Here is a 115,343-nt window from a genome sequence, read left to right on the forward strand (position 1 = left end):
GTGGTTTTTATTCCAATGTGCTTTTAATTAAAAACGAATGGATTTTACATCAATTTCAACCCGTTTCATTGGTTTATAGTCTACGTCAACTTCACCCACAATAGTAACTGGTGTATTAGCAGCAATTGCATGACCTTGCCATAACTTATGATCAATTTCTACAGTGACGCTACCCGTTTGGTCACGAAATTCATATTTTTCATCACCCAATGATTTTACTACATTGCCGTGTAACTCAACTTGGCTGTCATCTTTGGCACTCATAGCCTGCTTTACAGTTTTAATGCTTGCGACAGCTGCTTGATTGACAACATTTGGAGTTGCAACGGTATTTGCCATCGCTATAGTTGTAGTTGTTATGAATGCTGCTGTTAATAACAATTTTGAAATTACTTTCATGCTATTTTCCTCATTGTTTTAGGAGAATCTTCATTCGACAGAGCTATTAAAACAAATACAAATGAGCTCAATCTTAAGAAGATTAATCTACCCAGAAGCACAAGTAATATATTGCGTTATTCTTTTTCACTGACTAGGACAGTAAGCGCTTCTTCCAAACCAATTGCTCCGCTAAGAACCTGTTTGATTGCCGCAATACGTAAAGATAGCATACCAGCATTCGCAGCAGCCTTTCTCAGCCCATCAATATCCTTGGATTTCATCATTTGCTGTTTAACATCGTTATTCACTGGCATAAATTCATATAGTGCAATGCGTCCCAAAAAACCCGTTTGCCTACAATGTACACAGCCCCGTGGCTGAAAAAGCTGTAAAGGCTGAGGATATTCTTCATTCATGATGAGGCTCTGCCACTGCGATGGATCAACTTCACCATATTGTTTGCAATGTACACAAAGTTTTCGTACTAAACGCTGTGCGAGTACTCCAAGTAAGGTTGCTGAAATTAAAAAAGTAGCCACACCTAAATCTTGTAACCGCATTACACTAGAGACTGCATTTTGGGTATGTAAGGTAGAAAAGACCAGATGCCCAGTTAATGCAGCTTGTATCGCCATCTGAGCTGTCTGTTGATCACGGATTTCTCCAACCATAATAATATCTGGATCTTGTCGCATTAATGCACGAATAGCTTCAGCAAAATCTAAATTTATTGTTGGATTAACCTGCAATTGATTAAAACTTGGCTCTATCACTTCAATGGGATCTTCAATACTACAAACATTGACCTGTGTTGTTGCACAGCATTTTAAACTCGAATATAAAGTTGTGGTTTTTCCAGACCCTGTTGGACCTGTAACTAAAATCATGCCATGACGTGATTGAATGAGTTTTTGCCAAACTGTCAATAATTCTGCATCAAAACCTAATTGGGATAACTCTCGAAATAAAAGTGCTGGATCAAAAATTCGTAGCACTATTTTTTCACCAAAAGCCGTTGCCAAGGTTGATAAACGTAATTCTCTCTCTTGCTGTACACCTTGTATACGTATACGGCCATCTTGTGGACGCCGCCGCTCTGCCACATTGAGTTGAGCTAAAATTTTCAATCGAGCAACCACTGCTGTGTAACTTGTCATCGGCATTTGATAAACACAGTGCAATATACCATCTATTCGAAAACGAACCCTGGCTTGTAATTGTTGAGGTTCTAAATGAATGTCACTCGCACGTTGCTCAAAAGCAAATTTCAATAACCAATCGACCAAATGAATAATATGAGGCTCATCCAGTTCGGTATCCATCGAATTTGGCAGTGTCTCAGCCCATGTATTTGTATCTTGATATTGATCTACACTAACTGTTGCTTGCTTAACACTATACAGTTCCACCTGATAACGCTGCATTAGGTGTGGATTTAATAAGACAGTGATAATCCTTTTCTTTTTTTGAGACATAGTGACTTGAGGCAACCATTGCTGATTAAAAGGCTGAGTTGTTGCAATCCAAACCTCATCATGACTAACCTTAACAGCCAATATATTGTTTTTAAATGCAAACTCTTGACTCATCACCTGAGTTAGGGCGGTAATATCCAGCTGTAATGGATCAAGCTCATACAAAAGCAAGTTTGATTTTTTAGCTAACCACATACATAAGTTCGCCAAAGTTAAAATCGTCTGATCCTGCCTATGGCGAATTTTAAAATGAGCGATCCACTGTAAAGCATGCCAAGCTTGTTGATTAATACGGCGTGGTGTGGTGCGTATGAGATCATGGTCTCGCTGTGTAATGAGTCCATCATGTTGTAATTGTTCTAAACACCAACCACTATCGATGTTAAAGTCCATACGCATTGACGTTTTATCTTTGATCATATTTTTATTATTTGATTGTGATTGAATTCTAATATTAGATAAAAACTTGCCATTAATATGAAATGACAAGTCTGATTAAAAGTAGCAATAAAACGAAAAACCTCAACGAAGCTGCAATATTAACAAAACTATAAATTGACTATTTTTTCAATCTGTATAATTTCGATAATTTGCTCATCCACGCGAAATTTAATATTAAACTCGGCAAACATCATGCCATACACTCGTGTTGGGTCTTGTTGATAAGCAGGACGAGGATCTAAAGCTAGCACTTGCTCAAGCTCTAAAATAGTCTGTTGGCTCAGCATACTTTGCTGTAAATAATCTTGCTTCTGTACTATGGCTGTATCAGCCCAACAGACAGATTTTGTTAAAGGTTGTTGTTGAGCATATCCGCTTTGTGCATCCATCACTGCATCTGAATATTGAATATAAGGTTTAATATCGATAATAGGTGTGCCATCTAATAAATCACTACCCGATACATATACTCTTATGGATTTTCCAACCTTAACCACTTTTTTTAATTTAACGACAGACAATCCCAAAGCAGCGGGGCGATACATACTTCGTGTAGCAAATACACCAAGTTTTTGATTGCCACCTAATCGTGGTGGCCGTACTTGGCTACGAAAATTTGTTGAACATGTATCTTTTGCTTGTGCATCTTTATTTTGATGAAAATTCCAAATCAACCATAAATGACTAAATGCTTCTATCCCCTCAAACGCAGCAATATCATTATAAGGTGCCTGCATTTCCAAATAAGATTCTACTTCAACCAAATTAGGTTGACGCGGAATTCCAAACTTTTCGCGAAATGGGCTATGCATATACGCGATGATTGGGACTTGTATACAGGGCTTCATCATTTTTACTCATAAGCTCAATTAATTTTATTCAGTTTATCGAGAATGATTTTAGTTTAGAATAGTGGGCTATATTAATTTGTTATGTTTATTGAGACATTTAATGGCTGCTTTCAACGTCGAAAAGATCACGCATGTCCATCATTGGAATGATACCCTTTTTAGTTTTAAAACAACTCGCGATACTGCACTACGCTTCAAAAATGGCCAATTTGTGATGATTGGACTTGAAGTAAACGGTAAACCACTCATGCGTGCTTACTCTATTGCGAGTGCTAATTACGAAGAAGAACTCGAATTCTTCTCAATTAAAGTACAAGATGGCCCTCTCACCTCAATTTTACAAAAAGTACAAGTGGGTGATGAACTGTTAGTCTCTAAAAAACCAACAGGTACTCTTGTACTTGATGATCTTAATCCAGGGAAAAACCTATATTTACTTTCTTCTGGTACAGGTCTTGCGCCATTTTTATCCGTTATTCGTGACCCTGAAACTTATGAACGCTTTGAAAAAGTAATTGTTGTTCATGGTACACGTTTTGTTTCTGAACTTGCTTATCAAGATCTTATACTTGATGAACTCCCAAATAATGAGTTTTTTCAAGAGCTCGGTATTCAAGACAAACTTGTTTACTACCCAACCGTAACACGTGAAGAGTTTCATACACGTGGCCGTGTAACTCAAGCAATTGAATCTGGCGAACTATTTGAAAAGATCGGTTTAGAACGCTTCAATCCTGAAACAGACCGTGCAATGTTATGTGGTAGCCCACATTTTCTGAAAGATGTTGCAGATCTATTAGACCAGCATGGCCTAAAAGAATCACCACGTATGGGTGAACTTGGCGACTATGTTATTGAACGAGCTTTTGTCGAAAAATAAAAAGCCTTCTGTTTAGTACAAATAAGCCCCCATGAATGTATTTCCACTGGGGGCTTTATTGTACGAATATTTAAAAGTTAAAATTTACTTATACCATCCAACATTAACAAGACCTAGGTGTTAAGTTCCTGCTTAGCACTATACATGTACTTAGAATAGCCAAATTCATAAAAATTTCTTTCGTTTAACTTTGCAAGTCCCTTGAGCATAGCTCCTATCATCTCCTCATTGAGTATAGGCCATATAGATTTCGTACCATAATTCGATCATCTGAACCAGACGAACACTTAAATGTCAGTTAGCTTAAAAAGTACAGCCTCTCAAAGTGAATCAGCGTGTAATTATCAAATGCAATCCAATCAAGACAACATAATTTAAGCAACTCTCAAACAAAATCAGTAATAGTACATAAGAACAAAGAAAGAATTCTCTACTCAATAATATTGAATCTCTGTATCAGAGCAAAATAAAAAAACGCTGTATATTCGGATTAAACTCAATCAGGCTATTTTAAAATTATCAAATCCGGGTTATAGAAAGATCAATTCATTATTCGAGATCTTTAAAATTATTTTTAGATTTGTTAACTTATAAAATATAAAGCAACCCTTTATATAATGTAAAAACAATGAATATTTAAAAAAATATTTCACAAAACAATATTAAAAATAACCACACTATAGCCAATTATAATATAGAAAATTAAAAGGGCTCTTATAAAAGAACCCTTATTAAAAATCAAGATAAAATAATTAAGATAAAGAAAACTAAAACTTCTTTTTTATAATTTTATAAAACCCCAAAGTTTCAATATATTTTAAATCATCTTATTATATTTATTGTGTTATTTATTACTTATATTGCCTTGTAGCAGGCTCATACACAGTATTACCAACAATTGCTCCTGCTGGAACTTTCCACTTACTCGCTGATGGCTTAGGCGTAGTTACAGCTGGTTGAGAAATTGGTTCACCAATTTGTATTGCCCCTGCTGGTACTTTCCATGGTTTGTTAGTTGTAGGTTGTGTAGTCGTTACCACAGGTTTAGTCGTAGTAGTCGTCACTACTGGCTTAGTCGTTGTCACCACAGGTTTAGTCGTCGTTACCACAGGTTTTGCTTCATTTTCTGACGATTGAATGTCGATATCACTACAGTTCAAGAATGCTTCATTACCAGCATCATCACGCTGCCAAATTGAATAAAGCATTGCCTTACCATGTCGATCTGCAGGTATACGAATATCAGTCTTATAAACCGCCGTACCATCTGGATTAATGGTTGTTGGTGCCATTTTCCCAACATATAGAGGATTATCTAAATCTAAATCAGACCATCTTAATTCACGGTTTTGAAAATCAGCATCTTTTTTAGTAATGTAAATACGATGATCTGAAGGAAAATGAGGTGCTGTTAATTTCCAAATGTGAGTAAAAGTAGTACCAGCTTTAATGGGTGTTAACTTCCAGCCTCTATTTTGAGGTACATCAAGCCCTTGTTTATTTTTATCGCCTGCCGCACATAATAAGCCATTAGGTACAGCTTTCTCTAAAGCAGCTTGGTTATTACGCGGATTTGGGTTTGCAGCCCCTTCATTCCACTGAATAAAAGCATAATAACCAGATTTTTCAAAACTCGCTCGACAACCTGCATTTGGAATCGCACTTGATGCACCCCAAAATTTACCATCATCTTTACATTGGGATTGGCGTGAGATTGGATAAGATACACCACCATGTGCATGGACTTGTTGTGTAAATAGTATTGCTAATATTTGAACTGTATTTAATAAAATTAATTTACGCATTGAAATTCCGTCATAAAACAAAATGTTTTTAAACAAATAAATATTTAATATAACTTTAACCACTCATTATATGCCGACATTATAAACAGCAAATTTACATATGCAATACATTGTTTAATTAAATTAATAAATATATTTTTTAATTTAATTAAAACAAATAAATACAGAAAAAAATAATTTTAAAAATTAAAATAAAAAATTAAAACCAATGATGCAAATCGTTAAAATAATAATAAAAGTTAAAAAAACACACATACAGAATAAATATATAATAAAAATCACACTTTTATATAAATACAAAAATATACCGCTTTTATTTAATATATTTTGATATTTAAAAGACATTAATAAGAATACATTTGCTCAGCTAATTGAGTATTAAAAATAAATCTTGTTTCTGTCATTGGGAAAAAGTCTGCTGTGACTTCTATCATATCTGCCTGACGTAATTGTGCTAAGAACACATCAACTCCATCTAAAGCAAATACGATTCTATTTTGCGTGCTCTCTGTAGATAGATGCGTATCTAAGTAAAATAAATAGCTTTTACCAGAAAAAGAAACACGAATTGGGCAATAATCACGATCACAACGAAATGTAACATTATGCGCAACTATTTCTACCCACATTTTTTGCGTTTCATCACGGTGAATAATTAATTGTGCTGAGGTCTGGGCATATGCTGCTGCTTGATCATAAACAGACCATGTTTCCTGCTGATTTTTCGTAGATACAACTTTTTGGTACTGCCAAGTCTTATTGTATTGGAGTTGCCGTCCCAAAGAACCGAGTTGCTCTAAATTATGCTTTTCTTCAGATGATTGTTTACAGGCGATAAGTGCTAAAACAAGACTACACAATAGGACTTTCCACAACATTTAATTTTGGCCTTTATTTTTTATTATTTGCTTATAATTATTCGTAAAGATTGAAACAATTTTTCAACCAAGATCGCTATTTCAGCACATAAAAAATATGAATAACTAGCTAATTAACACTTTTATACATAGAAATCACAATTAAACACTTTCGGTTTGAGCGCCTCCTTTTTTCTAAAGACGCTCTCTCCCTTAATGTATGAATTGATCTATACGTAAACAACGTTGTTGAATATTGCGTGCTAATAGGTAGCTAAACAAAGCACTCAATAGTGCAAAACCGGCAAGTACATAAAGTAGTACTTTAATAATGCTCGATATTTTTTCTGCCTTTTCAGCCTGTTGATCCAACTGCTTTGTAATTGGGCTGACACTTTTACCATATAACTGTTGTTGCATGGCCCAGAGTTGTTCAGGTTTAAAACCATAACTCATAAAATAGGGTTGAGACTGTTCACTTACCAATAACTGCTGCATATAACTTTGAGCAGCCGCTTTATCAACTGGATCATGTAATAAAGCAGTTTGTGCCAATAAATAAGCTTTTACTGCTTCTAGTTCACGTCCGTATGCTAGCTGTTGTGCCATGACGCTGTCTTGAATATTTTGATCATAACTCAACAACATACTATATGGTTGTTGCTCAGCAACATTGAGCCTATGTTGGATATAACTCAAACTAGACCAAATCAAAATACAACTGATCAGCCATGCAACAAACTTAAGTACTAATGATTTAAATCTGCGTTGAAAATAACCAAAATGTTTTAACACTCGAATGAGGCAAAAACCACCAATAAGCACTGCAAATATCTTTAAAAAAAACCAGCCTAACCAACCCATAAAGCGTTCCAAATAGTGAGGTAACTCTCTACTCTGAAAACTGGTCAAATCAACACTGGCAGGAATATGGAGTTGCTGTACACTTCTACTTAAATCCCAATAACTCAGAACCAACTGTTGCTGGATCACTAAAAGAAAACAGGCAAGCAGCATTATACAAATGCTAAAAATGGCAACGATATATAAATTACGCTGTCGGCGTTGTAGAATGATTAAGCTTAAATTGACATCTTGTCTTGTAGCCTGTGATTTTATTGAGTCAAAACCAGACAAGAGATACTCCTCTATTCCACATTCATCATTTAAAACTTATTAAAACCCAAGTTTACAGCTTAGACTTGGGTATTTCTGTACTAGATTGCAATACAAGTTGATTTAAATTGTTCTGTAGGCTACGCAAGCGTACTTGAGCTTGTTCACGTTGTTGCATACCGTCTTTCTGAATTTGAATAACTTCATTCACTGTTTTGATTAAACTATTTTGCACATGTTCAAGTGTTTCAATATCAATAACAGAGCGTTGATTCGCCTTTGCCGTATCCACTGAATTTTGATGTAATAAATCAGCATTACGTCTTAATAACTCATTAGTTGCATCATCAATACTATTTGCTAATTGGACACTATTTTTTTGCTCTTGTAAGGAAATTGCTAGACTAATCTGATTTTTCCAAGCAGGTAAGGTGATATTTTTAATTGCATAAAACTTATCAACTAACATTAGATTATTTGATTGAATAATCCGAATCATTGGTAAAGTTTGCATCGCAGATTGTTGTAACACACGTAAATCACTTACACGCTTTTCAAGGTTATTTGCAACAAGGTTTAAATCATAAATCGACTGTGTCTTGGTTGGATCTTGCCCCTGATCATCACTTCCCAATTGTATGAGGGACTGCTGAATGGCTTGATATTTTAACTGCCCAGCTGCGATATAGAGACCCAACTGCTTATATTCATCTTGTACAGCATCAAACATTTGCTCTAAAGTATCAACACGATGACTTAAGCCACTTTGTGTAGTCTCAATTTCACTAACTAAACGATCTAAGTGCTGCTTTGTGTTATCAAATTGTTGACTGAAACTCTGCTTAGCACCACGAAATTTACTATATAGGCTGGCAAAAAAACCTGAATTTTTATTCGAGTTGAGCAAGTTTGAATGATTTATTTGTTGTGCGGTCTGTACTACTTCATTAAGCTTTTTACCTGTATCTTCGAGTTCATTATTTTTAACTAAAGACAAAAGCTCATCAGTATAATTTGAAGTTTTAGCAGCAATATTTTTACCATACTCAGCAACACGATTTTGACTAATTTCATCAAGTTCTTTATGTACATCCATGACTGCAGCAAAATCATCAGCATTTAAGCCAATTTCGGTTAAATTTAATTGTGAAAATTTTTGCTGTTGTTGCTCAGGTGTGAGCTCAATAATACGCTGTTGCAATTCTAATGTATTCATAATAATCCTAATGATTTTCTAATGCTTGCTTTAAACTTTGAATTAATCTATCACGGTTACGATTGAGTTCAGCCAAATCTGTTGTTGTATTTGTACGCAGATTTTCTTGGGCTTGTGTTAATTTGACATGATATTGCCAAACTGGAATCAAAACCTGTTGAGCTTCTTTAAAACGATCAATTAAACCCAAGGCTAACTGTTGATTAAGTTGCATCTGAGTCATGGCAATATCATGACTCGACTGTATGGTATTTAAGTTATGTATTTTTTGTTGCAAACGCTGCCTAAAATGCTCTAAGGCATGAGCCTCTCGTATAAAAACTGGGCAATCTGCTAAAAATTGTTGAGCTGCTGCAATATATTGCGCCATTTCTTCACGTAGAACTAAAAGCTGTTGATAACGCGTTTGCGACTGGCTCATTTCTAAGGCTAAACACCGACTTAAATGATTTGCTCGATCAATTGATTGATCTAATTGATGCATAAAATGCACCTTGCCACTATTAAACTCTAAATCGATGCCTAACCATTGTTGCAGACGATTGAAGCGCTTGTTTCTCAACTTCTTAGATGACTGTGATAATTTCTGAATAATATCTGTAATCGCTTGACTGAGCTGCTGACTTAAATCCGAATCAACGTGATTTAACAAGCTTGTTTGAGACTGTATGTTCTGCTGTGCATATTGATTTAACATTAATGGATGTTCTAACAAAGGCAACAGTTCACCGCGCTGAATCGAAAGCAACTGTTTAGTATCAAGGACTATCTGATGAAGCGGCCTTAAAGGCATCAATGTTTGCATAAATTCCTAGAGTACTCAGCATGATGACGAAACAATCACTGTGATCAAACAGTTACTAATATCAAATAATAAAGATTGTGCCAAAATATAGAATTACAATCGAATAAACTAAAAAAGAATAGGAAAATACATACTAACTACTTCATATAGTATGACTAAATCACAACATAAATAACAAGTCACATAAGAAAGCACCGCTCCATTACAAATGAAACGATGCTTTGTACGATGAATCACTAGATGACTTAATGAATATTTATGCGCTTTGCTTAAACACGACTAGACCTACGTCGTAAATAAATCAGTGTTAATAATGCAATAATACTCACCCCACCTACAGAACCACCGCCACTAGTTGCTCCTGTTGATGATCCTGTATTTTTAATATTGATTAAAGCCTCGTTAGAAGCCGCACCATCAGCATCATATACCACATATTTCAGTTTATAGTCGAATGGATCAAATGTATTTTTTAATTTGGCTGAAATTTTTCCACCATGACAAGTCAGTTTCACATCATCTGGACAAGGACCAGAGCGTTCTGATTGAATCTGAATAGCATCACGTAACTGGGTAAATCGAATTGCAAGGTCCTGACCTTTTTCATCGGCATAATAACTTCTTTTATGCGGCTTCGTAACAAGCTGAGCGACATCACCGTCACCATCATCATTGGTATTTTCCAATAAATTCAACGTGACCCAGCCATTGTCCCCAGGTGAAACGGTATATTGAACATCTTGCGCAATTGGGGCAATGTTACGAAATCTTGAAATAATATAACCAGATGATGATTTAGTTGGGTCAGACTTCATTGTCAAAGTATATGAACAGAACTCATCTTCATCATCAGGGGTTAAGTTATCATCAACCCGATATACTAAAATTTGTTTCAGTTCGCTTTTATCATCCCACTCACATCTGAGGTTAGGATCAAATTGCCCAGAAAATTTATGATTTTGATCCAGTTTACCATTACCTAATGCTTCAACCTTTACATCATATAAATCTGAACTCAAATGTTTGATCTCTCTCCCCCCATCACTATTTACCGTTTCATCGGGTATATTAGATTTAAAAGGGTCCACAAATATTGTTCTATATTTTTGTTTTTGTTTAGTTAGTCGGTGTAAATCACGATACTTTACAGCCTGTAAACGATAATAACCTAGAGTCTCAGGATCTGTTTTAGGGTTATTTAACGCTGCTTCAGAATCGTCTATTGCTTTTTGATACCCGTTAAGTAAAGTTATAATCGATTCATTCTGCCCCGAAAAATTATTAGCCGTTAATCGCAGCACTTCAGTTGCCCCAACATCACAGGTATTGGCTTTATCTGCATTACCTACAGAGTTCAGTGCGCCAGCTCGTTGTACTCCCCTTTGATCTAGAGCACTACAGCCAGATACATATCCGCTATCAATTAAAGGATTATTCCCCGTTAGCCTAGTAAAATAAATTGGCATAAAAGCGGTATAGGCATCAGGTTGTTTTTGCGATAAAGGGCTGAGAACTTGATCAAATGTATATTGATCCAATGCAATATTTTCTTTGGCAATATCTTCAGGTTTTTCACTGATTAATTGACATTGATCATTTCCACGCTTCAGTAATATGCCATTACCCTTTGCTGCAATATCAGTAACTTTGACATTTTCACGCTGATCAGCATCACGACATGATTGTCCTGAAGCAGCATTAAAAGCTAACACATTAAAATTTAATTCTTTTTTGCCGACACTATTATAAAGTAATGTGGAGTAAGCAGTATTTTGTACAATGGTATTACTTAATAATTCAAGAGAGCTATTCCCCAAGCTAAGCGGTACATTGCCATAAGGTGTTTTAGAACTAAACTGAATAATACTGCCCTGACTTGGATCTGCCTGATTCAGTCCTATGCTATTTGCAGTCATTTGAGCTCTGACTTGTCCACAATAAGCAATCGTACTTTGACTCTTTACTGACCCATTTTTCAGGATACTCATATAATCTATAGATATTTCACGCGCAGTTGTAGTGAGATTATCACTACAATTCATAGCTAAAACACTACCACGCTCAGCCTGACTCCCTTCTATTCGACCACGATTACTTGTAAAGCTACTATTCACACCATCAAGATAAATTGCTCCACCCTCTTTGGCCTGACTATTAAATATAGAAACATTACTGAGAATCAGCGCACCACCAGATAAGATTGCCCCACCGCGACTATCACTCACACCATCATGTAATTCAACGTTATTTAAGGTTACTGCAGGTTGACCAAAAGTGGCGCTATTCATAATCCGATGATTTCCAACAGCACGAATCTTCGTCTGTACTGCTGTTAAAGCAGGATAATCATTTTTTAGTACATCAATCTGATCATACTTAAAAGGGAGCTTACCTTGAATAATAACGTTTCTTGTGGGCTGTAATTCACGTTTGAGTTGGTATTCACCCGCTTCAAGCTGAATGATACTGGTTCTATTCGCTAACACCTCACCAACAGTACAACCACCATAGGCTTTACCCTTTGATGCAGTTTCAATTGCCTCTCTGAGTGAACAAGCATTGCTATTTTCCCCATCCTCATCAGCAAAGGTCGTGACATGAATCGTTCTATCTACAGTTTCAGCACTGATTGCTGCACTCATTACCGTTAATGTTGTAATAACGAGTGCCGTTTTTTTATATTGGATCATGTTTTACTTCCCCACTTTTGTCTTCCATGACGTAAAGCAATCACAGACACTAAGCCCAATAGCCCCCATAATCCTGTTGCTCCGCCTCCAGCCTTTTTATTTTCAATCCCTTCATTGGGCTCTTGCACTATTCGTGTTGGAATGGATACATATGGATTGGTCGAATCTGTAAAACGTGATGTGCTTGTTACAACCAATGAAGTAAATTCATCCATACCATGCCAATTACCATTTGGCACATAAGTAAATACCCCGTCTTGACTTGCTGTCAAAGTACCTTTTGAGTTTGGTGTACTATTTGATTGAACTATCTTTAGACATCCTGCTTGCCATGTTTGCCCATTGGGTTGTTGGCCAAACAAACGTACGCAAACATCAGGACTAACCAGCTCGCCATCTTTGAGCTGTTCATCTAACTTCATTTTTGCAACTTGACCATAAGAGATGTTTTGACCAATTTGTGGACTTGCATTGGGAGTGACATAAAGTTCAATAGCACCACGGTCACATAACTGAGGTTCAGCTGGGCGTGGCTTACCGCGTTGATCATCTACTGCGCAAGATAATAATTGACTATTATGCTCAGGTCCACGATTCACGATCGGAGAATCAGTGATAAACCGATAACTATTTAACAAACGAGGTTTAAAAAAGCCCCAAGCGCTGTCATTACTCGTACTATTAAATGGACAAAGTAGACCTTGGCTACTTATGTCACACTCTGCATCAATATCTTTACCAGCAAGTAAAACTGTATCTTTGGGTACGACTTGTCCCATTGTCCCTGCACAGCCAACACCATATAAATTATTACTAATGTTATTTGCATCCGTAGCATTATTCACTTGGCAGTCTTGGGAGCCATTGTTTAAAAGTATGCTATTCACCACATACGCTTTTTTAAATGGCGAATCAATAATTAGACCTTTATCATTCAAAATAATCGTGCTGTTATTTATACTCATACCATCAATAACACGTAGCACATATCCTTTATTATTAAAGATCGTACTATTACTAATACCACGACCTAAATTTGTGCCAATATCTTCTAATTGTTCTTTACTAAAAGGTTTTTTAACCTCTATATTTGCCGCCCGAGCATCGGTTGTTATATTGTCTCTCAGGACTAAACGGGCACCTATATACTGTAGCATCTCACTATAAATGACAGCACCTTGTTCAGCCTTATTGCCCTTAAACATCACATCAAGCATCTCCAGTGAAGCTTGTTTATCATCCTTATCATATTCACCGGCATTGTAAATTGCCCCACCTTGTTGCGCTTTTCCACCTTGTAGTTGGCTAACAATTATATTCAGTTTTTCTTTGTTATAGATTAAGCCACCTTGATTTTGACACAGGTTTTCATTACAACCTTTCAAGTTTAACTGTTGCAAGAAAACATGAATGGGACCTGGTTTATCAGTCTTTGGCTTTTCAGTTTCGCTATATCGTTCAATCCAAAATAGCCGATCTTTGCCTAGCATTTTAATAGAGGCATTATACTTTTCAGGTCGAGTTTCATTTGCACCTTGCTCAATCAAGGTTCGAATGACAAGATTTTTTCTAATTTTAATCTGGCTATTTAACTTATATTCAGTTTTGGGTTTTAAATAGATGGTACTCTCTGCATCCTCACCGCCACATCCCTTGTAACCCTCTTTAGGCATACCCAAGTTAACGTATTCAATTGCTTCACGAAGTGAACATTGCTGATCATCTGCAACGATGTCCTCAGTTGTTGTAACGTATATTGGTGCAGCATATGACTGAGTTGCAACAATAAAGAGTCCTAACAGTACGCCCTGCTTGAGCATCCAAATCTCCTTTTCATATTTTTATTTGTTCTAAACGCAAAAATACTTTACATATTTCCGCCCAATCTGTCACAAAATAAAAAAATAAACAAGGCTTTTGGGGTCAATGATACTCATTGATTAAGGCATATATTTGTCGTAACACAGCATGAGAAAGTTTAGTTTTTTCACCTTGTAGCAACTTTTCCAGTTGATCTACAGATTGAAGCAAGAGACTGGTTTGATGTGGACCATGATAAAGAAGATAGTCAATAATTTGCGCGTCAAAATGTACACCACGGCGTGTCAATACGGAATTGAGTAAAGACTTACGATCTGCTAAATCATCACCATTCGGTACTCTTACACTTACGGCTTGATTTAGGCGCGAACGTAGATCATATAATTCAAGTTTTAATTCTTTAGGTGCGAAACGCGATGAAAACACCAACTGACCACCGTCTTGCTGACTACTATTAATCAAATGGAAGATCGCAGTTTGCCAATGAGGCACGCCTAAAATTGCTTCAATATCATCTAAGGCCACTAAATCATAATTTTCTAAGGCACTGATTGCCTCAATAGGTGCATCTAATAATTCTAACAATGATACCTTTATGGCTGATTTACCAATTTCTTGATAAGAATCACAGATGGCGCTGAGTAAATGGCTTTTCCCCGTTCCAGCCTCACCATAGACATAAAACCGATGGACTAATCCTGCGTGTAGCTGTCTCACAGCATCAATTACAGCACCCCATCCAGGGCCAGAAAAGTCACTGATCTTCGCATCCAGATGAGGTTCTATATTCAACTGCAATTGACGCATCGGTTTTTTTTAACTCCAAATTTTATTTTACAGGCTGATCATCATCAGATGACTGCACTGTTGTTTGTACTTGTGATACCACATCTTGTACTTGGTCTGTAGGATTATACACTACATGTTGTTGCTCTGTATGGAGGTGATCACTCTCAATTACAAGTCTATTTTGATAAAAATCACTCTGTTGGTAATATTGGCGCAAGTGCTTAAGTAATACCACAATCACTGCCGCAACTGGTAAAGCAACCAACATACCCAAAAAACCACCTAACTGTGCGCCAGCCAAAACAGCAAATACCACGGCAACAGGTGATAAGCCAATTTTATCGCCCAATAAGAACGGCTGTAAGATATACCCCTCAATCACTTGTCCCAACATAAACACGCCAAAGACCATTGCCAGATGAACCCAATCTAAGCCAAATTGGAACAAAGCAGCTATGACCGCAGCAATAATGCCTACAGCAAAACCAAGATAAGGAATAATACTCGCTAGACCTGCAACCATACCAATAATGAGTCCCACCTCAATACCGACCAATTGCAATCCAACCGCATAGACAATGCCCAATAAGACCATCACCAAAAACTGACCTTTTACAAATGCTCCCAATACATCATGGCAATCTTTAACGATTTGCATGGTTTTCGTTTCAAAGCGAGGTGGAATGAGTGTATGAATGCGCGCCAGCATACGATTCCAATCTAATAAAAAGTAAAAAGTAATGATAGGAATAAGCACAACCGTACCACTGACTTGAATCACACTTAATCCAGATTGAACAATGGATAACAACATGCTTTGTATACTGTCCATGTTGTAATTGGTCTGTATATAATCCATGACAACTTTAGAAAGCTTATCAGTATCAATCTGCATATTTTCTAAATTAAATGTCACTGCCCCCCATGGCAGTAAAGTGTGATTCACCCACTGGATTCCTGCAGGTAAGCTATCACGAAAATAGACCAGCTGTTTCCAGACTAAAGGTACGACAAACCAGACTGCCCAAACCATCACCAAAGAAATGGCCAAAAAGACATTGGTGATCGCAAGCCAGCGTGGTAAAAATCTTGAGAGCTTATTCACAGGTTGACTAAATAAATAAGCAATAAAAAATGCAGCTAAAAACGGAATAACCACAGGTTTGAGTAGATAAAGAATCCATAACCCTATCCCGATTGCCGATAATATAAAAATGCGTTTTAAAGTTATATCGTGCATATCATCGCGCCTTATTGGTGATTCTTGGCAGTCTAAATTAAAATAATTAAATTAAGATAGCATTTTCGCATAGAATTAACATAAGAGTTTTACATAATCAGGTATAATCTCCGCGCGAATGCGGAGACTTCATTATGAGCAACACAACTTCTCAATCAAACACTGGTTTAAGTTACAAAGATGCTGGTGTGGACATTGAAGCGGGCGACGCACTAGTCGATCGAATCAAATCAGTCGCTAAACGAACAACTCGACCTGAGGTAATGGGTGGGCTAGGTGGTTTTGGCGCATTATGTAAAATTCCAAAAGGCTATGAAGAGCCTGTATTGGTTTCCGGCACAGATGGCGTTGGAACAAAATTACGTGTCGCATTAAATCTAAACCGTCACAATACCATCGGTCAAGATTTAGTTGCTATGTGTGTCAACGACCTTTTAGTTTGTGGTGCAGAACCACTATTCTTCCTTGACTATTATGCTACTGGTCACTTAAATGTTGACGTTGCTGCTGATGTCGTTACTGGAATCGGCCAAGGTTGTGAACTTGCAGGTTGTGCCCTAGTTGGCGGTGAAACAGCTGAAATGCCAGGCATGTATGAAGGCGAGGACTATGACCTTGCTGGTTTTGCTGTTGGTGTTGTAGAACAAAGTAAAATCATTGATGGTAGCCAAGTTAAAGCGGGTGACGTATTAATTGGTGTTGCATCTTCTGGTGCACATTCAAATGGTTATTCACTTTTACGTAAAATCATCGACATTAAAAATGTTGACCTAGAGCAAATCATTGATGGTCGCACTTTAGCAGATGTCGTGATGGAACCTACTCGTATTTACGTCAAACCAATTCTTGAATTGTGTAAACAAGTGAATGTACACGCAATGGCTCACATCACTGGTGGTGGTTTACCTGGTAACCTACCTCGTGTACTACCAAATGGTGCTCAAGCAGTGATTGATGAATCATCTTGGCAATGGCCTGAACTATTCAAATTACTACAACGCGAAGGTGGTGTAGAACAATTTGAAATGTATCGTACATTTAACTGTGGTGTGGGTATGGTTATTGCTGTTGATGCAGCTGATGCTCAAAACACAATCGACATTTTAAATGCACAAGGTGAATCTGCTTGGAAAATTGGACATATCCAAGACAATGCCGCTTCTGTCGCTGGTGCAGATGAAAAAATTCGTGTGATCTTTGCATGATGAAAATCGCAGTACTGGTTTCTGGCAACGGTAGTAATCTGCAAGCCATTATTGATGCAAAAGTATCAGGGCAAATCGTTGGTGTTATCTCCAACAAAGCCAATGCTTTTGCATTAAAACGTGCCGAACAGGCAGGTATTGCAACAGCTGTTATTGAACACAAAGATTATCCCGATCGTGTAAGTTTTGATGCAGTGATGCAACAACAACTACTTGATTGGAATGTCGATCTAGTTGTTTTAGCTGGTTTTATGCGTATCCTTAGCCCTGGCTTTGTTCAGCAATGGCAAGGTAAAATGCTCAACATTCATCCTTCACTGCTACCTCATTATAAAGGTATGCATACTCATCAACGAGTATTACAAAGCGGTGAAGTTTTTCATGGGTGTACTGTACACTTCGTTACAGCTGAGCTTGATGCAGGACCAGCTTTAGCACAAAGTGTACTCAAGATTGCCCACCATGATGATACCGATAGCTTAGCTCAGCGTATTCATCAGCTTGAACATTTTATCTACCCGTTGGTCATCGACTGGTTGTGCCAAGGTACGTTGCAATATCAGCCACAAGGCCATGTCACTTTCCGTGGTCAAGTGCTACATAAACCAATCCAGTTTAGTCAATTCTAAGATTTTCATTCAAACTGCGTTATCGCAAGGTCAATGAGAACAAAAAAATGCGCATCCATTGATGCGCATTTTTTATGCCAAATTAAACAGCTTGATGATCTAGGATCAATTGTTTCACTACATTAACTGTTGTCTCTGGATGTTCGAGTGGAAACATGTGGCCTCCCTCAGTAACTTGATAAGGAATACCCAATTTACGCTGCGCAATTTGTGGGAAACCGCGGCTTAAAAACTGGCTATCCTGCCCTACAACCATATTGACTGGTATTTTAGGCTGTGCCATAGGCAGCCACCAAAGCGACGGATTATTTCTAAAGATGGCCACCTCATCTGCTTTGGATATGGTCAATGTTACACCACCACGAACAGGATCATCAGTGAGCGCATATTGTAAATATGCTTGAAAACAATCTTCATCAAACTTTTGATAAAAACCTTTGGGTCTAAGCAATTCACCTGCTTGTTGGCGAGACTCCCAATGATCACGGCGTCGTACCGATAAACCTGCAGGTGTAATTTTATCTACAGTTTTAGGGTGAAAAATTTTCGCCAAATGAAACATAAGCGAATGCTTGCCCATAATAAAAGGTGGATCAAGCATAATCACCTGACGAAACAACTCTGGACGTTTCTTTGCTGCCATATAGGTCAAAACCGAACCCAATGAATGTCCCAAGCCAATGACTGCTTGGCCTTGACCTTGTTGAGTCACGCTATCAATAATCTGATCAACTAAATGAGGCCAATGATTACTAATTGGATATCGCTTATCTGGGCCAATCATTGGCACATAAACAATTTGATACTCATGGCTCAGTTGTTCAAATAATTTTGTATATACTTTCGATGGCACACCATTGGCATGCGCAAAATGTATTATCGGTTTATTGCTATTTGACATCATGTACTCGCAATTACTGAATCTTGGTTTGGTTTTGCGACTGCATTTGTTGCATCATTGCAGTGCCTAAGTGCTGTCCCATTTCACTTCCCATACGCCCCATAATTGAATCAAAAGGTGTACGTTCAACAGTGTAGTTAACTGTTTTTTTCATATCCAATTCACGTTTTAAACTTTCGATATTACCAGTCTTATCTGCAATACCCAATTGAATCGCTTGTTCGCCTGTCCAGAATAGGCCAGAGAAAATTGCGGGATCATTTGACTTCAGTTTATTACCACGACCTGTTTTCACAGCTTCGATAAAGTGCTTATGAACATTATCCAATAAAGCCTGAATATGTTGTTTTTGCTCGGCATTAATTGGTTTTGTCATACTCAAGATATCTTTATTACTGCCAGCTGTCATGGTACGGTCTTCAATACCTAATTTTTGAGCTAAACCACTTACTCCATAATTAGGCATAATTACCCCAATAGAACCCACTAAACTTGAAGGATTCACCCAAATTTGATCCGCAGCTGAGGCAATATAATAAGCACCTGAAGCGCCCATATCACCAATTACCGCATACACTTTTTTATCTGGATTTTGTTTTTTGAGGTACTGGATTTCCTGCCAGATGTCATCAGACTGTACGGGTGAACCGCCAGGTGAATTTATGTTCAGTACAACAGCTCGGCTTCCCTTCGCTTCAAACGCAGCTTTGAGTGACTTAATGGTATCGACACTATTTACAGACTGACTACCAGAGTCAATCGTGCCAATAATATTGACTACAGCTAAGTGAGGTTCAATGCTACTTGCCATGTTTTCACTTGAACTGCTCAAAGAGCAGCCTCTAAACATGAAGATTAATATTGCAAGTACATAAATCATGCTAACAAATTTAAAGAATATTCCCCAACGTCGACTACGCTGTTGCTCTTTTACTGATGAAAGCACTGCCTTTTCTAAAATCTTCCACTCTTGCCCTGTTGCTGGAAGCTCAGTTTTTTCTTTATGTGGTTGTGGTGGCCAATCGGACATAGTTAAGATGATCCAAATAGAAATTTAGGTGACTATTATATACAAGCTTTGTGATTAAACTGTCTAATCAACTTGAATTAACCTATAATAATCATGGCATTTTTACTTAAATTCAACGGATTCTCTCTCTTTACACGCGATGAAAAAACAACAAACAACGACGATTACCCGCCTATTTCACTTTTTTGGCAGACAACCCATTATGTTGTTGCGCCTTATTGCAAGAAGTTTGGCCTTCATTGTCAATTTAACAGGTGTCAGTAAGACCTCGAAAACACTCAGTCTAAATATTAATATCTGTTTACCAGAACTCAGTGAAACAAAGCGCCAGCAAATTACCCAAGCTGCTATACGCAATGAGATGCAATCCTACTTTGAATTTTTTAGTATTTGGGCCAGCAGCAATGAAAAAAATATTTCACGTATCCATAGTATTCAAGGTGAAGAACATGTACATGCAGCAATAGCAGCAGCAAAAGGTCTTGTTCTTATTGTTCCACATTTTGGTACTTGGGAAGTGATGAATGCTTGGTTTGCTCAACATACTCAAATGACCATTATGTACAAACCAATTAAAAATGCAGAAGCAGATCAATTTGTTCGTCAGGCACGCAGCCGAGAAAATGCCATTTTAGTCCCAACAGATGAATCTGGTGTCAGACAAATTTTCAAAGCATTAAAGCAAGGTGGAACCACTGTGATTTTACCTGATCATAGTCCGAACATTGGTGGGGAGATGATCGAATACTTTGGTATCCCACTTGCGAGTAGTAGTTTGAGCGCCAAACTCATCCAAAAAACCAAAGCAAAAGCACTGTTTTTATACGCAATGCGTAATCAATCGAATGGCTTTGATATGCATATTGAACCCGTAAATGAAGAAATTTATCAAGGCACTGCAGAACAAGGGACTTTGGTTATTCACCAAATGATTGAACAGCTTATTCGACGTTACCCAGAGCATTACCATTGGAGCTACAAACGTTTTAAAGCAAATCCTGCTCTGCAAGATATTTATCATATTCCTCGTGAGCAAGCGCTAGAACACGTTGCCGCTGTTCGCCAACAGCAACAAAATCTATCTTAGCCAGCGATACTGATCTCGATATAATTCAAGTTGCATTTGTTGATGTCGATCTAAATAAAAGCGCATACTTCCCTCATGTTGTGTTTGTTTTAGTGGAATCGACAAATCTTGTAATCGTGCCAATACATGAGGGTGAGGATGACCATAACGGTTATTTTTCCCCACGCTTACCACTGCAAGTTTAGGCTTTAACCATTTTAGAAAATCATAAGCTGAACTATGACGACTACCATGATGTCCAATCAACAGTACGTCAACATTGAGCTCAGGATACTCTTGCATAATTTGATACTCTGTTAGCCATCCAGCATCACCCATAATTAAAAAACTTTTATATCCCACTGCGCTAGGCACCTCTACATACACAATACATGAGCGATCATTTTTATGTTCTGCAACATCATCTAGCTGCTTTTTCTGAGGGGCTAAAATTTCTATACGTGCATCTGCATATTGCCAACGCTGACCTTGTTGACAATATTGAAAAGGAACATCTGCATAACCTGCTTGAATAAAACCACGGTCATATTGATTAGATAAAAATGATTGAATCTGAATGCGTTTTGATAAACTACTCAAGCCACCCCAATGATCTTGATCAAGATGTGAAATGATCACTTGGTCTAGTTGGGTAATTCCTTGCCCGAGTAAAAAAGGACTAATCACATGCTCCCCAATTCCCCACTGGGACTCGTTATAGCTTCCCCCTAAATCAATCATAAGATGGTGTTGATCTAGTTTTAATAACAATGCCTGACCTTGTCCAACATCAATCACAGTTAATTCAAATTTAACTTTAGCCTGTGGGGTATACATACAAGCAATCGCACAGCACAACCAATAAACTCTTATCCATAATCCATGTGGAAAAAATAACACCAAGCCAATAGCAACGCTCAACATTGTAATCTCTAAAGGGCTTAAAGCAGGCGTAATTAAAGCATTTGTGGTTATTTGATCAAGGTATTGCAGTCCCCATAGTAAGCCCTCCAAAATCCAATTCAGCAAGTACAGCAATGCCACAGCAAGATTAGGAACAAACTGATGTAGACTACTGGCAATCATTGCAAGCGGTACCACCACTGCCCCCAAAATAGGTACAGCAATACAATTAGCGAGGGGTGCTAAAATTGAAAACTGTTGAAAGATCCATAACATTAAAGGTAGTAATGCAATAAAAATTTTCCACTGTGATATAACAAACAAATTAATCTGTTGAAATACCCGCCATATCACACTTTGTACAGCCTCAACTTGAACAGTATGTCCTTGCCCCCAATAAATCCGCAGCAAAATTAATGACGATATGTACGATAACCAAAAAGCTGCTGTTAAAATATTCAGCGGATCAAAGAGTAGTAAGATACTGGCACTCAACAATAATATTTGTAATGAAGCGCAACGTTGTTTAATGATCAAGAGTAAACCCAATACACTCACAGTCAGAACTGTTCTCAGTGCTGGAGTCTCAAAACCAACAAAAGCAGCATAACACCATACACATAGAACAAAAGGCCACAACAACAAGTCAGGTCGAGGGCAATATAAAAACATACGAGGCCAACACAGTGCTAAACCTTTCTTTAAAACAGCACAAAAAAGTAACGCAAAAATAAGTACATGAGGCCCGGAAATTGCCAATAAATGCATTATTCCAAGTCGTCTGAATAACATCTGCGTTGTATCAGAGAGCCGACTTTGGTCTGCGCTTAGTAAAGCGAGTAATAAACCGCCCTGTGGAAGTTGCAGTTGATCTAACCATTGTCGTAAAGCTAAACGTTGAGATTCGATGTAGCGTCTTAAGCGTGCTAAGGCTTGCTGTTGCTGCTGTATAAAAGATAAATGCTGTGGTGTAAGCGTATCAGCTGCAAGCTGTTGCCAAGACATGAGCTCGAAACTTGCCATATACTTTTGCTGTATCAACCAGCTTTCTTGGTTGAATACTCCCTTTACAGCATAGCCATGATGTACAATGATTCGGCCAGTTAATTGGTAATATTGCCCCAATTGTAGTTGGGTATGATGCTGTGCTGGATACTGTATCCGCCAAAGTACTGCTTTAGAATGACGATTGAGTACCCAAACACCTTGTTGCCAGCGCTGACTTTCAAGCTGGTTCTTTTCTGCAATATGATCTACGTACACAATAACAGTGGTTATACTCGACTGTGTTTCACGATAACTGAGCTGCTGAGTTAAATACCGATCTGCATAAGCCTGCCCAATCAAAAACACAATTACGGCATTCAGCACAAATAAAGCAATTGATAAATAATAATTAAGTTGTATGCGTTGCATCCATTCTGCAATGCCAATTCCCCCACTCAAGACCAAACATATGATGAGCAGTCTAAATGTTATAGGGCACACCAATGCTCCAATTTGAGCAATACCAATAATCCAAGCCAATAATATAAAGTTAAGTCGCATAACCTAGCCCATAAATAGACTTAGGGAAAAGAGACAAAATTAAAGCCCATCAAAGTGGGCTTTAAAAGGAGTTTGGTCGGATCATTTAAACTTTGGGATCAATCCACATACCATCTTGCATTAACAAGGTTTGGTCTGCAGCCCGTGCCAATTGTTCATCATGCGTGACGATTAACATAGCCATTTGTAGTTCTTGCTGCAATTCTTTGAGTAAAACAAAGATTTGCTGAGCTGTTTTACGATCTAGATTACCCGTAGGTTCATCAGCCATCATTAATTTAGGCTGCGTTACGAGTGCTCTAGCCAATGCCACACGTTGACGTTCACCACCAGAGAGCTCACCTGGTGTATGGCTTAAACGATGCGATAGGCCAACACGATCAAGTAACTTCTCTGCTTGTAATTTTACTTTTTTATAATCCGCATCAGCTCGGAGCATTAATGGCATAGCCACATTTTCAAGAGCAGTAAATTCGGGCAATAAATGATGGAACTGATAAACAAAACCTAAGTGTTGATTACGTAAATATCCACGCTCTGCCTCGGATAAATGATCAAAACGCTCACCATTTAATAAAACTTCCCCTTGTGAAGGCAAGTCTAAACCACCGAGTATATGTAAAAGTGTACTTTTACCCGAACCACTTGCGCCAACAATGGAAACGAACTCACCAGCATGTACTTTAATTGACAGATCTTTAATGACTTCAATACTTGATTTACCATCATTAAATTGCTTTTGAATATGGCGAGCCTCTAGTACCAAATTACTCATAACGAAGTGCCTCTGCAGGTTGAATTTTGGCTGCACGCCACGCTGGATATATTGTTGCAAGGAAGCTTAACAATAACGACACAGTGACAATTAACAACACATCCTGCCAACGTAAATAAGTTGGTAAGTAGTTAATAAAATAGGAGTCAAAGAGGTGTAAACCAAAAGTCGTATTAATCCAACCTAATAATCCGCTTACAGTAGAAGCAAAGATTATCCCAAGAACAGCACCTGAAAGTGTACCAATCACCCCAATAATCGTACCTTGAACCATAAATATTTTAGTAATGGTACGAGGTGAAGCACCCAATGTTCTCAAAATAGCGATATCTGCTTTTTTATCAGTAACCACCATTACCAATGACGAAACAATATTAAATGCGGCCACTAATACAATCAGAAATAGTAATAAACTGACCATCGCCTTTTCCATTTGAATCGCATTAAATAGATTACCGTGAGTATATGTCCAATCTGAAGCAAAGAAGGTGCCTGGTAATTCATGTGCAATTTGCTGGGAAATCTCTGGCGCAAGGAAAATATTATCCAGCTTCATACGAATAGCCTGTGCACCATCTGGTTGACGCAATAGGGTCGCAGCATCATTAAGTGCAATGTATCCCATTGCCGAATCAACATCTGCACCAATACTAAAGATACCAACCAATTTAAATCGTTTAAAACGTGGAATAATTCCCGCAGCCGATGGCGTTGCTTCTGGAAGAACTAAAGTGACTTTATCATTTAGACTTAAACCTAAATTATCAGTCAGTTGCTTACCTAAAACGATACCAAATTCACCTGGTTTAAGTTGATCAATTCCCCCTTCAACCATGTGATCTTGAATAATTGAAACTTTAGTTTCTAGTTTAGGTTCAATACCTGTGACCAATACGCCAGAAACTTGTCCTTGGGCTGTGATCATCCCTTGTAATTGTGTAAATGGTGCTGCCCCAGATACATGCGGATGCTGCTCAATTTTTTTTGTAAGTTCAGGCCAATTAGTAATCGTATGTGTCGTAGAAACAGTTGCTTGTGGCACCATGCCAAGCACTCTATTTTTTAATTCACGATCAAAACCATTCATAACGGCTAGAACAGTAATTAATACGGCGACCCCTAAAGTCAAACCGATCATAGATACTAAAGCAATAAAAGAAATAAAGTGATTACTGCGTCGAGCGCGAGTATATCTCAACCCTATATATAGCGAGATAGGTTTAAACATACCAATCTAGTCCGAGGTTTTTTATGAAAATTTACAGCATCAAAATCAGCACAATGTACGAAGTAAACTCTAATATTGATGCGGCCTTAAGGATGAATATTCAGATCATTTCAGACAACATTGCGATCAATGATCCTTGATGATGCCAACTTCATTTTGCCAGCTATTTTCCACTACTTAGCCAATTAGATCAATTTGATCATGCACTTAAATACGAAATGGAACAATTTAATAAAAATATCAACAAATTACACGCATGTTATTCTTATTTATACAGTTATCAGAGAGAAAATAAACGCCTATTACCCTAGGCGTTTTTTTTCCTGTAATCGACTTGCACGTAAACTCGGGTAAAAATATACAACCACACCACAAATTAAAATTACAGCACCAAGAAAAACCCAAACACTTGGTATTTCAGCATTTAATATTGCACCAAAAAACATAGCCAACATAGGCGTCATGACTGTTGTTAGCGATAGCGTGCTGGCAGGAATATTTTGTACCAACTTAAAATAACAAAACATCGCAATTAAAGAAGCCATTACAACGGTATAAAGTAAAGCTAAAATACTTTTGAGTTCAGGCACATGTGTTGGAGCTAAATGCCATATAAAGGGAATAATTGCAGTAACGACAAGTGTAGAAACTAAAATAGATCCAGTTGCTTGAGCCATCGGCTCAATTTGAGCATTAACCTTTTTCACCCAATAAATAGACAAGGCATAGTTAAATACACTAATGAGCATGAGGATGATTCCAAAGGGATGTACATGTTGTCCCTGCCCACCACTCATACAAATAATACCCAAGCCTATGATGGCTACCACCATCCCTAGCCATTGAATCCACTTTAAACTTTGGCCAAAAGCAAAACGACCAATTAAACCTGCCATGATGGGTGCTAAACCAAACATTAAGGCCAGCACACCAGAACTTAGATAATCTGTAGCTGCATAAGTAAAAAATTGTGAACCAATTAAACTAAATGCCCCAGCAACATAACTATGTAAGGCTTGTCGGTTAAAGGGTAATTTAACTTTTAACAACAGTAAAAGTAGGCCAGATAAAATTAATGCAATAAAAAAGCGAAACACCAAGGCCCAATATAAATTAATATCCTCCACACTCCAGACAATTGCCAGTGGTGTTGTAGACCAAATAAATACCAATAAAATATAAGTCAGGATAATATTTAACGAAGATGGCATATCGAGGGACCTATCCTAAAGTGAACCTAATTTACGTTTTTGCTTTAGAATTGTTTGATCTAAACTACTAGAAAATTCTCGCTTATCTCGCTCAGAAATTGGAGGAGGTCCACCAGTTTGTACACCAGCACCGCGCAAGGTATCCATAAAATCTCTCAAATGTAATCTAGCTTTGATATTAGATTCAGTGAACACTTCTCCGCGAGGATGTAAGGCTATTCCGCCTTTTTCGATCACTAAAGCGGCTAAAGGTATATCTTGTGTAATGACAATATCATTACTATTCATACGATCAACAATTTCCTTATCTGCCTGATCAGCTCCACTTAACACTTGTAAAAAATGAATACGAGTTGAGGTTTGAATACCGATCGCTTGGTTTGCAACAAATGTAATATCAAGTTGATAACGATCTGAAGCGCGTAAAATAATTTCACGTAATATTTTGGGTAATGCATCTGCATCTACCCAAAGTTTAAATGGCAACACGATTTGACCCTATTTCCAGCAAGCGTGTTAGTGTAACAAAGATTCTAAATCAACACTGTAGCTTCGCAGCACAAAATATGAGTTTTCATCTTCTGTAACAATCAAAGTGAATAATTGAAAATAATAAGATGAATATGCAATCAAAATGGCTGTAATTCCAATTAATCTACAGTAAATTCGCTTCAATACCTTGAAATTTACAGATTACCCTCGATTAATAGTTACATGTTATTTAGGTTTTAATGCAAGCATATGAACAATCAGAACAAACCAGAAATTATTATCATAGAAGATCAAAACTTTGGCAGTCATATTGAGCATTGGAGCTTACTTTCACCCCAAGCAACCACGGATGTTCCCAAATGGTTAGGTATGGCATTAGATGCCCCAATTATGCCCATGGGACTCTGTGAACAAGAAAGTGATATGGACCCTAATATGTGGTTAATTCAAGGTCCTAGCCATGCTGAATTAATGTTTAATCAAATTGTCAGTGTAGAAAATAATAAACCACAAGCTGTTAAAACAGCATTTCCTAGTTTTAATAGCCCTTATAACTGTAATGCTCAGATTAGTCGTATTATTTGTTGTAAGTCGAATACCCAAGCAGTGTTACAACTACAGCTAGGTCCCAATAGTACCGTTTACGCTTTCGATCAACTGTATAGTGTCAACCATGAATTTTATCAAGCACAACAAAATTATCAGGTTCAACTCAATGGCTGGGCCTATGCACTAGAGAAAGTATCAGATTCTGACAGCATCGTTGTTGATGACCCAGCCTCTATACGCCATCATCATGCCTTGAACGATATTTTAGCTGAACATAATGGTATTAGTCCGGACAACCTTCAAGAACTGATCGAAGCTTGGCAGCCTAAAAGCAGTGAACAATTAGAACCTGTAACTGTCGATTTTTCCAAAATGGTGGCTTATCTCTATGGTGAGACCCTAGGACAAGAAGATGAAGCTTGGTTCCAAGGAAAAATTGTAGGTAAAACTCATATTCCATTCATGCAACAAAACTTTACGCTGTATGATGTCACGCTGTTCCTTGAAGCCGATCAACCAGCAACACTTATTCGAATTGTTGCTCCAGATCCAAGCTTACAAGACTTTGAAATTGGTCAATATATTCGTGGAAATATATGGGTTCAAGCGACAATTCATTCAACAGCACCAACTAATTAATAACAATGCTGTTCCCATTGCTGCTTAATTTGGCATTGTAATGGGAACAGTGCGCTGATGATAAAACTTAGATCTTCTGCTTATGCTCTAGCCGCTTTCATTTCTTCAATATAATTATCATTGAGTTTTTGTGTATCGGGCAAACGCGCTTTAATATCTACTGGAATCGGGATTTGTTGTCCATCATGAATGCGACCAACTACAAAAGGCTGGTCTATATTGCCATCGAAAAAATCTACAACCACGATGTCGCCAATTTTAGGTAAAAACTGTTTACCCTCATAGCTACTCGCCCACGGCGCGAGTACATTAACCCAAACTGCATTTTTTTCCTTGGTCACAGAGCTTGTGGTAAAAGTACTATATTGGTCTGAATTTAAAAGAAAATGAACTTTAATACGCCCCCACTCATCTACATAAACCTCCTCTCCAATTGGACCAATCACCTCTGCACGCTGTGGACGTGCATTCACACGATGCTTCACAGGGTTATATTCTGGCACAGTTAAACTACTCCTTAACTGTAATGTTAACGTGGTGATCGGGTGAGAATCATAGGCAATAAATGCTGTGTACGACCAATGACTTAATTTTGATAAAGCCATAATCTGATCATCTAACACTTTGGTTAATTCATTTTTTTTATAAAAATCTTGAGCAATAATGAGCAGCTCTCTATCAGTGCTACTTTCCACACCAATATTGGGATGACCTTCTAATTCAAACCAACAACCCACTTGTGCATCATCAACATGAGCGTAAGCAACAAACTGCCGTGTCTCAGTGCGCTGGTCAGACCCTAACTTGTTATAGCGCTGGATAAGCTTCATATCTTCAGTTTTACTACCTTGCACATCAGCTTTTAGCTCTGGGATTAAAATTGAACTCTCCACAATCAAATGCTCTAAATCCGAATTTTGCTGTGCTGCACCTTTTTTCCAAGACATATCAACTAAAGCACCATGTTCGACAAGACAATGGATACGATCTTTAATACTGTAAGGGCTGCGCTGATAAGTGATGTTTTGACGTGTTAATTGTGCAAACTGCTTATTATCATCAATTAAACATAAACGCTGTGCTTCAATACGACAAGATGGATGATTTACAAAGGCACTGGCCTCATCAATGAGAAAGTTTATTTGCTCTTGCCTTAGTAAGTTTTTTATAAACTCTTCATCACTCAATTGTTGTTGCATCGTGAAGGGACGAATGGGATATGTTTTTTCTAACCCTTTCAACTCTAACAATAAACTCGAAGCAAATAATGGACTTATCTTTTTCCATTCACTAAAAATAATTTCTACAATCTCAACAACAGACTTCGCCATAAACACACGACTGTTGTGTCTATATTTCCACAAAGCAAGCGGGTCTTGTACATGTAACTGATATACAGTCAAATGACCATCAGAATGGCCTTGCTCAGCCTCCATGACAATACCGCTCATTCTAAAATAACGACCATCTTCAATTTGGCAATCCACTGCAACTTGACTACCAATAAACTGTTCTACGGGAATCACTATTTGTTCAGATAAACATAACAATACTGTTTGTATTCCTTGATTTAACGCCTGTTTACCTTGGATATGATGTAAATATACATGTTGATTAAGTGATTGATTTGAAAACTGTATATGCAAAGTCCTTTTTTTTACATTTGAATCCATATGCTCAAATATGTTTTGGTTATTATTCAGCATCTTAGAAATCACTCAAAATTATATAAAACAACCCAAATCGAATAAAATAAAACCAAATTAATCTATCTTCTTTTTTTCATCATTTCCACAAAATCACAATTTATTTTCAATTAAAGACACACGTCACAAAATTTACTTTGCAGCATCTGATCAATGCATCAATGCGATGTATTTACTCTATCCCTTTGACAATACAACGAACACTATATTGATAAATGACATTTATGATTGGAACAATATTATTTAACGCAGTAAAGATTGAAATAACAACACAAAGCCATTTGTTACATAATCAAAGCTTTTACTCAGTTTGGTTTAACGCATAGCCGTATTATCTTATCCACAGGAAACAAAAGTGATAAAATTTGCTTAATTAAAGATATTTTTTATATTGAGCTTACTTATTTTAAATAATCGGAAGATACAACATATTAAGTATTAAGATTATATCAGACAGTGAATTAAATCATTTCTAGCCATAACAGATTATTCCAATGGTCTTATTCTATTAATTTCAATTATTACAATATGTTGATTATTATTTCACTCAATATTAAATCTAATTCAAAGCATTGTTTCGCCACCTTGAATCTACTTGCTTTGCATGGATCAATAAAAAAAATTGACCGCTTATTTTAAATCTCAGTTAGACTTATCCACAGATTTTCATTTTATAAGTTGTATTTGAATTTAAAAATAAGTTTTTTTAAATTCAAATCCTATGATAAATAGATAATGCTATTTGTAGATTAAATTTAACTTAGTACTTTATTTAATCTAATTATTATGATAAAAGTACAACAAACCAAATACCATACACAATAATTTATTACTTAGGTTTAGTGATGAAAATTATACCCGAACACTCAACTAGTCTAATTCATCAAGAAAATGGCTTCAGAATAAGATTAGATGCAGGCGCATGCTGTTTTTTTGTACTTGGCATGTTTATTTGCGCAATGGTTTTTCACCAAATTAGCATATTTACGCATTTCTAAGACAACTAAAACAAAAACCTCAGCCCAAATTTGAACTGAGGTTGCTTGTTTTACATTCAAGTATGTTTAGCCATGGCGCTTAACAAAACCATCCATAAAGTCAACTAATGCTTGTACTGCTTCAAGTGTTACAGCATTGTAGATACTTGCACGCATTCCACCAACTGAACGATGGCCAGCTAAGTTGAGCAAATGATTTTCTTCAGCTTCTTTAAGGAATAATTTTTCCAAGTCAGCATTGGCTAAAGTAAATGGCACGTTCATTAGTGAACGATTAGCAACTGCGATTGGATTGTTGTAAAAGTCACTTGAGTCAATATAACCATAAAGCAATTCAGCTTTAGCTAAATTTACTTTATGAATAGCCTCTACCCCACCCTGTTCAAGTAACCATTCAAATACCAAGCCAGATAAGTACCAAGCATAAGTTGAAGGTGTATTCACCATCGAATCATTTTTAGCTTGAGCAGAATATTTCAAAATACTTGGAATTTCAGGTTTGGCTTGATCAAGCAAATCTTCACGTACAATCACAATCGTCAAACCAGCAGGACCAATATTCTTTTGAGCACCTGCATAAATTAAACCAAATTTACTTACATCAAGTGGCGCAGACAAAATACTAGAAGAAAGGTCTGTCACTAATGGTGCTTGAACATTCGGAATTTCTTTAAACTGGATACCACCAATCGTCTCATTTTCCGCATAATGTACATATGCTGCATCAGCTGACAATTGCCATTCTTGCTCTGCTTTAATTGCGATTTTTCCATCAATTTTTGTCGCAGCTTCAATTGTACGAATATCGCCATAGCGTTGAGCTTCTTTAAGCGCTTTCTCAGACCAAATTCCAGTATGAATATAATCTGCCTTATTGTTTTTACCCAATAAGTTTAATGGAATTGCAGAGAACTGTAGTGAAGCCCCACCTTGTAAGAACAATACCTTATAGTTCTCTGGAATATTCATAAGCTTACGTAAATCAGCTTCTGCCTTTTCTGCTACAGCGACATAGTCTGAACTACGATGGCTCATTTCCATGATCGATACGCCCTTACCCTGCCAATCCAACAGTTCACGTTGAGCCTTTTCTAATACAGCAGTTGGTAATGCAGCAGGACCAGCACAGAAATTGTACGCGCGCATGATGTTTCCCTTTTTGAAAGTGAAATGAACGAGAAGATGGCATTTAAGCATATAATCAGTATTGATGCATTATGAAAGGCATGGATTAATCATGATTATTTTTATATGTAATCTAGCGTCACTTTATAGCGCCTACAAAATAGGCAAAGTAAATTGATTTTTACTAGAATTTAGCATAACGTTCATTATAAATTTTCTTTAAAATAATTGTGGTCTTCTACTTTTCATTCTAATCAATACAATATGATTCATTTCGATTGATATAAGTAATATAAACGGTCTTTATATTTATATTGAGTTTTTATCATATTCATATTGTTTTCGTTTGGATAAGCCAGATCACTTTGCTGTCATAGAGACCACGTTGATGCAAATCCAAAGCCCTATTTATAAATCACCGTATCGCTCTTTTTTTATTCGATGGATGCAACATAATACACAGGCTGTATTGTGTTTATGTACTGGTCTACTGAGCATCCAAAGTGTTCATGCCAAAGAACTCAGTTATGCACAAGCTGAACAACAGTATCTAAATAGTTCATACAGCACTATGGCGCACCATGCGTTACAACAAGCCTCTGATCTTGAAGCACAAGCTGTAAAACATTTAGGCATGCCTAGAGTCGACCTCAATGTTCGTGCTTATGCCTTCGAAAGTAAGGTTGATGCTCCTCTCGATTCATTTAAAAACAATATTGAAAATTCACTCTCAAATAGTATTAATCAGAATGTTGACCAATGGCCTAATCTTCCAGATGATATGAAAGGCCCTATTAAAGATCAATTACAACAAGGCCTACAAAGTGGTTTAGGCATGATTCCAAATAATGCCCGTTTTACAATTGAAGACCAAACCATTCGTCCAACAATATCTGTATTAATGCCTTTATATACTGGTGGCTTTACCTCTACCACAAAAGAAATGGCACAATTAAAATCTGCACGTAGTGAACTCAATAGCCAACAGCAAGAAAGCTTGCAACGCTACGAAATTATTCAAGCTTATTTTAATGTACAACTACAGCAAAAATTATTACAAGCCAATTCATCAAATCTTTCTGCCACGACTCGACATTATCAAAATGCCCTAAAGCTTGAACAACAAGGCTTTATTAGTAAAGGGCAACGTATGCAATTTGAAGTTGTTAAAAATAATGCTGAAAGAAGTTTACAAAGTACAAAAGCAGACCTCTCTAGCAGTGTATTTAAATTAAGTAACTTATTACAGCAAAATACTGTTGATCAACTGAGTACACCTCTCTTTATTAATACCACTCATGATCAATCTATTACCGCTCTGCTTAATAGTTTTCCAGAACATTCGGCATTAATTCGTAAAATGCAAATGGATACTCGACTGGCCAATGCTAACGTAGAATTACAACATGCTTCAAAACGTCCAAGTGTTTTTGCTTTTGGTGAATATGGTTTAGACAATGATCACAACTGGATTGTTGGTGTTGCCGCACGGTATAACTTATTTTCAGGTATCGATAAAAATAAAACCATCCGTGCCGCAGAATTACAACGCCAAGCAAGTGAATTATTAACTTCACGAACCAAACAAGAAACAGAAAACATGATATATCGTTCGTATAACGAATTACGTAATGCCCAGCAAAGCCATATTTTACTACAAGAAAACATAAAGGCTGCTCAAGAAAATCTCCGCATTCAAGAACTTTCTTTTAAGGAAAGTATGGGAACAGCAACTCAAGTCATTGATGCACAAAACATGTTAAACAGCTTAGAAAGTGAAACTGCTTTAAATGCTTATAGATACATTTTGGCACTTGCCACCTTACTAGAAAGTCATGGTTCGATTCAGCAATTCCAAAATTATGTGAATCAACCTAACACCATGTATATTCGTTAATTACTGCTGGGAATCAGACATGACACAAGCCTCTTCTCACGATCAAGACTCAACTGCAAACCAACAGCAGCCTGAAGCCAAACCATCCAATTTAGTTAGTAATGAGGATGCATCACAAATAACATCTAGTTCAACACAAGCAACTGATTCTACAACACCCCCACAAGCTACATTGCAGACCGGTGAAGCAGTTAATCATGCAATACCTGAGAAAAATGATCCCCAAAAAGCAAAATTAAAAAAAATAATCCTCTTCATCGTTGTATTGGCTTTATTCAGTCTCATTGGATTTGGTCTTTGGAAAAGTTATCAACCGCAGTGGATTGAACTACAAGGGCGAGTTGAAGCCGAAACTGTCCATGTGAGTACAAAACTACCTAGCCGTATTGAAGAATTTTTGGTCAAAGAAGGTGAAATAGTAAAGAAAAATCAGCTATTGGTACGCTTGCATAGCCCAGAGATTGAAGCTAAAAAACAGCAAGCACAAGCAAGTTTACAAGCTGCAATGGCTTTACAGTCAACCACTGAGCGTGGTGCGCAACAAGAAAACATTGAAACGCTTTATTCCAACTGGCAAAGTTTGAAGGCACAAGAAAATCTCGCCCAAACAACCTATATGCGTGGTACAAAGCTCTATCAGGAAGGTGTCATTTCAAGACAACGTCGTGATGAAATGCAGGCTGCGGCAATTTCCTCCCAACAAATGACAATGGCAGCATATCAACAATATGCACGCGCCAAACGAGGCAGCACTGTTGAGCAAAAGTCCGCAGCAGATGCACAAGTAGAGATTGCTCAGGCAGCTGTAAATGAAGCCAATGCTTTAGAGGCAGAAACGATTTTACGTTCTCCAGTTGATGGGCAAATTTCAAAAACCTATGGAAAAGTCTCTGAATTTGTTGGTATAGGTGTACCTGTCCTAAGTATTATCGAAAACCAACATGCTTGGGTTAGCCTCAATGTCCGTGAAGACCAATATGCGCAAGTTTATCAAGCTAAAAATCTAGATGGATTTGTTCCCGCTCTTAATCGCAACATTCAATTTAAAATTGACCATATTGAAGCTGAAGGTGAGTTTGCGACCATTAAAACCACACGACAAACAGGTGGATATGATATTCGTAGTTTTAAATTACACTTAAGCCCTACTCAACCTGTAGCAGATCTCAAAAGCGGTATGAGTGTACTTTTTAAAATCAAGGCAAAAGTATAATGTTCACAGCCATGCTCAATGAGCTACGTTACCTTGCCAAACACAAATGGGATTTGGTCATGGTGACTCTAATTCCATTATTGTTACTCGTCATGCTGACCAGTATGTTTTATCAGGGTAAGGCTGAACATTTGCCCATTGCACTGATTGATCAAGACCATAGTCAACTGAGTCATGAAATTGAACATCATCTCAGTCTAAATACTACCGTTGATATTGTTTTAAAGACCACAGATCTTGCCGAGGTTGAACAGCAACTCAATCAGACTAAAATCTGGGGCTATGTCTATATACCTGATGGCGCAGAACAACGTTTAGTCCATGCCGATGATGCAGGAATCGCGATTGCTTATAATCTCAGTTATTTTAGTGTAGGCAACAGCATCTCATCAGCAATGTCTTTAAGCACTTTACAAGCCATCGCAGCCTATATGGGCAAAGACTACCTTGCACAGCATATTCCAGATATCAGCATTCCCACTGCCCATGTAAAAATTTCACCGCTTTATAACCCTGGGCTGAATTATGAGTTCTATTTGCAGCCACTCATGGTTCCAGCTATTTTACATCTGTTGCTGTGCTGCTGTGTCGCATTTAGCATTGGACAACATTATTTATCTCCACAAACTGCAGCTCAACCTTCAACGACAGTCATAACCACAATACAAGAACTCAATGCCAAAATTCTGGTGTATGTCATTATTTTCTGTCTTTGGACTTGGGCATGGATGTATTGGATGATTGTGGTTAGAGGTTGGTTTGTTGCAGGACAACTCTGGATTATCCTTCTTGCTCAATTTGTGTTTTATTATGCCTATGCCTATATCAGCGCTTGTATTGTTTTAGCCACACGTAATTTGAGTAAAAGTTTTGGCGTGATTGCTGTATACGGAGGATCATCCTTGAGTTTTGCAGGTGTTACTTTACCTGTGAATAATGCTGTGGTCTTTACTCAAATTTGGGCAGATCTTATTCCGTATACCCCATATGCTAAATTACAAACTCAACAATGGGCGATGGCAAGTCCGCTGCACAACTCGCTCACACAGCTTGCCATTATTGCATTATTCCTGCTTATTTTTGCTTTGCTTTGTACATTTTTGATCGCTAAATTGCTCAAATATAAGGAGCAGACAGCATGAGAGATTTTGTACAAGCGTACCTACAAACGCTACAAGATATAGTCAGTAACAGTGCTATCTTTACTACACTCATTTTATCTGTTGTTTTTTATAGCTTTTTTTATCCGACTGCCTATAAAGCAGAACAAGCAACGCATTTACCCATTGTTATTGTTGATGAAGAGCAAAGCATCATTAGTCAACAGATTGTTACTGAAGTTGCTAAAAGCCCTAAGGTACAAATCGTACATGTAATTTCAAATTTTGCCGAAGCTGAAAACTTGGTCAAACAACAAAAAGCTGATGCCATATTATTGCTCCCATTTAACCTTTCCCAAAGTTTAGCGCGTGGTGAAGTGGGCGGTGTGGGCTTATATTTAAACGCCACTAACTTTTTAAAAACCAAACAAATAGGCAGTGGATTAGCAAGTTCAATTGAACATGCAATTGAGCAACAGCTACAACGGTTTAAAGAGTATTCCCACTTCTCACCTCAAGTTCCAATTCATCAAATTCCACTATTTAATGTTTATTCAGGCTATGGAAGTTATATTTTCCCAGCAATCTCCCCACTGATTATCCACCAAACATTATTTATTGGACTGGGAATGCTCATTGCAGGTTATCGTGTGCAAAATAAACGCATGAACAAAGCCAGCTTTATCGGTTGCTATATGGCAGCATTAAGTATTGGTTGTTTAGGCTGCTATTATTTATTTGGTTTTAGTTTCTGGTTATATGATTATCCTCGTGGTGGTAATTTTTGGACGATGCTGATTGCCGTGCCTATTTTTATTAGTGCTGTGGTAGGCCTGAGCATATTATTAGCTTCGTATCTAGATGTACCTGAGCGTGCTGGACATATTATGGTATTTAGCTCAATTCCTTTATTGCTGTTATCGGGTGTGGCTTGGCCACATGCAGCCATGCCCTCTTTATTGGCAAATTTTGGGCAAATTCTCCCATCAACTCAAGGCATTCAACTCTTTATTCAGCTTAATCAAATGGGTGTTCCCTTCCTAGATGTGAGCAATAAATTAGCATATTTACTGATTATTGCAGTCATTACAACCTTTTGGGCCTATAAACGTCTATCTACAATGAACAAATCATAAGTGTGTAAAACCTCTAAACTAACGTGTTTAGAGGTTTATTTATTCTCAATTCAAATTATTATCTATGCCATTTTCGGCTCAATCAGCGCTTTTTTAACTCATCACGAATTTCACGTAATAATTCAATGTCCTCAGGCGTTGCAACTGGAGCAGGTTCCGCTACTGGCTGTTGTTTACGCAGTTTATTCATTCCTTTAACTAAAAGAAAAACAACAAGAGCAAGTAAGAAGAAATTAATTGCAATCGTTAAAAAGTTTCCATATGCAAAAATATTTAGACCTTCCGCTTGGGCTGCTGCCAAACTGGTTATATTTTTCGGATTATCCCCGAGCACAATGAACCAGCTAGAGAAATCAACATCTCCTCCAAGGATCCAAGCAACGACAGGCATAATGATATCCTTCACCATGGAATCAATAATCTTCCCAAATGCACCACCGATAATTACACCGACAGCGAGATCCATGACATTACCTTTGACAGCAAATTCTTTAAACTCTTGAATAATACTCATTATCTTTCCTACGATTTATGGCGAAAATTATTATTGTGTGAATGAGTTAACAATTATTTTCTACTCAGACAACTACTTTGTATTGATCAGAAAAACACAATTAACTAACTAATTTAATTATGTTTTTATTCAAAATATAGTAATTTAAGTATTTTTAAAAATTGATAAAACCGATCAATAAATGATAAAAAATTTAAATAAAGTTGCTAATATAAATTAACTTTAATTATAGGTTATTAATATGAAATCTATTTTTTTACTCGCGACTGTTGCAATAGGCATTGCTGCTTTATCTGGCTGTACTGCTGCAGATATACAACCTAAACGTGCTACTACAGCTGCGATTGGCGGTGGTCTTGGTGGTGCTGTAGGGCATAAAGCAGGAGGAACAACAGGAGCTGCTATAGGCGGTGCTGTCGGTGGAGCGACTGGAAGTAAAGTACAAGGTGGCTCTAATGCAAATGCTGCTGCAAGTGCAGCTGGTGGTGCGGCTGGCGCTGCGGTTGGCAGTAAAGTTGCTGGAACCAAAGGGGCTGCGATTGGTGGCGCAGTTGGTGCTGGAGCAGGTTCAAGTTTACAAGGTAATGGAAAATAAATTTTTCTTATTTAACTAAGCCTATTTATTTTCACAACAGGGCTTATGGCGAGATACTCTACCTCACTAAAAACCCGTAGAGTATCTGCGCCACCTCGTCCTCTTTATGCTATTACAGAACAAGATGGCTAATACATGATATATCAAACTAATTTCATTGATTAATTTAATATATTTTTATAAATAACCCCATCCTTCATAATCAACAACAGGTTTTTATTCGGATCTGCTAATAATTTAATATCAGTAATAGGATCACCATCCACCAATAACAGATCTGCAATTGCACCTGTTTCAATAACACCAAATTTACCTTTATAAGGGCTACGCTCACCAGATAATGCTAACAATTCAGCATTCGTTGAAGTTGCCATTTTAAGTACTTCTGCTGGTTGATACCAACGTGTCATGGTTGTTAATAATGCACCTTGGTTTTTCGTCATTTTAGGGTTAAATAATATATCTGTTCCCCATGCCACATTAAGTTTGTACTTTTTCGCTAGCTCAAAAGATTTATCAGTACCAGCCTGAACTTGCTTTTGTTTTTCACGATTTTCCCCAACTTGCGGATTGGCAAACTCATTGTCAATAAATGCTTGTGAGCTTAACCAAGCCCCCTTTTGTGCCATCATTCTTGCTGTAGCATCATCTAATAATTGACCATGCTCAATAACTTTCACGCCACCTTTCAATGCCGTTTGAATTGATTTGGGTGTATAAGCATGTACAGAAACATAGGTTCCCCAATTTTCAGCCGCATTTACCGCAGCACGAAACTCCTCTTCTGTATATTGAGCAACATCAATTGGGTCATAATTTGATGATACTCCGCCACCAGCAGCCAACTTAATTTGTGAAGCCCCAAGCATAAGTTGTTCACGTGTCCGTTTAAGTACCTCATTCACACCATCGGCAACAATTCCTCCGCCTAATGCTTCACCTCGACTCAAACTCCCATTACTTGGAGATGGAACTTCATAGGTCATTCTAAAATCAGCATGTCCACCTGTTTGCGAAATAATAGAACCAGATGGCCAAATACGTGGCCCATCAACCATTTTTTTATCGATTGCCCGTTTAAGTGAGAAAACAGGACCACCCAAATCACGTACACTAGTAAAACCACGCATTAATGTATTTCTAGCCTCTTGCGCAGCAATGAAATTAATATCGGCAACTTCGGCTGTCATCATGGCTGTTGGGGGTAAAGCCGCCAACATAGCATGCCAATGTGCATCAATTAAACCAGGCATTAATACTTTTTGTTGGCCTTGAATAACTTTAACTTGGTTTGTCACACTTATTGGATGAGTTGATATCTCTTGTATTTGGTTACCTCGAACCAATACATTGACAGGTGCTGATAACTTTTGTGATTTACCATCAAAAACACGAACATTTTCAAATAGTACTTCGCTTATCTGCTGATTCTCAACAGCAGAAACTGGACTAGTTTGTGCAGGAGGTGTATGTGCAAATACAGAAGTACTCAGAGCGAAAAATAGGATTGAAGTATTACTCAGATATTTTGCAATTGTCATAATCATTCCTTAAAAGTGTAGTGGTTCTTTATTTCTCATACAGCACAATTGAGAAAAAACATAAAGTCGCTCTCATGATGAGCTTAAAAAAGCCTAATTCATCAGCGCCAATATCCTAAACTAAAATTGGCTAATTTCTGATTTATTGTTACATAAAGAAATTATATTTTATTGATAATAAGATAGAATTTTCTATATAAGTTTAAACTTTAACTAATTTCATAACGAGTATAAAGATGATTCGAAAACTTCTCATTTCCACTAGTCTCATTTCACTAATATCACTAAGTGCTTGTGCAAATCATCAATCAAAGCCTGAAAATGTAAAAATAGGAATGGCAAATCCAGCAAGTGTATATTGTCAAAATATTGGTGGAAAACTCAGTATTCAGAAAGAAAAAGATGGTGATGTCGGCTATTGTGAATTATCAGATGGACAAGTAATTGAAGAATGGAAGTTATATCGCCAACATCACAGCGAATAATGCAATCACTTATCTTTAAAGTCACCAATCAATCAGCTTTAGGCTATTTAATCATCCTAAAACCCAGTGATGCGTATCATCAATACGCTCACTATTTAGTGTAATAATTATAATATTTCTAAATTTCAATAATATGTGGCTCGTTTTCTTGTTCGTTATCGTGCTCCTCAGCTTCATCATCATATTGTTGTATCGTATTCACATGGAAACCAATAATATCTGTACCATTATTCATACCATCAAAAACCACACTAAAATAAACCACTGTATTTGGATAATGATAGGCATATACCACCGCTGTCGTTTTTCCCTCACCCCATTTTACCGAACGTGTCGTATTCACAATTTCCATGGAACTATACGCTGTGTTTGGAACCATCTGCATAATTTCACTTAGCAACTTAGGTTTACTATTTAATTCTGTTTGCAAACTTGGGCTCACTAACATTTTCACTGTTGCAGGCTCATGCTTCTGCAAAGCTGTATATAATTGTTCTGATTTTAAATTTTGATCCAAGCTTGCAGATACGGCTGACCACTGCTCAAACTGAGCCCAAATATACTCTCCTACACGAGCACACCCCGTTAAACTAAAAGTAACGACAAGTAAAATGGCCACTCTTTTCATGTAAAAACTCTTTAACTCATTGTTTTGTTCAATATTACACAATATGTCAGTATTTGACTGAATATAATATCAATCTATAAATACATAAAAAGGCCGTCACATGGACGGCCCTCTTCAAGACTTAGTGAAAACTCATTCTGAATCTTGTTCAGTCGTTTCGGTATCTACTACCTGCTCTGTAGACTCATTCGATTCTTCTACAAGAATCTCTTCATCTTCAACAGCCTCAATAGACACTACACCAACCAATATTTCTTCTTGACCCAAACGAATCAGACGAACACCTTGTGCGTTACGACCCGTTGTTGCAACTTCTGCTGCACGAGTACGAACCAAAGTACCACCATCAGAAATCAACATCAGTTCTTTGCTTTCATCGATAGACACTGCACCAATCAACTCGCCATTACGTTCCGAGGTCTTGATTGCAATCACACCTTTACCACCACGTTTCTTGGTTGGGAAGTCATCAACTGGTGTCCGTTTGCCATAGCCGTTAGCACAAGCACACAGCACTTCACCTGTTTCAGGAACAACAACTAAAGAAACAATACGGCTTACTAAAGTAGAATCAGACTGTTCATCGTCTTCACTCTCAAGCTCTTGCTCTTCAGCTTCTTCCGCCTGAGCTGCTGCCAGTGTCACGCGCATACCACGCACACCTTTAGCTGTACGTCCCATAGCACGAACATCTGTTTCAGCAAAACGAATAGCCTTACCTTCATTTGAGAACAACATGATCTGCTGTTCACCATCAGTTACAGCAACACCAATTAGGGTATCTTCTTCGTTAAGCTCAATTGCACGTAAACCATTAGAACGGACATTACTAAACTGATCCAATTCAACACGTTTTACCGTACCAGAAGCTGTTGCCATAAAGACATAGAAGTTTTTCGGCAAACTATCAGCTTGTTGAGCAAAATCAGCAATAATCGGATCTTCTAGATCAGTTACATCAAATGCTTGTTGAATTGCTTTTAATACAGTAACTGCATCAGCTGCAAGTTCTTCAGCCTGATCGTCTGTCTGAGCCAGTGCCTGTTCTAATTCAGCATAATGTGTTTGAACTACAGCATTATTTTTCAATACTGCTGCATTGGCCTGAACAAATGCTTTAAAGTCTGTCAAACGTTCAGCAAATTTCTTCGGCGCATCAATCACAGGTAAAATTGCAGTGATGGTTTCTTTCTCATCCAATGGCAAGAGGTTGACCATAGGACGACCTTTAGCACCACGTGATGCCTGCGGTACTTCAAAAACTTTTAAGCGGTAAACTTTACCAATATTGGTAAAGCAAAGCACCGTTGCATGGTTCGATGTAACAATTAAATGTTGAATAAAATCATCATCTTTCATGCTAGTTGCAGATTTTCCGCGACCACCACGACGCTGTGCAGCATAGTCAGAAAGTGGCTGAGTTTTTGCATAACCTGTTTGCGAAACAGTCAATACAACTTGCTCTTCTGGAATCAGGTCTTCACGGCAGAAATCAATGCGAGACTCAACAATCTCTGTACGACGTCCATCACCATACTGCTGTAAGATCACCGCTAATTCTTCACGAATCACGTTCATCAATAAATTGAAGTCATTTAGAATTGCTGTTAATTCTGCAATTTGTCCTAAAATTTCTTCATATTCAGCAAGTAACTTATCTTGCTCTAAACCTGTTAATCGGTGTAAACGTAGCTCTAAAATCGCGGCAACTTGGGCTGGTGACAGACGATAAATATCTCCATCTAAACCAAATGGGCGTGCCGGATCTTCACCTTCAATTTCATCAGGACGAATAGAGACAGAACCTGCCTTCTCAAGCAATGCAATTACACCACCACCAGACCATTCACCTGCTTGTAAACGCTCACGCGCTTCAGCTGGATTTGCTGAAGTTTTAATGGTTTCAATGATTGCATCAATATTGGCTAATGCAACAGTTAAGCCTTCTAAGGTATGACCACGCTCACGTGCTTTACGTAATTCGTACATTGTACGGCGTGTAACAACTTCCTGACGATGGCGAATGAATGCAGCAATAATATCTTTAAGATTCATTAGCTTAGGCTGGCCATTGTCTAGGCAAACCATATTGATGCTAAATGAATTTTCAAGTTGAGTTTGTAGGAATAGGTTATTCACGATAACTTCAGCATTTTCACCACGCTTTAAGTCAATCGCAATACGCATACCTTCTTTATCAGATTCGTCGCGTAATTCAGAAATTCCTTCGAGTTTTTTCTCTTTTACCAGTTCAGCAATACGTTCAATGGTTCTTGCTTTATTCACCTGATAAGGAATTTCGGTAAACACAATTGTTGTACGACCCGTTTTTTGATCTTCTTCAAAGTGATATTTACCACGAATATGCAAACGGCCCTTACCAGTACGATAAGCATCTACAATTCCAGACTTACCATAGATAATCCCCCCAGTAGGAAAATCTGGACCTGAAATATGTTCCATCAGACCTTCAATACTGATATTTGGATTATCTGCATAAGCCAAACACGCATGAATCACTTCAGTTAGGTTATGTGGCGCCATATTGGTCGCCATACCTACTGCAATACCAGCAGCACCATTAATTAAAAGATTTGGAATACGTGTTGGCATAACCTGAGGTATACGCTCAGAACCATCGTAGTTATCTTCCCAATCAACAGTGTCTTTTTCCAAATCAGCCAATATTTCATGGGTCAATTTGCGCATACGTACTTCGGTATAACGCATTGCTGCAGCACTATCACCATCTACAGAACCAAAGTTACCTTGGCCGTCAATGAGTTGATAACGTAAGCTGAAATCTTGCGCCATACGAACAATAGTTTCATATACGGCTGAATCACCATGTGGATGGTATTTACCAATGACATCACCAACAACACGAGCAGACTTTTTATACGCTTTGTTATAGTCATTGCCTAGCTCATGCATCGCAAATAAAACACGACGATGCACAGGTTTTAAACCATCTCTCACATCAGGTAATGCACGTGATACGATCACGCTCATTGCATAATCAAGATATGAGTGCTTGAGCTCATCTTCAATGGCAATCGGTCTAGTTTCCGATACGCTCATGCATACTCCTTATTACAAGTAAGTGTAGTGCTTGATTTATTTAAATAATCATGCAAAAAATTAGCTAAAAATTACGGTGCTAATTCGAGAATTACAGCGGCAAATTATAGCATAATTATCTGCTGTATTGGCTGTTGCCCAAAGACTATCTTGTTATATTTTATATAAAATATTTGCACATTGATTAGCCAAACTTTGCTTATTATTGATGACTGACTTTGATCAATTCAACCTGATGCCCAATATGTTCAATATTAGATCAAATCAAGTTAATCCAGATCAACCAAACACATTTTTTATTGGCACATATTTCTATATGCAGAAATAAAAAAAACTGCCCCTTAACGGAGCAGTTTTTAGCAAACTTAATTATGGTCAATAATTAAATTTTAGCAACCAATTCTGGTACTACAGTGTTGAGATCACCCACTAACCAGTAATCTGCCACAGCATTGATTGGCGCTTCTTCGTCTTTGTTGATTGCAACAATAACTTTAGAATCTTTCATACCTGCTAAATGCTGAATTGCACCAGAAATACCCACGGCGATATAAAGGTCTGGAGCAACAATTTTACCTGTTTGACCTACTTGCATATCGTTTGGTACAAAACCAGCATCCACTGCAGCACGTGATGCACCTTGTGCAGCACCTAATTTGTCAGCCAATGGATCAAGTACAGTATGGTAGTTCTCACCAGAACCTACACCACGACCACCAGAAACCACAATACGTGCAGCAGTTAATTCAGGACGTTCAGATTTAACAATTTCTTCAGCAACAAACTTAGAAACACCTGCATCTTGAACTTCAGCAACAGCCTCAACAGTCGCTGAACCACCTTCACTTGCTACAGCATCAAATGCTGTACCACGAACGGTACCAACAACAATTGCTTCATCAGATTGCACAGTTGCAATCGCATTACCTGCATAGATTGGGCGTTTGAAAGTATTTGCCGACTCAACTGCAATAATGTCAGTAATCATGCTGACATCTAATAACGCAGCAACGCGAGGTAAAATATTTTTACCTGTTGTAGTTGATGCAGCCAATACATGCTTATAGCCTTTAGCTACATCTGCAATTAAAGCAGCAACGTTTTCAGCTAATTGATTGCCATAAACAGCATTATCAGCCAATAATACTTTGCTTACACCAGCAACTTTAGCAGCTGCATCAGCAACCGCTTGTGCACCAGCACCAGCAACCAATACAGTGATATCACCACCGATTTTTTGAGCTGCAGCAACAACGTTTAAAGTTGCACCATTTAGTGTCTTATTGTCGTGCTCAGCGATAACTAAAATACTCATGATTTTATCCTTCTGTATTAGATCACTTTCGCTTCATTTTTCAATTTTTCTACAAGCTCTTCAACTGATTTCACTTGTACGCCCGCTTTACGCTCTGCTGGTGGCTCAACTTTAACTGTTTTCAATTTCGTTGTCGCTGTAACACCATAATCTGCAGGAGACTTAGTATCTAAAGGTTTTTTACGCGCTTTCATGATGTTAGGCAAAGCTGCATAACGTGGTTCATTTAGACGTAAATCAGTTGTGATAATCGCAGGTAATGTAAGTTCAACAGTTTGTAAACCACCGTCGATTTCACGAGTCACTTGAACTTTACCACCGTCAACTTTCACTTCAGAAGCAAAAGTACCTTGACCAGCACCGAGTAAAGCACCAAGCATTTGACCAACTTGGTTTGAATCGTCATCGATTGCTTGTTTACCAAGAAGAATCAACTGAGGTTGTTCTTGTTCTACAATCCCTTTTAAAATTTTAGCAACTTCTAATGCACCAATGTCATCAGCAGTTTCTACTAAGATACCGCGGTCTGCACCTAATGCCATTGCTGAACGAATTTGCTCTTGGGCCTCTTTAGGACCAATAGAGACAACAATAATTTCTGATACTGTTCCCTTTTCTTTTAAGCGAACCGCTTCTTCTACAGCGATTTCACAGAATGGGTTAATTGACATTTTAACGTTCGTTAAGTCAACCCCACTATTGTCCGACTTCACACGGACTTTAACGTTGGCATCTACCACACGTTTTACTGCAACAAGAGCCTTCATGTAGTCCTCGGCTGTTTTAGCAAATTAAATGTTGTGAAAGGCTATGATAACCCTTCAGTTAAATTTTTTAGGTGCCCTATCTTGCAGTGTGTTTGGCATTTCGGTCAAGTCACAAATCAAAAAAGTGCCTTAAAAATGCAGTAAAAAAACTGAACCTACAGTTCATCGTCTTGACTAGAATATGCTTGAAATTTCAATTACAACAAAAATCACACTTTTTAGCGACTGAATTTAAAGGTTTTTTAAAAACAATGCTGAAATTCAAAGTTAAAAATACAGCATAAAAATAATTCAATTCTGTCTATAATTTCATGATACAAACTTTGCGTATGACTTTGTCAAATGAGATATATTGCTTACATTTTTATCTAAACGTTCTGCAACATTTGTATTGAAATGCCATCATTTAATCGAATATAGCAATTGAACTAAAACTTAAAAGATCAATATGTAACTATTATTTAGTGGCACGTGGGTGTGCTTGGTCATATACATGCGCCAAATGTTCAAAATCAACATGTGTGTATATTTGCGTTGTCGTTAAATTTTGATGCCCTAGCATTTCTTGTACAGCGCGCAAGTCACCACTGTTACTTAACATATGGCTTGCAAAACAATGACGTAATAAATGCGGATGCAAATCCACACTAACACCTGCACGCTGTGCTTGGTATTTCACCCTATTTTCAATTTGTCTTGCTGTCAAACGTTGGCCTTTTTGACTAATAAATACCGCCAACTCAGGATTAAAATCCCCCAACCACAGCCGATATACTTTTATCCATTCTATTAATGCATCTTTAGCTTTTTGGCCAAATGGCACCACACGGGTTTTATTGCCCTTACCTGTAACACGCAATAACATTCTTCCAAGATTGATATCATTAAAATTTAGCCCTTGTAACTCTGCTAAACGCAAACCACTCGAATAAAGAAATTCCAACATCGCTTTATCACGCAACCAGCGTTGTTGTTCAAGAACAGACTCTGGCGCTGTCTGATCTAAAATTTGATGTATGGTCTCAATATCCACTAAACCAGGCAAAGGTCTAGACTGTCGCTTTAACTTAAAATCATCACCGGGATTAATTGTTAAATACTGCCCCTGTTCCGCCCACTTCATAAATTGGCGAATTGAACTTAAATGCCGCTGTAAGCTACTGGAACTTAATTGTTGTTGTTCTACTTTAAAAGCCAAGTACTGCCGTAAGTCAGCTGCTTCCACTTGATTGAGTTCAAGATTTTGACTATAACAAAAATCAATAAAAGCAGTGACATCACGAAAATAGGCATCAAGGGTATGTGCTGATTGATTTTGGATTTCAAGTTGCTTCATCCACATTGAAAGTAACTGCATTGCACCTATAGGCATACACTTTTCCCCCAATGTTTCAAACTCCATCATCACTACACCCGATCAATCCCTAACCTTGAAAGTAACTTAAGTCTAAACGACCTTCATAAACCATACTTGTTGGTCCAGTCATCCACACAACATCACCTTCACGCCATTCAATTTGCAAGGTTCCCCCAGCCAATTCAACTTTAACTTGATTCGAAAGTAGGCCTCGACGAATACCTGATACAGCCGCCGCACAAGCACCAGTACCGCAAGCCATTGTTTCTCCAACACCGCGCTCAAACACACGCAGACGGATATTTTTTTCATCAATGATTTGCATAAAGCCAGCATTAACGCGCTCAGGGAATTGAATGTGTGATTCAATCTGAGGACCTATCTTTTCCACCTCAGCAGTTAAAATATCACTCACAATCGTCACAGCATGAGGATTCCCCATGTTAACCACATCAACTTTTAATTGCTGTTGTTCTGTGAGCGCCAAGGTATATAAAGCCTCCGTTTCTTCTGTTACAAACGGTATTTCGGCTGGTTTAAATTTAGGATACCCCATATTGACACGTACCCAACCATTTGGGCCAAGCTCTGGCTCTACAATACCTGAACTGGTCTGTACTTTGAGCTTTGTCTTATTGGTTAAACCACGCTCATGTACAAAGCGAGCAAAACAACGTACACCATTACCACATTGCTCAACTTCACTACCATCAGCATTAAAAATACGATATTTAAAATCAACTTGAGGATAATCAGGTGGCTCAACAATTAAAAGTTGATCAAACCCCACACCAAAATGACGGTCTGCTAAACGACGAATCGTTGCTGTGTCTAGAAATGCACGCTGACTGATTAAATCAACCACCATAAAATCATTACCTAGGCCGTGCATTTTTGTAAATTCTAATAACATGATGCTTTACTCCGTAGGTAATAAATATTCATTTTGCCAAAGTGATTCAATCGACTCACGTTGACGAATTAGATGAGCTTGATCACCATCCACCATTACCTCGGCAGCACGACCACGACTATTGTAGTTAGAGCTCATAACAAATCCATAAGCACCAGCACCAAAAACAGCTAGATAATCATTGGTATCAATAGCTAATTCCCGATCTTTACCCAAGAAATCGCCAGTCTCACAAATTGCACCTACGATATCCCATGTTTTGATATCAACTGTAGTATGTGTTTGTACATTTTGAATATCCATCCAAGCTTGGTACAAAGAAGGACGAATCAAGTCATTCATTGCTGCATCAATAACAGCAAAATTACGATGTTCTGTTGGCTTTAATAAATCAACCTGAGTCACCAACACCCCTGCATTGGCAGAAATACAACGCCCAGGCTCCATATACACTTTCAAACCAAGCTTCTCTAAGGCTGGTCGCATAGCATGAGCATATTCTTCAAAACTTGGAGGTGTTTCATCTTGGTAACGTACTCCAAGCCCACCACCAATATCAATATGTTTAAAATTGATCCCTAAAGACTTTAATTGTTCAATCATGCCTATTACACGATCTAAAGCATCAACAAATGGTTGGGTTTCAGTCAACTGTGAACCAATATGACAATCTATACCTACAATATCTAAATGCGGCAAGCTTGCTGCATACTGATAAGTTTCCAATACTTGGTCAGAAGGTATACCAAATTTATTTTCTTTTAGGCCAGTCGAAATATAGGGGTGTGTTTTTGCATCAACATCTGGATTAACACGTAAAGAGATTGGCGCTTGCGTATTCATTGCTGCTGCAACTTTTTCAATCCGTGCAAGCTCTGCATATGACTCAACATTAAAACAAGCAATACCCACTTCAAGCGCTTTTTTAATATCGGCCTCAGTTTTACCCAAACCTGAAAATACAATTTTACTCGGATCACCACCAGCAGCCAATACACGCGCCAGCTCACCACCAGTCACAATATCAAAGCCCGAACCCAATTTAGCCAATACATTCAGTACTGCTATGTTCGAATTTGATTTGACAGCAAAACAGATTTGATGATCGATATAGTCAAATGCGCTGTCCAAAGACACATAATTTTGCTCAAGTGCTGCTTTAGAATACACATATAAGGGTGTAGAAAAACGTTGCGCCAAATTATCTAATGCACACTGCTCTGCATGCAATACGCCATTAATGCGACTAAACCCCATGAAGTCTTCCTTTCCAAAAGTCGAATAAAAAATTATTGAATCTCTTTAACCTCTGATGCTGCTTCTTGTGTAGCAGCTTGGGCATGTTTGCCCTGAGTTTGAGAAGCAGAATCAACATTGGGATAAAGCAGATAACGTGCGCGTTTGTCGTAGTTTGGATCGCTTGTCAGTTGTAAATTACCAGATTGACCACAACCAGCCAGTAATGTGGTAAGCAACAAAGCTGTAAAACCAAGGGTATGACGCATCTGATCACCTATATGTTGAATTTGCACAAGTATAACCCGATCAAAACCCATACCCAACGACTAAAAACATAAAAGCAATGCTTAAATTAACAACACCAGCTTTAAGCTGGTGTTTTTTCATCATCTGTTATTTATTTAATACGTTTTTTATAAAAACCTAAATAACCAACCAGCAAAATCAGTAGCCAAATTGGGCTCACCATTAATGCCTTACGGGTGTCTTCTTGTAAACCTAATACGTAGATCATACCCAAGAAGAAAGCAATGACGACCCAACACATTGCAACTCCGCCTGGCATTTTAAATACAGACTTGGCATGTAATTCAGGACGAGTTTTATAATAAACAATATAGCTCCACATAATGATGAGCCACACACAAATAAACAATACTGTAGATAAAGTTGTGGCTAAGGTGAATGCTTCAATTGTATTCGGCACTAAATACTGTAATGCAGCACCTGCAACTAAACACACACCTGAAAAGTACAATGCATTTGACGGAACAAAACGTTTATTTAACACCCCAAATGATTTTGGACCTTGTTTTTCACGTGATAAACCAAACAACATACGGCTGGTTGAGAACACACCACTATTCATTGATGACATTACTGAAGATAGAACCACCAAATTCATAATGATTGCTGCTGCAGCAATACCTGCTTGACTAAACAAGTTTACAAATGGACTGATTTTAGGGTCGATATGGCTCCAAGGAGTAACAGACATAACAATAATCAATGCGAAAACATAGAAAAATATGATTCGAATTGGAATTGAGTTCACAGCCTTCGGTAAATTGCGCTCTGGATCTTTTGTTTCTGCTGCTGTAGTTCCGACTAGCTCAACACCAACAAAGGCAAAAATAGCAATTTGGAAACCCGCCAAGAAACCTGAGGAGCCCGTCGGGAACATTCCTCCATATCCCCAAAGGTTAGAAAAAGCTGCAATGTCACCTTGTGAGGAAGTAAAGCCAGTAAAGATCATCCACAGACCGACAGCGATTAAAACAAGAATTGCAATAATCTTAATTAAGGCAAACCAAAACTCTAGTTCACCAAATAACTTCACTGTCATTAAATTTAAACCCATGATGAAGATAATGGCAGCCATACTAATCATGGCGCCTTCCATGGGTGAAAAGGGTTGTCCTTGGTTAAAGAACTCCAGATAATAAATAATAGCGGAAAGATCTGCGATACCAATCGTGATCCAACATAACCAATAGGTCCACCCAACAAAATAGCCAGCCCATGGTCCAATTAGATCGGTTGATAAATCAATGAAAGAACGATACTGTAAGTTTGATAATAACAACTCGCCTAAGGCACGCATGACGAAGAAAATCATCAAACCAATAATCATATAAATAAAGATAATTGATGGGCCAGCAAGACTAATTGTTTTACCCGATCCCATAAAGAGACCTGTACCGATACAACCACCTATCGCGATCAACTGCAAATGTCGATTGGATAAACTGCGTTTGAGTTCACCTGATTCTTCTGAAGAACCGAGTTCTTGATTTGACATTGTTATATTCTTCTCTCAGATTTCATGTAGTCAAAGTAGCCTAAAATAGAGAAAATAAAAAAGAAAAATTGACGAAAATCTAGGAAATACCCCAAAACTTTCATCAACTAGCTGTTATTTAGCCAATCTATTCCATTTACTGTTTTTTATTTTAGCGTTCCGTCACACCTGCAGTATATGTGCCAATAGTCTAAGTTGAAAAGCGTTATTTATTTGAAATTGTATTTTAAAGTCCTACTTGATAGATTGTCCGACGTTATCTTTAAAACCTGTGAATAACATTATGAGTAAAGTTAAAAGCACTTACCGCTGCGAACAATGTGGCACCCAACATTCTAAGTGGGCTGGACAATGCAGCGACTGCGGTGAGTGGAATAGCTTAATTGAAGTTCGCCTTGAAACAGGAACTACTCATCGTGCTAAACCTAATTTTTCAGGAGGTTACGCAGGTCAAGCAGCACAGGTCACTACGCTCAATCAAGTCTCCGTATCTCACGAAACACGTTTAGTTACAGGAATATCAGAATTCGACCGTGTACTCGGTGGAGGTTTGGTCACAGGCTCTGTGGTATTAATTGGCGGTGACCCTGGCATTGGTAAATCAACTATATTATTACAAACAGCCACACATATGGCTTCAGAACAACGCTCTGCCTTATATGTCACAGGTGAAGAGTCATTATCTCAAGTTGCTTTACGTGCCCAACGCCTTGATCTTCCTACAGATCACCTTAAGGTCATGGCTGAAACTTGTGTAGAACGTATTTGTGAGGTTTTAGCACAGATTCGTCCTGCTGTTGCCATATTGGACTCTATTCAGACTTTATATACTGAAACTTTACAGTCTGCCCCAGGTGGTGTATCACAAATTCGAGAATCTGCTGCATTACTTACACGTTATGCAAAGCAAAGTGGTACAGCATTATTTATAGTTGGGCATGTAACAAAAGAAGGTTCACTTGCTGGGCCACGTGTACTTGAACATATGGTTGACTGTGTTCTCTATTTTGAAGGTCAATCCGATTCACGATATCGCATGATTCGTGCTGTAAAGAACCGTTTTGGTGCAGTTAATGAACTCGGTGTCTTTGGTATGACCGACAAAGGTCTCAAAGAAGTTGCCAATCCATCCGCAATTTTTTTGAGCCGATATGACGAAGCAATACCAGGCTCAGTGGTAATGATCAGTCGAGAAGGCACTCGCCCCCTCTTAGTTGAGGTACAGGCTTTGGTTGATGATGCACATGCCCAGCCACGCCGTGTAGCGTTAGGTTTAGAACAAAACCGACTCAACATGCTACTTGCGGTCATGCATAGACATGGAGGAGTACAAACTTCAGGACAAGATGTTTATGTTAATGTCGTTGGTGGATTAAAAATTACTGAAACAGGGACAGATTTAGCAGTATTGTTAGCTTGTGCATCAAGTTTACGCTCCAAAGCATTACCACAACAACTTGCAGTATTTGGTGAAGTAGGTTTATCAGGTGAAATTCGACCAGTCCCTAATGGGCAAGAGCGACTTAAAGAGGCCATTAAACATGGCTTTAAATATATAATCGTTCCTCGGGCTAATGCACCACAAAAAGAAATTGCTGGGGTTAAAATTATTGCCGTTGCACGTTTACATGAAGCATTGAGTGAAGCCATACAACTGTGTGATGAAGTCTAAAGCAGTCGAATTTCTAGCTAAAAATAAGACTGCATATAATGAATATGTAAATACTTCATTATATATATTGAAATTCTATGCAAAAGTCTGCATATATAGGCCCTGTATATTTATTTATTCAAGGAAAAACCGAATGCAAGTTCGACAGCGTGGTTTAGTTGCAGCAATTTTGATGGCGACATTAGCCGTAGCACCATTGGCAGAAGCAAAACGTGCTGGTGGTGGTAAAAGTCATGGTATGAGTCGTTCTAACAGCTCAAGTCAGTCTTATCAACAGTCTAACCAATATGCCCGTCCTGCCGCTCCTGCTCAACAACCTGCTACTGCTCCGCAGCGTTCTGGACCAGGTGTAGGCTCAATGGTTGCTGCTGGTGTTGCTGGTGCTGCAGTGGGTGCTGTTGCTGCGAATGCTCTAGCAGATGACCGACATGCTGCTCCAGCATCATCTGCAACAGAGCAAGCTCCTGCTCAAGAAGAGAAAAAGGGTGGTATTCCTAGTTGGATCTGGTTAATTTTAATTGCAGGTATCGCATTTTTACTTTTCCGTAAATTTGCTGCAAAAAAAAAATTAACTAATTCGAATCCATATGCACCAAATCAATCTGGCCCAAGTGCTGCTCCATTTGGTCAACAAGCACCACGCAACACAGGTTCTAACACCAACATCTTTGGTCAATCTGTAGGCGGTGGCGCAGCTGCACCTGTTGCAGGCGGTGCATATGCACAAAGTGGTAATCAACTTCCAGATGGTACTGAACCTGCTGCATTTTTACGTGTTGCACGTCAGCGTTTTAACCATATTCAGTCAATGAATTCTGCAAGTAATGTTGAAGAAATTCGCCGTTATCTTACGCCTGATCTATATCAGTCTATGCATAACGACATTATGGCCAATCAAGACCAAGATGTTGCCGAATTCTCCAACCTCAATGCAATGGTTATAGATAGCGCAACAGAAAATGGACAATATGTTGTCAGCGTTCGTTTTACAGGTACAGTAAGTGAAGACCTCAACAGCTTGCCACAACCTTTTGCTGAAGTTTGGCACTTTGTTAAACCTGCAGGTTCTAGCCAAGATTGGTTAGTTGCTGGTATTCAACAAGACTAAATTTTAGCCATTAAAATACAAACAAAAAAACCAGTGTTCACCACTGGTTTTTTTATGATCTAAATAAAATATTAACTAAAAAGCATCAATATTTAGATAACTATAGTCCTCTAAATACAACACCAAACCAATGTTAAAACCACCCTAGATTTTTATTATGATCTTTATATTCCTCAATGTATTTAGCACCTCAGTCTGACTAAAGCCATAATCAAAGTTAATTGCATTCAAAATTTAGCATTACAGCATGATCTTCAACATTTTTTGCACGTCATGGGCCAATCAGCAAATAATAAGTTCGACTTATATGACTGAATATAATGATCAAATAAATCTCAAAAAAAACCCTCCATCTTTGCAGTCAGGAGGGTTTTATCTTTGGATTGATTTTAACGTTGAGGTAAAGGAATAAACTGATTTTGACTTCCTGGTGATGACTGACGCTCAGTCACTGTTACATCAATATTATGTAACTCATTACCACGTAACACCTCAATCTTAATGATGCTATTTGGAACTTGTAATGCCACATAATTAATTAGATGTGATGCAGAACTAATTTCTTCATCATTAACCTTGACAATTTTATCGCCCACTTTCAATCCTGCCTGTGCTGCAGGACCATTTTTTAATACACCAGCAACCATAACACCAGTTTTACGAGGCTCTAACACGTCATCTTGTTGTGGTGGAACCAAACTAATGCCCAACCAACCACGAATAACACGACCATCTTTTAAAATTGAATTTAATACTTGCTGACAAACTTTTGCAGGTATTGCAAAACCAATCCCAAGTGAACCGCCTGATTGTGAAAAAATAGCAGTATTTACACCAATCAAATTACCAGCAACATCAATTAATGCCCCACCTGAATTACCAGGGTTAATTGCAGCATCTGTTTGAATAAAGTCTTCATAGGTATTAATGCCTAAATCAGAGCGTCCAACTGCTGAGATAATCCCTTGAGTTACTGTTTGTCCTACGCCAAATGGATTACCAATCGCTAGTACAACATCCCCCACCTCATTACCACTCAACTTAAATGGTAATACTGGAAGATTCTCAAGTTCAATTTTGATCACCGCCAAATCAGTATCAGGGTCAGTACCAATCACTTTTGCTACTGCTCGGCGACCATCTTGTAAACTCACAACAATTTGTTCAGCCTGGGCAATTACATGATTATTTGTCAAAATATAACCATCAGGACGAACAATAACACCTGAGCCTAAACTATTCTCATTTTGATTTTGTGAACGATCTGGAAATTGATTACCAAAAAATTCGCGAAAAGCTGGATCATTAAATAATGGGTTTGCTTGTTTTAACTTCTGTGTAGTAAAGATATTCACCACTGCTGGTGCTGCTACCTTAACAGCTTGATTATAAGAAACCACACCGCCCGTACGTGAAGTATTAATTAATGGCTCTACCTTTTCAGCAGGCATTTTGACGCCATCAGATGCAATTGGGGCTTTCGGTTGTTGATATTTCTGCCATGCAACGAAACTAAGAATAACAACAACTAGTAACACCCAAGGTAACCAGGAAACTGAGCGGCGCACTATATATTCCTCTAAAATTTATTTAATCATTCAGTATAAAAGCAAGTTCTTCATTGTAATCAAAATAAATTTTTATACCTAAAAAAACTCAAATAAAATTGTTCAGCTTTAGTTAATAGCTATAATGTACTTTATTTTAACTTACACGTTTTCAAACACTATTATGGCAAACTTACTCGATATTATCCAATGGTGTAATATTCAATTAAAAACCAATGAGTTTAAAGACTATGCACCCAATGGCCTACAAATTGAAGGTCGTACAGAAGTAAAAAAAATCTTATGTGCTGTTACAGCATCTCAAACTGCCATAGAGGCAGCGATTTTACAAAAAGCAGACCTGCTTTTAGTACATCATGGCTATTTTTGGAAAGGTGAAGCATACCCTATCACAGGAATGCGTGGAAAACGTATTAAGTCACTAATTAAAAATGATATTTCACTTGTTGCCTATCACTTACCACTCGATGCACATCCAACACTGGGAAATAATGTCGCAATTAGTGATCGACTTGAATTACAAGATATAGAAGCACTCGATCCAACCGAACGACACCCAATTGGTAATATTGGTTATTTGAATCCACCCCAAAGTCCAGAGCAATTTCAACGCTATTTAACAGATCGCTTAGGCTTTCAGGCGATTCATTTACCAGCAGCGAAAACTGAAATTAAAAAAGTCGGTTTTTGTACAGGTGGTGCTCAAGACTATATCAGCAAAGCTGCGGCACAAGACTGTGATGCCTATATTTCTGGTGAGGTGAGTGAGCGAACTTTTTATGAAGCCGCCGAACTCAATGTGCACTATTACGCTTGCGGACACCATGCAACTGAGCGTTACGGTGTACAACGTCTAGCACAAGCTTTAGCAGCACAATTCGAACTTGAAGTGATTTATCATGAATTGAATAATCCGATCTAGTTAAATTGTTTTTTCCATTCGGCAACTGGATCGTTTTTAAGCGATATTATATGTCGTAGTATTATTCATACACTATTGCAGAGAAAAATCTACTACAATAGAGCGACTTATATTATGTAACCCAGCAAAAGCAAGGACTAGGAACATGACGACGATTACATTACCTGCGCTTCCATATGGCTATGAAGATTTAGCACCGCACATTAGTAAAGAAACTTTAGAATTCCATCATGACAAACACCACAATACTTATGTGGTTAATTTGAACAACTTGATCAAAGGAACAGAGCTTGAAGGTAAAACCCTTGAAGAAATTATCAAGGCTTCTGCTGGTGATGCTTCTAAAGCAGGTATCTTCAACAATGCAGCTCAAGTATGGAACCACACTTTCTACTGGAACAGCATGAAGCAAAATGGTGGTGGTAAACCTACTGGTGCGCTTGCAGCTAAAATTGACGAAGATTTTGGTAGCTATGAGCAATTTGCAGAGCAATTTGCTGCAGCTGCAACAACTCAATTCGGTTCAGGTTGGGCTTGGTTAGTTGCTGATAAAGTAAATGGTAAACTTTCAATTACTAAAACTTCAAATGCTGACACTCCACTTGCACATGACCAAGTTGCAGTACTTACAATTGACGTTTGGGAACACGCTTACTACATCGATTTCCGCAATGCACGTCCTAAATATATCTCAACTTTCCTTGAAAGCTTAGCAAACTGGGATTATGCAAATGCAAAATACGCTGGCCAAGCTGCTGGTGTTGAAAAATAATTCTCCTATTTTTCTAAAAAAATCACCCATATGGGTGATTTTTTTTGCATAAAACACAGATTTGAACATTTATAAGACAATCAAACAAAAATCTTGAAATTTGCTGTTGACGACTTACACTTTCATCCATAGAATGCGCATCAGATTCTCCAATAGCTCAGTCGGTAGAGCGACGGACTGTTAATCCGCAGGTCCCTGGTTCGAGCCCAGGTTGGAGAGCCATCTACTTTTCTCCCATAGCTCAGTCGGTAGAGCGACGGACTGTTAATCCGCAGGTCCCTGGTTCGAGCCCAGGTGGGAGAGCCAAGATTCTAAAAAGCCCATCTCATTCTAGAGTATGGGTTTTTTTATATCTGTATTTCAGTCAATGCTTAATTACACCAATATAATTACCATTCATCACATCCGCTTAAACAATCAAATAATATGCCGTTATTTGTTGATAATTAAAACAAATGATCTAGATTACTGCATTTTTCTTATATTATCACTTGACCCCTCCCCTTAAGCTGCATAAAATGCCTATCAAATTCTCCCATAGCTCAGTCGGTAGAGCGACGGACTGTTAATCCGCAGGTCCCTGGTTCGAGCCCAGGTGGGAGAGCCAAGATTCTAAAAAGCCCATTGAAGATTTCAATGGGCTTTTTTATTTGACGCATGAAATTAATATACCAAGAAAACTCAACCCTTATTCAGGCTGAGTTGGTGCTGAAGCAGCATGATCTGCTGTAGTTGCAATTGCATTAGAAGCTTGTTGAGGTTTGATTAATGCCTGCTGTTTACGAATGAGTTCATCATATTCACGCTTTGTGGCAGCATCATGATCAATTGCAATCTTGTTTAACCAAATCAAAGCGAGAGGAATCAATACTCCAAGCGCACAGAATAAAATGACTTTTTTATTTAACTTTACTGCATTAGACATAACTACCCACAACTTCTCAACAAAACCTAGCAAGATCGCCCACTATAACAAAATCATGCTGTAGTGCCTATGCAAGTCACCCTCTTAGCACACACTAAAAAAGGAGCCAAGGCTCCTTTAATCTGGTCATTGTGAATTATTGTGCTGGCATATGTTGTTTAATGAATGCCACTAATTCAGGATTCTTTTCAACAATCGCTTGTGTATGACTCGCACCTGCAACTTCAAGATAAGTCACCTTGGTACCTAAATTAATTAATCTGTTCTGTAGACCAGTCGTTACATCATGAGGGACAGCCATATCAGCTTCACCTTGAATAATCATGACTGGACTATTAATTTTTTTCGTTGCCGGTTGATTATCTTCTAAAAATTTTTTCACCGTTGGATCTTGATCAAAGTTCTCAACCAAAGCAGGATAATCCATTACAGATTTGTCTTTACTGGTTGCCAAAAAGTTTTGTATATCTGCTTTAAATTTCGCTTCTAAGTCCGATAAACATAAACCATTGTCACCTGTGCTTCCTTCTGCATAGGCTGCAATTTGTTGAGAATTCCCCTTAAACATTGCTTGATAATAAAAACGAGGATCATATGCCTTAATTCCCACAGTTGTATATGCAGCATAGGCTAACAATTCAGCATAGACATCAACAGCTTGCTCAATTTTACCCGCTTGAACTAATTGATTAATCGCAACAGGCGCAACTTTGGTAATAATAAAGCCTAAACTTGAAGCAGGTGCACCTGCAACAGCACCCTTATAATTCGTATCATCATTAGCATACTCAGCCGTTCCCAAAGAGCCATGTCCACCTTGTGACTGTCCAACAGACATCCATGCGCCTTGTATGTCAGCACCATAACGCTCTTTAACCGCTTTCATAGCATAAATTGCTGATTTTGCCTCACTCCCCAAATTCAAATAAGGATGAATCCCCGCTGTTCCCAGTCCTTCATAATCAGGTGCAACAATAACAAAACCTTCTTTAAGTAAACTTTCAGCCATTTTTTTAAAACGTGGGTTATATGCATTATTGCTTGGGGCACATGAATCACCTATACCCACTGTTCCATGCTCCCAAACAACCACACGCCACCCATCTTTAGGTTTTGTTGTTTTAGGGAACATAACCATCGCTGTTGCCTTTGCTGACTCTCCTTTCACATTCGGCATTTTATAGGTCATTACAGAAACAGGACGTGCCCCCTCTATACTGTCTTTGTTATATGCCGTTTCAGAAACAAAATTTTGATAACTAATCGGTTGACTATCATCTTTGTCATCATTACAGGCTGTTAAAAATAAAGCTGCACTACAACTTACTGCGATCAATGTTTTTTTAAAAATACTATTCATTGGTATATCCCTTTTGTTTTCCCTAATTCACTTTCTGTGTGAATAAACGTAATTAAACATAAAACAAACAAACTGACTAGATATTTTTTCTAAAAAATACTGTTCAGTCACCTTTTACTTAAATAGTGAAATTTAGTAAACATACAAAGTAAAATAAAAAAAAGTAAAACAAGAAACTTGCTTTACTTTTAATAACTTAGTAATTATTTATAATTTAAAAACAATGAATTAATTTAAATTAATGCCAAAAATATACCAATAAAAATAAATCGACCAACCCAACGATTATGTAAAAACATTTTAAAACAGCGCTGTGGATCTCGATCAGCAGTTTGTTTATATTGATAAATAAAATCAATAACTACAGCAGCTAAGGCCAACAAACCAAATGGCAATAAAATATTTTCACGATACAAGGCCACCCCAATCAGCACTACACTTATAACTTGTAATAAAGCAATAATAGCTAAATCAAAACGACCAAATAAAATTGCTGTCGATTTTACCCCAATTTTTAAATCGTACTGGCGATCTGTAATGGCATATTGAGTATCGTACGCAACAGTCCAAGCCAAATTACCAAAATAGAGTAACCAACAGGTTAAATCAGGTGTTACACCAACTGCGGTATATCCCATTGGAATAGACCAAGAAAATGCTGCGCCTAAAAACAACTGAGGTAAGTTGGTATAACGCTTCATAAATGGGTAAATAAAAGCCAATATCAAAGCGCCAAAAGACCAATAAAAACTTTCAATTGGTAAAAAAAACAACAAACAAGCACTGGCTAAAACTAAAACAGCAAATACGCCGACAGCCTCTTTACCACTTATTACACCTGTAGCTAAGGGGCGATCCTTGGTTCGTGCCACATGAGCATCAACTTTACGGTCAGCAAAATCATTTATTGCACAGCCTGCTGCACGCATAAACATAACGCCAAGAAACATAATCAATAGAACTTTAAAACTGGGAATACCCTTATGAGCAAGCCACATTGCCCACATCGTTGGCCAAAAAACCAATTCAGATCCGATCGGTTTATCAAAACGGCAGAGATAATAATATGCTTCTAAACGTTGTTGCCACGTGATCGAATTGCTATTGCTCATACGCTTCCTTCATTGCCTCAATCGAAATAAAGCACTTTTAATCTGTTGATTGTGCAAGATAGTCAGTAAAAGTAGATAAAAAAGTTTCCTGAACGATAAAGCGACAACCGTGCCAGGTATAACAGCTCTGCCTTGTCCATCCTGCATTTAGTTTCAGTACACGTCTTTGGCACAATGGCTGATGACGATGAAACAAGTAGCGGCCAATAGGTTGTTGTCCAATGTGCTGAAATAATCGAGCACGACCTTGCAAGCTCATGATTGGAAATATACTTTTTGCTTGAACCCAAGGTTGTTGTTCACAGCCATAAAGTAAACTTTCACGTACCCAAGCAATATGATGAGCTGGCATTTTCATCCAACGACTATCAACTTGATTCATTTTTTCAAAATACTGCCGAGTAGGTTCAACCCGAAAAGTTCCACCGGCCAATTCTGTTAACTGCTGTGTTAACGAGCCTGATGCATATAACCACGTTCTTAATTCTGGATCTAAATCCTTATATAACGATGGCTTAGCAATCATACTTGAAGTCTCTACATGGGTGCGCTGCGAGTATAACTGAAATTAGTTCGAAGTTTAATGCTCATCACGACTGACACTGGGCATAGCTATTCTAATTAAAACATTCTTGATGGATTCTTTGCCTAAAATTTGGCGTGCTGCATATTTTATGAAGATATTTATTTTACACTCCTTGATTTTTTGCTAAGAAACATCATATTGGTAGGGCAATACCTCTTTGTTTGACCATGTTGTCATAAAAACAACATGGTTTTTTGACAAGAATAGCTTTGGTTTGTCGGCTGTATTGAAATCACGATTTCATAATTGATCTAAATCACAGTAAAATTTGTTTTTCCGATTTATGCGATGAAAAAATACTATTTCCCCAATTAAGAAAGATGTCTTATTCTCACTGCATACCAAATTTACAAACTCACTCTTGGAGATAATGATGAGCTTAATTAATACTGAAGTTAAACCATTTAACGCACAAGCGTATCATAACGGTCAATTTGTTGAAGTGACTGAAGCGGATCTTAAAGGTAAATGGAGCGTGTTCTTCTTCTACCCAGCTGATTTCACTTTTGTTTGCCCAACTGAGCTTGGTGACTTAGCAGATAACTATGCTGAATTCCAAAAATTAGGTGTTGAGATCTACTCTGTTTCTACAGACACTCACTTCACTCACAAAGCTTGGCACGATTCTTCTGACGAAATCAAAAAAATCCAATACCCAATGCTTGGCGATCCAACTTGGACTTTAGCTAAAAACTTCGAAGTTCTTATCGAAGCTGCTGGTCTTGCTGATCGTGGTACTTTCGTTGTAGACCCAGAAGGTAAAATCCAAATCGTTGAAATTAACGCTGGTGGTGTAGGCCGTGATGCTTCTGAACTTCTTCGTAAAGTTAAAGCAGCTCAATACGTTCACGCTCACCCAGGTGAAGTTTGCCCTGCTAAATGGAAAGAAGGTGAAGCAACTCTAGCTCCATCTATCGACCTAGTTGGTAAAATCTAAGCGATTAAACGCTAAAGATTAAAAAAACCGCGTCAATATTGACGCGGTTTTTTTATGAATGCACATTCAGAACAATCTAATAGCATCTTATAATCATTAGGACTTATAAGTGACAATAAATAGACCTGCTCCAAAAGCAATGGTATTACACATAAAACGTGAGTCTTGCTTAACCTCAGTAATAAAACTTTTAACTTCAGCAGCATGAGAAATTACGTTATCAACAATAAGAACGCCACCATGCGGATGAAGTAGACGTTGTAGATCAGGCCAATAATCTACATATGCATCTCGCTCAGCATCAAGTAAGATCAGATCATATAATTGTTGTTCTTGGTGCAAAAAGTCTCGTGCATCCCCACACCAGAACTGAATACATTGATCTAACTCTAATTCCTGAGCATAGCGTTGTGCCTGCGCAGTACGACTTGGGTCAATTTCTAACGTGGTGATTTTACCACCAGTCACATGTGCTGCATCAGCCATCCAAAGTGTTGAATAACCTGTTGATGTACCAATTTCTAAAATATGTTTCGATTGCTGAATGCGAATCATCATTGCAATATAGTAAGCCGAATCTGGCTCTATATTGCGATAGCGTTTGATTCGATCAGGCTGCCCTGCATCATGCTGGATAAAGCTCCGATATAACTCACCTATTCGATCCATAAAACTTGTACTTAAACTCATGACAATGTATTCCCTAGAATTTGATTACAGCTTTTAATGAACATTAACTCAAAACAGTTTATAAATTTCAGGTTCAAATATGATTAATGTTGTTGCTCTAATTGAAAACGTGCAACACTTCGCCCATCTTCAAGTACCACCATTTCAGTAAACATCGTTAATGGACGAATCCATATAGAGTAATCGCCATAAAGGCATTGATAGACAACAAAAAATTCTTGTGTTTCACTATGTCTTGCTACAGAAAAAACCTGATAAAGTTGTCCCTTATAATGTCGATAAATTCCACTTTTAAGTTGTGTATCTGGCATTTATTGTTCAACCTACAATGTATTTAAATTATTGTAATAAGTATTCGTATCAAAACGTATTTATTCGTGATTTCAAAAACCGATCAAGCTTATAAAAACAAACTGTTTTACCTATTGGGATAAATCACCTATCATTTAACCAATGCCACAATACAACGATATATTTGGAGATCGTCAATGTTAGATCAAAATATTAAAGCGCAATTAAAAAGCTATTTGGAACGTCTAGAAAGCCCAATCGAGATCATTGCAGCTTTAGACGACTCTGAGAAATCTTCACAAGTTAAACAACTCGTGAGTGAAATTGCTGAATTGTCTGACCAAGTAAGCGCTCGTTTTGATGGTCAACACAAACGCACTCCGAGCTTTGGTATCGCAAAAGTTGGTGAGCAACCACGTGTGTTTTTTGCAGGTCTACCAATGGGCCATGAGTTTACGTCTTTAATCTTGGCGTTACTTCAAGTCTCTGGTTACGCTGCTAAAGTTTCTGATGAAGTATTATCACAAATCAAAGGATTAAACCTTAAAGCTGACTTTGATGTATTTGTATCATTAAGTTGCCATAACTGTCCTGATGTCGTACAGGCACTTAACTTAATTGCCATCAACAACCCAAATACGACCACAACCATGATTGATGGTGGTTTCTTCCAAGATGAAGTAGAACAACGCAAAATCATGGCCGTACCAATGGTCTTCCAAGATGATCAACATATTGGTCAAGGTCGTATGACCCTTGAAGAAATCGTAGCAAAACTAGATAGCAATGCTGCATCTAAAGATGCTGAGCGTCTAAATGCAAAAGAAGCTTTTGATGTATTAGTCGTTGGTGGTGGCCCTGCAGGTGCTACAACTGCAATGTATGCAGCACGTAAAGGCATCCGCACAGGGATTGTTGCTGAACGTTTTGGTGGTCAAGTCATGGATACCATGGACATTGAAAACTTTACATCAGTGCAAAAAACTCAAGGCCCTACTTTTGCTGCTGACTTTGAAGCACATGTACGTCAATACGATGTAGATATTATGAATCTACAAAAAGTGAAAAAATTGACTGGTGCAGACCAAACCACAACAGGTATGGTTGAAGTTGAGCTTGAAAATGGTGCTAAATTACATTCAAAAACAGTCGTTCTTTCTACTGGTGCGCGCTGGAGAGAAATGAATGTACCTGGTGAGAAAGAATACAAGACTCGTGGTGTTGCTTACTGCCCACACTGTGATGGCCCATTGTTTAAAGGTAAACGTGTTGCTGTAATTGGTGGTGGTAACTCTGGTGTTGAAGCTGCAATTGATTTAGCAGGAATTGTCGAACATGTGACCTTAATCGAATTTGATACTAAGTTACGTGCCGACCAAGTGTTACAAAACAAATTGCATAGTTTGCCAAATACAGAAGTCATCTTGAATGCTCTTTCAACAGAAGTCGTAGGTGATGGTAGCCAAGTTACAGCTCTGGTTTATAAAGATCGTAGCACTGAACAACTGCATACTGTTGAACTTGCAGGGATCTTTGTACAGATTGGTTTACTACCAAACACTGACTTCCTTAAGGATTCTGTTGAATTATCAAACCGTGGTGAAATCGTAATTAACGAACGTAATGAAACGAATGTTAAAGGCGTATTCGCTGCAGGAGACTGTACAACAGTACCTTATAAACAAATCATTATTGCTGCTGGTGAAGGCGCTAAAGCTGCCCTTTCAGCCTTTGATTATTTAATTCGTTCAAGCGAAGCATAATCTTCTCCCCATTATAGTATTTACCCTCAGTATATTATTATACTGGGGGTATTTTATAACTAAAATTATAATATAAGCACCAACCAAAATAATGAATTTAAATATTATTAATCCATCTCAATAATCAATTTATTAAATGCGAATAATAAATATTAACTCACTATAAAAGTAAAACCACAATACAAATATTACAGAAAATTTTTAGAGTATATAGCACTAACCATAGCCTACAGAACAAAGACACACCCTATATACAACAACTGTTTCAGATTGAAAATGATAATAAAAATCGATAATATTTTTCTAACAGATAAATAAAAATCAATATCATCATTATTTAAAAACAATGTTCATTATCAAAAACCTCATTAAAATAAAAATAATGAAAATACATTTTAAAAATAAATTTATATATTGAATATTGATCTACAATTACGTTAAATTATCCACTCCATTATCTCTTCCAATTGGATTAAATATGCATCCACATCATCATGAACATCATTATATTCATCGCTCTGGTTGGTTACGTGCTGCTGTATTGGGAGCAAATGATGGGATTATTTCTGTCACAAGTTTAGTGATGGGTATGGCTGCCAGTGGAGCGAGTACTGAAGTCTTACTCATTAGTTGTGTTGCTGGCCTTATCTCTGGTGCAAGCTCTATGGCTGCGGGAGAATATATATCTGTTAAATCACAATCAGATATTGAAGAAGCCGATCTCGCAATGGAAGCCCGCGAGCTGCACCGGAATCCTCATTACGAACTCAAAGAATTAACGCAAATTTATATTCAACGCGGACTTGATCCAGATTTAGCCCATCAAGTCGCAGTTCAACTTACTGAAAAAGATGCTTTAGAAGCACATGCTCGTGATGAAATTGGGATTAACGAAGCCACTGCTGCAAATCCACTACAGGCAGCTGGTTCATCTGCATTAGCCTTTACCCTTGGTGCGCTTCTCCCCATGTTTTCAATTCTAATCAGCCCAGAAGCCTATGTTTCATGGACAGTAATGATTGTGGGTGTGCTCTCTTTAGCAATTTTAGGTGCTGTATCAAGTTATTTTGCAGGTACATCAATGTTAAAAGGAAGCTTTCGCGTAACGCTTTGGGGCATTATCGCCATGGCCTTCGCAACTTGGATTGGCTCGTTATTTAACGTCTCTGTGTAATGTATAGCATCATCTAACTCGGCTTATTTTTAATATTTAAGCCGAGTTTTATATCATCTGGCTTATTTGATTTACTTTAAGCACCACTAAATATTGCCTTCCCAAAATAAATTAAAAAAATAAGACTAATTTACGAAGTTGATTTTAAACACACTACAATAGATAATGATTCTCATTTTAAATAACATGCTTTTCCAACTTGTTACGACTATGACCATGCTTAAAAAAACCTTACTTTCTCTCACACTTTGTCTTGGTCTTAGCCAAGTCTCCACCACAGTTTTAGCAAACCAGAATATTCAACTGGGTGAAAGCTATACGCTTCCTTCAACTGTGCTAAAAGAACAACGAGAGGTACAAGTTTATCTTCCCTCAAGCTATACACGTTATTCTACGCAGCGTTATCCCGTAATCTATCTTTTAGATAGTGAAAGTAACTTTCACTATCTCACGGCGATTGTTGAAAAACTATCTAAATCACCTTATCCAGCTATTCCGGAAATGATTATTGTTGGGATTGTAAATACAGATCGTTCACGAGACCTTACCCCAAGTGTGCAAAAAACTGACTCTCTTGCTGGTAGAAAAATTGAAGGGAAAACAGGAGGCAATGCTGCATTCTTTAAATTTCTAGAAACAGAATTAATGCCAGATATTACCCATAAATACCGTAGTAACGGTTTTAACATTATGATTGGCCATTCCTTTGGAGGAATCACTGCACTCAATCACATGATAAGTAGTGAAAAAAGCATGCAGGCCTACATCGTACATGATCCGAGCATCTGGTGGGATAACGAAATGATGCTTAAAACATTTCAAAATGCTAATAATACAAAAATGCAGAATAAACAGTTATTTCTCAGTCAGGCAGGTATTAGTACTCAACAAAATGGTGTAGATCAACACGATGATGCAATTCAAAAAATGCATCAATATTTTAGTGGGCAGCAACAACATCACTTGAACTATAAGTTTGTACGTTATGAGGATGAAAATCACGGTTCAGTCACCATGAAGGGCAATTTAGATGGTTTAAGATTTATATTTGAGGATATGCAACTCAATATTAAAGCGGTAGCCTAGAACCCTAATTTAGTCAAACAACACTATGCCCAATTAAGTCAAAAACTTGGGTTTGAAATACAGCCCAGTGAACCCTATTTAGATGCCGTACTGAGCTATTTAAAGCGTGAGCATCAACAACAGGCTGTACAACAATTTCAAGCTTATATGAATTCTATTTATCCTAAAAAACCAATCTAATACACCCAGTAAAAATAGCAGTTTAAACATGTAATTCAAAAAAGAAATAATGATTATAATTTGCATGTTTAAGCTTGCTTAGCTAAGTTAAAGTCAACATAGCATCAAGGTAGATACTCATGGATCTGCTACAAAAACTTAAACTTCAACATCCCATTTTTCTTTCCCCAATGGCTGGAGTAAGTACTGCACAACTCGCTGCTGAAGTCTCAATGCAAGGTGCGTTGGGCTCACTCGGACTTGGTGCAAGCACTGTCGCCAGTGCACGTGAACAAATTTTAGCAACACAGAAAATTTGCGATGGGCCACTGCATTTAAACTTTTTTTGTCATCAAACGGTCTCCCCTGACCCAGTCAGTATGCAAAACTGGATTAATACACTCAAACCTGCTTTCGAAAAATTTTCAGCAACTCCACCAAAGCAGCTCAACTGTATTTATCCTAGCTTTCTTGACAACGATGATTTCCTTGAGCTCGTATTAGAAACACGCCCAACGCTGGTGAGTTTTCACTTTGGTATACCTCATCCTCATCAAATTCAGGCTCTTAAACAAGCAGGGATTTTAACAATGGTCAGTGCAACCAACTTGGTTGAAGCACAACTGATTGAACAAGCAGGAATTGATATCATCAATGCCCAAGGTATTGAAGCAGGTGGGCATCGTGGTTGTTTTAACCCTGAAATAGATGCTGCCATTAGAACAGCAGACTTAGTCAAACTCATCAAAGCACATTGCACATGTCCTATCGTTGCTGCGGGTGGGATTATGAATGGGCAACACATTCGCCAAATGTTAGACATCGGTGCATCTGCCGTACAAATGGGTACAGCGTTTTTGGTTGCCAAGAATTCTAATGCCCATGCAAAATACCGTGAAGCACTGCTGCAACAACAAACGACACAAATTAGTTCAAGCATCTCAGGCCGCCCTGCACGTGCATTATTGCAACATTGGCATCGTGAAATTGATCTTCCTAGTCGCCCAGATGTTGCACCTTACCCTTATGCTTATGATATTGCTAAACAATTACACAGTGTTGCCAGCCAACATGGTGATCATGGCTATGGCGCATTTTGGGCTGGTGCAAATGTTGCTCAAATTCGTGATTTAGATTGTGCTGAACTGATTCAGCAGCTTTTACTTGAGATGGCCAATTAGAAATCACTCTAAAAAACAGCACGTTAATCTAATATTTTAGAACAGTAATAGCGTGCTGTTTTTATTGATCAATTTTCGATACAGTAGGTTTATCCTTTTAAACCACTTACCGTCATGAATACTCAACTTGCTAATCGACTCAGTACCATTAGTTTTGTCGGCCTGTGGGGAAGTGCTGCAATCTTTAGTAAATGGGGATTAGAACATGGACATGCTGTACCACTGTTAATCTTTCGTTACGCCATTGCTATTATTGCACTAATTGCCTTTTGTATTTATAAAAAGCAGCACTTCTTTCCGCAACATACACCTTGGCCTTATGTCGCAGCTACAGGTTTTTTACTCATTGGGTGTTATTCACTATTTTACTTTTTTGCATTGCAATATGGTATTTCACCAGGATTGCTGGCTACTATACTGGCATTACAACCCATCTTGACTTTTTTCATTACAGAAAAACAATTCTCAAAAATTAAATTGTCAGGACTGTTACTTAGTTTTCTTGGCATTATTTGTTTGGTATACACCAGTCTTTTTATTAAACAACTGTCATTTTTATCAATTGGTTTTGCTTTAATTTGTCTTTTTGCCATTACGATTGGGGCAATTATGCAACGCAAAATTAAAGAGAATCCAGTACAAATTATGCCATTACAGTATTTAGTTGCATTGATTGGTTTTGCCTTAGTTATACCGTTGCAAGGTTTTGAGTTTGAAATGAACATCGGTTTTTGGATGCCGACTATTTGGTTGGGTCTCGTGATTTCAGTTATTGCACAATTATTGTTTTATTATCTTTTACAGTCAGGCAATGTTGTCAATGTCACTTCACTCTTTTACTTAGTTCCTGTTGTAACATTAATCCTAGATTACCTAATCTTTAGTTCAACACTATCTGGTTTTGACTATATGGGGATTTGTGCAATTTTGGCTGGGGTCTACTTGGTTTATCGTCCAACGAAAAGCACAGTAAATTAAAAGCATTTATATGGCTCCTCCCATACATCAACAACAATTTAACAGCACGAGGAGGTGGAGTGTGCTTTCAATCCTCTTCCACCTCACCGCATGAACTTTAATTAAATATCCCATTTAACCATAGTTAAACATTGCCCTGCGTGGTGATCACATCGCGATTAGATCTTGCAAAATACGTTTAAAATCTTCACATTGCTGCGCATTATATTGAGAAAAAACGCGTTGTTGATGCTGTTCAGCTAAACTCAATAAGGCATGTGCCGCCTGTTGCCCTTGCACTGTTAAGGTAAATATATTTTGCTCTACTCTCAACAAAGCTTGCTCAGTAAGCATGGTGCTAGCTTGCTCAATTTCATGTCTAGGAATTGCAGCCTCTGCAATAATTTCAGGTAAAGTCAACGTGGTTTTCTCATATAAAATCATCAGCAACCTTGCTTCACTGGTTCTAAAACCACTAGATAATTGCAAAGGAAGATAATCATTTTGATAAGCGCGTACCGCTTGAGTTAACAAATAATAAATATTTTGTTGTAAGCGCTGCTGTGGGGCATGCTCTTGTTTTTGTTCCGACACCAATGCCTGTGGTTTTAAGCTTGGATGTGGCATTACAGCCGAATAAGCACCTTGATGGTACAATAAAGGCGCTCGACCATAATCAGCAAAACGTAATACACGTCCTAAGATAATCCAATGATCTCCCCCATCATGTATTGCGTATTTTTCACATTCAAACGTTGCTGAACAATGTGGCAGTAAAGGCGCTTGGCCATAGCCAGTATCAAAAGCAATGCCCGCAAACTTATCTTCACTACGACGTGCAAAATGGTTAGACAAATGAATCTGGGTCGCCGATAAAACATTAACAGCAAAATGACTGGCTTCGGCAAAGATACGATAACTCGCAGAGTTCTTATCAATACTCCACAAAATCAATGCAGGATCTAAAGACACAGAATTAAAACTATTTGCGGTCATACCAACACGTTCGCCTTGACTATTTTGAGCTGTCATGATGGTGACACCTGTAGCAAAATTACCCAAAGCTCTACGAAGTTCTTTACTGTCAATCAAGTCTACGATTTCCATTGTTTTGGTGTTGTCCATGATACCCACTACATGAAAGACATCATAGTGTAAGCTAAATAAATTTCTATCCAATATAAATGAGAAAGTAGCTATAACATAAGCTAGTTCACTCATTCTTCACTCTACAAACTGATCTATTCTATATTTAGAAAAACACGAATCTTAGCTCACTTAGAATCAATCTGATCACCAATATATTGGCTGGGTGAAGCACCTAAAGCACGTCGAAAAGATAGCGTAAAAGCACTGGTGCTGCTGTAGCCTAATTCAATTGCAATCTGTGTTACAGATTCACCCATGCTCAACCGTGTAAGTGCAGCAAGTAGACAAGCCTGTTGTCTCCATTGCCCAAAACTCATTCCTGTTTCTTTTCGAAATAGTCGAGTAAAGTTGCGACGACTCATTCCCACTTGTTTAGATACCAACTCTAGATTTGCATCCAAACTGGGTGACTTTAGTAATTCACGACAGAGCTTAGCTAACCGTGGCTCCTGTGGTAATGGTGCATTAAGTGGTAAATGCGGCATTAAAGCAATTTCAGCAATGACCAATTGCATAAGATGTTCATTATGCCCACCTAATGGATACTCTGCAGGTAAATCTACTGCTGTAGATAACAGCTCATGTAGTAACGGTGAAACTGCAATTACCGTACAATAATTTGGTAACCCTGCATCTTGTGCTGCCTTCGGTAAAATATAAGCATTGCGTGTTTTCGTAATACCATCCATATGAACTTCATGTTCAACCCCAGCAGGTATCCATAAAGCACGATGCGGCGGAACGACCCAACTGCCTGTATGCGTCGTTACCGTTAGTACACCCGTGATCGCATATAAACATTGACCACGCATATGATGATGTTTAGCCAGCACAAATCCATCTGCATAATCATTTCCTGTAGCGATGACATTTCGTGGCACATTTTCATGATCATTGATTTGAACATTGCGCATGTTCACCTCAAAAAATGGCTCAAATTCGACAATATTTGACCCAATAAAGATTGTGGGTCGAAATTTGATAGTCTAGGATAATACCCCTCAAACCACAACCCTCTTCATTTGGACCATCGATTGAAGTCTCTAAGCACTTCATTTCTGGAAATAAGTTATGTCTAGTGATACCTTAAATGAGAATCAATCACTCACTGATTCTAGTCTTCAATCCAATCATCCACCACAGAAATTTTTACTTCATGTTGTAGGTGCAGTTGCTTTTGCTCACTTACTCAATGACTCTATTCAAGCCATTATCACTGCTAGCTACCCAATGCTAAAGTCAGCGTTTAGCTTAAATTTCACACAGATTGGTTGGATTGCACTGATCTATCAACTCACAGCATCCTTATTACAACCATGGATTGGTTTATATACAGATAAGCATCCAAAACCGTATTTATTGCCTGTCGGTATGGTCATTACCCTACTTGGGATTGCCCTCATGGCCTTTGCAACTAATTTTTCAATGCTTCTTATTGCCGCAGCGCTGATTGGTGTGGGTTCATCTACCTTTCATCCTGAAGCATCTCGTATTGCACGCTTGGCCTCTGGAGGTCGTTTCGGTACAGCTCAATCGCTGTTCCAAGTTGGAGGGAATACGGGTTCAGCACTCGGCCCTTTATTGGCCGCAGCAATTTTAATTCCCAATGGACAATATGCTTTTGCTTGGTTTATTTTACTGGCTGGATTGGCTGTGTGGGTCTTACTTCGTGTTACACGGTGGCGCATTACTCATGCCTCAGCGCTACTAGCAGCAAGTGCTAAACGCAGTGTATCAGTTTTAAATCCTAAACAGATTACGCGTGCCATCATCGTCATTTGCATACTCTTATTTGCAAAATTTATCTACATTGCTGCGATTAGTAACTATTTTACTTTTTATTTGATTGAACGTTTCCAGCTTTCAATTCAAACTTCACAACTTTATTTATTTGCCTTTTTAGGTTCAGTTGCTTTAGGAACCTTTTTTGGCGGTCCAATTGGCGATCGTATTGGACGTAAAGCTGTCATTTGGGTTTCGTTTTTGGGTGCTATTCCTTTTGCGCTAATGTTACCGTATGCCAACTTAACCTGGACTGCTATTTTGGTTATGTTTGTTGGGCTTATTATTTCTTCTGCCTTCTCTGCTTTAGTGGTTTATGCTCAAGAAGCCATGCCTGGCCGTGTTGGTATGATCTCAGGTGTCATGTTTGGTTTGATGTTTGGTATTAGTGGTCTGGGTGCCGCTGGTCTAGGTCACCTTGCAGATCTCTATGGTATTCATTGGGTTTATCAGCTCTGTTCATTTTTACCCTTACTGGGCTTAGTCACCTTTTTACTTCCCGATACTCGGGCCAAACAAGCCTAGTATCATTACGATATTTCAATCTAAAAGATAAACTCTCTCTAAAAAATACAGCCCTGCATATTGATCAGGGCTGTTTGATGAGTAAAGATCTATTCAAACTTTAAAGTATAGTGTTCAATTTAATAACGTATCATCACAGACTTTAATTCAGTGTAATCTTCAATAAATGCATCTGAAAACTCACGTCCCAGTCCTGATGCCTTCACGCCACCAAAAGGTACAGCAGGATCAAGGAAAGTATGCATGTTCACCCATACTGAACCTGCTTCAATTTTTGGAATCAAACGCAGAGCCTTGGCCAGATCATTTGTCCAAATACTTGCAGTTAAACCAAAACGAAAGTGATTCATCATTGAAATTAACTCTTCATCATGTTCAAAAGTAATTACACTCACCACAGGACCAAATGTTTCTTCCATAAAAAGTGGATCTTCAACACTAGTAACCTTTAACAAAGTGGGTTCTACAAAATATCCTGTCCCAGCGTGGACCTTACCACCACAAATCACTTGCTGTTTATTTTGCGCCATCTCAAGATATTGTTTGACCTTTTCAAAATGGACCTTATTTGATAATGGGCCAAACATCGTGGACTCGTCTAAAGGAGAACCCATTTTAATTTGTTGCATAGCCACTGTAATTTTTTCAATAAATTCATCATATTTAGATTGGTGAACAAAGAAACGTTCAGGTGCTGCACAAACCTGACCTTGATGTACAAAAGTAGCTTGTAACAAGGTTGGTAGTAATGCATCAATATCTGCATCTGCACATATGGCAGCAGCATTTTTTCCACCAAGCTCTAAACTCACTCGGGTTAAATCATTACACATAGCACGCTGGCCAATCGCAATACCTGTTGCGACAGATCCCGTAAAAGAAACTTTTTTTATCTTTTTAGCATCTATTAAATATTGACCGGTTTGCCCTGCACCAGTTACCACATTAATGACTCCAGCGGGAATACCAGCCTCTATTGCTAATTCTGCTAAACGCAATAATGATAATGTCGTAAACTCACTTGGTTTCAGCACAATCGTACAACCAGTTGTTAATGCTGAACCAATCTTCCAACAACCAATCATTAAGGAAAAGTTCCACGGTACAATTCCCGCAATAACACCAATAGCTTGGCGCATTGTGTAAGCTGTATATTGCTCACCTTGCATTGATGGAATTGATGGGGTCATGGTTTGTCCATGAATTTTCGTTGCCCAACCAGCAAAATAACGAAGAAAGACAATTGTTTGAGCAACTTCTAAATGTCGTGACAGTTGAATCAGTTTCCCTGTAGTTAAACTCTCTAATTGGGCAAACTCTTCTGCATGTTGTTCAACCAAATCTGCGAGTTTAAGTAGTTTTTGCCCACGTTCATAAGGTGAAGTATTGGCCCAAACCGTATGAAAAGCCTGTTCTGCACTTTGGACAGCGGCTTCTACTTCCTGTTTAGTGGCAACTGCTATCGTGGCAACGGATTGTTCAGTTGCTGGATTAATAATATGAATTCGTTCTGAAGATGCAGCTTTAACCCATTCACCTTGTATAAAGTGTCCATGTTGACGTGCCATAAATTGCTGCACGCTTGCTAAAATTTGTACATCACTCATTTACTGCTCCTTAATTTTTACATTGAATCGTCAACAACTAGACACCGAAATTTAAAATATAGTCAGTACTACACTTAGCCATCATGATTGCGATTAGATGGATGTTCCTACTCGCTATGACCAGTTAGACTTAGTAGGTGTATTGCAACAATAATTGTGTGTAGCTATTTAATTTATGATCAAAAAGCTGTGAACCACCCTGCTCCATACCTTTATCTGCTTTATAAAAACCAATCAGCGGAACCACTTGTATATGCTTTGTTGGCGACCAAACTGAATAGAAATCAAGCTCATAACTACTTAAATCTTGTACAGATTTTTTAAGCGTTTCAAAGCGGTAAGCAAAAGCACCAAACATTAAGTTTTCTAGGGGTTTAATCGAAAATGATAGTTGATGAACCTGAGTGTTTTTATTGTTGGGACCAGCATAGTTACCAGCCACCTCTCCTTGGATCCATCCCCCTAATCCAACGGTATTGCCATAAAACATGGGATCATAATGTTCAGAATAATGACTAAAGCGATACCCCCATTCAGCTGAATGTGGCGAATGAGGTACTTGATAATTGAACGCAAGATACGCTGCATTTTCATTGGATTGAGCATTATCTTGATACACCACTTCCCCTTTTAGCTGAAAATCAGGATTAAAATGATATTGCCCACGCAATGCATAATTTTTTAAATGTGCTCGGCGCGTTTGCTGCAAAGGATCATCTACATCTATCACTCCTAGATAACTTCCCCCCACAGCAAATTTATCTTGCTGATATAAAGCATCGGCCACAAATAACTCAGCATCATACTGGGCTTTATTATTTGATTTTAAATAATATAATCCTGTGGTTAGGTTCTCTACTGGGCGGTACTGGACAACAGCACTAAAATCAAAAGCTTTCCTTGGTGCTAAATAATAAGCACCACCTCTATCGAGTGAACCATCAGCAGCAGCACGCCCTAAATTAACTGCATCTCCAGCTACCATAAATCCATCGCCTACAACAATATTTTGTCGGCCTAACGAAACATTGTAATGCTCATACGCTTGCTCAGCTGGTGTATCCTTTAAGCCAAGTGACCATTCTCCAATATTATTTCGTCGCTCATGCCCATTACTCACATGACTTGCATCACCATCACCAAAAGTTGCGGTACTGGTTGCAATCACACTGCCATATACAGCATGTTGATTAAAACTGGCATTTGCTTTTAGACCATAACTTGCAGCAAGTTCTTGCCAAGTTGTACTGGACTGTTGTACCTCAGGATTGGCATAACTTTTTTGACTATGAAATATTCCATAACTCACATCTAGATAAGGTTGAATGTGGTAATCGACTTCCGTTGCCGCTTGAATATCTGACCAGAAAAATGAGCATAGCAAGGCCAGAGCTGTTTGTTTGAACAACTTCATTGCTTTAATCCCTTTGATAAGTTGGGGTGAACATCCCTATTCACCCTGAACGGATAGGCCTTTAATGGTGGCCTTGTGATGTTTTGTCTTTCTCGTTTTCAATATTTAACGTGGGTGTCTGATCAAAGAAATTCCACGGTTTTAACAGAGTATTGACCCATTCTGTTGGCATAATTGGCCATTCTTCAGCACGTGCCACATGTGTTGTTCCTGTGGTTAACCATACAACCAAGTCTTTATTTTCAATGCTTTGGTTATTATTGATAAATTGAGCAAGCCCAGTATCATGCGTTGAACGATTAGAATACTTACCTTCTGGATAACGTTCATCTGGATGATATTGAGTAACCCAAATTTGTTTATCCATAAAGTTAAGTCGTTTAAACAACCACTCATCAGGACTAAATTGGGCACCTTTGGCAATAGGATGCGTTCCTCCAGCAAATGGAATCAATTGATAAGATACTGGATTACCCATTCGATTTTCTTTATTCAAGTTACTGATCAGACGAATTGTTGATGGATCAAATTTCTCCGCAGCATTCTTTTCATTATCAATAACTTTACTATCAATTTGCATACTACTACTGCGAACACCACCATCTGTTGTTGCTTTAATGACTGGGTCCATATGCACAAAGCTATTTTCACTTCCATCAATATCTAAATCTAACCGATAGTTATAAATATGTTGATGGGTCGTACCCACAATATTATGATCAATCAATGTTCCATACTTCGTATCTTCTTTTGCTGTAGGATCATGCATGGTTCTTGCCTTAACGCCTTTTACTGCCTCAATCCCTGTTGCTCCAGCATTAATACCAATAACACCATTTTGTGCAAAAACCCAATCAAACATATAATCATAATTTCCGACAGTACTAATCCAGCGCACAACCAATTCACGGCGTTCCTCACTGGCATCTTGATCGCCAAAAATCTCCTTATGCTTATATTCTGGCCCTGCATAACGCTCAAATACTGCAATGGCATTCGGAATAACTTGTGGCTGACCTTTATAATCAGCAATTACTGCATCTAAAATGACTGCATTATCGGGGGCATCTTTTCCAATATGAATTGGTGATGTAAGCGTCCCCATACCATATTCACCAGAATCTAAATACGATTTAAAATACCAACCCAGCTCAGGATCACCATAAGGTACGACCATTCCCCCCAAGCTGCCCTCATACATGACCTTTCTTTTGACACCTTTGTCTTTATAAGTCACAGTCGAAAGCTGTAGTCCCACACGTGAATCTAAAGCAATATGGAAACACCAATTTCCCCAATGTACAGTTTGACCAGAAATTGAAAAGTTTTTACCTTCTGGCTCAATAATATTGAGTGGCTTAACAGGTTTCTTCGTATTTTTACTCATATATGGTCTTTCAGTCATTGGAACTGGAATTAAAGCAGCTTCTTCAATGCGAATTACTTTTTTCTGATTTAGATCAACCACAGCAACTAAATTTTCAATGGGATGCGCCCAGTAATTACCATCCCCAATATCAAGATACGATACCACCTTTAAAACGTTAAGCTCTTTATTTAAACCATCTTTACCGCCAAAGTATCCAACAGTGAGAGGATTAGCAATCACCTTGGTCACATCGTTAATACCTCGTTTCTTCAGCGCCTTTTTGTAGTCTTCACTATTTTCAATTGCCTTTTGTACTGTTTCAAAATCATCAAGCAAAATCATTCCATGCGTATTCTCAAGCACTTTCCATTGAGTAACTTCTTTACGATTTAAATCGACCTCTCCTTCAATGGCCTGATTCCCTTTTAAGATATTAAAAGTAGCAATTCTATTTTCATTAAATGTCTTGCCATTAATAAAAAAGTCCCAAACTTTATCTTTATTGGGTTGTTTGAGTTTAAGTTCTGCGAATCGCATATTTGGATAGGCATATTGAGACTGTTGAATAATTTCATAGGCTGCTTTTAATTCAGCAGCACTTAGACTATTTAAAGGATGTGGAGCACTCTCCACCACAAATGTTTGATCTAAACCAGATTGAAATACTTCATTAATAAAATGAGTACTTACTACTGCTTGGCCGTTTTTCTCTAACAAAGGAACACTCAGTTTAAGCGCTTTACCATTAACCAAAACTGTATCTGAATTAGGTTTGGCACGAACAGTGAGGGAACCCTTAGAGATAATATAACTATTTGTAAAATCGTCCTTTTTAACCTGAGCACCAAAATCACTCATGTTTTGATATAAAGGAACCATTTCTGCAGCTTGTCCATGTGCATGTGCTTGCTGTTGTAATGCTAAAACTGCTGCAATTGCAGTCAAATTTAATCCAATCGCCTTCTTCACAGCTTTATATCGTTTATTCTGACGCATGGTTTACATCCTGTATTTTCGCATCCAATGACTGTCTTAAAGCCAATCGAAAAGTCCAACTTTTCTCAGATTAACTAATCAACTCGTTCTTTATTCAAAGCTGTATAAGCTACATATACAGCTTTGTATTTGATACGTTAATTTGATCACTTTTCAGACTTTACATTCTTGTCTATCAATGACCTCAATGCAGTCAAAACATGACATTTTACTAAGAGAGAACCATAGTCCAAGACCCCAATATTGAATACTCAATACGACAAGCAAAAAAACAGCAATTTTAAGCAAATATGCTTCTACTTTTCTGTTGCATCCCTAAATTTACTTGGTGAAATACCGTAAATACGTTTAAAAATTTTGGAAAAGTGAGCACTATCTGAGAATCCCCATTTAAGCGCAATTTCTGTAATAGACAGCTTTTTATTCTTCGCATCTTTAAGTTCAAACTGTATCTTTTCTAATCGCCTCATTTGGATATACTTATTTACAGATTGCTGTTCAAAAATAAATAGCCGATATAAATGCCTTAATGACACGCCTATATGGTCTGCAACAGTTTGTGGAGAAAGCTGTGTATGTGATAAATTTTCTAAAATAAAACGTTCCGCTTTTAGTTTTAATGAGTCTACAAACTGAGTATTTTTATAATGTATCGTTGGTTTAAGTAAAGCAATTAATGCATCTTCAAAAGCATTTCCATCTTCCTTGGCATACCAAACTTCAATATTATCTCTAGAAATTGTTTGCAGCATGTTTTTAAGTAAATGAGCACTCATGTTATGACTAATCAATTTACCAAAGTGTGCTGTAGTAATACCCTGTTTAAATAGCTTGTCACGAGAAAGATGTACTGAAATATGGCTAAATAAGCCCTGAGGATACATCGCTATATGTTCGTCAGAATCGAGTAATACTATATCGCCTTCACTTAAAAACAAAGTTTCATTGCGATATTTTAAAAGCATTCGCCCTGTATATTGTAAAATCAAAAAACAAAATTTATCTTTTACTCGATCCAAAATACCAGGATGTCTTTCAATAAAACTGGCATTACTTTTAATAAATGCAATTTCTGTGCTGCCGAGTAAAAAGGAGTTCACTTCACCAATAAACAAAGCACTCTGTCCATCAAATCGGGTTTCAAACTCACCACAAACCCCTTGAATATGCTGTGTCCATGTACTAATTTCATTTTGAATTACCTGTCTCACATCCATGTACCTCAACAGAAATAAATGAAAGCTTGAGTGGCTGCTTAGCAGTTACGCATCAATGTATCTGCTTAAACAGCCCTCGCTTAACAATAAATCACGTCCTTGATCAATTGCTTTTTTCAATTTATATAATACCGGCAATATCCTTTAAAATTTTAATAAAAATCTCTTGCTCACTTTCAGGATATTTTTCAAAAACTTCATTTTGATGGCTGTCTGCAATATCAAATAAATAGTGTGCCGTCTTTTTACCCTTTTCTGTCAATTTGAAAAAGCCATCTGCTTCAAGTAACAAACCATCTTGTTTAAGAATAGTTGCTGCTTGTTCTACTTCTTGCATTGGCATTGCAATATCTCGAGGTAAATCCGCTTTATTTGACGCTGTTCCACTGCCTAAAACCAATAACAAGCGTGCTTCACTGGTACGAAAACCAGTCACCAATTGCTTAGGAATATAATCAGTTTGATAAAACTTAAAAGCACGGCTCATTAAATAACATACATTACTATGCAAATGGCCTTGATGTAACTGACCAACATCTTCTTGTTCAACAGTATTTTTCAATTGCAATAAAGGATGTGGTATTACCCCCGAATAAGCCCCTTGATGATAAACCAGTGGACTACGTCCCTCATCATGGAAATTTACAACTTTTCCGATCATAATCCAGTGATCACCGCCCTCAATAATTTGATGACGTTCACATTCAAACACAGCTGAACAATGATCGAGTAATGGTGCTTGACCAGCCCCAAGTTGATAACTCGTTCCTTCAAATTTGTCGACATTACGGCGCGAAAATTTATTAGAAAGATCAATCTGTGAGCCAGATAAAATATTCACTGCAAAATGCGTTGCTTCTTCAAATACTGAGAAACTTGATGATTTTTTATCAATACTCCAAAGTATCAGCGGTGGGTCTAAAGACACAGAGTTAAAGCTATTTGCAGTTACTCCAACTTTTTCACCCTGAGCATTTTGCGCCGTAATAATTGTTACTCCTGTAGCAAAATTACCTAAAGCACGTCTAAACTGCATGGGATCTATAGTCATTCCATCCATTGATTTTAACGAATTCATTATTCACTCCTGAATTTATTTTCTACTATCCTGTGTTTGATATCGCCTCAAACAAATAAAGCATTTAAATATCTAAAACTAACCTTGCCGATTTTGAACGAGAACAACAGACCAATATTTGTTCGTTACTGATTTTTTCCTCATCAGTAAAATACACATCACGATGATCAGGCTCACCCTCAATCACATCACACATACAAGTCCCACAAACCCCTTGCTCACATGACATTTCAATCTCAATTCCTTCACGTGCTAAAGCATGTAAAATGGTTTCCTCAGCATGCACCAAAATAGTTTTTCCACTGCGCTGTGCCACCACTTCAAATGCATCACCACTGGTTTCAACATCGACTTGAAAGTGTTCTTTGTGAATTTGCTGCTCAGGAAAGTGCTGAGTGGTAGCTAAATTAATCATCCAATCCATAAAACCATTTGGGCCACAAGTATAGATGTGGCTATCTTTACGAATATCTTGAATGGCTGTTTGGAAAAACTCGCGATGATTTGCCCCTGCCGATTTAAAATGAAACCTTGTAAAAGCGCTTAATACACCCTTTTTTATTTCATCGACAAAAGCACATTGCTCAGGGCTTGTCCCACAGTAGTGCAACTCAAAAGATGCACCTTGGTGATATAACTGATAGGCCATGGTGATTAAGGGCGTAATGCCTATACCACCACCCACCAAAATGGTATGTGGAGATTGCAAAAGTGGAAATAAATTTTTCGGTTCACTCACTTGAAGCTGGCTACCCACCTTTAAGTCGTCAAAAGCACACACTGAACCACCACGAGACTCCGCATCTCGTAAAATTCCTAAACGGAATCGCCCTGTATCGTTTGGGTTCTGACAAAGTGAGTATTGTCGTACCATACCATTTGGCAAATGCACATCAATATGCGCTCCCGCTTCAACTTTTGGTAATGCCACTGGATCAGTTGACTCAAGTTCAATGACTGCAACATTTCCACCTTCAACATGATGGTTTCTGACAAGCACGTTATAAAGTATTGTCATGATTTATCTCCCTATTATGCGTTTAAGCAACGACTTAACGCATAAATAATCCACCGTTAATATCCCATGTGGCACCTGTTACAAATGCTGCATTGGGACTTGCCAATAGCACACAAGTTTCGGCAATGAACGTCATACTTCCCAAAGCTTTGACTGGAATATTTTGGATGAATTGTTCCATTTTCTCATCGGATACAACCTGATGTACGATTGGAGATTCCATTGGCCCTGGCGCAATGGCATTAACAGTCACACCTTTGGCAGCAAATTCTTTAGCAAAGATTTTAGTCAAAGTCACAATGGCTCCTTTAGTTGCTGCATAGTGAGCACCTGTTGCTGTTCCACCATTTTGTCCAGCTAAAGAGGCCATATTTATAATTCGACCATAGCCTTGATCTGCCATAAACTTGCCTAAAATTTGACAAGCTTGGAATGTGCCACGTTGATTAACCTGCGTTACCCAATCAAAGTCAGCAGCACTAATCTCTAATACTGGGGTTGCTTTGGTTACAGTGGCATTGTTAATGAGTACATCAAGCTTGGTAAATTTCTCTTTAATCCACTGCACAGCTGCATAAAAATCTGCCTCAACGGAGATATCAAGCTTCAACGCAAATATATTATCTGCGTAGGCACTACGAGATTTTGCATGTTCTGCTTTCTCCAATGTACTGGCTGAAACAATGACTTGATGCCCTTGAGCTGCAAAATACTCCGCAATTACATTCCCTAAACCAGACGCTGCACCTGTAACTAAAACGACTTGTTGCATCTTTCTCTCCTAAAGAATGTAACTAATACCCGCCAAAGTATCGGTCGAGTTTACTAAGTTGATAATTTTTCGATTAATTTTAAATCCTTGCTCTGCATCACGAAGCAAATAAAACGTCACATCGGCTGTATAATGTTTTATATTTTCCTTGCGAAATTCACGTAAATTTTGCGCACAACGTAGCACTACAACACCATCTTGATCTTGAATAATGCGTATACGAGAAACACTACGTACCGTATTGGCTCTTGGGGAAGTTGAAATCGCTTCACCATTTTCTAATCGTTGTACACGCAATTTACGCATATGGTCATTGTCATAAGCATAGTTCAAGTTGTTTTCATAATCGGTTAATGTGGGATCGATTGGTATGATATATATACCTTTTTCATCCCAGAGCTTAAGCCACTCATCATGCTCAGAATGATCCAACATGTCAGCTTCGGCCCAGATGAATGCTGTTACTTCATTGAGTAAATTTAAATCCATTTTCATTGTCTTCCCCTTAAGCCGTCATTAACTTTTTCCACTGCTGATAAGCAGCACGCATCCCAGTTTCAGCACTTACATCGCTTTTTAAGCCATCTTCGGTTTTCACTTCACTTGGTAGTCCACGATTCAACATAATCCATAAATCTTGGCCAGCATCAGCACCACGTTGTACTCGCTCCCACGCTTCTGCATCATCTGGCGTACCAAAGCCAAATGGGCCTTGAAAATGCTCATGTAAACGTAATCGATATTGGTTTGCAATTTGCGGACCGCCCTGCATCGTTATGACTGAATGATGGATTTCAGTTTCATCAACTGAAATAGGTTGCATCACACGGAAAAAAGCCATAGAACAAGCAATATTTGGAAATAAGTTCAGGTTGAAACCAGAACCACCTACTGCACGCACAATACGGCGAACTTCAAGCTCTCCATGACCTTCATCTCTTAAAGCCTGAGCAAGTTCCTCAAATCGCTCTTGGATTGGGCGCTCCATTAGTTCTTCTTCTAAATCGATTAATTCAGGAATCATGACCATCACACTGTGACCATTACCCAAATCTTCAACAAAACCTGGTTGATTTTCAAAGTTAAATAATTCTTCTGTCTTGTCATCAACGGAACTTAAGAATGATTTATGCACTAAAGGGAAATGGTAAGCATCTGTGGTATTTTCCAACTGAATTTTCCAGTTGCCAGGAAAACGGAAACGATGTTCACCCAAAACTTTGATTGGATAACCTGCACCTTGTTTCATGAACAAATCAATCCATTTTTTTGCAGCACCTAAGAAATCTTCTAAAGGTTCAATATCTTGTTTAAAGCTGGCAAAGATCATTCCATTATATTCTTCTACACGTAGACTAATTAAAGGAAATTCAGACTTATCAAGACATTCACCATAGCTCTCAGGTGATGGTACTCCACGTAGAGAACCGTCTAAAGCATAACTCCAGCCATGGTATGGACAAACAAAACTATTGGTCTTGCCTTTTTTATGCTCACAAACAGTCGCTGCACGATGTCGGCAACGATTTAATAAAACATGTACTTTTTTCTTACGATCCCGCACAACAACCACAGGTTGTTGACCAATATTTATGGTTTTATAACTACCACCTTCTGGAATTTCACTTGCATGTGCAACCCAAACCCAAGTGCTGTAATAGATTTTTTCCATTTCTTCATCAAAGATCGCTTTGTCCTTATATAAAGAAGTATGTACACGATCACTTTGAACTAACTCGTTGTAATCAATATCTATATTTTGCATGGGAATTATACTGTTCATATCAGTTATCCTTTTCAATCTATCCATAATTTATTGCTGAGACGGTACTGGCAATTCGGCTGTACTATCCCAATGCGAGATTGGGCGACTAAAAATGTTTTCAGTCTGAAAATGTTTGATCTTCCAACAACCATCTGTTTGTTGTTTAAACTGCACAATAAGTTTTGCAGCATTTAGGTGGCTCTGATTGTTCTGAAAACTTGAGGTTTGCAACATTAACCAAGTGCCATGAGCTTGATCCGCTTGAACATAAATTTGCTCTGAGCTGACAAAATGAGCATTCATCACAAAATGAGATTCTTGCTTGGTATAACTTTTGAACATGTCAAAAATAGCTTGCCAAGACTCATGACGACCAAAAGACTGGCGGTACTTATCACCTATCCCTTCCCAAATACTGTCCAAATCAAAAAGAGCCATTAATTCATTAAGATCTGTCTGCGCATTTAAACCATCACAAATTTCCATATAGCGATTTATACAGTTACGAATCGCATTTTGTGCTTCAAGCTGTTGTAATCTCTGTAAAAGGTTCTTTATATCAATTGGATCGTCCATATCATCTTTCTCTACATATGACTCACGCTAGCATTTGACTTACAAATAACCTGGAGTTGGTTTCATGCCGAAGCTGACTAAACCTGCATTTTGCAGCGTTGCATCCCCCATAAAGGCATGTTGAGTCACCACATTGCTGTCATTGACGAAACGACTAAAAGGATTATTCGTATAGATAGCGGTCATGCCTGCAAGCATCTGCATTTTTCGTGTCACTCGTGCGCACACCCGTGCAACATGAGTACATGACAAACGCATGTCGCTAATTTGTTCTGTAGTAGGCGTATGACCAGCAACAATACCGTCCCAAACTGTTTGCATCGTGTCATAAAACCAATGACGAGCCGCTTTAAATTCAGCCTCAGCTTGTGCAAACTCATACTGTGTAACAGGCCGCCCAGCAATTTCCGCACCACCCGTAATGGATGATTTTGCTGGAGCTAATTGTTGAAATTCTTCTAAAGCTGCAGCGGCAACACCAATACCCACAACAGTTAATACCTGTGTTGCCAATGACAATGAAGGATATTTAAAAAAAGGTTCTGGTCGTTTTGATGGCTCACCACGTACAAAGGTCCACTCTTTTTTTACGAGTACATCCTTCACAACTAAATCATGACTTCCAGTGCCTTTTAGCCCAACAGTATCCCAAGTCATTTCAATAGCAACTTCAGATGCAGGCATAACTGCCATCCGTGGTAGGCCTTGAGTTTCATTGTTTTTTTGCGGAGAAATTCCAACACCAACAATATCTGCCCCCATGCAACCACTCGAAAATTTCCAGCGCCCATTGACTATGACGCCATCTTTAGTCACTTCTGCGGGTTGCGGTGGGAATATTCCACCTGCAAAGACCAAATCTGGACTATCTTTATAGAGTTGTTCTAGTGTTGATTCAGGTAGGCTACCAAGATACGCAGGGCTCATACCAAAACTTGCAACCCAACCTACAGAACCATCTGCTTTAGAAAGCTTTTCAATCAATTCACAAAATTGTTTGGGTGACCATTCGTTCCCACCAAAACATTTGGGTACAAAAGCACGATAAACACCAATCTCTTTTAATTTATGAATGATGTCTTGACTCACATAGGCTTGCTGATCGAACTCACCACTACATGCACGTTGACGAATTTCCTGACACAAAGCTTCCAATTCAGTTGTATTACTGTCCATCACAAATTCCTTTGTAGATAAAGTATTCATTCCCTAATTCCTTGTCTTTTACTGCGCAGCTTTCACTATATATTTCGCAATAGCGCATAAATGTTCATCTGCACCATGCTTAGCCACGATTTGAAGTCCTACAGGCAAGCCTGTTTCAGTTTCTAATGGCAGTGAAATTGCAGGATGTCCAGATAAATTAAATGGTCGTACCAAACTGGTTAAATTTAAAAATGCAGCGGTATTTTCCGCATCTACAACCTGAGGTGGAATCTGCGGTAAAGTCGGTAAAATGAGTGCATCATATTGATCAAGCAGCGCATCTAATTCGGCACTAAAGTCTGCTTTAATCAGTTGAGCTTGTTCCACTTGTGCCAAAGTTGTATCTGCAGCCTTAAGTAACCTTTGTTGGACATCAGCACCCAGCAAATGAGTCTTGGTTAAGTCGCCATAAGACTGCCAATTTTCATAATTAATCATCTGCATCCCAGCAGAAAACGCAGCCTCAAAGTGCTCTAGAGAAACAGCTGAAGCTCCAATTTTGGCCTGATTCAAATAATTATGAATACATTCGAGCACTTCTGTTTCAGCCTGCACATTTAAAAATGCGAGTTTAGGTGCTTGTGTTAAAGCTGTAGACACTTGAAAATTTGTATCAATAATCTGCATTGCAATTTCAATCATCTCAATTGATGCAGCAAAAGGCCCAACACAATCGAGTGAACTATTTTCAGGATGAACACCAACTCGGCTCACTCGATTAAAGGTAGGTTTTAAGCCATACACACCACAGCAAGCTGCAGGCATACGAATTGATCCACCTGTATCTGTACCTAAAGTAAAGTCAGCAAGACCTGCTGCAATTGCTGCCGCAGAACCACTTGAGGAACCACCAGGAATAAGTTTTGGATATTTTGGATTAAGTGCTGTGCCAAAAGTGTGATTGATTCCTGTAATACCAAATGCCAGCTCATGCAAGTTAGTCTTGGCAGTAATTTGACAATCTGCCGCCAAAATTCGATCAACTACAGTTGCATTTTCTTGCGCCGCATCACTGTGCATCAATGCCTGACTACCAGCCATGGTTTTCATACCTTGGATATCAATGGAATCCTTCACCATTACTCTCAACGTACCTGTACCTTTTTGTACATCTTGTACAATAATATTCATTCACTTTTCCATGTATTTTTCCTATATATGCAAATATCGGAAAAAGTGATGGAATTGTCAAGTATTTTTCATCATCAAGAACAAAGAAAATATTTTTAATTTTTGTATAATGTCCTCAGTCCACTTTTAAAATGTTATGACTCTTCCATGCTGAATCATTTAGAACAATTCTTGCCTAACAACGAACCTGACAGTCTACAGAGCTATCCTTTTTTTTGGGTCTCTCAAGTGAATGGCAAATACACACAATTAATTGAAAAATCTATAAAAAAACTAGGCATAGACAATACTCGTCGTAAGATTATTCTGAGTACCAATGCCTTACAACAGGCCAGTATTACCGATATTGCCAATTTATCTACCATTAAACTTACAACAGCAACTAAAGCGATTTACCGATTGGTTGAAGATGATATTGTGCAAGTTTTTTCATCAGAAACAGATGAGCGAATTTCAATGGTCAAACTAACAAGCAAAGGCCAAGAGCTTGTTGAACAAATCAATCAAATTAGTCAGGTTGCCTTATCTGGAATTTTAAATGCCTTTGATGATGAGGAACTCCATCATCTCAATGCTCAACTAAAAAAACTGTTTAATCTCATGCCGACGAGTTAAAACACAAAGGCCCATAAACCTAGCAGTAAATGGGCTTATATCTAGTGTTTTAATGGTATTTGATCATTGCATATCAATTGCAGTCACAATACAAATTACAAGAAAGGATCAAAGCCCATGATTAAGCAATAAACTTTGATCCTATCTGGCACAAACACCACCCTAACCCTGTTCCTGTTGCATACTATCGCTAAATGCTTGGCAGCCTCTTTTAAGTAAAATAAATGCCAGTACACAAGAAATAGAGCCCACTATAGAAAGAGACATCCCCACCATTAATGGATTTTTAAAAACCTGATCCGTAATCAGTGCAACCAAAGTAGTCCCTATTCCAACAGCAACTAAGTTACTAATTAATAAAAATATAGAAGAAATTTGTGCACGCAACTGATTTGGAGCCAACATCTGCATTGCTGTTGTTGAAATTGGCATAGGAAAAGAGGCAAAAAACATTGCTGGAACTAAAAACACGACAGATAACCACAGCTGATTCACTTGAGTAAAAATCATGATGGGTAGAATTAATCCTATAATCCCAATAACACCAGTGATCATTGGCGCATCCTTACGCCCCTTTTGAATTAACCAATCATTTAACCAACCCGCACAAAATACACCAAGAATATTCGCCACAAGTAGAACACTACCCAACATATAACCTGCTTCTGTTGGTGTTAAGCCAAACTTACGCATATAAAATGCTGGAGACCAACTAATTAAACAATACAAAGCCATTGCATAAAAAGTAAAACCTAAATAATGACATTTAAAAGTTAAACCATGCTTTTTAATAAACTTAAATGTATCTTTTATGCTGGTCTTTTCGACCTCACCTTGCGCATTTAAACGTTGACCTTTACGCTGCGGTTCCCTTACCGTAAGTAAAACCAACAAACCAATAAATACACCAGGTAAACCAACCAATATAAACGCTGCTTGCCATGCTTTAAGCGCACCAAATATAGGCACCTGAATTGCATCCATATTTTTGAGTAAACCAATGACATAGCCCCCAACTAAAAAGGCGATACCACCACCAACAAAAGAACCTATCGAATATACAGCGACTGCACGTCCTAGTTTATCTTTACTAAACATATCACTAAACATCGAATATGCTGCTGGGGATAATGCTGCTTCTCCTACTCCTACTCCCATTCGGCTTAAAAACAGTTGAATAAAATTCTTACTTAGACCACAGAATGCTGTTGCAATACTCCAAAACACCACGCCAACTGCAATAATTTTTGGTCGAGAAAACCGGTCAGCTAAATATGCCAAAGGTAATCCCATAAATGCGTAAAATAATGAAAAAGCCAAACCATGTAATAAACTAAATTGCGTATCAGAAAGCCCAAGATCTGCCTTAATCGGTTCAATCATCAAAGCTAATATTTGCCGATCTATGAATGAAAATATATATGCCAACATGCAGAGTAAAACTACATACCACGCATAAATATTCGATTTAGCCCTTCTAGGCTCAGTTGAATGCGTATCCATCTTTCTTCCTTGTTTATGCCATTTTTTTCATTTGCCCTAATACTAAAAATCCATGATCAAAATACATTTCCTTTTCTGATCAATTTTCAGCTAGCAAAACAAACTTGTCATTTTTATTACTTTTACATGGAATTTTCCATAATATTTTAGGTATAAAAATATACCTTTTCGTTTTATTAAAATTTTATTTATTCAGACTTACACAGTAAAACCATACATAATATATTGATATTTAAATATTTTATTAGATAAAAACAAACTATATTTTTTAATATTCAAGATATTCCCCTAAAAATTATTTTAAAATTATATTGAATTTTACATTTATTTTTGATTTAAAATGAAGCCTATAATTGATATATGGAAATGGATATGGCACTTGTAAAAGAACAAGCAATTGAAAGCATCCACACGATGCATGTACTTATTGAAAAAGTATTTAGTGGTAAACATGCTGAACAGGATCTCCCAGCACTCATTGACCATTTTGCTGAGCATTTTGAAATGGTTGGTGCTGCTGGAAAACGTATTACCCTACAGGAAGTCAGCAATCTATTTAGTCAAAATCAAGGAAAAATGCCAGATATCCAAATTGAAATTTATGATGAGCAAGTTTTGTTACAGACCGAACACGCTATCGTACTTACCTATACAGAAAAACACACCAAAGCTTCAGGCGTATTGATTCGACGCTCGTGTGGGTTGATTGAAGAGATTAATGGCAAAATGAAATGGAGCTATTTACAAGAAACTTTTCTAGCGTAAAAACTTGAATGCTTACACTCTAATACTGGGTCACTCCTCTAAATATTAGAGTGTTTTCATTTGTTACTTCCAACACTACATCGCATAAAGTTTTAGTTACTAGATTAAATTCAAAATATAATAATCTATGCCAAATTATAGGCAAGAAAAAAGCCCTTGCTTTCACAAGGGCTTGATTCAGAATTTGGCGGAAGCGGTGTCCGTATAACACCAGTATTATGCCGTCCAACCCAATCCAACATAAATTTATTTTTCAATAACTTAAATAAATATCTTTCCAACCACGTCTTGCCAAACCCAGTCATTTCAAATATTCTATGTGGGTTTTTATGTGGGACAAGAACAAGCCTATGCCTAAGAAAGCCAAAGAACTCTCTGCGCTCAGTGTAGCAAAAATCAAAGGAAATGGCAGGCATGCTGTAGGCGGTGTCAATGGTTTGCACCTGCGTATTGTGAACGACTCTCGTGCTTGGGTTCTACGTGTTGTTGTAGGTCAGCGCTTTGATGAAAATGGAAAACAGCAACTTCATCGCCGTGATATTGGATTGGGATCTTACCCAGAAGTGTCACTAGCAGAAGCAAGGGCTAAAGCTCATGAAATGAAAGCCCAAATCCGAAATGGGAATGATCCTATCCAACAAAAACAAGATCAACTTCAAGCTTTACGTATTCAAAAACTTCGTAATCGTACTTTCCGTGAATGTGCTCAGATTGTGATTGCCAATAAATCTCGTGAATTAAAGAATCAGAAGCATATTGCTCAATGGTCTACCACATTAGAAACTTATATCTATCCTACTCTTGGTGATATTAATATTGGCACAATTACTAAAGTTGATATTGCTGAAGTTCTTAGACCTATCTGGATTGAGAAGAACGAAACAGCTAAACGTATTCGTGGTCGTATTGAGACTATTTTTGATTATGCAAAGGCTATGGAGTATTTTGAAGGTGACAACCCTGCTGAATGGAAAGGTAATCTTGAACCTATATTAGGTAACTTAAAGCAGGAATCACGCCCTCATCCATCTTTGCCTTATGATCAGATTGCTACATTCGTTCAGCACCTCCGTCAAAAAGATGGGATTTCCCCTAAAGCTTTAGAATTTGCAATTTTAACAGCATGTCGCTCTGGGGAAATTTTTGGAGCAACTTGGCAAGAAATTGATTTTAAAAATAAAGTCTGGACTATTCCAAAAGAGCGCATGAAAGCTGAAAAAGAACATCGTGTTCCACTTTCAGAACCAGCAATTGAATTATTAAAGTCAATTCAGACTCATACCAGATCTCAAAGTTATATTTTCCCTGCACCTCGTACTGGTAGCATGCTTTCAGACATGTCCTTAACTGCTTTGATTAAGCGTATGCATGAACAAAAACTCAAGGAAAATTGCTTAGGCTATATTGACCCGAAACAAAATCGAGTAATTACCACACATGGTTTTAGGTCGACATTTCGTGACTGGTCAGCTGATAAAACCGATTACCCTAGAGAAGTCTGCGAGCATGTTCTAGCTCACAAACTACCTGATGAAGTTGAAGCCGCTTATTTACGTGGTGCCTATCTTGAAAAACGTAAAAGTTTAATGGCTGATTGGGCTGAATTCTGTACTACATACTTTAAGTAACCAACAGAAAATAAATGCTTCAACAATCTATCTAAGCATTATTTCTGTTTCTATTTGAGTCAAGTGATACACAGGAATTCCGTAGACTAGTAGCCTCACCCAGTTTCGCTTGACCTGAAACGAGCAATGCAATTTTTTCAGTTCCTGAGCTACCTAGTTTGTTTTACTCATTCACTTCCTTTACAGGTATTCAACGGCATGTGTTCTTGCTTATTACATAAGTTATTGATTCCATATCACATGATTTTGTGCTACACAATATATCTCTACTATCACTAATTGACCAAAAGTTCAAGGCACCATAACACCATGTATATTAGCCAATTATCTATCGTTAACTATAAAAACTTCAAGCAGGAAAAATTTAAGTTCAAAAGAAAATCGGTAAACAACATCATTGGTGAAAATGCCTCTGGTAAAACTAATGTTTTCCAAGCCATGAGATTGATTCTAGATGACTCATTGCCTGCTAATGCAAAATTCCTTTCTAGGGAGGATTTTCACAGAGGACTAGGAGAACCATTTGGGCATTGGATAATCATTTCCCTCAATTTTTCTGGTTTAGGGGATACAGAAGAACAGCAAGTTTTAGCGAACTACATATTAAATGATGGAGAAGATCATAAGACATCAACGAAAGGAACTTACACCTTTATTTTTAGGCCGAAATTTTCATTCAGACAAGAACTTCACCAAATTAGCAATGATCATCGAGACCTTAACACTCGTAAAGATAAAATTCTTGAATTCTGCTCCTCACACACAATATCAAGAGAAACTTATGAACCTGTGGCATTTGTTCGAACAAAAATAGATCTAGCTGATGAAAGCATATACCGGGACCACGTCGGAGACTTTAAACAATATATATTCCCAGACCCAAATTTAGAAAGTGAAGAGCTGATTGGCAATAAAAAACCTCCATATTTTTCTTTAGTAAATGAAGTTGCCTGTACTTACGTAAAAGCACTTAGAAATGTGGTTGCAGATCTCAAATATTACAAAACTAATCCTCTGTACAAGCTACTGACCTTAAAAAGTAAACAGATCAATGATGACAAAAGCATTGTTAATGACATAATTAAAGTCAATCAAAAAATATCCTCGATACCCGAAATCGAAAATCTCAGCAATGATATTTCTCGCTCATTACTAAGTACTATAGGCTCAACTTATTCACCTAAAATTCAAGTATCATCACAGCTTCCAGAAGACTTTATCGAATTAATTCAATCTCTTGGTCTAGTCGTGGAAGACTCTTTAAGCTATCAAGGAACTGGAAGAATAGAAGACCTTAGCCTTGGTGGAGCGAACCTTATATATCTAGCTCTAAAACTTTATGAATATGAATCAATTCGTGACAACGAGGAACACATAACCCACTTCTTGATGATTGAAGAGCCTGAAGCTCATATTCATAATCATATTCAAAAAACACTTTTTGAAAATTTCAATTTTAAAAACACACAGGTATTCGTATCAACTCACTCTACACAAATAAGCTCTGTATCAAACATTTCCTCTATGAATATACTTTCAAGAAAAGATGTAAAAACTGAAGTGTATATCCCATCTAATAAACTAGAACTCAGAAATATTCGATGTATTGAAAGATATTTAGATGCTATCCGAAGTGATATTCTATTTGCAAAAAGTGTAATTCTCGTAGAAGGTGATGCAGAATTAATACTTATACCTGCATTAGTAAAAAAGACGCTAGGAGTAAGCCTAGAAGAAATGGGCATTAGCCTAATAAAAATGGACGGAACGGTATTCACGCATATATCTGATCTATTTCATGAAGATAGAATCCGCAGCTACTGTTCCATTCTCACTGATTTAGATAAAGCATTTATAACGCAAGAAAATGATTCTTTCGCAAATGAGGAATATATAAAGTCTCAATTAAATGCTCAAATGTCAGGAGCAGGTAGGAAGATTGCTCTAGATGATTACACAGTTAACAATACCTACGTTAGTGCTTTTTATGCAGAAAATACTTTTGAAACCGAATTAATCAATTACTCCGAAAACGTTAACTTGTTTGAATCGGTAATAAGAACGACCTATACAAGAAAAGCCGATCTTGAAGCAGCTCTTATAAATATAAATTCCAGCGATACGGCAAAAAAATATCACCACGCATTAAAGTTTGCAAAAAAAATAGGTAAAGGCTGGCTTGCTGCTGAGATGGTAAACCATATAACAATCGAGAATATTATCCCTGCATACATCCTAAAAGCTATTAAGTTTTCTCTGTCTGATAGAGACATAGATGTAATAGCTTCAAAAATGATGGAATATAATGTTGCAGCTATGGATCAGGGATATCAAGACGAAATAAACGAATGTAATAGCTTTGAGGAAAAAATAGCTGTTTATAAGACCTATTACGATAATGACACTTTTATTCGTTTTTGGGAAATATAATGCCATATAAGAACTTAACTGATGAACAGATGGATGCTGTCGTACACAATGACAGCATGTTGCTTTCAGCTTGCCCAGGTTCAGGAAAGACCAGAACGCTTGTCTCAAAGCTCCACCACATAATTGATAATTCAGAAGGACTTTCAATTGGTAAGCGGAAAGTAGTTGCTATTACATACACAAATATTGCAGCAGACACAATTCAAGAAAGACTTCTTTCCTATGGGTTGGAAAGCAAATCACTTTGGATCGGCACAATACATGCTCTCTGCTTTCAATGGATAATCAAGCCAAATATCAACATGATACCTCGGCTATGCGGTGGCTTTGTTGTGATAGATGAGCACGAGAAAGAAACCAAGTTGTCAGAACTTAAAGAAAACTATGGCTTCAAATTTTATGACAACATCGACACTGCTCTTGGTCTAGATTATAACCCCAAATATCCAGCAGGAACTAAAAAGTACAATTTAGTCCTTGAATACCATAAGTATCTAGCAGAAAACAACTATATTGATTTCGATTTAATACTAAATATCAGCCACCAACTGCTACAATCTAATCCGAAGCTCTGTAAACGTCTAGGAAATCTTTTCTACCATATACTTGTAGACGAATACCAAGATACATCAGTAATGCAGTATGAGATACTAAAATGTATTATTAGACAGAAGCAAACCAAAATAACAATGATAGGAGATAGTGAGCAGGCTATTTACACAGGTCTAGGTGCAGTTGTTAAAAGTAAAACAGAACTAGAAAGCTTTTTTGAACTCGATTTCTCTTTACAAGAAAAGCGCTTGACGGGTTGCTTTCGTAGTAGCCAAAAAATAATTAACCATTATCTTAAATACCAAGAAGAAGGATATAAAATAAACTCTAAATCTGATTTAAGAGACTACCCTTCTGTCGTTCATTTAGAGAAAAGTATTCATAAAGATGACCTTGCAGTTTATGTGGGTGATATTGTTAAGTTGCACCTTACGCAAGGTATCCCTGAACAAGAAATAGCAATTCTCTGTCCTAGCTGGTTCGATGTTATAAATATCTCAAAAAACATTAGTGCACTAAATATAGGCTTTAATATCGATGGCGTTTTGATTTCACCTATACCTAAAAATCAAAATAACATTTGGCTGGCATTAATTCGACTAATGCTGACCAAGCCAAATATCCACAATTACATAAAAAGAAAACGGTACGCTAATGAAATTTCAGAAAAATTAAATGACATTTTCTTTGACGAAGAGAGTATAAATCCTAAAACTATTCTAACTGCAGTTAATGCAATAACTGTGAAATTTGACAAAGAAATTGATCAGTGGATAGAAGAAATTATAGTTAGCTTTTGCGAAAGACTTAGAATAAAACTCACAAAAAATGACTTATTTAATGAAGAGATGAAAAGCATATTGAATGCGACAAGGGAGAGAATGAAGAAGTATGACATGGACTACAAAGCATCAGACCTAGAAAAATTCTTCTCCTCCTCCACAGGAGTAAAAATAACAACTGCGCACTCCACCAAAGGTGACGAATATGAAGTCGTTATATGCACTGGATTGTTGGAGGGAAAAATACCCCACTGGAATAATATAATAGGCTGTAGCGATATGCATCAAGATTATGTTGCTAGAAGACTACTCTATGTCATTTCCTCACGTGCTAAAAAACATCTTTATTTAATTTCCGAATGTGGACATAAAACAGCTAGGGGGGCATCATATAGACCCACAAGGCAGCTTTAACAGTAACTTCAAAAGAGGCTGTCTCATGTCCTGGAAAATGGAGCAATCCAATAAAAAGACTAATAACATTATTTTTTAAATCAATTATCTTGTATAGAGGAAACTACTGCCATTAGTCTATTTATTGGTTCTGCTAAGCGTTTTGGTAATACACGATATTCTTCAAGTGTTTTTAAATCAGCACTCCGACGGCGTACAATCCAAATATCATCGTCTGGGCGATCATTATCAATACCATTGCAGTATTTATAGCCAACCAAAGAATCTGAATGTGATAACAATAGCCGAGCCATTGTCATATGGAATCGATGATTTTTTAGATCGTTTGAGTCCGTTGGCCTTGGAATCGTCAATCTTAAACACCGTTGATTATTAAATTCTTCCCAATCTGGTCCAGCTACTTGCCCAGCTCGTTCCAACATTTTGCGTGACTGCTCATTTTTTGCATTAACTATCGCAACTGCTACCTCTCCATTTTGATAATTTAATTTTTGGGCAAGCTTCTTCATCCAACTATTCAATTTATCTAATGTAGGATTATCTGCAAATATCAAAAATTGATGTCGTTTCTCATTATCAATAAATGAAGGTATCTGTGCATAAAGCGGATACAATAAATCATGGATATAAATATATGTCTGCCTACGCCCCTGTTCATGATCGTATGTAGTTGCAGTCAGCACTTGACTTGCCCATTCAGGAGTAAGCTCATCCAAGGTCATTTCAGTAATATCAATTGAGATAAGAGGAAAACCTAATGATTTCCCGATCAAAGCTTTACGACCATCAAAAGCATGACCTAATTCAATCTCTACACCACCAAGCACCATCTCTTCGGAATGAATGGGGGAACCAAGCACTGCTATATCAAGACGAAATTGACTACCGAAAGGAGTTTTCAACGGATGTTCCATAACTACTCTATCAGCACCAAGCAACAAATTCCCAAGGAAAGGGAAATTAGATACATCTTTATCCTTAAATCTCCATGGCATTCCCAAACCGTAATTGAGCCTTCTAGAAATTTCAGCAGTAATCAATTCTTTTGCTAGACGATGTTCAGTACTTTCCTTCACCGTATTCCAACGATGATTTTCTTGATTATCAAAATGTTGCTTTGGATTATAACTAGTTTGAGTAGGTAAAACCCTAAAATGAGCACGTCTACGTAATCTTCCATTCTCAAAAGAGGGACTAACCCAAGTCACCATTTGCCTTGATTCATCAAAAGAAACTAAAGGCCATAATTTACGTGCATGCTCTCGACTACGAATATCAAAAGCTGAAAGTGTTTTTTGGAATAAACCTTTTCTCGAGAAAACGATAATTGCTTTATCCATTTTCTCCTCCGATTTAAGGAACATCAATCACTAATTTTTTAGTTCTGTCTAATTTACGATGAATTAATGAAACCAAAGTCAAAATATCTAAGGCATCCTGTTCAGACATAGGCCAATTCGTTTTAGGTGCGTGAGCAAGAGGATTTCGTACAGCTCCAAACAAACCAATCAATAAGTTAGCAAAACCTCTCTGTTCGCTTTTTTCAGACTCTGTATTAAGTGGCCCTAGAGTAAGAATAGGATGAAGTCCCATAAATGCTTTAGTTATTAAATCAGCCCCATCACTTTTCAAGCCCGACATCAGCCTAATTCGTTCAGCTACACCTTTAGTCGCTTCAAAAACAGCATGAAAATAGTTTTCATCTAATAGTTCAGCACGACAGTAATTCAGCACTTCTTCATGCACTGCACGATTTTCTAAAGCTGCTTTAAGTTTTCCAGCGCGGGCACGAGCTTCATCAAGTGTCGTAGCTTTATTAATGTAGATAACCTTACCATCTTCTCTTACATGAAACCCTGAAAATGCTAAGACAACATTGAGTTGATTACGACGCCATGTAAAACTTTCAGGGTCACTCGCGTAACTTACAGGATCCATTGCACGATTAATAAACATAATCAGGTGGTTACCAACTTGATGTTGATTCTGTGCATTTGCTAAAGCATTAAAAAGTCGTTTCCACTTAGTTATATTAGGTGAACTATCAGCAACCTTAATTTCATGTAATAACCTTTCGATCTGTGTCCCACTTAATCCTTGATTGGTATCGGCAAGCACCTGACAAATAGCTGTAAGATGTTGTGAGTTGAAAGCTTTAATTCGCGTAGCCAATTTTCTACCCCCTAGCTAATCAAGAATATTCTATAAGTTATTACCGCAAATATTATATTTGATCGCAGTATATCTCTTATTCAGTATATTTATTGATAACCTATTCATGTCTAATTTACTTGTTTCATAATTTAAAGAAATCATCATAATCCTATTCATAGGGCAGCTCGCCAAATAAACCAATCATTAAATCGTCTTCTAATACATGAAAAGGTAGAGAAACATATTGGCTAGAATGTCGTGGTTTTGCAGGTCCATCATGAGGACCATTCTTTGTATGACCATTTACAAAATCACCATTTGATTTTTTGTAGGGAAGAATTATTAAGCGCCCATGATTTTTAGATTCAATTTTACCCTCTAACCATACAGTATTACCTTTGTTCTCACTGAGAGTTGAATCAGTTTGCTTAATTGTCCAACCGATATTCCCATCCTCTTCATACCAAAAGACATACCCATTACTGACTAAAACAAATTGGCCTTTCAATTTTGCTTCTGCTAATAATCTTTGCACACTAGCCAACTGCAAAAGTTTATTAGCCTTTGGTAGCAACAAATCTCTTATTGTAGCTTTAGTCTTACCCCAATGTGCTTCAGGATCTAAATCAAAGCCCTCTGCGATAGTAGCCTTATAAGTATATTCAATAGCTTTTTTCTTAGCTGAAATCGGTTGTGACCATTTCAGCTCATTCTCTTTTGATCGTTCAAGAATAAATTGTTTATTCTTTTCAGAAACTAATACTCTTGTAAGATAAGGCATAGTGATAAGTTGAGCGTGTAAGGTTTGACGAAACTTTTCAGATCTTTCAGGGAGTATTAATTCATTGATTTCAGGTTTTCTTCTGGTTTTAGCTCTTCTTTGAGCTTCCTGTAACATTAATTTTTCTTCGTTTACAAGTCTTTCTTTTTTCTGTAGTTCTTTGTTTACCTTTATGGTAATAGTTTCCTGTTGGTCTAATGTAATTGGCAAAACAGAGATATTTTCCAGTAAATTTTTATTCCGTTGCTTCGCTATTTTTAAAGCTTCTTCCAAATTATTAAATAATTCAGGAGGGTTTGACTTACCCCATTTCAAAGACATATCAGACATCAACCTATAAACACACATCCACCACTTCCCGCGGATATATAAAGGTTCAGGCCATACTGCAAGTACAGGAGGTGGAGGTTCAGGTGTCTTAGGTATCTTTCCTCTATCCATAATAGCATTGTAGGTTTCTATAGAAATTGAACTCATTTTTAACTCGACTCGAAATATTTACAATTCTAAATGTTTAGATTAGCTTTTTTTTCTATTGTCATTATCCTCAATTGGTGCATTAAGCAATTTATAAATTTTTTCTTTCCAATATTCATCATGAATAATTCTAGCTTTTTCCAAGTTATTTCGGATAATCTCAGTCTTAGATAATTTTGACAAAGGTTCCCAGTCTTTATAATCAAAGATATAAGTTGCATTATCTGGAAATTCTGATTCAAGAACTGAAATAGCTAACTTTGGAAAATTATGGATAATATATCCGCTATAACCTGCTACCCCAATTACAGTTTCATCAGGGTTAAAACTAGCAATATAGTTCAATCTTTGGAGTATCACTGGTCTCAGTGTGGACTTAATTTTTGGAGAAATACTTTTTTCTACAGCCTCTTTAATTCCATCAGCAGTCATTGTTCCAGACTTTAAAATGGTCCAATCTACCGTTTGTAAATTATGAGGTAAAGTTATCAAACCATTCCTTGAAGTAATATGAACATCAAACTCGCTAAATAGCTCTAGAACAAGATTTAATTTATGCAACAAATTGTCTTCATTAGGTTCACACTTAATGAGAAAAAATAATTCGTTATCTATTTCTGAAACAGTTATTCTAACATTTGGTGCATCCAAACGTTGACGCTGATAACGCTCTCTTGCAATTGATTTAGTTCCCTCTCTCTCAATCTGATCTGGTCCATGCCATTCTTTCCATTTATAAGAAATTTCCTGATAGAAAGTTTCTTTTGGTAAATCTTTACGGATGACCACCTGTCCATCAGCATTGATAGTAGAGAATTTACCTATTTTTGAAGGTAAAAAATTAGTACCCAAAGATAATGGTAGCTGATCATCAACTATCCCTAACTTATGTAGATCATTATCATTAAATCGTGAGCAAGGTACTCCAATAAAAAATACCTGATTTATTGCTTCAATAGTTGCTGGAATTTTTCTAAAATATTTTTTCTTAAAGCTCATAATTCCAACTCCGAGTTTATTGATATGAATCATAGAAAATAGCTTTTAAAATATATAACCTCATTAAATCCAAAAATACAAGCTAATGCAGAAGTGGTGCGACAATCTGTGACACCCCCTATCAGATTTTCTGAATCTTTAAAAAATAAGATATTAAAAAAAGATGAATAATTTCTTTTTTCTTTATTTTAAGGGTTAGAAAATAGCAGTATAAAAACCACTATAAAAAATTTCCTTAAAGTTTATAATTAGTTATAAATCTTGAAGTATTAAAAAATCATTTTTCATTTTAGGCCACTATGGATATTCGACCAAGTTTACTCAGCTACATCTTTGCAGGTTCCACCAAATGGCGAATAAATTATACATTCCCTGAACTATTAGTTGAGTTGGATACTAAAACCATTAAGCTTAATCCTGAACAAGTGCTAGAAACACATATTCAGAAAGGTTGGATATGGTCATCATTAACACTGGAAACGCTCGATCAAAATTTTCAGTTCAAAGGTGTATTCAACACACAAGCTGAAGAGCTTCAAATCAAACTTCATAATGATGCAGAATTCCTAAGAAATAAAAGAAATGCTGAAAAAATCAAGGAAACTTTAAAACCATTTTTACTAGAATACCAAAATTTTATCCAACAAAATCTTTACCTATCCTATCGTCTATGCAACCTGTTTAGATCAGATTTATCACAAAGATCCAAAGCCTCAGTAGAACAATTTGGCAGTCTCATTCAACGGGATAACTCTTTTGCATATGAGCCAGTATTACAAAATCAATTTGAACAACTTCGACAGTTTATAAAATTATCGATTCAAGCAAACTACGCTATTGATGCCAAAAATAAGCGCTTCGTTGAGAGTGAGTTAAAAACTTTTAAGAAGTTTTTCGATCAGGTAGAAAGTACTCCCTTAACAGATGAACAACGGGTTTCCTCTATCATCTTTGAAGACCGCAACTTATTAGTTGCTGCGGCAGGTTCGGGTAAAACATCAACGATTGTAGGAAAAGTGGGATATGCCCTATTAACAGAACTCTATAAACCAGAAGAGATTTTGGTTCTTGCATTCAATAAAAATGCAGGCGAAGAACTAAGTGAACGTATTAGCTTTAGGCTAAAGGATATTCTCTCCAATTTTGATACTAGTGTTGAAGCACTTAATTTCCATAAATTTGGTGTTAAGGTCATTGGAAAAGCAACAGGTAAAAGCCCATCTGTATCCAACGATGCAGGAAAGCCTCAAGCCCTCCTGAATCGGATTATTCAACAATTAATCGAAACAGACCCAGATTTTCAGGAAAAGTACCTTTTATTTAAAACTGCTTATCTAAGAGCTCCGTTGTCACCTTTTGCTTTTAAGACTAGAAATGATTGGGAGAAGGCACAGAAGCGATCATTTGATAGATTCAAGGATGGCTTCGAAACCTATCAAGGAGAAATTGTTAAATCACATGGTGAAAAAGCAATAGCCAACTGGTTATATAGCCAAGGAATTCCTTATCAGTACGAAAAAAACTACGAGCATGAAACAGCTGACGAAGCTCACCGCCAATATAAGCCTGATTTTTATCTTCCTGAAATCAATCTATATCTAGAACATTATGCTGTAGACCAGCATGGCAAAACACCTGCACATTTTGGACAAAAATATCTAGATGACATGAAATGGAAATCAGAAACTCATCAAAAGTATAAAACTGATTTAATCAGTACAACCTTTCATGAATTTATTACAGGTGCAATTTTTAAGAAATTGGAACAGGAGCTGAAATCAAGAGGACAGGTATTTAAGCCACGTAGTCTCGCTGAGATTAACGCCAAGGCACAGTCTATTTATGAATATGATGCGAATGATCTTTATGCAAGTTTTTTAAGTCATTACAAGTCTAATCAAGCTAATATTACTAGCCTATTAGCTAAACCATCCCTCAGCCTACGTGAAAGTCTTTTTTTACAGTTATTTTCTAAGGTTTACCAAGAATATGACCAGTTCTTAAAAATTAATAAAGAATACGACTTTGATGGCCTGCTGATTGAGTCTGCTCAGTTAATTAATGAAAAGAAATACAAAAGCCCTTTCAAGCTTATTATCGTGGATGAGTTTCAGGATACATCACAGGCTAGAGCTAGACTCATTCTGTCCTTATTGAATCAGGTACCAGAAGCAAAGCTATTTTGTGTTGGGGATGATTGGCAAGCTATATACCGCTTTGCGGGTTCAGACATCAGTATTTTCACACAGTTTGAAAGGGTCTTTGGTTATACCAAACAAACACAGCTCACCCAGACCTTCCGCTCCAATCAGGGTATTGCCAATGTTGCTAGTGGTTTTATCCAAAAAAATAAATCGCAGCTTCAAAAAGTCGTCAATGCCGTTGATAAGACCATTAGTAAAGTGGTTGAAATAAACTTTTTAACAAAGACTCAGGAAATTAATGAATACCTACTTAAAACCATTATGGCAATCAATAATGCCAATACTGGCTCAGACAAGAAAAAATCCATTTATATTTTAGGTCGTTATAAACACCATAAACCTAATTTAGACAGTATTTTGCCATTTCTTAGAAATTGTACTTTTGAGTTTAAAACCATTCACTCATCAAAAGGCTTACAGGCAGACTATGTTATCCTTCTAGGCTTAAATACTGGTAATAGTGCATTCCCTTCTGAAAAAGAAGATGATCCTCTTATCAACTTAGTCTTGCCACAACCAGAGACACATGCCTATGCTGAAGAGCGCCGTTTGTTCTATGTTGCACTGACTCGTGCAAAGGAAAAAGTTTATTTAATTGGTGAGCGTAATTCAGTTTTTCTTGAAGAAATTACCAGTAATCAGATTTTTAAAGAATTTATCCATATACCTCAAGACGAGCTTAAACCTATCAATAGTAATATCCCACCAGAATGGTTGTGTCCAAAATGTGGGCAAGGCAGACTCAGGAAAATAACTAGCGGACCTTATGGAGCATTTTTAGGTTGCAATCGCTACCCAAATTGTGGATACAAAAAGAGTTTAAAGCGTCGTTGAATTCTGATGAATCTGTTGAACAATCATTAAATAATCGTTTTCTAATGTTGGCTGATCAAATTCATCTACATAGTTTTCAAAGTCTATTGAAGGCATATATGCATTCAATACATAGAAAAAGTTATTATGCCAAGAACCATGTTTATCAATAATTATAGACTTTTCAGCCTCATTAAATTGCCCTGCTGTTATATCCACGATAACACCATTCACTTTAAGCCATAAATGTAATTGGTGGACATCTGAGATAGACTGGCCTTTTATCATTAAAATATTTGCAATATTATAACCTTTTTTCTCTACCAGGAAACGAGCCAGCATCATCGAAGAATATTCGCAACAGGCAATAGGAAACAAGGACAATAATTCAAACTGAAAATTATCTTTATCGATCTGAAAAAAGCCGTGCAAAAATTCTAGGACATCTTTCTCTATTTTAAAAATAGACATAAACTTATTTCTAATAAAACATATTCTTACAACAACTTAATTGGAGCAATGTGATTCAAACAGATAAAGTTATTTTGATATTTTTTATGTTATTTACTAAATGAAAGAAAATTTTTCACATAGATATATTCATAATCTAAAATCTCAATCAGCTACTGGAAAAATTGTGAACATTACTATTTTTTTAGAATATAGGCCAGATGAAGCAGCATTAAAAGTAAAAAACATCTATGACCTCTTATCAAATCCTTTGTTCATATCTCACAGTCTATATAACATGATCAGCTTGAATTATCGGAAGATGATAAGCTGATTATCAATTCTATTAAATTTATAAAATATCTAATTCATTGGTTATCTAAAAATTATCTAATAAATTTTGTTAAGAACCTATAATATAAACATTAACTATTTTTTAAATTTTCAATCTCTGACTTTATCCAATTACGGAATGCCACAATTTTAGGAAATTCAAAGGACTCCTCACGATATACAAGATAATAAGCTAAATCTGATTGACGTTGTATGTTTGGATAAACACGGACCAAACGACCTGCTTTAAGATCATCATGAGCTATAGCACTACGAGCCAATGCAACACCATGTCCATCCATTGCTAATTGAAGCACAGCTGCAGAATTATTAATCTTAAATCCCGCCTCATTATTAGATTGGATACTATTTTCGTGTAACCATTTTTGCCAACTTGTAAAGCCTGATTGGCTATTCAAAGCTTGGCAATGGATCAAAGGTAACTCTGTAACTTTCCGAAGATCTGATAGTTTGTCCTGATATTGATGATAAAAACTTGGAGAACATACTGGATAAATTTCTTCCTCCATTAGTTTTTCAGCAACTAAACCTTCCCAGCTTCCAGCACCATATCGAACGGCAATATCTATTCCCCGAATGTTGAAATCGATTGGCTTCAAATCGGTATCAAAAGAAATTTCAATTTCAGGATTTGCACGTTGAAAATTATCAATTTTGGGTAATAACCATTTGGTTGCGAATGTCGGACTAATAGCAACTGTTAACTTTTTATCCATACTGGACAATTTAACTTTCTTTATTCCTAGCTTTATAAAGTCAAAACCTGTCTGAATATCAGGAAGTAATACTTTACCAGACTCAGTTAATTTTAATCTTTGCTTCCCACTAGAATATCTATAAAACAGTGTGACACCCATCAAATCTTCAAGTGTTCTTACCAACTGACCTACTGCCGCAGAAGTTACATTCAACTCTTTCGCTGCACCTGAAAAACTTTGATGTCTAGCTGTTGCTTCAAAAGCTCTCAACGCATTTAGATGTTTAGGTAAATCCATTTCATTAAAGAATTTCTTTAGATTAGAGAAACTTTATATCATTTGATCGAATAAAAAGATATGTGAAAAATATCTTGTGTTCTAAATGTGACTCAGGAAAGTATGAAATCACGAATTAAACTAAGCTTATTCCTTTGTCTTAGTATGTGCCTAGGTATTGGCATCTTGCGCTTTTCATACACTGCACTCTTACCTTATACCCGCGATGCATTCGGCTGGTCTAAAGAATTTGCAAGCATATTGAGTAGCGCCAATCTATTGGGTTATCTAATTGGTGCATATAGCGCAATGCGTTTACCCCAAACAAAAATAATGTCTTTTTTTATCCAAATTGCAGCAAGTCTTGGAATGATTAGTCTTCTTTGTTGTGCCTTTGATGGGTTTCCTTCAACTTGGTATATTTTTTGGCGTGTTGTTTCAGGTGTTAGTGGGGGGTTAATTATGATCCTTGCTCCAAGTATTATTGCTTTATGTGTCGATCCAAAAGATCGCCTAAAAATTAATTTTATAGGATTCAGTGGCATTGGATTAGGAGTTTTAATTTCTACTTGTTTCTTATCTTACTTAGATCAAATATCAATTCAAACTGCTTGGTTAATCTTATGCATTACAGCATTTTTTATTTGTATTTATATCGCCTATGCATTGCAAGATTTCAAAAAAAAACTACCTAGTTCTTTAGCAAGTTATTCAGCAACATCTAAAGTAAACATATTATTCTATAGCCTACTTATTGCTTATAGTTCTAGTGCCTTTGCTTATATACCGCATTCCCTTTTTTGGATTGATTATCTAAGCCACGATTTAAAACTGCCTTTAGCATTTGTTAATTTTAATTGGATTTTATACGGAGTAGGAAGTGCATTAGGTGCTTTTGTCGGTTACTTATCTTCTAAGAAAATAGGAAATTTCAATGCTCTTAAAGTACTCTATTCAATATATATCTCAGCAATCATGATAGCAACTCTAAGCTTTAATCAACTATTTATATTTGTTTCTTCATTTCTAACTGGCTTACTTAACCCTGCCGTAGTTTTTTTAACTTCTTATACGATCTTACAGCTTTACGGTATTTCATACAAAAAATTATGGAGCATTGCAACTATAAGTTTTGCTTCAATTCAACTTATCGGCGGACTTAGTTTCAGTTACTTACAAAAGATCGGTCTGAGCTACCATCAACAATTTATAATTGGTTCATTTGTTTTATTGATTGGTACGCTTCAACTTTTCATATTCTTAAAATCTGAGAATTCTGATTCTACGCTAGGTGTTATAGAGTAACTATTTTCAAATCAAGGAAAAATATATATGACAAAAATTGCTTTTCAAGATCTATATGGTGAAGATTTCAGTCATTGTTTTGGTTGTGGTCGAAACAATGAATACGGTCATCACTTAAAGAGTTATTGGAATAATAATATGACCGAAACACTCGCCAATATAAAGCCATCAAATATTTATACAGGCGGAGTTCCAGATCATTTGTATGGTGGAATGATCGCGTCATTATTAGATTGCCATGGAGCTGCATCTGCAGCTGCATTTAAAAGTAAATCATTAAATATGCCATTTGATGGATCAGCAAATTTAGCAAGATGTGTGACAGGTTCTTTATTAGTTAATTTCATAAAACCTACTCCAATTGATTGCGAAATATTAATAAAGGGTGAATTAATCTTAATTGAGGGACGTAAAATTAGAGTCAATCTTAATTTATTTGCAAATAGTGAAATTTGTGCTAAAGGAGAAATATTAGCTATAGAATTAAAAAGATAATATCTTACACTTCACGATTTTAGCGAAAATAGTGAACACATAAACTTTTGAGATGTAAAATTGATAAAACATTTCAATCCTTAGTTTAAATAACTAGCAATATATTACACACTGCCGAATTCACATGAGCCCTTAATTGCAATCGCCCAAAAATTGGGCGAGGGCTATTCAACATTAGATAAATGGATTCGTGTGACTGACCCAAAAGGCTCTAGCAAACGTCAACTCTCGCCACAACTATCATTTATTATCTAGATCTAGAGGAAGAGAACAAACAATTCAGGAAATCCAATGACATTTTAAAAAGTGCATGTGTACTTTCTGAAAGATCAAGCCAAGAAAGTACACAATAATTCAACATCTGTATGCTAGGGACTCTCTTTATCTTCTGCTTTTAAATATAATTTTCATAATAAGTATCATCTAGCTATTCAAAAATCTCTTTCAAATCTTTCGGTACACCAGAAGCCATTTCCAGTTGTCCTTTACTATTTTTCCAGATCATTGCAGGTGTGGCATAAAATCCATACTTAGCCCCTGTAGATGGAACCATTTCTCAAATTGGGGCAATAAACGAAAGCAACATTATTCAGGCCAAAGATCATATCTTCTCTGTAGAAAGCTTAATTGGTAATCTAGAAAGAGCTAAACCATTTAAAAATGGGAATTTTACTACATTATATTTAGCCCCTAGTGATTATCATCGTGTCCACATGCCATTCTCGGGTATTTTAACTGAAACTATTTATATTCCTGGCGAGTTATTTTCAGTTAATCCTTTAACTGCTGAAAATGTTCCTAAATTATTTGCACGTAATGAGCGAATGGTTTGTTTATTTGATACTGAATTAGGACGTATGGCTATAGTATTAGTAGGCGCAATGATAGTAGCAGGCATTGAAACAGTTGTGACAGGAAAAATTAAACCGACCGGACAATTAGAGTTTCAAAAACATCACGTCAAACTCGAAAAAGGCGATGAATTAGGACGTTTTTATTTAGGTTCTACCGTCATACTACTTTTTGAAAAAGATAAATTAGCTTGGGAAAAGTATTTTAATTCAGGTGATACCATTGTAGTAGGTAAAAAAATAGGATGTTGCACTTGAGTAGATATCCTATAATTTTCAAATACAATGATCCCCATGTTACCAACAAATGGTTCATCGTATCTAATTACATTAACTTGTGTTACATGCTTATTAATGAAAATTTTCAACTACACCATCTGTATGTAAAAATCAACGTATTCAATATCATACATTTTTAGTTAGGATAGTCATAAATGTAAAAAACTCAATGAGTTGGCACTTTTTTATAGATTACATTTAATCATGAATGAGTCTGATTAATTTTTTTAAATGACCTTTCTAAGGTAAATTCAATCTATTAAGCTTTTAGCTTCAATTATTAACCACTTTTTAAACTCTAAAATTTTCGACATATTTAAACACTCTGGACGATATACAATATAATAAGCCAATGGGGACTTATACTCTACATGCTCAAATAGATGAATTAACCGCCCCGCCTTAATATCCTCTTTAGCCATTACACTCCTAGCTAAAGCTATACCTTGACCGTCTAAAGCAGCTTGTAAAACAGATGCTGAATTATTGATTTGCAATCCACTTTTAATCCCTGAGTTTTCCAACCCAACATACTCCAACCATTTCGTCCAAGTTGGAAACGATTTATGAGCTTCCATAGTTAGGTCATGAATCAATGTTGCCTGTAAAATAGTGTTGATTGATAAATCAGACTTGTTTGCTAAAAAATTCGGTGAACATACGGGAAAAATATCTTCCTCCATTAATTTAATTGCCTCTAAACCTTCCCAGTGACCTTCACCATATCGCACCCCGATATCTATACCATTTTCAATAAAATCAATTGGCCTCAAATTAGTATCTAAACGAACTGCGATTTCAGGGAAAAGTGATTGAAATTTATCTATTTTAGGTAATAACCATTTTGCAGCAAAGGCGGGACTAACAGTTACCGTCAAAATATTTGTTGTATTACCTCTTTTTAATTTTTCTAGCCCAACGCTTAACTTATCAAATCCAACACGAATTTCTGGTAATACAGACTCAGCTAATGCTGTTGGAACAAGTCGAGTTTTTCCACCTGATTGTCGATGAAATAATATTATTCCTAAGTGATCTTCTAAGCCTCTAACTAATTGCCCTACCGCTGCTGGTGTGACATTCAACTCTCGAGCCGCCGCAGAAAAACTTTTATTACGCGCACTTGCCTCAAATGCTTTTAAAGCATTCAAATAAATAGGTGTTTCCATTCTATAGATAGTTTTTCTTTCAATAATCACAAGATTATCTCATTTGTCTTTAAAGTCAACAACTCAATAAAATATGCTTAAAAGTAAAAAACTATATCTTTACTTTTTCTATTCATCTGATGGAGAAAATCTCATGGTATATCTACAAATCACAATGACCATCCCTTTAGATAATCGTCCTGCAGCAGCAGAGATTTATCAAAAGTATAAACTTCCTTTTCTCAATACTGTTGAAGGTGCCTTATCAAAAGAACTGTTAATACGTGAAAAGGATGTTCAAGTTTTACATGGTTTTGAAACCTTGAGTAATGCGGAAAGTTATCTCCAAAGTGAACTATTTAATAACGATGTTGTATGTGAATTAAAACCCTTGTTTGCAGCTGATCCAGATATTCGTATATACCAGTCTGTTTAGATTTTTCATCTTTAGACTTTTGACAACTTAAGATGTCAAAAGTCTATGATTATCAGACAAACGCAGATTAAATAAATTTGAGAAATTACTATCTATGAACAATATCTTGAATGATTGGAAATTGCCATCGAGAGCATTAATTTTTCTTGTTCCTTTGTTCCTAACATTCATCATGAGTGGTGTTATTTCTTTTGTGAGCACATTGCAAAGCCTTAGTCTTATCCATTGGGAGCTGAGCCATTGGATTAAATCTTGGTTTTACTCTTGGGTAATTGCTTTCCCTACAGCTTTTTTTGTACTCCCTCTAGCAAAGAGATTTGCAATGCTTTTTATCAAAACATCTTAAATCTATTAGAAAATTGCTCAGGTATTTAATATGTTAGTAAATATACATCTATTCTTAAAAATCATACTTATTGGTATTGGTGCAACAATTATCTTAGATCTATGGGCATTATTTTTAAATAAATTTTTCCGAATACCCATTACAAATTGGGCTATGGTTGGTCGATGGCTAGGTCATATACCAAAAGGAGAATTGGTTCAAAAACAGCTTAACAAAGCTCCATCACTTGATTATGAGCTTGGGTTAGGTTGGTCGGCACATTATCTCATTGGTGTTAGCTATATATTAGTACTGATCGCATTTGAAGGGAAAGTATGGCTTTCGCAACCTACTGTTTTCCCGCCACTAGTTATATCTTGGTTTTTATTAGTTGCTCCATTTTTCATTATGATGCCTTGTATGGGTGCCGGTGTTGCAGGAGCTAACACACCAAGTCCAATTAAAACAAGATTAATTAGCATCGCAGGACATACCGTTTTTGGACTGGGTATTTATGGCAGTGCAGTAATTTTAAATTTATTGATAAGTTGAAAACATATTATGCTAATTCGTGCAGATTTTTCAGAAATTGCTATTGTCAAACCTGAAGATTACCACTGGGTACGCTCTCCTCATGGTGAAGTAGAACGAGTGATGTTAGATCGTATTGGTAAAGAACAAGCTCGTGCAACTAGTTTAGTCAAATTCTCTCAAAACTCCAACTTTCCTGCACATCAACATCCACTTGGTGAAGAGATTCTTGTTCTATCTGGTGTATTTACAGAAAATGGTACACATCATTTCCCAAGCGGTTGGTACTTAAGAAACCCTCATAATTCCAATCATCAAGTTTCAAGTAAAGAAGGTTCTTTAATTTTCGTTAAACTGATGCAAATGTCTATATATGAATCTAAAGAAGTAAGAATAAACACAAATGATTCTAAAAACTGGATTGTTACAGGTAATAAAAAAATATGCCCGTTATATGAATCAGATTTCGAATATACCTATTTAGAAAAACTTAATCCTGACCAATTATTTATTAACAGGTCTGATCAAGGTATTGAAATATTCATTGTATCAGGTCAACTCCAAAAAGAGGATCAAGTTTATCCAACTGGTTCATGGATTCGTTTCCCACCAAAACAACACGCTGTACTTACAGTAAATAAAACAAACACCACTTTATACGTAAAAACTCAACATTTGCTTCATGCTCAGAAAAATTGGAATGATTAAAATGCTTAAAACCTCAATTCTAATCATTGGTGGTGGTCTAAGTGGTTTATATGCTGCTTATCTATTAGAACAAGCTGGATTTAAAGATTATCTACTTATTGAAGCAAAAGACCACCTTGGAGGTCGAATCTACTCAAAGGAACAAATTGATCTTGGTGCAACATGGATTTGGCCCGACCTTAACCCTGAATTAATGAAATTGATACATCAATTATCCCTCCCCTATTTCTATCAACATACTTCTGGTGAACTTGTATTTGAGAAACAACGTGATCAGCCTGCTGTACGTATTTCTGGTGCCTCATGGGAAACATCTTCTATTCGGCTTGAAGGAGGTATGCAAAGTTTAATTCTAGCTTTAACAGAACGTATTTCAGTTGATCGTATTTTACTTGGGCATCAAGTCACTGAAATGACTTATTTAGAAGATCAATCTTTGGGGTTGAAAACTCAACATTCTCTTGGATCAACAACACAATTTTGTTGTGATCAAATTCTATTAGCAGCTCCGCCACGGCTATCTGCTAATGAATTTGTATTTGATCCTCCTTTACCAAACACAACGCTAAAACATTGGATGAATACGCCTACATGGATGGCTCCTCATGCCAAATATGTAGCAATTTATCCTGAGGCATTCTGGAAGCAGATAGGTCTTTCAGGCCAAGCTCGAAGCTATGCTGGTCCATTAGGTGAAATTCATGATGCCTCGACATCCCAACAACATGCTGCCCTTTTCGGATTCTTCAGTATTCCTTACACCATACGTAAAGAAATGGAACCAACAACGTTAATGGCTCATTGTCGGGCACAATTGGTCCGCCTATTTGGATCTTTAGCCGCGATTCCTCAATCAGAATATCTTAAAGATTGGGCTGAAGATGAATGCATTGCCATAGAGTCAGATTGGAAAGTTCCTACCCTATTTCATGGCATTGCACCTGAAAATACTCCTAACCAATCTATTTGGCAGAATCGTATTATCGGTATATCAAGTGAATGGTCAAAAAAATATTCGGGATACCTAGCAGGTGCTGTAGGTGCAGCAGAAATGGGAGTTAAACAAATTTTAAACTCTAATGATCATCAATAACTACGTGGGATCTAAGCATGAAAAATTCATATCAAGCAATACAAGCCAGTGCTTTAGGCAAATTAGAACTTGTTATGCGTACCGTACCCGCTCCAAATAAGGATGAAGTTTTAATCGCTGTCGAGGCATGTGGAATCTGTGGAGCCGATGCTATGACCATTGAGAATCCAAATCCTGATAGCTTCCCTCGTATTCCTGGCCATGAAGTGGTTGGACGCATTGTTGCGATTGGAGACCCAAATTCTAACTATTGGAAAATTGGACAACGTGTTGGAGTTGGTCGTCTAGGTGGGCATTGCAACCAGTGTGATGAATGTCGTCAAGGATTATTCAATTTATGCAGTCATCAGCCTGTTATGGGAAGTACCCATGATGGTGGCTATGCTGAAATGATGATTGCAAAAGAAACTGGACTAATTTCAATTCCTGATGAGCTGAGTTCGGTAGAAGCAGCCCCCTTACTTTGTGCAGGAATAGCAACTTTTAATGCTCTAAAGAAATCAGGTGCCCAAGCGGGAGATACGGTTGCAATTTTGGGTATAGGGGGTTTAGGACATCTTGCAATTCAGTATGCACGACGAATGGGATTTAAAGTAGTCGCAATAGGTCGTGGAGAAGATATCAAAAGCCTAACAAAAAAACTGGGTGCACACATTTATATCGACACAAATATTGAGAATGCTGTCGAACAACTGAAAATTTTAGGAAAAGCGCAAGTAATTTTGAGCACTATTACAAATGGAGAAATTTCATCTGCACTTTTTGCAGGATTACTACCTCAAGGAAAATTGATTGTGGTTGGTGTTGGTAAGGAACCTCTAGTAATTTCTTCTCCTTTACTTGTAGGCGGTGAACGAACGGTACAAGGAAGTATCACAGGCACACCTTATGAAGTTGAGAAAACTTTAAACTTTAGCCTTCTTACAGATGTTCGCGCAATGATTGAAACATATCCACTTGAACACGCACATGAAGCTTATACAAAAGTTCGTACTGGTAAGGTCACATTCAGAGCTGTACTCACCACGACAAATTTCGCCGATTAATTTTACACACAGTTTGAAATTAGGATTCTTTTAATGACCCAATCTAAAATCATTATTATTGGCGCTGGTCTCAGCGGACTTTACGCCGCATATTTACTCGAACAACAAGGAATTAAAGATTATCTTGTTGTAGAGGCTCGAGATCGTTTAGGTGGGCGTGTACATTCGATTGCCATAGACGAGGCAAAATCTGAGAATGAAGCATTTGATATGGGTGCTACTTGGTTTTGGGAAAAGCAACAACCAGAACTAACTCATTTAATTAATAAATTTGGACTAGATAGTTTTTATCAATACGAGGAAGGCGATCTATTAATCGACAGAACTTCATCTCGTGAAGCTTTACGTATGCAGGGGGTTCAAACATCGCCTGCAAGAAGACTTCAGGGAGGTATGTACAAACTGATTGAAAAAATCGCTTCATATATCCCATCAGAAAAGATTTTACTTGGTCATCAAGTCAATTCTTTAACCAAAAAAAATGATGGAATAGAAGTTGAGTTGACCAACCAAATTATTCAATCGTTGATTCTTAAATCTTCTCAAGTCTTGCTCGCTACTCCACCAAGAATATCATTGAAGAAAATTAGTTTTCACCCTCCTTTACCTCAACAACTAACACAGCAATGGCAACAAACTAATACATGGATGGCAGCGCATGCTAAATATTTTGCCGTTTACCCAAAAGCATTTTGGCGAGATCAAAATTTGTCAGGTGCAGTTCATGGCACTGTTACACCATTATTTGAAATTCATGATGCTTCAAGTACTGATGGTTATGCAGCATTATTCGGATTTATAGGCGCCCCCCTAAGTGCTCGCAATCAGTTAAGCAATGAACAATTATCTTTATTGTGTCGCAAACAACTCGTCCGATTATTTGGGAAAGAAGCTAATTTTCCAATAAAAGAATTTATTCATGACTGGACACTAGATCCTTTGACAGCAACCTCTGCTGATGAAGTCACTAGTTTAATCTCAAAGGGTATACCTGACTCAACCCCAGCTTCTGGTGATTGGCAAAACTCAATTGTGGCTATTTCTAGTGAGTTTTCACCAACTCATCAAGGATACCTAGCAGGCGCAATTGAATCAGCAACATTAGGGATTCAAATAGCCATAGAACGTCTTTAACTAATGACATTAAAAATTTTAACCAACAAACGAGTTAGCAAACATCGAAATCCTTCTGATGAGAGAGCTTCTTGTTAATTTACTTCTTATGATTCATGTTGGATAAGCCTCAATGCTTAAGAATTCAATGCACCGCCAAGTCCTAATCTTGGCAAGTTCACAGTCCCTTTTCCAAACCGTTTCCGTGATGGTAATGACTATTGGGGGATTGGCTGGGGCAAATATTGCTGATTCTCCTACTCTTTCGACACTCCCAATCGCAGTTATGTTTTTAG

Annotated in this window: 99 protein-coding genes, 3 tRNA genes and 5 pseudogenes (1 of these 107 only partly in view); 45 read left to right on the forward strand and 62 right to left on the reverse strand. The window is 37.4% G+C overall.

Going from position 1 to position 115,343, the window contains the following annotated elements:
• Positions 1-27: 27 nt before the first annotated feature.
• From RFH42_RS00275 to tsaA, 3 genes are all read right to left on the reverse strand, one after another.
• Positions 28-399, reverse strand: a complete 372-nt coding sequence (locus tag RFH42_RS00275) for a NirD/YgiW/YdeI family stress tolerance protein (RefSeq protein ID WP_308973539.1) — start codon at positions 397-399, stop codon at positions 28-30.
• A gap of 116 nt (positions 400-515) precedes the next feature.
• Positions 516-2,255: a GspE/PulE family protein gene (locus tag RFH42_RS00280; protein WP_308973828.1), complete on the reverse strand. Its 1,740-nt coding sequence runs from the start codon at positions 2,253-2,255 to the stop codon at positions 516-518.
• Between the two features lie 149 nt (positions 2,256-2,404).
• Positions 2,405-3,145 (reverse strand): tRNA (N6-threonylcarbamoyladenosine(37)-N6)-methyltransferase TrmO, encoded by a 741-nt coding sequence (tsaA, locus tag RFH42_RS00285; RefSeq protein WP_308973829.1) that lies wholly within the window; start codon positions 3,143-3,145, stop codon positions 2,405-2,407.
• 103 nt (positions 3,146-3,248) lie between these two features.
• On the opposite strand from tsaA, the gene RFH42_RS00290 reads away from it, so the two are divergent.
• Positions 3,249-4,028 carry a ferredoxin--NADP reductase gene (locus tag RFH42_RS00290; protein ID WP_308973540.1) on the forward strand — a complete coding sequence of 260 codons (780 nt, stop codon included), beginning with the start codon at positions 3,249-3,251 and terminating at the stop codon, positions 4,026-4,028.
• Positions 4,029-4,879: 851 nt separating this feature from the next.
• Here the strand turns inward: RFH42_RS00290 and RFH42_RS00295 are convergent.
• The 9 genes from RFH42_RS00295 to RFH42_RS00335 form a co-directional block, all read right to left on the reverse strand.
• A complete protein-coding gene (locus RFH42_RS00295; RefSeq protein ID WP_308973541.1) occupies positions 4,880-5,833 on the reverse strand; it encodes a lytic polysaccharide monooxygenase in 954 nt (317 codons plus the stop codon).
• Between the two features lie 344 nt (positions 5,834-6,177).
• On the reverse strand, positions 6,178-6,711 hold the full coding sequence (locus tag RFH42_RS00300; protein ID WP_308973542.1) for a hypothetical protein: 534 nt from the start codon (positions 6,709-6,711) through the stop codon (positions 6,178-6,180).
• A gap of 192 nt (positions 6,712-6,903) precedes the next feature.
• Positions 6,904-7,827, reverse strand: a complete 924-nt coding sequence (locus RFH42_RS00305; RefSeq protein ID WP_308973543.1) for a hypothetical protein — start codon at positions 7,825-7,827, stop codon at positions 6,904-6,906.
• Between the two features lie 52 nt (positions 7,828-7,879).
• Positions 7,880-9,022: a toxic anion resistance protein gene (locus tag RFH42_RS00310; RefSeq protein ID WP_308973544.1), complete on the reverse strand. Its 1,143-nt coding sequence runs from the start codon at positions 9,020-9,022 to the stop codon at positions 7,880-7,882.
• A 7-nt stretch (positions 9,023-9,029) separates the two neighbouring features.
• Positions 9,030-9,827, reverse strand: coding sequence for a tellurium resistance protein (locus RFH42_RS00315; RefSeq protein ID WP_308973545.1), 798 nt, complete (start codon positions 9,825-9,827; stop codon positions 9,030-9,032).
• A gap of 269 nt (positions 9,828-10,096) precedes the next feature.
• Complete coding sequence (locus tag RFH42_RS00320) at positions 10,097-12,517, reverse strand: CSLREA domain-containing protein (protein ID WP_308973546.1); 2,421 nt, start codon at positions 12,515-12,517, stop codon at positions 10,097-10,099.
• Positions 12,514-14,337: a rhombotarget A gene (gene rbtA / locus RFH42_RS00325; protein WP_308973547.1), complete on the reverse strand. Its 1,824-nt coding sequence runs from the start codon at positions 14,335-14,337 to the stop codon at positions 12,514-12,516. Before rbtA ends, RFH42_RS00320 begins: the two co-directional genes overlap by 4 nt.
• Positions 14,338-14,440: 103 nt before the next feature.
• On the reverse strand, positions 14,441-15,145 hold the full coding sequence (gene hda, locus RFH42_RS00330; protein WP_308973548.1) for a DnaA regulatory inactivator Hda: 705 nt from the start codon (positions 15,143-15,145) through the stop codon (positions 14,441-14,443).
• Between the two features lie 22 nt (positions 15,146-15,167).
• The gene (locus RFH42_RS00335) at positions 15,168-16,367 is read right to left on the reverse strand and encodes an AI-2E family transporter (RefSeq protein ID WP_374990731.1); all 1,200 of its coding nucleotides are present in this window, start codon (positions 16,365-16,367) and stop codon (positions 15,168-15,170) included.
• Between the two features lie 134 nt (positions 16,368-16,501).
• Between RFH42_RS00335 and purM the strand changes: the two genes are divergently transcribed.
• Complete coding sequence (purM, locus tag RFH42_RS00340; RefSeq protein ID WP_308973549.1) at positions 16,502-17,572, forward strand: phosphoribosylformylglycinamidine cyclo-ligase; 1,071 nt, start codon at positions 16,502-16,504, stop codon at positions 17,570-17,572.
• Positions 17,569-18,201, forward strand: a complete 633-nt coding sequence (gene purN, locus RFH42_RS00345; RefSeq protein WP_308973550.1) for a phosphoribosylglycinamide formyltransferase — start codon at positions 17,569-17,571, stop codon at positions 18,199-18,201. The genes purM and purN overlap by 4 nt, the downstream gene beginning before the upstream one ends.
• A gap of 82 nt (positions 18,202-18,283) precedes the next feature.
• Here purN and RFH42_RS00350 read toward each other — a convergent pair whose 3' ends face one another.
• Positions 18,284-19,102, reverse strand: coding sequence for an alpha/beta fold hydrolase (locus tag RFH42_RS00350; RefSeq protein WP_308973551.1), 819 nt, complete (start codon positions 19,100-19,102; stop codon positions 18,284-18,286).
• Positions 19,103-19,115: 13 nt separating this feature from the next.
• A complete protein-coding gene (sppA, locus tag RFH42_RS00355; protein WP_308973552.1) occupies positions 19,116-20,132 on the reverse strand; it encodes a signal peptide peptidase SppA in 1,017 nt (338 codons plus the stop codon).
• Between the two features lie 139 nt (positions 20,133-20,271).
• Here sppA and RFH42_RS00360 point away from each other — a divergent pair, with 139 nt between their 5' ends.
• Positions 20,272-21,219: a lysophospholipid acyltransferase family protein gene (locus RFH42_RS00360; RefSeq protein WP_308973553.1), complete on the forward strand. Its 948-nt coding sequence runs from the start codon at positions 20,272-20,274 to the stop codon at positions 21,217-21,219.
• Here the strand turns inward: RFH42_RS00360 and RFH42_RS00365 are convergent.
• The 3 genes from RFH42_RS00365 to RFH42_RS00375 form a co-directional block, all read right to left on the reverse strand.
• A complete protein-coding gene (locus tag RFH42_RS00365; protein ID WP_308973554.1) occupies positions 21,211-23,649 on the reverse strand; it encodes a DNA internalization-related competence protein ComEC/Rec2 in 2,439 nt (812 codons plus the stop codon). The two genes, RFH42_RS00360 and RFH42_RS00365, sit on opposite strands and share 9 nt — an antisense overlap.
• A gap of 85 nt (positions 23,650-23,734) precedes the next feature.
• Positions 23,735-24,424: a lipoprotein-releasing ABC transporter ATP-binding protein LolD gene (gene lolD / locus RFH42_RS00370; protein WP_308973555.1), complete on the reverse strand. Its 690-nt coding sequence runs from the start codon at positions 24,422-24,424 to the stop codon at positions 23,735-23,737.
• Positions 24,417-25,652, reverse strand: coding sequence for a lipoprotein-releasing ABC transporter permease subunit (locus RFH42_RS00375; protein WP_308973556.1), 1,236 nt, complete (start codon positions 25,650-25,652; stop codon positions 24,417-24,419). The genes lolD and RFH42_RS00375 overlap by 8 nt, the downstream gene beginning before the upstream one ends.
• 25 nt (positions 25,653-25,677) lie before the next feature.
• Between RFH42_RS00375 and RFH42_RS16870 the strand changes: the two are divergent.
• Positions 25,678-25,929: pseudogene (locus RFH42_RS16870) on the forward strand (PilZ domain-containing protein); the annotation flags it as partial.
• 25 nt (positions 25,930-25,954) lie between these two features.
• Here the strand turns inward: RFH42_RS16870 and RFH42_RS00380 are convergent.
• Complete coding sequence (locus RFH42_RS00380) at positions 25,955-26,863, reverse strand: DMT family transporter (protein WP_308973557.1); 909 nt, start codon at positions 26,861-26,863, stop codon at positions 25,955-25,957.
• 15 nt (positions 26,864-26,878) lie between these two features.
• Complete coding sequence (locus RFH42_RS00385; RefSeq protein ID WP_308973558.1) at positions 26,879-27,352, reverse strand: YaiI/YqxD family protein; 474 nt, start codon at positions 27,350-27,352, stop codon at positions 26,879-26,881.
• Positions 27,353-27,604: 252 nt separating this feature from the next.
• Between RFH42_RS00385 and RFH42_RS00390 the strand changes: the two genes are divergently transcribed.
• On the forward strand, positions 27,605-28,543 hold the full coding sequence (locus RFH42_RS00390; RefSeq protein ID WP_308973559.1) for a hypothetical protein: 939 nt from the start codon (positions 27,605-27,607) through the stop codon (positions 28,541-28,543).
• 80 nt (positions 28,544-28,623) lie between these two features.
• Here RFH42_RS00390 and RFH42_RS00395 read toward each other — a convergent pair whose 3' ends face one another.
• Both RFH42_RS00395 and serC read right to left on the reverse strand, forming a co-directional pair.
• Complete coding sequence (locus RFH42_RS00395) at positions 28,624-30,249, reverse strand: type VI secretion system Vgr family protein (RefSeq protein WP_308973560.1); 1,626 nt, start codon at positions 30,247-30,249, stop codon at positions 28,624-28,626.
• A gap of 1,064 nt (positions 30,250-31,313) precedes the next feature.
• Positions 31,314-32,393, reverse strand: coding sequence for a 3-phosphoserine/phosphohydroxythreonine transaminase (gene serC, locus RFH42_RS00400; RefSeq protein WP_308973561.1), 1,080 nt, complete (start codon positions 32,391-32,393; stop codon positions 31,314-31,316).
• Positions 32,394-32,817: 424 nt separating this feature from the next.
• Between serC and RFH42_RS00405 the strand changes: the two genes are divergently transcribed.
• The 4 genes from RFH42_RS00405 to RFH42_RS00420 are packed head-to-tail and all read left to right on the forward strand — an operon-like array spanning position 32,818 to position 37,718.
• Positions 32,818-34,269: a TolC family protein gene (locus RFH42_RS00405; RefSeq protein ID WP_308973830.1), complete on the forward strand. Its 1,452-nt coding sequence runs from the start codon at positions 32,818-32,820 to the stop codon at positions 34,267-34,269.
• Positions 34,270-34,288: 19 nt separating this feature from the next.
• A complete protein-coding gene (locus RFH42_RS00410) occupies positions 34,289-35,482 on the forward strand; it encodes an HlyD family secretion protein (RefSeq protein ID WP_308973562.1) in 1,194 nt (397 codons plus the stop codon).
• A complete protein-coding gene (locus RFH42_RS00415; protein ID WP_308973563.1) occupies positions 35,482-36,624 on the forward strand; it encodes an ABC transporter permease in 1,143 nt (380 codons plus the stop codon). Before RFH42_RS00410 ends, RFH42_RS00415 begins: the two co-directional genes overlap by 1 nt.
• Complete coding sequence (locus tag RFH42_RS00420; RefSeq protein WP_308973564.1) at positions 36,621-37,718, forward strand: ABC transporter permease; 1,098 nt, start codon at positions 36,621-36,623, stop codon at positions 37,716-37,718. Before RFH42_RS00415 ends, RFH42_RS00420 begins: the two co-directional genes overlap by 4 nt.
• Positions 37,719-37,800: 82 nt before the next feature.
• On the opposite strand, the gene mscL is transcribed toward RFH42_RS00420, so the two are convergent.
• Positions 37,801-38,232 (reverse strand): large conductance mechanosensitive channel protein MscL, encoded by a 432-nt coding sequence (gene mscL, locus RFH42_RS00425; RefSeq protein ID WP_308973565.1) that lies wholly within the window; start codon positions 38,230-38,232, stop codon positions 37,801-37,803.
• Between the two features lie 241 nt (positions 38,233-38,473).
• Between mscL and RFH42_RS00430 the strand changes: the two genes are divergently transcribed.
• Positions 38,474-38,827, forward strand: a complete 354-nt coding sequence (locus RFH42_RS00430) for a DNA transfer protein p32 (RefSeq protein ID WP_308973566.1) — start codon at positions 38,474-38,476, stop codon at positions 38,825-38,827.
• Between the two features lie 161 nt (positions 38,828-38,988).
• Here RFH42_RS00430 and RFH42_RS00435 read toward each other — a convergent pair whose 3' ends face one another.
• A complete protein-coding gene (locus RFH42_RS00435; protein WP_308973567.1) occupies positions 38,989-40,368 on the reverse strand; it encodes a metal-dependent hydrolase family protein in 1,380 nt (459 codons plus the stop codon).
• Between the two features lie 236 nt (positions 40,369-40,604).
• Here RFH42_RS00435 and RFH42_RS00440 point away from each other — a divergent pair, with 236 nt between their 5' ends.
• Complete coding sequence (locus tag RFH42_RS00440) at positions 40,605-40,853, forward strand: putative hemolysin (RefSeq protein WP_308973568.1); 249 nt, start codon at positions 40,605-40,607, stop codon at positions 40,851-40,853.
• 118 nt (positions 40,854-40,971) lie between these two features.
• Here the strand turns inward: RFH42_RS00440 and RFH42_RS00445 are convergent, their stop codons facing one another.
• The 7 genes from RFH42_RS00445 to lysA form a co-directional block, all read right to left on the reverse strand.
• Positions 40,972-41,481 (reverse strand): hypothetical protein, encoded by a 510-nt coding sequence (locus RFH42_RS00445; RefSeq protein ID WP_308973569.1) that lies wholly within the window; start codon positions 41,479-41,481, stop codon positions 40,972-40,974.
• 132 nt (positions 41,482-41,613) lie between these two features.
• Positions 41,614-44,562: a DNA gyrase subunit A gene (gene gyrA / locus RFH42_RS00450; protein WP_308973570.1), complete on the reverse strand. Its 2,949-nt coding sequence runs from the start codon at positions 44,560-44,562 to the stop codon at positions 41,614-41,616.
• A gap of 382 nt (positions 44,563-44,944) precedes the next feature.
• Entirely contained in the window at positions 44,945-45,877 is a 933-nt protein-coding gene (locus tag RFH42_RS00455; RefSeq protein WP_308973571.1) for an FAD-binding protein, read from the reverse strand.
• 17 nt (positions 45,878-45,894) lie between these two features.
• Positions 45,895-46,644 carry an electron transfer flavoprotein subunit beta/FixA family protein gene (locus RFH42_RS00460; RefSeq protein ID WP_308973572.1) on the reverse strand — a complete coding sequence of 250 codons (750 nt, stop codon included), beginning with the start codon at positions 46,642-46,644 and terminating at the stop codon, positions 45,895-45,897.
• A 457-nt stretch (positions 46,645-47,101) separates the two neighbouring features.
• Entirely contained in the window at positions 47,102-48,016 is a 915-nt protein-coding gene (locus RFH42_RS00465; RefSeq protein WP_308973831.1) for a tyrosine recombinase XerC, read from the reverse strand.
• Positions 48,017-48,068: 52 nt separating this feature from the next.
• Positions 48,069-48,914 carry a diaminopimelate epimerase gene (gene dapF, locus RFH42_RS00470; protein WP_308973573.1) on the reverse strand — a complete coding sequence of 282 codons (846 nt, stop codon included), beginning with the start codon at positions 48,912-48,914 and terminating at the stop codon, positions 48,069-48,071.
• A 6-nt stretch (positions 48,915-48,920) separates the two neighbouring features.
• On the reverse strand, positions 48,921-50,144 hold the full coding sequence (lysA, locus tag RFH42_RS00475) for a diaminopimelate decarboxylase (RefSeq protein WP_374990801.1): 1,224 nt from the start codon (positions 50,142-50,144) through the stop codon (positions 48,921-48,923).
• Here lysA and RFH42_RS16875 point away from each other — a divergent pair.
• Positions 50,134-50,199 (forward strand): annotated as a pseudogene (locus tag RFH42_RS16875) (hypothetical protein); the annotation flags it as partial. The gene lysA and the pseudogene RFH42_RS16875 overlap by 11 nt on opposite strands.
• Positions 50,200-50,203: 4 nt before the next feature.
• Here RFH42_RS16875 and lptM read toward each other — a convergent pair.
• Both lptM and RFH42_RS00485 read right to left on the reverse strand, forming a co-directional pair.
• Entirely contained in the window at positions 50,204-50,419 is a 216-nt protein-coding gene (gene lptM / locus RFH42_RS00480) for an LPS translocon maturation chaperone LptM (protein ID WP_308973832.1), read from the reverse strand.
• A 131-nt stretch (positions 50,420-50,550) separates the two neighbouring features.
• Positions 50,551-51,954: an amino acid permease gene (locus RFH42_RS00485; RefSeq protein WP_308973575.1), complete on the reverse strand. Its 1,404-nt coding sequence runs from the start codon at positions 51,952-51,954 to the stop codon at positions 50,551-50,553.
• A gap of 283 nt (positions 51,955-52,237) precedes the next feature.
• Between RFH42_RS00485 and radA the strand changes: the two genes are divergently transcribed.
• The gene (gene radA / locus RFH42_RS00490; RefSeq protein WP_308973576.1) at positions 52,238-53,626 is read left to right on the forward strand and encodes a DNA repair protein RadA; all 1,389 of its coding nucleotides are present in this window, start codon (positions 52,238-52,240) and stop codon (positions 53,624-53,626) included.
• Positions 53,627-53,759: 133 nt separating this feature from the next.
• The gene (locus RFH42_RS00495) at positions 53,760-54,734 is read left to right on the forward strand and encodes a Tim44 domain-containing protein (RefSeq protein ID WP_308973577.1); all 975 of its coding nucleotides are present in this window, start codon (positions 53,760-53,762) and stop codon (positions 54,732-54,734) included.
• A 389-nt stretch (positions 54,735-55,123) separates the two neighbouring features.
• On the opposite strand, the gene RFH42_RS00500 is transcribed toward RFH42_RS00495, so the two are convergent.
• A complete protein-coding gene (locus tag RFH42_RS00500; RefSeq protein ID WP_308973578.1) occupies positions 55,124-56,302 on the reverse strand; it encodes a S1C family serine protease in 1,179 nt (392 codons plus the stop codon).
• A 163-nt stretch (positions 56,303-56,465) separates the two neighbouring features.
• Here RFH42_RS00500 and RFH42_RS00505 point away from each other — a divergent pair, with 163 nt between their 5' ends.
• The 5 genes from RFH42_RS00505 to RFH42_RS00525 all read left to right on the forward strand — a co-directional run bounded on the left by RFH42_RS00505 (position 56,466) and on the right by RFH42_RS00525 (position 58,603).
• Positions 56,466-57,224: a Nif3-like dinuclear metal center hexameric protein gene (locus RFH42_RS00505; RefSeq protein ID WP_308973579.1), complete on the forward strand. Its 759-nt coding sequence runs from the start codon at positions 56,466-56,468 to the stop codon at positions 57,222-57,224.
• Positions 57,225-57,369: 145 nt separating this feature from the next.
• A complete protein-coding gene (locus tag RFH42_RS00510; RefSeq protein WP_016656957.1) occupies positions 57,370-57,996 on the forward strand; it encodes a superoxide dismutase in 627 nt (208 codons plus the stop codon).
• A gap of 146 nt (positions 57,997-58,142) precedes the next feature.
• Positions 58,143-58,218, forward strand: a tRNA-Asn gene (locus tag RFH42_RS00515).
• Between the two features lie 8 nt (positions 58,219-58,226).
• Positions 58,227-58,302, forward strand: a tRNA-Asn gene (locus tag RFH42_RS00520).
• Positions 58,303-58,527: 225 nt separating this feature from the next.
• Positions 58,528-58,603: transfer RNA gene (locus RFH42_RS00525), tRNA-Asn, on the forward strand.
• A gap of 81 nt (positions 58,604-58,684) precedes the next feature.
• Here RFH42_RS00525 and RFH42_RS00530 read toward each other — a convergent pair.
• The 4 genes from RFH42_RS00530 to RFH42_RS00545 form a co-directional block, all read right to left on the reverse strand.
• Positions 58,685-58,921: a hypothetical protein gene (locus RFH42_RS00530; protein WP_308973580.1), complete on the reverse strand. Its 237-nt coding sequence runs from the start codon at positions 58,919-58,921 to the stop codon at positions 58,685-58,687.
• A gap of 136 nt (positions 58,922-59,057) precedes the next feature.
• On the reverse strand, positions 59,058-60,281 hold the full coding sequence (locus RFH42_RS00535) for an alpha/beta hydrolase family protein (RefSeq protein WP_308973581.1): 1,224 nt from the start codon (positions 60,279-60,281) through the stop codon (positions 59,058-59,060).
• Between the two features lie 233 nt (positions 60,282-60,514).
• Positions 60,515-61,393: a 4-hydroxybenzoate octaprenyltransferase gene (ubiA, locus tag RFH42_RS00540; protein WP_308973582.1), complete on the reverse strand. Its 879-nt coding sequence runs from the start codon at positions 61,391-61,393 to the stop codon at positions 60,515-60,517.
• 37 nt (positions 61,394-61,430) lie between these two features.
• Complete coding sequence (locus tag RFH42_RS00545; protein ID WP_308973583.1) at positions 61,431-61,919, reverse strand: chorismate--pyruvate lyase family protein; 489 nt, start codon at positions 61,917-61,919, stop codon at positions 61,431-61,433.
• A 433-nt stretch (positions 61,920-62,352) separates the two neighbouring features.
• Here RFH42_RS00545 and ahpC point away from each other — a divergent pair, with 433 nt between their 5' ends.
• Positions 62,353-62,916, forward strand: coding sequence for an alkyl hydroperoxide reductase subunit C (gene ahpC, locus RFH42_RS00550; RefSeq protein ID WP_016656964.1), 564 nt, complete (start codon positions 62,353-62,355; stop codon positions 62,914-62,916).
• 96 nt (positions 62,917-63,012) lie between these two features.
• Here the strand turns inward: ahpC and RFH42_RS00555 are convergent, their stop codons facing one another.
• Positions 63,013-63,606, reverse strand: a complete 594-nt coding sequence (locus RFH42_RS00555) for an O-methyltransferase (RefSeq protein ID WP_308973584.1) — start codon at positions 63,604-63,606, stop codon at positions 63,013-63,015.
• 83 nt (positions 63,607-63,689) lie between these two features.
• Positions 63,690-63,917 (reverse strand): DUF1653 domain-containing protein, encoded by a 228-nt coding sequence (locus RFH42_RS00560; protein WP_308973585.1) that lies wholly within the window; start codon positions 63,915-63,917, stop codon positions 63,690-63,692.
• 177 nt (positions 63,918-64,094) lie between these two features.
• Here RFH42_RS00560 and ahpF point away from each other — a divergent pair, with 177 nt between their 5' ends.
• The 5 genes from ahpF (at position 64,095) to RFH42_RS00585 (ending at position 70,238) form a co-directional block, all read left to right on the forward strand.
• Positions 64,095-65,660, forward strand: coding sequence for an alkyl hydroperoxide reductase subunit F (gene ahpF, locus RFH42_RS00565; protein WP_308973586.1), 1,566 nt, complete (start codon positions 64,095-64,097; stop codon positions 65,658-65,660).
• A gap of 478 nt (positions 65,661-66,138) precedes the next feature.
• Positions 66,139-66,834, forward strand: coding sequence for a VIT1/CCC1 transporter family protein (locus RFH42_RS00570; protein ID WP_308973587.1), 696 nt, complete (start codon positions 66,139-66,141; stop codon positions 66,832-66,834).
• A gap of 216 nt (positions 66,835-67,050) precedes the next feature.
• Positions 67,051-67,920: an alpha/beta hydrolase gene (locus tag RFH42_RS00575; protein WP_308973588.1), complete on the forward strand. Its 870-nt coding sequence runs from the start codon at positions 67,051-67,053 to the stop codon at positions 67,918-67,920.
• Between the two features lie 299 nt (positions 67,921-68,219).
• Complete coding sequence (locus RFH42_RS00580; RefSeq protein ID WP_308973589.1) at positions 68,220-69,260, forward strand: NAD(P)H-dependent flavin oxidoreductase; 1,041 nt, start codon at positions 68,220-68,222, stop codon at positions 69,258-69,260.
• Between the two features lie 114 nt (positions 69,261-69,374).
• Positions 69,375-70,238, forward strand: coding sequence for a DMT family transporter (locus tag RFH42_RS00585; RefSeq protein WP_308973590.1), 864 nt, complete (start codon positions 69,375-69,377; stop codon positions 70,236-70,238).
• A gap of 147 nt (positions 70,239-70,385) precedes the next feature.
• Here RFH42_RS00585 and RFH42_RS00590 read toward each other — a convergent pair whose 3' ends face one another.
• Both RFH42_RS00590 and RFH42_RS00595 read right to left on the reverse strand, forming a co-directional pair.
• Positions 70,386-71,342, reverse strand: coding sequence for a p-hydroxyphenylacetate 3-hydroxylase reductase component (locus RFH42_RS00590; RefSeq protein ID WP_308973591.1), 957 nt, complete (start codon positions 71,340-71,342; stop codon positions 70,386-70,388).
• A 149-nt stretch (positions 71,343-71,491) separates the two neighbouring features.
• Positions 71,492-72,280 (reverse strand): AraC family transcriptional regulator, encoded by a 789-nt coding sequence (locus RFH42_RS00595; protein ID WP_308973592.1) that lies wholly within the window; start codon positions 72,278-72,280, stop codon positions 71,492-71,494.
• Between the two features lie 157 nt (positions 72,281-72,437).
• Here RFH42_RS00595 and RFH42_RS00600 point away from each other — a divergent pair, with 157 nt between their 5' ends.
• Complete coding sequence (locus tag RFH42_RS00600; protein WP_308973593.1) at positions 72,438-73,673, forward strand: MFS transporter; 1,236 nt, start codon at positions 72,438-72,440, stop codon at positions 73,671-73,673.
• Between the two features lie 119 nt (positions 73,674-73,792).
• Here RFH42_RS00600 and RFH42_RS00605 read toward each other — a convergent pair whose 3' ends face one another.
• The 12 genes from RFH42_RS00605 to RFH42_RS00660 form a co-directional block, all read right to left on the reverse strand.
• The gene (locus RFH42_RS00605; RefSeq protein ID WP_308973594.1) at positions 73,793-75,280 is read right to left on the reverse strand and encodes an aldehyde dehydrogenase family protein; all 1,488 of its coding nucleotides are present in this window, start codon (positions 75,278-75,280) and stop codon (positions 73,793-73,795) included.
• A 130-nt stretch (positions 75,281-75,410) separates the two neighbouring features.
• Positions 75,411-76,694: a hypothetical protein gene (locus RFH42_RS00610; protein ID WP_308973595.1), complete on the reverse strand. Its 1,284-nt coding sequence runs from the start codon at positions 76,692-76,694 to the stop codon at positions 75,411-75,413.
• Between the two features lie 61 nt (positions 76,695-76,755).
• A complete protein-coding gene (gene tynA, locus RFH42_RS00615; protein ID WP_308973596.1) occupies positions 76,756-79,059 on the reverse strand; it encodes a primary-amine oxidase in 2,304 nt (767 codons plus the stop codon).
• Positions 79,060-79,355: 296 nt separating this feature from the next.
• Positions 79,356-80,270: a transcriptional regulator FeaR gene (gene feaR, locus RFH42_RS00620; protein ID WP_308973597.1), complete on the reverse strand. Its 915-nt coding sequence runs from the start codon at positions 80,268-80,270 to the stop codon at positions 79,356-79,358.
• 127 nt (positions 80,271-80,397) lie between these two features.
• Positions 80,398-81,354, reverse strand: a complete 957-nt coding sequence (locus RFH42_RS00625; RefSeq protein WP_374990797.1) for a p-hydroxyphenylacetate 3-hydroxylase reductase component — start codon at positions 81,352-81,354, stop codon at positions 80,398-80,400.
• A 64-nt stretch (positions 81,355-81,418) separates the two neighbouring features.
• On the reverse strand, positions 81,419-82,372 hold the full coding sequence (locus RFH42_RS00630; RefSeq protein WP_308973598.1) for a PDR/VanB family oxidoreductase: 954 nt from the start codon (positions 82,370-82,372) through the stop codon (positions 81,419-81,421).
• A 34-nt stretch (positions 82,373-82,406) separates the two neighbouring features.
• Positions 82,407-83,144: an SDR family NAD(P)-dependent oxidoreductase gene (locus tag RFH42_RS00635; protein WP_308973599.1), complete on the reverse strand. Its 738-nt coding sequence runs from the start codon at positions 83,142-83,144 to the stop codon at positions 82,407-82,409.
• A 9-nt stretch (positions 83,145-83,153) separates the two neighbouring features.
• Positions 83,154-83,639, reverse strand: a complete 486-nt coding sequence (locus RFH42_RS00640) for an aromatic-ring-hydroxylating dioxygenase subunit beta (protein ID WP_308973600.1) — start codon at positions 83,637-83,639, stop codon at positions 83,154-83,156.
• A gap of 10 nt (positions 83,640-83,649) precedes the next feature.
• Positions 83,650-84,927 carry an aromatic ring-hydroxylating oxygenase subunit alpha gene (locus tag RFH42_RS00645; RefSeq protein ID WP_308973601.1) on the reverse strand — a complete coding sequence of 426 codons (1,278 nt, stop codon included), beginning with the start codon at positions 84,925-84,927 and terminating at the stop codon, positions 83,650-83,652.
• Positions 84,928-84,957: 30 nt separating this feature from the next.
• On the reverse strand, positions 84,958-85,485 hold the full coding sequence (locus RFH42_RS00650) for a nuclear transport factor 2 family protein (RefSeq protein WP_308973602.1): 528 nt from the start codon (positions 85,483-85,485) through the stop codon (positions 84,958-84,960).
• Between the two features lie 39 nt (positions 85,486-85,524).
• Positions 85,525-86,691, reverse strand: coding sequence for an acyl-CoA dehydrogenase family protein (locus RFH42_RS00655; protein WP_308973603.1), 1,167 nt, complete (start codon positions 86,689-86,691; stop codon positions 85,525-85,527).
• Positions 86,692-86,709: 18 nt separating this feature from the next.
• Positions 86,710-87,822, reverse strand: coding sequence for an amidase (locus RFH42_RS00660; RefSeq protein WP_308973604.1), 1,113 nt, complete (start codon positions 87,820-87,822; stop codon positions 86,710-86,712).
• 147 nt (positions 87,823-87,969) lie between these two features.
• On the opposite strand from RFH42_RS00660, the gene RFH42_RS00665 reads away from it, so the two are divergent.
• Complete coding sequence (locus RFH42_RS00665; RefSeq protein WP_308973605.1) at positions 87,970-88,437, forward strand: MarR family winged helix-turn-helix transcriptional regulator; 468 nt, start codon at positions 87,970-87,972, stop codon at positions 88,435-88,437.
• 162 nt (positions 88,438-88,599) lie between these two features.
• On the opposite strand, the gene RFH42_RS00670 is transcribed toward RFH42_RS00665, so the two are convergent.
• Positions 88,600-89,940, reverse strand: coding sequence for a spinster family MFS transporter (locus RFH42_RS00670; RefSeq protein ID WP_308973606.1), 1,341 nt, complete (start codon positions 89,938-89,940; stop codon positions 88,600-88,602).
• A gap of 372 nt (positions 89,941-90,312) precedes the next feature.
• Here RFH42_RS00670 and RFH42_RS00675 point away from each other — a divergent pair, with 372 nt between their 5' ends.
• From RFH42_RS00675 to RFH42_RS00690, 4 genes are all read left to right on the forward strand, one after another.
• Entirely contained in the window at positions 90,313-90,705 is a 393-nt protein-coding gene (locus RFH42_RS00675) for a DUF4440 domain-containing protein (RefSeq protein WP_308973607.1), read from the forward strand.
• A 350-nt stretch (positions 90,706-91,055) separates the two neighbouring features.
• Positions 91,056-92,333, forward strand: coding sequence for a tyrosine-type recombinase/integrase (locus tag RFH42_RS00680; protein ID WP_308973834.1), 1,278 nt, complete (start codon positions 91,056-91,058; stop codon positions 92,331-92,333).
• A 309-nt stretch (positions 92,334-92,642) separates the two neighbouring features.
• Positions 92,643-94,763 (forward strand): ATP-dependent nuclease, encoded by a 2,121-nt coding sequence (locus RFH42_RS00685; protein WP_308973608.1) that lies wholly within the window; start codon positions 92,643-92,645, stop codon positions 94,761-94,763.
• The gene (locus RFH42_RS00690) at positions 94,763-96,511 is read left to right on the forward strand and encodes an ATP-dependent helicase (protein WP_308973609.1); all 1,749 of its coding nucleotides are present in this window, start codon (positions 94,763-94,765) and stop codon (positions 96,509-96,511) included. Before RFH42_RS00685 ends, RFH42_RS00690 begins: the two co-directional genes overlap by 1 nt.
• Positions 96,512-96,591: 80 nt before the next feature.
• On the opposite strand, the gene RFH42_RS00695 is transcribed toward RFH42_RS00690, so the two are convergent.
• The 4 genes from RFH42_RS00695 to RFH42_RS00710 form a co-directional block, all read right to left on the reverse strand.
• Positions 96,592-97,851: a hypothetical protein gene (locus RFH42_RS00695; protein WP_308973610.1), complete on the reverse strand. Its 1,260-nt coding sequence runs from the start codon at positions 97,849-97,851 to the stop codon at positions 96,592-96,594.
• A 13-nt stretch (positions 97,852-97,864) separates the two neighbouring features.
• Positions 97,865-98,683, reverse strand: coding sequence for a TIGR02391 family protein (locus RFH42_RS00700; protein WP_308973611.1), 819 nt, complete (start codon positions 98,681-98,683; stop codon positions 97,865-97,867).
• A gap of 151 nt (positions 98,684-98,834) precedes the next feature.
• Positions 98,835-99,923 (reverse strand): hypothetical protein, encoded by a 1,089-nt coding sequence (locus RFH42_RS00705; RefSeq protein WP_308973612.1) that lies wholly within the window; start codon positions 99,921-99,923, stop codon positions 98,835-98,837.
• A gap of 42 nt (positions 99,924-99,965) precedes the next feature.
• On the reverse strand, positions 99,966-100,922 hold the full coding sequence (locus RFH42_RS00710; RefSeq protein WP_308973613.1) for a hypothetical protein: 957 nt from the start codon (positions 100,920-100,922) through the stop codon (positions 99,966-99,968).
• Positions 100,923-101,221: 299 nt separating this feature from the next.
• Between RFH42_RS00710 and RFH42_RS00715 the strand changes: the two genes are divergently transcribed.
• Positions 101,222-103,960 (forward strand): UvrD-helicase domain-containing protein, encoded by a 2,739-nt coding sequence (locus tag RFH42_RS00715; protein WP_308973614.1) that lies wholly within the window; start codon positions 101,222-101,224, stop codon positions 103,958-103,960.
• Here RFH42_RS00715 and RFH42_RS00720 read toward each other — a convergent pair.
• Both RFH42_RS00720 and RFH42_RS00725 read right to left on the reverse strand, forming a co-directional pair.
• On the reverse strand, positions 103,946-104,410 hold the full coding sequence (locus tag RFH42_RS00720; RefSeq protein WP_308973615.1) for a hypothetical protein: 465 nt from the start codon (positions 104,408-104,410) through the stop codon (positions 103,946-103,948). The genes RFH42_RS00715 and RFH42_RS00720 overlap by 15 nt on opposite strands.
• 404 nt (positions 104,411-104,814) lie before the next feature.
• Positions 104,815-105,738, reverse strand: a complete 924-nt coding sequence (locus RFH42_RS00725) for a LysR substrate-binding domain-containing protein (protein ID WP_308973616.1) — start codon at positions 105,736-105,738, stop codon at positions 104,815-104,817.
• A gap of 102 nt (positions 105,739-105,840) precedes the next feature.
• On the opposite strand from RFH42_RS00725, the gene RFH42_RS00730 reads away from it, so the two are divergent.
• The 3 genes and pseudogenes from RFH42_RS00730 to RFH42_RS00740 all read left to right on the forward strand — a co-directional run.
• A complete protein-coding gene (locus RFH42_RS00730; protein WP_308973618.1) occupies positions 105,841-107,022 on the forward strand; it encodes a YbfB/YjiJ family MFS transporter in 1,182 nt (393 codons plus the stop codon).
• A 27-nt stretch (positions 107,023-107,049) separates the two neighbouring features.
• A complete protein-coding gene (locus tag RFH42_RS00735) occupies positions 107,050-107,517 on the forward strand; it encodes a hotdog domain-containing protein (protein ID WP_308973619.1) in 468 nt (155 codons plus the stop codon).
• Between the two features lie 99 nt (positions 107,518-107,616).
• Positions 107,617-107,881 (forward strand): annotated as a pseudogene (locus tag RFH42_RS00740) (IS3 family transposase); the annotation flags it as partial.
• Between the two features lie 63 nt (positions 107,882-107,944).
• Here RFH42_RS00740 and RFH42_RS00745 read toward each other — a convergent pair.
• Positions 107,945-108,049: pseudogene (locus tag RFH42_RS00745) on the reverse strand (thiol:disulfide interchange protein DsbG); the annotation flags it as partial.
• Here RFH42_RS00745 and asd point away from each other — a divergent pair.
• Positions 108,048-108,626 (forward strand): annotated as a pseudogene (gene asd, locus RFH42_RS00750) (archaetidylserine decarboxylase); the annotation flags it as partial. The pseudogenes RFH42_RS00745 and asd overlap by 2 nt on opposite strands.
• Before the next feature lie 272 nt (positions 108,627-108,898).
• On the opposite strand, the gene RFH42_RS00755 reads toward asd, so the two are convergent.
• Positions 108,899-109,816 (reverse strand): LysR substrate-binding domain-containing protein, encoded by a 918-nt coding sequence (locus tag RFH42_RS00755; protein ID WP_308973835.1) that lies wholly within the window; start codon positions 109,814-109,816, stop codon positions 108,899-108,901.
• A gap of 133 nt (positions 109,817-109,949) precedes the next feature.
• Here RFH42_RS00755 and RFH42_RS00760 point away from each other — a divergent pair, with 133 nt between their 5' ends.
• The 8 genes from RFH42_RS00760 to RFH42_RS00790 all read left to right on the forward strand — a co-directional run.
• Positions 109,950-110,231 (forward strand): hypothetical protein, encoded by a 282-nt coding sequence (locus RFH42_RS00760; RefSeq protein WP_308973620.1) that lies wholly within the window; start codon positions 109,950-109,952, stop codon positions 110,229-110,231.
• 94 nt (positions 110,232-110,325) lie between these two features.
• Positions 110,326-110,577, forward strand: a complete 252-nt coding sequence (locus RFH42_RS16880; RefSeq protein ID WP_374990798.1) for a DUF2798 domain-containing protein — start codon at positions 110,326-110,328, stop codon at positions 110,575-110,577.
• A gap of 30 nt (positions 110,578-110,607) precedes the next feature.
• Positions 110,608-111,108 (forward strand): DUF2938 domain-containing protein, encoded by a 501-nt coding sequence (locus tag RFH42_RS00765; RefSeq protein WP_308973621.1) that lies wholly within the window; start codon positions 110,608-110,610, stop codon positions 111,106-111,108.
• Between the two features lie 9 nt (positions 111,109-111,117).
• Positions 111,118-111,795 (forward strand): cupin domain-containing protein, encoded by a 678-nt coding sequence (locus RFH42_RS00770; RefSeq protein ID WP_308973622.1) that lies wholly within the window; start codon positions 111,118-111,120, stop codon positions 111,793-111,795.
• A 1-nt stretch (position 111,796) separates the two neighbouring features.
• A complete protein-coding gene (locus tag RFH42_RS00775; RefSeq protein WP_308973623.1) occupies positions 111,797-112,888 on the forward strand; it encodes a flavin monoamine oxidase family protein in 1,092 nt (363 codons plus the stop codon).
• A 17-nt stretch (positions 112,889-112,905) separates the two neighbouring features.
• Entirely contained in the window at positions 112,906-113,934 is a 1,029-nt protein-coding gene (locus tag RFH42_RS00780; protein WP_308973624.1) for an alcohol dehydrogenase, read from the forward strand.
• A 33-nt stretch (positions 113,935-113,967) separates the two neighbouring features.
• Positions 113,968-115,068 (forward strand): flavin monoamine oxidase family protein, encoded by a 1,101-nt coding sequence (locus RFH42_RS00785; RefSeq protein WP_308973625.1) that lies wholly within the window; start codon positions 113,968-113,970, stop codon positions 115,066-115,068.
• A 112-nt stretch (positions 115,069-115,180) separates the two neighbouring features.
• A protein-coding gene (locus RFH42_RS00790; RefSeq protein WP_308973626.1) for an MFS transporter crosses the window boundary here: on the forward strand, positions 115,181-115,343 show its 5' portion. It continues 1,031 nt past the right edge of the window; 163 of the gene's 1,194 nt are visible here — the first part of the coding sequence; it begins with the start codon at positions 115,181-115,183; its stop codon lies off the right edge, out of view.

Source organism: Acinetobacter rudis (assembly GCF_031157835.1).
In the GTDB taxonomy this organism is placed as follows: Bacteria; Pseudomonadota; Gammaproteobacteria; order Pseudomonadales; family Moraxellaceae; genus Acinetobacter; species Acinetobacter rudis_A.

Coding starts and splice junctions, on each gene's coding strand:
- RFH42_RS00360 (WP_308973553.1), top strand. CDS start 20,272: ATGAAAAAACAACAAACAACGACGATTACCCGCCTATTTCACTTTTTT.
- ubiA (WP_308973582.1), bottom strand. CDS start 61,393: ATGAGCAATAGCAATTCGATCACGTGGCAACAACGTTTAGAAGCATAT.
- ahpF (WP_308973586.1), top strand. CDS start 64,095: ATGTTAGATCAAAATATTAAAGCGCAATTAAAAAGCTATTTGGAACGT.
- RFH42_RS00690 (WP_308973609.1), top strand. CDS start 94,763: ATGCCATATAAGAACTTAACTGATGAACAGATGGATGCTGTCGTACAC.
- RFH42_RS00765 (WP_308973621.1), top strand. CDS start 110,608: ATGTTAGTAAATATACATCTATTCTTAAAAATCATACTTATTGGTATT.
- RFH42_RS00725 (WP_308973616.1), bottom strand. CDS start 105,738: ATGGATTTACCTAAACATCTAAATGCGTTGAGAGCTTTTGAAGCAACA.
- RFH42_RS00300 (WP_308973542.1), bottom strand. CDS start 6,711: ATGTTGTGGAAAGTCCTATTGTGTAGTCTTGTTTTAGCACTTATCGCC.
- RFH42_RS00665 (WP_308973605.1), top strand. CDS start 87,970: ATGCTGAATCATTTAGAACAATTCTTGCCTAACAACGAACCTGACAGT.
- RFH42_RS00720 (WP_308973615.1), bottom strand. CDS start 104,410: ATGTCTATTTTTAAAATAGAGAAAGATGTCCTAGAATTTTTGCACGGC.
- purN (WP_308973550.1), top strand. CDS start 17,569: ATGATGAAAATCGCAGTACTGGTTTCTGGCAACGGTAGTAATCTGCAA.
- hda (WP_308973548.1), bottom strand. CDS start 15,145: ATGCGTCAATTGCAGTTGAATATAGAACCTCATCTGGATGCGAAGATC.
- RFH42_RS00555 (WP_308973584.1), bottom strand. CDS start 63,606: ATGAGTTTAAGTACAAGTTTTATGGATCGAATAGGTGAGTTATATCGG.
- RFH42_RS00770 (WP_308973622.1), top strand. CDS start 111,118: ATGCTAATTCGTGCAGATTTTTCAGAAATTGCTATTGTCAAACCTGAA.
- RFH42_RS00630 (WP_308973598.1), bottom strand. CDS start 82,372: ATGACAATACTTTATAACGTGCTTGTCAGAAACCATCATGTTGAAGGT.
- RFH42_RS00495 (WP_308973577.1), top strand. CDS start 53,760: ATGCAAGTTCGACAGCGTGGTTTAGTTGCAGCAATTTTGATGGCGACA.
- RFH42_RS00445 (WP_308973569.1), bottom strand. CDS start 41,481: ATGAAAAGAGTGGCCATTTTACTTGTCGTTACTTTTAGTTTAACGGGG.
- RFH42_RS00455 (WP_308973571.1), bottom strand. CDS start 45,877: ATGAGTATTTTAGTTATCGCTGAGCACGACAATAAGACACTAAATGGT.
- RFH42_RS00350 (WP_308973551.1), bottom strand. CDS start 19,102: ATGTCAAATAGCAATAAACCGATAATACATTTTGCGCATGCCAATGGT.
- RFH42_RS00275 (WP_308973539.1), bottom strand. CDS start 399: ATGAAAGTAATTTCAAAATTGTTATTAACAGCAGCATTCATAACAACT.
- RFH42_RS00575 (WP_308973588.1), top strand. CDS start 67,051: ATGCTTAAAAAAACCTTACTTTCTCTCACACTTTGTCTTGGTCTTAGC.
- rbtA (WP_308973547.1), bottom strand. CDS start 14,337: ATGCTCAAGCAGGGCGTACTGTTAGGACTCTTTATTGTTGCAACTCAG.
- RFH42_RS00510 (WP_016656957.1), top strand. CDS start 57,370: ATGACGACGATTACATTACCTGCGCTTCCATATGGCTATGAAGATTTA.
- RFH42_RS00710 (WP_308973613.1), bottom strand. CDS start 100,922: ATGAGCTTTAAGAAAAAATATTTTAGAAAAATTCCAGCAACTATTGAA.
- RFH42_RS00505 (WP_308973579.1), top strand. CDS start 56,466: ATGGCAAACTTACTCGATATTATCCAATGGTGTAATATTCAATTAAAA.
- RFH42_RS00335 (WP_374990731.1), bottom strand. CDS start 16,367: ATGCACGATATAACTTTAAAACGCATTTTTATATTATCGGCAATCGGG.
- RFH42_RS00645 (WP_308973601.1), bottom strand. CDS start 84,927: ATGAACAGTATAATTCCCATGCAAAATATAGATATTGATTACAACGAG.
- RFH42_RS00310 (WP_308973544.1), bottom strand. CDS start 9,022: ATGAATACATTAGAATTGCAACAGCGTATTATTGAGCTCACACCTGAG.
- RFH42_RS00570 (WP_308973587.1), top strand. CDS start 66,139: ATGCATCCACATCATCATGAACATCATTATATTCATCGCTCTGGTTGG.
- RFH42_RS00685 (WP_308973608.1), top strand. CDS start 92,643: ATGTATATTAGCCAATTATCTATCGTTAACTATAAAAACTTCAAGCAG.
- radA (WP_308973576.1), top strand. CDS start 52,238: ATGAGTAAAGTTAAAAGCACTTACCGCTGCGAACAATGTGGCACCCAA.
- RFH42_RS00380 (WP_308973557.1), bottom strand. CDS start 26,863: ATGCCATCTTCGTTAAATATTATCCTGACTTATATTTTATTGGTATTT.
- RFH42_RS00320 (WP_308973546.1), bottom strand. CDS start 12,517: ATGATCCAATATAAAAAAACGGCACTCGTTATTACAACATTAACGGTA.
- RFH42_RS00290 (WP_308973540.1), top strand. CDS start 3,249: ATGGCTGCTTTCAACGTCGAAAAGATCACGCATGTCCATCATTGGAAT.
- RFH42_RS00580 (WP_308973589.1), top strand. CDS start 68,220: ATGGATCTGCTACAAAAACTTAAACTTCAACATCCCATTTTTCTTTCC.
- RFH42_RS00485 (WP_308973575.1), bottom strand. CDS start 51,954: ATGTCAAATCAAGAACTCGGTTCTTCAGAAGAATCAGGTGAACTCAAA.
- RFH42_RS00680 (WP_308973834.1), top strand. CDS start 91,056: ATGCCTAAGAAAGCCAAAGAACTCTCTGCGCTCAGTGTAGCAAAAATC.
- RFH42_RS00625 (WP_374990797.1), bottom strand. CDS start 81,354: ATGAATTCGTTAAAATCAATGGATGGAATGACTATAGATCCCATGCAG.
- RFH42_RS00590 (WP_308973591.1), bottom strand. CDS start 71,342: ATGGACAACACCAAAACAATGGAAATCGTAGACTTGATTGACAGTAAA.
- RFH42_RS00415 (WP_308973563.1), top strand. CDS start 35,482: ATGTTCACAGCCATGCTCAATGAGCTACGTTACCTTGCCAAACACAAA.
- ahpC (WP_016656964.1), top strand. CDS start 62,353: ATGAGCTTAATTAATACTGAAGTTAAACCATTTAACGCACAAGCGTAT.
- RFH42_RS00635 (WP_308973599.1), bottom strand. CDS start 83,144: ATGCAACAAGTCGTTTTAGTTACAGGTGCAGCGTCTGGTTTAGGGAAT.
- RFH42_RS00695 (WP_308973610.1), bottom strand. CDS start 97,851: ATGGATAAAGCAATTATCGTTTTCTCGAGAAAAGGTTTATTCCAAAAA.
- RFH42_RS00465 (WP_308973831.1), bottom strand. CDS start 48,016: ATGCCTATAGGTGCAATGCAGTTACTTTCAATGTGGATGAAGCAACTT.
- dapF (WP_308973573.1), bottom strand. CDS start 48,914: ATGTTATTAGAATTTACAAAAATGCACGGCCTAGGTAATGATTTTATG.
- RFH42_RS00780 (WP_308973624.1), top strand. CDS start 112,906: ATGAAAAATTCATATCAAGCAATACAAGCCAGTGCTTTAGGCAAATTA.
- RFH42_RS00640 (WP_308973600.1), bottom strand. CDS start 83,639: ATGAAAATGGATTTAAATTTACTCAATGAAGTAACAGCATTCATCTGG.
- RFH42_RS00530 (WP_308973580.1), bottom strand. CDS start 58,921: ATGTCTAATGCAGTAAAGTTAAATAAAAAAGTCATTTTATTCTGTGCG.
- RFH42_RS16880 (WP_374990798.1), top strand. CDS start 110,326: ATGAACAATATCTTGAATGATTGGAAATTGCCATCGAGAGCATTAATT.
- RFH42_RS00560 (WP_308973585.1), bottom strand. CDS start 63,917: ATGCCAGATACACAACTTAAAAGTGGAATTTATCGACATTATAAGGGA.
- RFH42_RS00595 (WP_308973592.1), bottom strand. CDS start 72,280: ATGCGCAATGTTCAAATCAATGATCATGAAAATGTGCCACGAAATGTC.
- RFH42_RS00735 (WP_308973619.1), top strand. CDS start 107,050: ATGACAAAAATTGCTTTTCAAGATCTATATGGTGAAGATTTCAGTCAT.
- RFH42_RS00390 (WP_308973559.1), top strand. CDS start 27,605: ATGAACAATCAGAACAAACCAGAAATTATTATCATAGAAGATCAAAAC.
- RFH42_RS00715 (WP_308973614.1), top strand. CDS start 101,222: ATGGATATTCGACCAAGTTTACTCAGCTACATCTTTGCAGGTTCCACC.
- gyrA (WP_308973570.1), bottom strand. CDS start 44,562: ATGAGCGTATCGGAAACTAGACCGATTGCCATTGAAGATGAGCTCAAG.
- RFH42_RS00605 (WP_308973594.1), bottom strand. CDS start 75,280: ATGAGTGATGTACAAATTTTAGCAAGCGTGCAGCAATTTATGGCACGT.
- RFH42_RS00440 (WP_308973568.1), top strand. CDS start 40,605: ATGATTCGAAAACTTCTCATTTCCACTAGTCTCATTTCACTAATATCA.
- tsaA (WP_308973829.1), bottom strand. CDS start 3,145: ATGAAGCCCTGTATACAAGTCCCAATCATCGCGTATATGCATAGCCCA.
- lolD (WP_308973555.1), bottom strand. CDS start 24,424: ATGAGTAATTTGGTACTAGAGGCTCGCCATATTCAAAAGCAATTTAAT.
- RFH42_RS00600 (WP_308973593.1), top strand. CDS start 72,438: ATGTCTAGTGATACCTTAAATGAGAATCAATCACTCACTGATTCTAGT.
- RFH42_RS00585 (WP_308973590.1), top strand. CDS start 69,375: ATGAATACTCAACTTGCTAATCGACTCAGTACCATTAGTTTTGTCGGC.
- lptM (WP_308973832.1), bottom strand. CDS start 50,419: ATGCGTCATACCCTTGGTTTTACAGCTTTGTTGCTTACCACATTACTG.
- RFH42_RS00730 (WP_308973618.1), top strand. CDS start 105,841: ATGAAATCACGAATTAAACTAAGCTTATTCCTTTGTCTTAGTATGTGC.
- RFH42_RS00435 (WP_308973567.1), bottom strand. CDS start 40,368: ATGACAATTGCAAAATATCTGAGTAATACTTCAATCCTATTTTTCGCT.
- RFH42_RS00535 (WP_308973581.1), bottom strand. CDS start 60,281: ATGAATAGTATTTTTAAAAAAACATTGATCGCAGTAAGTTGTAGTGCA.
- RFH42_RS00660 (WP_308973604.1), bottom strand. CDS start 87,822: ATGAATATTATTGTACAAGATGTACAAAAAGGTACAGGTACGTTGAGA.
- serC (WP_308973561.1), bottom strand. CDS start 32,393: ATGCGCGCGTACAATTTCTGTGCTGGTCCTGCTGCATTACCAACTGCT.
- RFH42_RS00545 (WP_308973583.1), bottom strand. CDS start 61,919: ATGATTGCTAAGCCATCGTTATATAAGGATTTAGATCCAGAATTAAGA.
- RFH42_RS00460 (WP_308973572.1), bottom strand. CDS start 46,644: ATGAAGGCTCTTGTTGCAGTAAAACGTGTGGTAGATGCCAACGTTAAA.
- RFH42_RS00655 (WP_308973603.1), bottom strand. CDS start 86,691: ATGAATACTTTATCTACAAAGGAATTTGTGATGGACAGTAATACAACT.
- sppA (WP_308973552.1), bottom strand. CDS start 20,132: ATGTCCGATTGGCCACCACAACCACATAAAGAAAAAACTGAGCTTCCA.
- RFH42_RS00420 (WP_308973564.1), top strand. CDS start 36,621: ATGAGAGATTTTGTACAAGCGTACCTACAAACGCTACAAGATATAGTC.
- RFH42_RS00405 (WP_308973830.1), top strand. CDS start 32,818: ATGCAACATAATACACAGGCTGTATTGTGTTTATGTACTGGTCTACTG.
- RFH42_RS00430 (WP_308973566.1), top strand. CDS start 38,474: ATGAAATCTATTTTTTTACTCGCGACTGTTGCAATAGGCATTGCTGCT.
- RFH42_RS00410 (WP_308973562.1), top strand. CDS start 34,289: ATGACACAAGCCTCTTCTCACGATCAAGACTCAACTGCAAACCAACAG.
- purM (WP_308973549.1), top strand. CDS start 16,502: ATGAGCAACACAACTTCTCAATCAAACACTGGTTTAAGTTACAAAGAT.
- tynA (WP_308973596.1), bottom strand. CDS start 79,059: ATGCGTCAGAATAAACGATATAAAGCTGTGAAGAAGGCGATTGGATTA.
- RFH42_RS00315 (WP_308973545.1), bottom strand. CDS start 9,827: ATGCAAACATTGATGCCTTTAAGGCCGCTTCATCAGATAGTCCTTGAT.
- RFH42_RS00375 (WP_308973556.1), bottom strand. CDS start 25,652: ATGTTTAAACCTATCTCGCTATATATAGGGTTGAGATATACTCGCGCT.
- RFH42_RS00280 (WP_308973828.1), bottom strand. CDS start 2,255: ATGCGTATGGACTTTAACATCGATAGTGGTTGGTGTTTAGAACAATTA.
- RFH42_RS00365 (WP_308973554.1), bottom strand. CDS start 23,649: ATGCGACTTAACTTTATATTATTGGCTTGGATTATTGGTATTGCTCAA.
- RFH42_RS00760 (WP_308973620.1), top strand. CDS start 109,950: ATGGTATATCTACAAATCACAATGACCATCCCTTTAGATAATCGTCCT.
- RFH42_RS00295 (WP_308973541.1), bottom strand. CDS start 5,833: ATGCGTAAATTAATTTTATTAAATACAGTTCAAATATTAGCAATACTA.
- RFH42_RS00785 (WP_308973625.1), top strand. CDS start 113,968: ATGACCCAATCTAAAATCATTATTATTGGCGCTGGTCTCAGCGGACTT.
- RFH42_RS00670 (WP_308973606.1), bottom strand. CDS start 89,940: ATGGATACGCATTCAACTGAGCCTAGAAGGGCTAAATCGAATATTTAT.
- RFH42_RS00775 (WP_308973623.1), top strand. CDS start 111,797: ATGCTTAAAACCTCAATTCTAATCATTGGTGGTGGTCTAAGTGGTTTA.
- RFH42_RS00395 (WP_308973560.1), bottom strand. CDS start 30,249: ATGCTGAATAATAACCAAAACATATTTGAGCATATGGATTCAAATGTA.
- RFH42_RS00675 (WP_308973607.1), top strand. CDS start 90,313: ATGGCACTTGTAAAAGAACAAGCAATTGAAAGCATCCACACGATGCAT.
- RFH42_RS00705 (WP_308973612.1), bottom strand. CDS start 99,923: ATGAGTTCAATTTCTATAGAAACCTACAATGCTATTATGGATAGAGGA.
- RFH42_RS00610 (WP_308973595.1), bottom strand. CDS start 76,694: ATGAAGTTGTTCAAACAAACAGCTCTGGCCTTGCTATGCTCATTTTTC.
- RFH42_RS00650 (WP_308973602.1), bottom strand. CDS start 85,485: ATGGACGATCCAATTGATATAAAGAACCTTTTACAGAGATTACAACAG.
- RFH42_RS00755 (WP_308973835.1), bottom strand. CDS start 109,816: ATGGAAACACCTATTTATTTGAATGCTTTAAAAGCATTTGAGGCAAGT.
- mscL (WP_308973565.1), bottom strand. CDS start 38,232: ATGAGTATTATTCAAGAGTTTAAAGAATTTGCTGTCAAAGGTAATGTC.